Source organism: Demequina pelophila, from assembly GCF_000971175.1.
Taxonomy (GTDB): Bacteria; Actinomycetota; Actinomycetes; order Actinomycetales; family Demequinaceae; genus Demequina; species Demequina pelophila.
In genome coordinates, this window is record NZ_BBLY01000001.1 from 173,709 (window position 1) to 287,333 (window position 113,625).

Genomic DNA, 113,625 nt, shown 5'->3' on the forward strand with positions numbered 1-113,625 from the left:
CCGCCTCTACGGCAACCTGGGCCAGCTCGCGTCCGTCAAGGCCGAGCGGCCGGGCATGCAGATCGCCGTCGGCGGCTGCCTCGCCCAGAAGGATCGCGGCGAGATCACCCGGCGCGCGCCCTGGGTGGACGTGGTGTTCGGCACCCACAACCTCGACGTGCTCCCCGTGCTGCTCGAGCGCGCCCGCCACAACGCCCAGGCGCAGGTCGAGATCGAGGAATCGCTCAAGGTCTTCCCCTCGACCCTGCCGTCGAAGCGCGACGCGATCGCCTCCGGCTGGGTGTCGATCTCGGTGGGCTGCAACAACACCTGCACCTTCTGCATCGTCCCCTCCCTGCGCGGCAAGGAGCGCGACCGCCGCCCGGGCGAGATCCTCGCCGAGGTCGAGGCGCTGGTCTCCCAGGGCGCCGTCGAGGTGACCCTGCTGGGCCAGAACGTCAACTCCTACGGCGTGGAGTTCGGCGACCGCGGCGCGTTCGCCAAGCTCCTGCGCGCGTGCGGGGCGATCGAGGGCCTCGAGCGCGTGCGCTTCACCTCGCCGCACCCGGCCGCGTTCACCGACGACGTCATCGCCGCGATGGCCGAGACGCCCACGGTCATGCCCAGCCTGCACATGCCGCTGCAGTCGGGCTCCGACCGCGTGCTGCGGGCGATGCGCCGCTCGTACCGGTCCGCGAAGTTCCTGGGCATCATCGACCGCGTGCGCGCGGCGATGCCCGACGCCGCGATCACCACGGACATCATCGTCGGCTTCCCCGGGGAGACCGACGAGGACTTCGAGGAGACGATGCGCGTGGTCGAGGCCTCGCGCTTCACCTCCGCGTACACGTTCCAGTACTCGCCGCGGCCCGGCACCCCGGCGTACGAGCTGCCGGTCATCCCCAAGGCCGTGGTCCAGGAGCGCTTCGAGCGCCTGGTCGCGCTGCAGGAGCGCATCACGCTCGAGGACTCGCAGTCCCTGGTGGGCCGCGACCTCGAGCTCATGGTGCTCGACGGCGGCGGCCGCAAGGACGGCGCCTCCGCGCGCCTGTCCGGGCGCGAGCCCGGCAACCGCCTGGTGCACTTCACCGTCCCCGAAGGCGCCGCCACGCCGCGCCCCGGCGACATGGTCACCGCGCGCATCACCCACGGGGCGCCGCACCACCTCATCGCCGACCCCGAGCCGGGCGCCCCGTACGTGGTGCGCGCGACCCGTGCCGGCGACGCGTGGGAGGCCGCGCAGTCGGACGACGGATGCGGGCCCGCCGACCCCTCGGCCGCCCCGGCCGGTCCCGTCGGGCTCGGCATCCCGACGCTGCGCGTCCCCACCCCGCGCCGCGCGTGACCTCCGCCCGGGAGGCGGACCCCGCCCGCGCATCGTCCCCCGCGATCGTCGCGATCGTCGGAGCGACCGCGACGGGCAAGTCCGCCGTGAGCCTCGAGCTCGCCCGCGCGCTGGGCGGCGAGGTGGTCAACTCGGACTCGATGCAGTTCTACCGGGGCATGGACATCGGCACGGCCAAGCTGCCCGTCGCCGAGCGACGCGGCGTGGTCCACCACCAGCTCGACATGCTCGACGTCCACGAGGACGCCTCCGTGGCGCGCTTCCAGCGCGAGGCGCGCGCGGACATCGCGGACATCCACGCGCGGGGACGGCGGGCGATCGTGGTCGGCGGCTCCGGGCTGTACCTGCGCGCGCTGCTCGATCGCTTCGACTTCCCCGGCACGGATCCGGCGCTGCGCGCGTCCCTCGAGGCGCGGGCGGAGGCCGAGGGGCCCGGCGTGCTCCATCGCGAGCTCGCCGAGCTCGACGCGGAGGCCGCCGCCAAGATCCCGGTCCAGAACGTCAAGCGCCTGGTGCGCGCCCTCGAGATCATTCGGCTGACGGGCTCCACCCAGAGCTCCCTGCCGCGGCACGAGTACTTCGCGCCCGCAGTGACCGTCGCCCTCACCGTGCCGTTCGAGGTGCTCGATCCGCGCATCGACGCCCGCGTCGACGCGATGTGGGAGGCCGGGCTGGTGGACGAGGTGCGCGCCCTGGAGGCGCGGGGCCTGCGCGACGGGGTCACCGCCCGCCGTGCCGTGGGCTACGCGGAGACGCTGAGGCACCTGGACGGCGAGCTGGACGCGGCCGAGACGCGCGACCTCATCGCGCAGCACACGCGCCGACTGGCCAGGAAGCAGCAGCAGTGGTGGCGGCCCGACCCGCGCGTGCGGTGGGTCGACGGGCCCGTGACCGCGGACGATGCGCCGCGCGCCGCCGCGGATGCCCTCGCCGTGGTGCGGGAGGCCGATGCCGCCCTCGCCGCGCGCTGATTAGGCTGGCCGCATGACTCTCGCGTTCACCAAGGGGCACGGCACGCAGAACGACTTCGTGCTGCTGTTCGACCCGGCCGGCACGATCGACCTCACGCCCGAGCTGGTGCGGTTCCTCGCCGACCGACGCGCGGGGCTCGGCGGCGACGGCGTCATCCGCGCGGTGCGCGCCGGGGCCGTGGACACGGGCGCGGGATTCGCGCCCGAGACGTGGTTCATGGACTACTGGAACGCGGACGGCACCACCGCGGAGATGTGCGGCAACGGCGCCCGGGTGTTCGGCGCGTTCATCGAGGCGTCCGCGGGGGTGACGCTGGGCGAGGGCACCGTCATCGGCACGCGCGGCGGACCCAAGACGCTCACCTCGCTGGGCGGCGGCCGCTACGCCGTGGGCATGGGGGAGTATCGCCTGGGCGACGCGGGCAAGGGATTCGATTCCGAGGTGGCCGCGCGCGGCCTCGAGCACGTGCGACCGGCCCTGTCCGTGGACATGGGCAACCCGCATCACGTGGTCGCGCTCGCACACCTCGACGAGCTGGCCGCGCTGGACCTAACGGTCGCGCCTCGGGTCGACCCGGTGCCGCCGCACGGCACCAACGTCGAGTTCGCGGTCGCGCTCGGGGAGCACGCGGTCGACGGCGAGACGCGCGGCCGCGTGCGCATGCGCGTCCACGAGCGCGGCTCGGGCGAGACCCGCTCGTGCGGCACGGGCGCGTGCGCCGTGGCCCTCGCGATGCGCGCCTGGGGCGGCGACGGCGCGCCGGACGTCTGGGACGTCGAGGTGCCCGGCGGGCTCGTCACCGTGCGGATCGAGGGCTCGTCGACCGTGCTCGAGGGGCCGGCCGTGCTGGTCGCGCACGGCGAGGTCGAGGCGGGGGACTAGCCCTCAGCCCTGGGCGGCCTCGACGCGCAGCACCCGGAAGCCCTTCGCGCTGCCCAGCTTCTCCACCGCGCCCCAGCCGCCGTTCTCCTCGCCGCGCGCCGCGAGCCACTTGGCGAGCGAGTCCGCGCCGAGGTTGCGCTGGACCACCAGGAACGCCTCGCCGCGGGGTGCGAGGCGCGGGAGCCACGCGTCGAGCAGGGCGTGCAGCGCCTCCTTGCCGATCCTGATGGGAGGGTTCGACCAGAGGGTGTCGAAGGACGCCTCGGCCGCGACCTCGATGGGCAGGCAGGCCACGAGCGGCGCGAGGGGGCGGCGCGCGGCCACCCGGGCCGCGTTCCGGCGCAACAGGTCCAGGGCCCGTTCGTTGACGTCTACGGCGACCACCGCATCGGCCCCGGACAATGCCGCGGTGAGGGCGATGGGTCCCCAGCCGCAGCCCAGGTCGAGCACGCGCCCGCGGGGCGCGGGCACGGTGCGCAGCAGCACCTGGGTGCCCAGGTCGACGTGGCCGGGGGAGAAGACGCCGGCGGCCGTCTCGAGCTCGAGCGGCTCGCCGGCGAGGGTCACGGAGATGAGGCGGCGCTCGTCCGCGGACGCCGGCCGGGCGGTGAAGTAGTGGTCCTCGCTCACCCCGTGAGAGTACCGGGGGACCGTGCGGCGACGGCCTGTCGAGGACACGCGCCGCGTGCGCGGCCGGGGTGAGACAATGGACGGACGTATGAGTGAACTTCCTTCTCCCGTCCCCGACCCCACCGCCGAGCAGTCCCGCGCCGATGCGGTGATCGACCGGGTCCTCTCGCGCGCCGGCACCGCGGTCGCCGAGGGCGGCACCCGTGTCACCGACTACGACGGCGACCAGTTCGAGCGCGACGAGCGCGCCGCGCTGCGCCGCGTCGCCAACCTCTCGACCGAGCTCGAGGACATCACCGAGGTCGAGTACCGCCAGCTGCGGCTCGAGAAGGTGGTGCTCGTGGGTCAGTGGAGCCATGGCAGCGCCGAGGACGCCGAGGTCTCGCTGCGCGAGCTCGCCGCGCTCGCGGAGACCGCCGGCTCGGAGGTGCTCGACGGCGTGCTGCAGCGCCGGCCCCACCCCGACCCGGCCACGTACGTAGGCAAGGGCAAGGCGCAGGAGGTCGCGGAGATCGTCGCGGCCGTGGGCGCGGACACCGTCATCGTCAACGACGACCTCGCGCCCAGCCAGCGCCGCGCGCTCGAGGACGTCGTCAAGGTCAAGGTGATCGACCGCACCGCGCTCATCCTGGACATCTTCGCCCAGCACGCGAAGTCCAAGGAGGGCAAGGCGCAGGTCGAGCTCGCGCAGCTCGAGTACCTGCTGCCGCGCCTGCGCGGCTGGGGTGAGTCGATGTCGCGCCAGGCCGGTGGCCAGGTGGGCGGCGCCGGCGCGGGCATGGGCTCGCGCGGTCCCGGTGAGACCAAGATCGAGCTGGACCGCCGCCGCATCCACACCCGCATGGCGCAGCTGCGCCGCCAGATCAAGGCGATGGAGCCCGCACGCGCCGTGCGCCGCGAGAAGCGGCTGGGCCTGCCGAACGTCGCGATCGTGGGCTACACCAACGCGGGCAAGTCGTCGCTCCTCAACCGCGTCACCGGCGCCGGCGTGCTCGTCGAGAACGCGCTCTTCGCGACCCTGGACCCGACCGTGCGCCGCTCGCAGACGCCCGACGGCCGCGCGTTCACCGTCTCCGACACGGTCGGCTTCGTGCGCGACCTGCCCCACCAGCTGGTCGCCGCCTTCGCCTCCACCCTGGAGGAGGTCGCGAACGCGGACCTCATGCTCCACGTCGTGGACGCCTCCCACCCGGACCCCGAGAGCCAGATCCGCGCCGTGCGCGAGGTGCTCTCCGACGTGCCCGGCGCGGACCAGGTCAAGGAGGTGCTGGTCCTCAACAAGGCCGACATCGCCGATCCCGACGTGCTGCTGCGCCTGCGCGCCCGCCGCGAGATGACCATCGAGGTCTCCGCGCTTACCGGCGCGGGCATCGACGAGCTCATGGCGCTCATCGGCCGCGAGCTCCCGCGCCCCAGCACCGAGGTCGACCTGGTGATCCCCTACACCCGCGGCGACCTGGTCTCCGAGGTGCACACGCGCGGCGAGGTGCTCTCCGAGACCCACGTGGCCGAGGGCACGCGCCTGCACGCCCTCGTCGACGAGCCGCTCGCGGGCCGCCTCGCCGAGGCCGCCGTCGCCACCGCCTGAGCGGGACCCCCATGACGGACGGCGGCGCGGACGCGCCCGAGACACACGACGTCGACGGACTGCTGGACGCGGCCGTCGGCGCGCTGGGCGGCGAGCCGCGCGCGGGGCAGCGGGACATGGCACGGGCGGTGGCCGATGCGCTGGCTGGGGACGCGCACGCCCTCATCCAGGCGGGCACGGGCACGGGAAAGTCGCTGGGATACCTGGTCCCGGCCGTCGCCCACGCGGTGCGCGCCCAGGAGCGCGTGGTGGTCTCCACGGCGACGCTCGCCCTCCAGCGCCAGGTGTTCACCAAGGATCTGCCCCTGGTCGCGGACGCGCTCACGCCCCTGTTGGGGAGGGAGCCCCGGCTCGCGCTCGTCAAGGGCCGCGCCAACTACGTGTGCGCCCACAAGCTCGACGGCGGCTACCCGGAGCCGGACGACGGCATGCTGCCCATCGCCGCCGGCCCCACCTCCGAGCTGGGCAAGGAGGTGGCGCGCCTGCACGAGTGGGCGGCCGAAACGGACACGGGGGACCGGGACGACCTGGTCCCGGGCGTGACCGGCCGGGCATGGGCCCAGGTGTCCGTCACCGGACGCGAGTGCCTCGAGTCCAAGTGCCCGGTGCTGGACCGGTGCTTCTCGCAGCGCTCGCGCGTCGAGGCCGCCGAGTCGGATGTGGTGGTCACCAACCACGCGATGCTGGGCGTCCAGGCCACGAGCCACGACATCCTGCCCGAGCACTCGGTGCTGGTGGTCGACGAGGCGCACGAGCTGGTCCAGCGCATCACGTCCTCCGCGACGCACGAGCTCACGGTCAACGCCGTCGGTCGGGCCTCGCGCGCCGCCCGGCGGTGCGGCCACGACACCGAGGCCATCGACCGCGCCGAGCGCCGGCTCGACGCCGCGTTGGGCGACTGCACTCCCGGCCGCCTGCGGCTCGGACTGCCCGAGGAGCTCGCCGTCGTCATCGAGGAGCTTCGCGGCGCGGTGCGCGCGGCCATGACGGCCGTGACCAAGGGTTCGGCGGACGAGAAGCCGGGCGGGACCGCGGGGAAGATCGCGACGGCCGCGCTGGGCGAGATCCACGACGTGTGCGAGGAACTTCAGGGCGAGCACGGCCGGGCGGTCATCTGGCTCGCCCCGCGCGACGGCGAGTACGACTCCCCGGTGGTGGAGCGCATCGTCTCCGCGCCGCTCGACGTGGCCGGCCTCATCCGCACCCGGCTGCTCGAGGAGAAGGCGTCCGTCATGACGTCCGCGACGCTGGCGCTGGGCGGCGACTTCGCCGCGATCTCGCGCCACCTGGGCGTCGACGATCCCATCACGCTCGACGCGGGCAGCCCGTTCGACTACCCGCGCCAGGGGATCCTCTACGTCGCCAAGCACCTGCCCAAGCCCGGCATGGGCGGCATCGGCGCCGAGGCGCTCGACGAGCTCGAGGCGCTGATCCGCGCCGCCGACGGCCGCACCCTCGGCCTGTTCTCCTCGCATCGCGCCGCCCAGGCGGCGGTCGAGGCGATGCGCGAGCGGCTCGACGTGCCGGTGCTCTACCAGCTCGACGACCAGCTGCCCACGCTCGTCGCGCGGTTCAAGGAGGACGAACGGGCCTGCCTGTTCGGCTCGACCTCGCTGTGGCAGGGCATCGACGTGCCCGGCGCGACCTCGAGCCTGGTGGTCATCGACCGCATCCCGTTCCCGCGCCCCGACGAGCCCATCGCGCAGGCGCGCACGGAGGCCGTCGCGGCGGCGGGCGGCAACGGCTTCATGGCGATCAGCGCCACCCACGCCGCGCTGCTCATGGCGCAGGGCGCGGGGCGGCTCATCCGGTCCTCGTCGGACCGCGGCGTGGTCGCCGTGCTCGACCCCCGGCTCGCGACCGCCCGGTACGGCGGCTTCCTCGCCCGGTCGATGCCGGAGCTGTGGCCCACGACGGACCGCGAGGTCGCGCTCGGGGCGCTCAGGAGGCTGCGCGGGGCCTGAGCCGCTCGGGGTTGAGGCGGCTCAGGGTCGGTGAGACGCGGGGTAGGTGAAACCTAGACCCGGCGCATCACGGACACCACGCGCCCCATGATGCGGGCGTGCGTGCCGTCGATGGGCGTGTACGCGGGGTTGTGCGGCATGAGCCACACCTGGCCGTCCTTGCGGCGGAAGGTCTTGACGGTGGCCTCGTCGTCCAGCAGTGCCGCGACGATGTCGCCGTTGACGGCGTCCTGCTGGCGGCGCACCACCACCCAGTCGCCGTCGCAGATGGCCGCGTCGATCATCGAGTCGCCGGACACCTTGAGCATGAACAGGTCGCCCTCGCCCGTGAGCTGACGCGGCAGCGCGAACGAGTCCTCGACGGCCTGGTCCGCGAGGATGGGCCCGCCGGCCGCGATGCGGCCCACCAGGGGGACCAGCGAGACGTCATCCGGCAGGGCGGGCTCGACCGGCTGGGTGACGGGGGACGATGCGCCGGCCGGCGCATCGTCCGGGGTCGCCTCGACGGGGGGCGCCGGGGGAGCGGCGGGCTCCTCGCCGGGGAGCAGCACCTCGATCGCGCGCGGGCGGTGGGGGTCGCGGCGCAGCACGCCCTTGGCCTCGAGGGCGGTGAGCTGGTGCTTGACGGACGAGGTCGAGGTGAGGCCCACGGCCTCGCCGATCTCCCGCATCGACGGCGGGTAGCCGCGCTCGGCCATCGCGGAGCGGATGCAGTCGACCACGGCGCGCTGGCGCGCGGTGAGTCCGGTCTCCGGATCGCGCAGCTCGTGGATCGTCGCGTCCCGCCGCTCGGCCATCGCAGCCCCCTTCGATGTCAGACCCCGGTGGTCCTCTTGTCTCATGACAGTAGGGCAGGACGCGGCTCGAATCAAACATATGTTCGATCGTGTCTTGCGGCTGTCGGACCGCCGGTGTACAACTAGAACATACGTTCGATAGAACAGGTGTTCGAACGCGAAGTGTTCGACCAGGGAGGACCACCATGAGCATCTATGCACCGCAGACCGCGCAGGCCCGGGCTCGCCGCCGCCGTGCCGGCCGCACCGTGACCGTCGTGGGGCTGCTCGCCCTCGCCGGCGTCGTCGCGCCGCAGGCGTTCGCCTCGGACGGGGAGGCCGTGTCGGCGCCCGTCGACACGCACACGGTGGTGGCGGGGGAGACCCTGTGGGAGATCGCGACCGACCTCACCGCGCAGGGCCACGACGTCCGCGACACCGTCGCGCGCATCCAGCGCCTCAACGCGATGCCCACCACCTCGCTCGACGCAGGCCAGCAGATCTACGTCCCCGTCGCCGGCTGACGCGCCTACCGGGCCCATCCAGGGCCGACGGGTCGTGCCGGCCTCCCGGGCAGGGCCCTATCCTCGTGGCAGAGTGGGGGCATGCACTGCCCGTTCTGCCGCCATTCCGACTCGCGCGTGGTCGACTCGCGCACCGCGGACGACGGGTCGTCCATCCGTCGTCGGCGTGAGTGCCCCAACTGCGGGCGCCGGTTCTCCACGGTGGAGACCGCGAGCCTCTCGGTGCTGAAGCGCAACGGCGTCTCCGAGCCGTTCAGCCGGGACAAGATCGTCTCGGGCGTGCGCAAGGCCTGCCAGGGCCGACCGGTCAGCGACGACGACCTCGCCCTCCTCGCGCAGCGCGTCGAGGAGGCCATCCGCTCACGGGGCCAGGCCGAGATCGACGCGCTCGAGATCGGCCTCGCGATCCTGCCCCCGCTGAGGGAGCTCGACAAGATCGCGTACCTGCGATTCGCGAGCGTCTACCAGGCGTTCGAGACCCTCGAGGACTTCGAGTCCGCGATCGCGCAGCTGCGCTCCGAGGACGCCGCGGCGCAGGACTCCAACCCGGCCTGACGCGCCCGCACCAGCCTCATCCAGCCGCGCCCCACGTCACTCCTCCACACGAAAAATCACCCCTCCACACACCTTCGGCGTGTCGTGCGGCGTGTCGCGCCGATATTGGCCGATTCGGGCCCATTCCGGCCCGAGCTGTGTGGAGGGGTGACGTGAGAAGGACGGGGTGTCGAGGCTAGGACAGCACGCGCAGGCGCACCGTGCCCGGCATGCTGCGCAGCGCCTCGATCGAGGCGTCGTCGAGGCCCGAGGCCACGTCCGTGACCACGTAGCCGAGCTCCCCGCGGGTGCCCAGCAGCTGCGCCTCGATGTTGACGCCGTGCGTGGCGAAGACCGAGTTGACGGCGGCGAGGACGCCCGGCACGTTCTCGTGCAGGTGCGCGATGCGGTGCTTCGCGGACGGGTGCTCGAGGGAGAGATTGGGGAGGTTGACGCTCAGCGAGGTCGAGCCGTGCCACATGTAGTCGCGCAGGCGCGTGGCGACGAAGATGCCGATGTCGCGCTGGGCCTCCTCCGTGGAGCCGCCGATGTGCGGCGTGAGGATCACGTTCGACATGTTCTGCAGCGGGCTGTCGAACGGGTCGCCCGTCTTCTTGGGCTCGACCGGGAACACGTCGACGGCGGCGCCGCCCAGGTGGCCGGACTCGAGGGCGGCCTTGAGCGCCTCGACGTCGACGATGAAGCCGCGCGAGAGGTTCAGCAGGATCGCGCCGGGCTTCATGGTCTCGAGCTGCTCACGGCCGAAGAAGCCGGCGTTGCCGGGGCGCCCGTCCACGTGCAGGGTGACGATGTCCGCCTCGCGCAGCAGCGCCGTGAGGCTGGGCATGGGGGTCGCATTGCCCAGCGCGAGCTTCTCCTGCATGTCGTAGAAGATGACGTTCATGCCGAGCGCCTCGGCGATGACCGACAGCTGCGAGCCGATGTTGCCGTAGCCGACGATGCCGAGCGTGCGGCCGCGGATCTCGTGGGCGCCGGTGGCCGACTTGGACCACACGCCCTCGTGCAGGGAGCGGTTGTGGTCGGGCAGGCGCCGCGTGAGGGAGATCATCTCCGACACCGCGAGCTCCACGACGGAGCGCGTGTTCGCGAACGGGGCGTTGAAGGCCGCGATGCCGGCACGGGCGGCCGCATCGAGGTCGATCTGGTTGGTGCCGATCGAGAAGGCGCCCACCGCGATGAGCGAGGGGGCGGACTCGATGACGCGCTCGGTGAGCTGCGTCTTGGACCGGATGCCCAGCATCTGGACGCCGTCGAGGGCGGCGATCAGCTCGTCCTCGTCCATCGCGCCGCCGTGGGCCTCGACCTCGACGCCGGCGCCGGTCAGGATCTCGGTGGCCTTGGGGTGAAGGTTCTCAAGTAGAAGTGCTCGCACGAGGGCTATCGTCTCGCACTTTTGGGTGACGGCAAATCGACGCAGGTGGCAGAGTGCCCTCATGAGGTCCGTGTCGCGTGTCACCGTCGTCGCCGCCGCCGCGGCCGCGGTGTTCGTCGCGGGTGCCTGGTGGCACGGCGTCACGTGGAGCGACGTGCGCCACTGGGGCACCCCGCGCAACGTGATCGAGGCGGAGGGGGAGGCGGTCCGCATTCCGCTGCCTCAGGGCGAGACCGAGCGGATCAGGCCGCGGGTCACGGCCCTCACCGCGGGCGCCTACGAGTTCCTGTTCCCCACGGGCGGCGCGGGCGGCGGTCCGGTGCGCTACGACCCCTGCCGCGAGGTGGAGTGGGTGATCGCGGATCACCTCATGCCCGACGGCGTGGAGCCGCTGGTGCACGCCGCGGTGGCGCGGGTGCAGGAGGCGACGGGGCTGGCCTTCGCGTACGAGGGCTACACGGACGAGCCCGTGTCCTTCGACCGGGCCCTCATCCAGGAGCGGTACGGCGACCGCTTCGCGCCCGTGCTCCTCGGGTTCCAGAACGAGGCCCAGAACCCGGACCTGAAGGGGTCGGTCACCGGGCTGGGAGGCTCGTCGGCCGTGCCGGGCGCCTATGGCGACGAGATGTGGCTGCGCGCGGGCGTAGTCACGCTCGACTTCGAGGACCTGGCCGGCATCCTGCGCAACGAGAGCGACGGCGCGGCGCTCGCCGAGGCGGTCATCGCACACGAGCTCGCCCACGTGGTGGGTCTCGCGCACGTCGCCGACACGAGCGAGCTCATGCACGAGTCCAACCTGCGCCTGCTCGACTGGGGCGACGGGGACCTCGCCGGCCTCGCGGTCGCGGGCTCCGGGGCGTGCGAGGACGTCTGACCGTCGCGCAGGCCGCCGGCCGGGAGGACTCGGTCAGGCGCGACCCGCTCGATCAGGACCCGCTCAGGCGGGACCCAGGCCTGCCGGGAGATCCTCGGCGTGCACCACCTCGAGGCGGCGCGTGGGACGCGTGAGCGCCACGTAGAGGTCGCCCGGACGCCTGGCGATGAGCGACGGCTCCACCACGACGGCCACGTCGAACTCGAGGCCCTTGGACTCGCGAGCGGTCATGACGGAGATGCCGGTGCCGCTCAGCGCGTTGCGCAGGCGCGGGTGCATCGACCGGTCCGCGACCACGGCCACCAGGCCGCCCTCGCCGTCCACGAACTCCTCGGCGCGCGCGCGGGCGATCCGCGCCGCACTCGCGACCGCATCGTCCCCCCGGGTGAAGGCGACCGCGTCGTCCAGCTCGCGCGCGGCGCTCAGCTCGCTCACGGGAAGGCCCGCGGCCTTCGCGTAGGCCTGCGCCGCATCGGCCACCGGGGCCGGGATGCGATAGGAGATGGTGAGCTCGCGCAGCTCCCACGAGGACTCGAACAGCGGGTCCATCGCCTCGGGCCACCAGCGGGTGCCGGCCACGGAGGCGGTCTGCGCCACGTCGCCCACGATGGTGAAGGAGCGCGTGGGGCAGCGGCGCAGCAGCATGCGCCACGCCATGGGGGAGAGCTCCTGGGCCTCGTCGACCACCACGTGGCCGTAGGTCCACGTGCGGTCGCCCCGGGCGCGCTCGGCGACGGTGAGGCGGGCGGTGCCCGACTTCATGCGCGAGGCGAGGGCCTCGGCGGTCACCATGCCGCCGTCGCCAAAGGTGTCGAGCACGTCGCGGGCGTACTCGATCTCCTCGGTGGTGGGCTCGTCGCCGCGCGGGCGGCGGCCGCCGGGCATCTCGCCCAGCAGCTCCGCGGCCTCGTCGAGCAGCGGCACGTCGGCCTCGGTGAACGGCATCGAGGCGGGGCGCAGCAGCAGGTCGCGCTCGTCGCGCGCGAGCTTGCGGGCGGCGTGGTCGAGCAGGTGCGCCTTGGAGAACAGGTCGCGGATGAGCTGCTGCGGCGTCACCGGCAGCCAGCACAGGTTGATCGCCACGCGCACGTCGCGGCTGTCGCGGACGTCGCGCTCGAGCTCGAGCCGGTCCTCGTCGCCCACCGTGTAGTCGAGCTGGTCGAGCAGCTGGCGGGTGAGGCGGGTGATCATCTCCTTGGCGAAGACGGCGCGCGCCTCGTTGTGCGGACGGCCGTCGCGGCGGGCCTTCGCCTGCGCCTCCTTGACGTCACCGCGCCGCACCACGACGGTGCGGCCGTCGATGCGGATCTCCTGGTCGCGGCGGGGCACGCGCTGGCGCTCGCGGACGGCGGCCTTGATGACCGCGGCCATCGCGGTGCGGCCCTTGACTTCCGCGGAGTCGTCGGGCTCGACGCCCGTGAACTCGACGCCGGGCACCAGGCCGCCGAGCGTGGTCGACACGGCGCCGGTCTCGCCCAGCGAGGGCAGCACGTGGTCGATGTAGCGCAGGAAGGTCTTCGAGGGGCCGATGAGCAGCACGCCGCGGGACTCGAGCTGCTCGCGGTGGTGGTACAGCAGGAACGCGGCACGATGCAGGGCCACGGCGGTCTTGCCCGAACCCGGGCCGCCCTGGACCACCAGCGCGCCGGTCATGGGGGCGCGGATCACCGCGTCCTGCTCGGCCTGGATGGTGGCGACGATGTCGCCCATCCGGCCCGTGCGCCGCGCGCCGAGCGCGGCCAGCAGGGCGCCCTCGCCGGCGAGCGCCGCATCGGCGCCCGACTCACGCAGCGCCTCGACGTCGAGCACATCGTCCTCGACCGCGGTGACGCGGCGGCCGGCGGTGGTGAGGTGACGGCGGTTGACCACGTCGCCCGGGGTGGCGGCGGTCGCTGAGTAGAAGGCCTGTGCGGCGGGCGCGCGCCAGTCCGTCAGCAGCGGCTGGTGCTCCTCGTCCGACAGCCCGATGCGGCCCACGTAGAAGCGGTGGCCGTCGCGCAGGTCCAGGCGGCCGAAGCACAGGCGATCCTCGACCGCGTCGAGCTGGGAGATCCGGTCCTCGTAGAGCGTCGCGAAGGCGTCGCGCTCGGAGCGGTTCTGCGGTGATCCCGACGGACCCTCGCGGCGGATCGCGGCGAGCCGGTGCTCCGCCTCACCCCGCAGCGCGTCCAGACGCCCGTACAGGCCGTCGACCACCGTCTGCTCGGCCGCCAGCCCGCTGCGCTCGGCCGTCAGGCCTCGCTCGTTCCCCATCGGCATACCCTTCACCCGCGTCGCGTTGTCCTTCGACAAGGCGGTCCACCATTATTCCGCATCCGGAAGGGTGCGCGGTAGCGCCGTGACGCCCGGGCGTTTCGCGCATAGGCGAACCTCGACCGGGGAGCCGCCGGTCGGTGCGAGGATGGAGGAATCATGGAACGACCTCTCCTCACGTGGGACCCCGAGGGGGTCCAGGCCTGGGCGGACACGGCCCCGCGCGCCGGCGCCGTGCTCGTCCACTCCCTGCGCGGGTTCGTCGACGCCGGGCGCGCGGGCGCGCTCGTCGCGGAGGAGCTGCTCGAGAAGGGGGACCCGGTCCGGATCGCGTCCTTCGACATCGACCAGCTGCTCGACTACCGCTCCCGCCGGCCCGAGATGACGTTCTCGGTCAACCAGTGGACCTCGTACGACGAGCCGCACCTCGACCTCGACCTGGTCCACGACGAGGAGGGGCGCGCCTACCTGCTGCTGCACGGCTTCGAGCCCGACATCCAGTGGGAGCGCTACATCAAGGAGGTCCGGTCCATCGTGGAGCGGATGGGCGTGGAACTCACGCTCGGCACGCACGGGATTCCCATGGCGGTGCCGCACACGCGCGACCTCATGGTCACCATCCACGGCACGGATCAGGACCTGCTGCCCGACACCCCGAGCCTCTTCGGCACCGTCACGGTGCCGGCGTCCGCCCAGAACCTGCTCGAGTACCGGTTCGGGCAGTGGGGGCTCACGTGCGTCAACGTGGCGGTCCACGTGCCCCACTACCTGGCCCAGTCGTCGTATCCCCAGGCGGCGCAGCGCGCGCTCGCGTCGGTGGCGGACATCTCCGGTCTCGCCGTGGACGGCGGGGACCTCGACGAGGCCGCCTCCCGCGCCGACGAGGAGATCGCCCGCCAGATGTCCGAGAGCGAGGAGGTCCAGGCGCTGGTCGCCGCGCTCGAGGAGCAGTACGACGCCTTCCAGGAGGCGCGCGGCGAGGGCGCGGTGGACGAGGCATCCCTGCCCTCCGCGGACGAATTGGCGGCAGAATTCGAGAAATTCCTCGCTCAACAGCGCCGTGAGCCTCCCAACGGCGCCTGATATCTGCCACACTGGTCCCGGTTGCAGTACGTAGTGAGCAAGACCTGTCTTGACCGGACGGGGTGCGAGCCATTGCGGCGACGAGGCCGGACACGGTGTTCGGCCTTCCCGTCCCCGGGCATGACAGGTAAGGAAATACGCATGGCACAGGGCTCTGTGAAGTGGTTCAACGCTGAGAAGGGCTACGGCTTCATCGCTCAGGATGGCGGCGGCGCGGACGTGTTCGTCCACTTCTCCGCGATTCAGTCCGAGGGCTACCGCTCGCTCGAGGAGGCGCAGCGCGTCGAGTTCGAGGTCACCAACGGCCCCAAGGGCCCCCAGGCGGAGGCTGTTCGCCCCATCTGATGGCTTGAGTGAAGGCCGCCGTCCCGTTGCGGGGCGGCGGCCTTCGTCGTTCCCGGGGACGATGCGCGCCCGGGTGGGATCTCGACCCGGGCCGATGCGGTGGCCGGGCGGGCTACCCCCGCCAGTTCGGGTCGACCCCGGTGGGCAGGGGCGCCGACGAGGCGTAGCGGCGCAGGGCGTCGACGTCGAGGCCGGTCGCGGTGCCCGCCCCCGCATCGTCGCCCGCCGCCGCATCGTCCGCCGGCCTGACCGCGGCCAGGACCACGTTGCCGCGGCGCTTGCCGCGCAGGACCGCGTGCTCGCCGATGGCGACGGCGGCGCCGAAGGCCGCCCGCGCGGCCGCGGCGTCGGGGGAGACCGCGCCGGGCCGCGTGCCCACGTTCGCGAGCACGAGGCCGCCCGGGCGCAGGGCGCGCCGGGCGTGCCCCCACCACTCGGGCGTGGCCAGGTGGGCCGGAGTGGTGTCGCCCGCGAACGCGTCGCGCACCACCAGGTCGAGGCTCCGGTCCCGCCGCGACTCGAGCGCCGCGAGGCCGTCCTGCTCGCGGATGCGCAGCCGGGGGCTGCGCGGCAGGTCCCACCACGTGCGCACCAGCTCCGGGAGCGTGGCGTCGATGTCGACCGCGATGTGCCCCGAGTCCGGATAGCGGTGCGCGAGGTGGCGGGGGAACGTGCAGGCGGCCGCGCCCACGTGGAGGGCGAGCATGCGCGCCGGCGGCGACCAGGCCGCGACCGCGGCGGACAGATGGCGCATGTACTCGAAGTCCAGCACCTCCGGATCCGGATGCAGCGGAGAACTGGGAACATCATTGACCCACAGGAACGTTGTCCCGTCAGGCTCGTCTCGCAATTCGGCGGCACCGGTGGCGATCGTGAACGGGACGCCACGGCGGACGTCGGGGGCGGGGCGCGCGAACTTGCGGCGAGACATAGGTCTCACCGTAACCGTCCCGTCTGGAATCCCCGGGGCGGTGCCGATAGACTGGGATGCACGGTGCGGGAGAAGGAGGGCGCGATGCCGCTGTCGGAGTACGAGCAGCGCGTGCTCGAGCAGATGGAGCGGGACCTGGGTTCCGACGCCAAGCTCGGCTCTGCGATGGCGCGGGCGTCGAGGCCCCGGACCCGCTACCTCGTGGCCGCGCTCGGCGTGCTCGTCGGCCTGGGCATCGTGATCACCGGTGCCGTGACGCAGATGATGATCGTCGGCGTCGCCGGCTTCGCCGTCATGCTCGCCGCCGCGATCTGGGCGATCCTCGCGCCGCGACCCACGAAGGCGGCCGCCAAGCCCGGCGCCTCGAGCGCGCCGCGCAAGCCCGAGAAGAAGGGCCTCGTCGAGCGCATGGAGGAGCGCTTCCAGCGTCGCCGGGAGCGCGGCGACCTCTAGCCCCGGTCCTCGGCCTTCTCCGTCGTCCGCGACGTCCCCGTCGCAGCGGCCTCCGTCGCGCGGGCGCGGGTCCTGCGCAGCGCCCGCCGCCACTCGTCGAGCTCCCGGCGCGTCGGCTCCGTGCCGCCCGGGGCGTACCGGTAGTCCTCCACGGCGGCGGCGAGCCGCGCCAGCGCCTCTCGCTGCGGCTCGTCCAGGTCGCGCAGGCGCTCGACGCGAGCCACGGTCTCCGCGGGGGTGAGCGCGGCGCCGTCGCCGATCAGTCGGCGCACCACCGCCGCCCACACCTGCTCGAGGCCGCGCCGTCGCGCCCGCGTCACCATCCATGCGGTCGCGCCTCCCGCCGCGAGCAGGGCCGCCGCCACGAGCGCCGCGACCAGCGGCGCTCCGCGCGTCAGGACCGGCGAGGCGGCGTCCGACGCGTCTGCGGGCTCCTCCGGGAGCGCGCTCGGCGTCGGGTCCGCCGTGGCGGCCGACGCCTCGGGGGACGGCGTCGCGGACTGCTCCGGCGCCGCCTCCTCGGGGGACGCGTACTCGGGCGCGGGACCGGTCTGGACGGCGGGCGTCGGCTCGAACCTCACCCACCCATGGCCCGGGAAGTACAGCTCCGGCCAGGCGTGATAGTCCTGGCCCGTGACGTAGTACCACCCGGTGTCGGTGGTGGGCGCGCGCCCGCCCAGGAAGCCGAGCGCCAGCCGCGCGGGGATGTCGAGCGTGCGCGCCATCACCACCATGGTGGTCGCGAAGTGGCTGCAGTAGCCCACCCGCGTGTCCAGGAACAGCGAGACCGCGTCGTCCCCGTCGAACGCGACGGCGGGCGAGTAGTCGAACTCCGGCCCGCTCAGCCACTCCTGGAGCGCGACCGCCTGCGCGTACCGCGTTCCCGCGTCCGCGGTGCGCTCGGCGGCGAGCGTGCGCACCCGGTCCACGTCGATGGCGGGAGCGAGGTCCAGGTAGGCGGCGTCGACCGCGGCGTCGCCTCCGTCGGCGATCGCCTGCTGGGCCTCGAGCAGCGCATCGGCAGTGTGGAAGTCGCGCAGGTAGTTGACCGCGTAGATGAGCTGGTCGGCGCCGCCGGCGCTGTCGACGCTGAGCTCGTCGCGCACGGCGTCATAGGTGCCGGAGACGTCCGAGACCGTGCGGGGCGAGTCCGGCAGCGGGACGTCCGCGACGTCGAGGGCGAGCACCGCGACCCGCACCGAGGCCGGCGTGCCGACGCCGACGGCGACCTGCTCCGGCCACAGCAGCCCGGTGAGCGGCTCCGGCGGCCCGGTCGGCCCGGGCGCCCACTCGCTGCCGTCGAAGTCCGCGAGGGTCGTGGTCTTCAGCACGTCGAGCCTGCCGTCCTCCGTGCTGTAGGCGAGCACCTCGGCACGGCTCTGCTCGGTGAGCGAGCGGCGCAGGTCGACGTCGAGGCTGAGGCGCGTGGCCGCCTGACCGCTCGACACGTCGACCTGGGGCAACGCGCCCCAGCCGGGGACGGCGGGCCCGAGCGGCGCGAACACGGCCGCGGCCGCCACGGCCACCGCGCCCGCGCCCGCCGCGGTCCCGACCGCGACCCGCGTGGTGCGTCTCCCCGGCGCGGGGTCGGCGCGCCGTGCCAGCCCGAGCAGTCCGGTCCAGCAGACCACGGCGCCGGCGAGCGGCAGCACGGCCGCGCGATGGTGGATCGCGAAGGCTGGCAGCCACGGCGTGAGCAGCAGCAGGCCCGACGTGGCGGCGAGGCCCGCGCCCACCGCCAGCGCGTCCACGGCGAGCATCATGGCGAGCGCGCCGGCGGCGAGCAGGGCGCCCAGCTCGGGCACCACCGGCGCGGGCGCGAGGGTCTGCGCGGCGTACACGATCCCGTCGTCCATGAGGTCGCGCAGCGCGATCAGGGCGGCGGGCGTGGGGACGAGCGTGCGCGTGCCGTCCGCCGACGGCACGTACGCGACCACGAGTGCCCAGACCCCGACGACGAGCCCCGCCGCGGTCGGCAGCACGGCGGACCGGGTGAGCAGCCGCGCCGCAGCCGCGGCCCCGGTGGCCGCGCCGACGACGGCGACGACGGACCCCGCCCACTCGGTGCCGTCGAGGAATCCGTCGAGCCCGAACAGCCCGCACAGCACGGCCGCGGCCGCGAGCACGGTGCCCAGGGCCTTCGCGCCCCGGCCCCTCACGGCCGCGCCGTTCCCACGAGCGCGGTCCACGACTCCTCGAGCGTCTCGCCCGGGCCGGCCACGTGCGCGGTCCAGCCGTGGGCGGCGAGCCGCGCCGCGGTGCGCTCGGCGGCCGGGCGACCGCCGTCCGCGGGCGAGACCAGGGCGAACGCCCCGCCACGGGCGCCGAGCGGCGCGAGGGCCGCGAGCGTGGAGTCCGCCGCCGCGTCGAGCACGGCGAAGACGATGCCGTGCTCCACCGGGGCGGCGGCCGCGGCGGCCGCGTGGCGTGCGAGGTCCGCGTCCCCCGCCTCCTCGTCCGGCGCGGGCGCGAGGTCGACCATCGCGTCGAGCACGACGGACCGCGCCACGTCCCGCCCACGGGCGTGCGAGTCGCCGGCCACGAGGTTCGCCTCGCCCAGGCGCACGTGCACCGGGTGGCCGCAGTCGACCACGCCGAGCGCGATGGAGGCGACCGCCCGGATGGCGGCCTCGACCGCCTCGGGGTCCGTGGGCAGGCGGCCCATCACCGTCGCGGGCGAGCGGTTCGCGGCCTCCTCCGACCGCACCAGCAGGGTGCCGCGCCGCGCCGACGACGGCCAGTGCACGCGCCGCAGGTCGTCGCCGTCGCGGTAGTCGCGCAGCGCCGCATCGTCCGGAGAGGGCAGGCGCGCGCCGTCCCTCGCCGTCTCGGCCGCGCCCAGCAGGGCGCCGGTCGCGTGAGTCAGGTCCGTGACCGGGGGCCACACGGCGACGCTCGCGCCGGCGCCGACCGCGCGGTCCGCCCAGGCGAGGCCGAACGGATCCTCGGCGCGCACCAGCAGCGGCCCGAGCGGCCACCGCCCCCGGCGCTGCGGCGTGAGCCGGTAGCGCAGCTGGACCCCGTCGGGCATGGAGCTCACCTGGGCCCGCGTGGGCCCGCCGCCGGTGAGCTCGGGGGCCGCCTGCTCGCGCACCCGCGGCCGCGCCCCGCCCCGCGTGACCAGCCGTGCGATCACCTCGCCCGGGAGCCCCGCGGTGAGCGTCGGCGGGTTCGCGTGACGGCGCACCTCGACGACGGCGCGCCGCGCCCGCGCCAGGGAGAGCCAGATCCACGCGGCGGACAGGCCCACGCACGCGAGCACCGCGAGGGCGACGAGCGTGAGCCCGGTGGAGCCGAGCCCGATCCCGGCGACCAGCAGCGCGCCGCCGGCACCGGCGAGGCCGATCCCGCGCGGGGACACCACCGTCTCGCCGCCCGCGAGGGCGTCGTCGCGGCGTGGCCCGGTCACGACGCGGCGGGAACCGGGACGCGCTCGAGCAGGTCGTGGAGCGTGGCGTCCGGGTCGCGGCCGGCCGCGCGCGCCTGCGCGGTGGGGATGAGCCGATGCGCGAGCACCGGGATGGCGAGCGCCTTGACGTCGTCGGGGAGCACGTGGTCGCGCGCCGCCATGGCCGCGCGCGCCTTGACGACCGCGAGCACCTGCAGCGAGGCTCGCGGCGAGGCGCCCAGGCGCAGGTCAGGGTGACCGCGCGTGGCGCGGGCGAGGTCGACGATGTACTCCTTCACCGCGGGCGCCGCGTAGACGCGGCGGACCACCGCGATCACCTCCGCGAGCCGCTCGATCGTGGTGACGGGGGTGATCGCGTCGAGCGGGTCGACCCCGTCGTGCGAGTCGAGCATCGCGAGCTCCGAGCCGTGGTCGGGATAGCCGACCGCGAGCCGTGTCATGAAGCGGTCCCGCTGCGCCTCGGGCAGGGGATAGGTGCCCTCCATGTCCACGGGGTTCTGGGTCGCGGCGACCAGGAACGGCGACGGGAGGCGACGGGTCACGCCGTCGACCGTGACGGCGCGCTCCTGCATGGCCTCGAGCAGCGCGGCCTGCGTCTTGGGCGACGCCCGGTTGACCTCGTCCGCGATCACCACGTTGGCGAAGATGGGGCCGGGGCGGAAGTCGAAGCGATGCTCGTCGGAGCGGAACACGCTCACGCCCGTCACATCCGACGGGAGCAGGTCGGGCGTGAACTGGATGCGTCCCACGGTGCCGTCGATCGCGGTGCCGATCGCCCGCGCGAGCGTGGTCTTGCCCACGCCGGGGACGTCCTCGAGCAGCAGGTGTCCCTGGGCCAGCACGGTGGCGAGCGCCGCGTCGATCGTCGGGTCGAGCCCCTCCAGCACGGAGCGCACCGCCTCGCGGATCCGGCTCGCGGTCTCGCGCACCCCGTCGAGCTCGGCGGCCGTGGGGATCGGTCCAGTCATCGTGCCTCCCACGTCGAGCCTAGTGATCGGCGCGGCCCGCCTCCACCCCCAATTCCCTCCACCGCGCTCCACGCGATTTACCTCCTTAGTTGATCGACACAGGGGTGAAATCGGCCTCGAATCATGGCTTCGTGGAGGGTTGTGGAGTAAAGTGGAGGCACTGGGAGCGGCAGCACGAGGGGAGGGGGCCGGATGACCGTCGCGTCGACGCTGGGCCTCGGCCCCACCGGCATGCTCCTGGGCACCTTCAACCCCCGCCTCGACGAGAAGGGCCGGCTCATCCTTCCTGCCAAGTTCCGCGGCCGCCTGGGCTCCGGCCTGGTCGCCACGCGCGGCCTCGACCGGTGCGTCTTCCTGTTCCCGGTCGACGAGTTCGTGCAGGTGCACGACCGCCTGCGCAAGGCGCCGCTCGAGAACAAGGCCGCGCGCGACTACATGCGCGCCTTCCTGGGCCACGCGAACGACGACGTGCCGGACAAGCAGGGGCGCATCCTCCTGTCGCAGCCGCTGCGCCGCTACGCGGGGCTCGAGCGCGACGTCGCCGTGGTGGGCATGGGCTCCCGCGTGGAGATCTGGGACGCCCAGCGGTGGGAGGACTACCTCGAGTCCGGCGAGGACGCCTACGCGGAGACCGCGGCGGAGATCTTCGAGGACTCCGGCATGTGAGCGCGTGCCCCGCGGCCTCCTCCCGGTCGCTCTGGCGGACTTCCCCCCGCCAGAGGAACGGAGGGAGACCGGGGGGCATGCGGAGGACCGGCACGAGGCAGGAACAGGAGAGGGGGCAGGAATGGACGAGCAGGGCATGAACGCGCGGGACGAGGCGGCGGGGCGGCACACCCCGGTGATGCGCGACCGCTGCGTCGAGCTCCTCGCGCCCGCGCTCGATCGCCCCGGGGCCGTCGCGATCGACGGCACGCTCGGGATGGGCGGGCACACCGAGGCGCTCCTCACCACCTGTCCGCAGGCGACGGTCGTGGGCATCGACCGCGACCCGCAGGCCATCGCGCTCGCCGGCGCGCGCCTCGCCCCGTTCGGCGACCGGTTCGTCTCCCACCACGCCGAGTACGACGACATCCCCGGCGCCCTGGCCCGCGCCGGCGCGGACCTCGCGGACGGCATCCTGCTCGACCTGGGCGTGAGCTCGCTGCAGATCGACGATGCGGAACGCGGCTTCTCCTACGCCCAGGACGCGCCGCTCGACATGCGCATGAACCCCGACGATCCGCTGACCGCCGCGGACCTCCTGCGCGACGCCGACGAGGCCGAGCTGACGCGGATCCTGCGCGTGTACGGCGAGGAGCGCTTCGCGGGCAAGATCGCCCGGTCGATCGTGCGCCGCCGCGAGACCGAGCCGTTCGAGCGGTCGGCCCAGCTGGTCGACCTGGTGCGCGCGTGCATCCCGGCCGCGACCCGCACCGCCGGCGGCAACCCCGCCAAGCGCACGTTCCAGGCCCTGCGCATCGCCGTCAACCGCGAGCTCGAGGTGCTCGAGCGCGCGATCTGGGCCGCGATCGAGGGCGTCCGCCCCGGCGGCCGCGTGGTGGTGATGTCCTACCACTCGCTCGAGGACCGCATCGTCAAGCGTGCCTTCGCCGAGGGCGCCGAGACCCAGGCGCCCCCCGGCCTGCCCGTCGTGCCCGACAGCGCGCAGCCGTACCTCGCGCTGCTCACCCGCGGCGCGGAGAAGGCCTCCCCCGAGGAGGCCGAGGCCAACCCCCGATCCAAGCCCGTCCGCCTGCGCGCGGTCGAGCGCATCCGTCCCACCCCACCCGAGAGAAGGAGGGCGGCATGAGCGCCGCGCCCCTGCGCCAGCAGCGCCCCTACGTCCGCGGAGCCGCCCGCACCGCCGCGGCGGAGGCCGAGCGCCCCCGCCTCGCGCCCGTGCAGGCGCCCGAGCAGGCGCGCTCCTTCATGCCCTTCGTGTGGCTGTGCCTGGCGATCGTGGTGGGCGCGCTCGCCTCCGTGCTCATCATCAACACCACCATGGCTCAGGGCGCATACGAGCGCCGCGACCTCAAGATCGAGATCGCCGGCCTGCACAAGCAGGGCGCGGCCGCGATGGAGGCGCTCGAGGCGAGCGCGTCGCCCACGAACCTGGCCCGCCGTGCCCAGAGCCTCGGCATGGCTCCCGCGGGTGTGCTCGGCTTCGTGTCACTATCGGACGGCATTGTCCTCGAGTCGGGAGAGAAGTAGCGTCCATGCCGTCAGCACGAGCCTCGCGCGTCGCGGAGCCGCGTCGCCGCCAGCGCCTCGTGTCGGTGGCACTCCTGATCGTCCTCGCCGTCTTCGCGGTGAGGCTGGTCTACATCCAGGGCATCCGCGCGGAGGTCCTCGCGAACGAGGCGCTGTCCACGCGCCTGGTGACCAAGGAGCTCACGGTGCCCCGCGCGGACATCGTCGACCGCAACGGCGTGGTGCTTGCCACGTCCGTGCAGCGCTACAACGTGGGCGTCAATCAGATCAAGATCGCGGACTTCACGCGCACCGAGGAGGGCGAGGTGGTCGCGGAGGGCCCCCTGGGCGCCGCGCGGATCATCGCGCCCATCCTGGGCCTCAACGAGTCCGAGCTCGCGGCGCAGATGGTGGGCGAGTCGACCTTCCGCTACATCGCCAAGGACCTCACCCCCGAGACGTGGGACCTGATCTCCGCGGAGCGCATTCCCGGCATCGAGCCCGAGCTGGTCGAGAAGCGCATCTACCCCAATGACGATCTCGCGGGCAACGTCATCGGCTTCATGGGCGGCACCGAGTCCGGCTCCGGGCAGACCGGCCTCGCGGGCGTCGAGCTCGCGTACCAGGACGAGCTGCTGGGCACCCCCGGGTCGATGACCTACGAGCGCGGCACGGGCGGGACGATCATCCCCACCGGCGTGCGCGAGGAGACCGATGCGGTGCCCGGCTCGGACGTGGTCCTCACCATCGACCGCGACATCCAGTGGTACACGCAGGAGCGCGTCGCCGAGGCCGTCGCCGAGACCGGCGCCGACCGCGTCACCGTGGTGGTGCAGGACGCCACGAACGGCGAGCTGCTCGCCCTGGTCGACTCGGGCGCCGTGGACCCGAACAACCCGTCCGCCACGGACGCGGCCGACCGCGGCTCGCGCGCGGTGTCGACGGTCTTCGAGCCCGGCTCGACCGCGAAGGTCATCACCATGGCCGCCGCGCTCGAGGAGGGCGTCGCGACGCCCCTGTCCCAGTACATCGCGCCGTACACGTACACGACGGACAACAACCAGACGTTCAGGGACTCGCACGAGCACGACGACGAGAAGCTGACACTCGCGGGCATCCTCGCCACCTCCTCCAACACGGGCACCGTCCAGGTGGGGGAGAAGCTGTCCGTCGAGACCCGCTACGAGTACCTGGAGAAGTTCGGCTTCGGCTCCGCCACCGGCGTGGGCCTCGAGGGCGAGGCCGCGGGCATCCTGCGCGACTGGCGCGACTGGGACGGCCGCACCAAGTGGGCCGTGCTGTTCGGCCAGGGCGTCGCGGTCACCGCGCTGCAGGCCACCGAGGTGTTCGCGATCGTCGCCAACGACGGCGTGCGCATCCAGCCCACCGTGGTCAAGGGCTTCCGCGCCGACGACGGCACCTTCGTCGAGCGCGAGCGCGAGGAGGACACGCGCATCATCTCCGAGGAGACCGCGGCCGCGCTGCTCACCATGATGGAGGACGTCACGCAGGAGGGCGGCACCGCCCCGGCCGCCGCGATCGACGGCTACCGGGTCGCCGGCAAGACCGGAACCGCGCAGGCCGCGGGCGCCTCCGGAGGCCTGACGTCCATCGTCGCCTCCTTCATCGGCATCGCGCCGGCCGACGACCCGCGTATCGTCGTATCCGTCATCTCGCACGACCCGAAGACGACGATCTGGGGCGGCACGGCCGCGGCGCCGGTGTTCAAGGATGTCGCGACCTTCGCGCTCCAGTCGCTGCGCGTGCCGCCGTCCACGACGGAGCCTTCGCTCTATCCACTGACCTGGGAGTGATTATGGCTGACCTGGCGATGCGCCCCGAGCGCGTCGCCGGCGCATCGATCGCGGCTGTCGCCGCGCGCGCCGGCACCGACCACGAGGGCCCCGACGGGCACCTCACCGGCGCGACCGTCGACTCGCGGGCCGTCGAGCCCGGCGACCTCTTCTGCGCGATGCCCGGCGAGCACGTCCACGGCGCGGCCTTCGCCGCGCAGGCCGCCGAGCGCGGCGCCGCCGCGATCCTCACGGACCGCGCGGGCGCGCCGCAGGCGCGCGCCACCGGGCTGCCCGTGCTCGTCGCGACGCATCCCCGTCGTGCGGCCGCGCTCGCCGCGGCCGCGATCTACGGCGACCCCGCCAGGGACGTGCCCGTCATCGGGCTCACCGGCACGAACGGCAAGACCACCACGTCCTTCCTGGTGGAGGGCGCGCTGCGGCAGGCCTACGACACGGTGGGGCTGCTGGGCACGGTGGAGATGCGCATCGGCGACCAGTCCCAGCCGAGCTCCCGCACCACCACCGAGGCGCCCATGCTCCAGGGCCTGCTGGCCCGCATGCGCGAGGCGGGCGCCGGGGCGGCGGTGATGGAGGCCTCGTCCCAGGCGATCGCGCTCGAGCGCGTCACCGGCACGCGCTTCCGCGTGGTCCTGTTCACCAACCTGCAGTACGAGCACCTCGACTTCCACCACACCATGGAGGAGTACTTCGAGGAGAAGGCCCGCATCTTCACCCCCGAGTTCGCGGACCGCGCCGTGGTGCTGGTCGACGACGAGTGGGGCCGCCGCCTGGTGGGCGAGGCCACCGTGCCGGTCGAGACCGTCGCGACTCGCCCGGGCTCACCCGCCGCCGACTGGAACGCGGTCGATGCCGTGCCCACCGACGACGGCGGCATGTCCTTCGTGCTCATGGACCCGCGCGGGTCCCGGCACCGCGTCAAGGTCGGGCTGCCCGGACTCATCAACGTCTCCAACGCCGCCGGCGCGATCGTGTCCGCGCACGCCGCCGGCGTGCCGCTGGAGGACGCGATCCGCGGCGTCGAGCACGCCCGCCCGGTGCCGGGGCGCACCGAGGTGGTGACCGCGCGCGACGCGACCACGCCCATGACCGTGGTCGACTACGCGCACACCCCCGACGGCCTCGCCGCCGTGCTGGACGCGATGCGGGGAGTCACCCCGGGCCGCGTGATCGTCGTGTTCGGCTGCGACGGCCTGCGCGACGACTCGAAGCGACCGGGCCTGGGCGTGGCCGCGGCGACGCACGCGGACGTCGTGGTCGTCACGGACGAGAACCCGCGCACGGAGCCGCCCGAGCAGATCCGTGCCCGCATCCTCGAGGGGGTGGACGCGGAGCGCCCCGGCCGCGCCGACGTCCTCGAGGTCACCCCGCGCGCCGCCGCCGTCGAGGCGGCCGTGCGCCTGGCCACCCCGCAGGACACCATCATCGCCACCGGCAAGGGGCACGAGACCACTCAGGAGATCGACGGCGTGCACCACCCGTACACCGATGCAGGGGCCTTCCGCGACGCTCTGGCGCGCGTGGCCGCGGAGCGCGCGTGAGGGCCGTCACCGCGGCCTGGATCGCCCAGGCCGTCGGCGGCACGCTCGCCGGAGACCCCGCGATCGAGGTCACCGGAGTCGAGAAGGACTCGCGCGACGTCCACCCCGGCGCGCTCTACGCGGCGTTCGTGGGGGAGCGCGTCGACGGCCACGACTACGCGCCGCAGGCCGTGGCGGCCGGGGCGGCGCTCAGCCTGGTCTCGCGCCCGGTCGACGCGCCGCACGTGCTCGTCGAGGACGTCACGCTCGCCCTCGGGGCGCTCGCGCGCGCCTATCTGGCGCTGCTGCGCGACGAGGGCGACATCACCGTCATCGGCATCACCGGCTCGAACGGCAAGACGACCACGAAGGACCTGCTCGCGCAGGCGCTGCCCGACGTGGTGGCGCCCGTGGGCAGCTTCAACAACGAGATCGGCCTGCCGCTCACCGTGCTCCGCGCGGACGGCGGCACCCGTCACCTGGTCCTCGAGATGGGCGCGAGCGGCCTGGGCCACCTCACCTATCTCACGGACATCGCGCCCATCGACGTGGCCGTGGTCCTCACCGTGGGCACCGCCCACATGGGGGAGTACGACTCCCCGGAGGACGTCGCGGTCGCCAAGGCCGAGCTGGTGCGCGCGCTGCCGTCGCACGGGGTCGCGATCCTCAACGCGGACGATGCGCGGGTCGCCGCGATGGCGCCGCTCGCCCCGCGGGCGGTCACCTTCGGCGCGGGCGCCGGCGACGTGCGGGCGGTGGGGCTCACCCCCGACCGGGGCCGCGCATCGTTCTCCGTCGACACGCCGGGCGCCTCGCTCGAGCGCCGCACGCTCACCCTGGTGGGCGAGCACCACGTCACCAATGCGCTCGCCGCGCTCGCGACGTGCCTCGAGTGCGGGATCGACCCGGACGAGGCCTGGGCCGCGATCGCGGCCGCCCGGCCGCTGTCCGCCCACCGCATGGCGCTCACCGAGCGCGCGGACGGCGTCACCATCATCGACGACGCCTACAACGCGTCGGTCGAGTCGATGCGCGCGGCGTTCCGCGCCCTCAAGCACGTGGCCGACGGCGGTCGCACCATCGCGGTGATCGGGGAGATCCTCGAGCTGGGCGAGGACTCCGTGCGCGTCCACGACTCCCTGGGCGTGGACGTGGTGCGCCTGCGCCTCGACCACACGCTGGTGGTGGGCGACGGCGCCCGCGCGGCCTACGTCGCGGCGGTGCGCGAGGGGTCCTGGGGGGACGAGGCCGCTTTCGTGGCTACAATCGCTGAGGCTCACGCCTGGCTGGAGGAGAACCTCCGCGCCGGCGACACCGTGCTGGTCAAGGCCTCGCACGGTTCGGGCCTGTGGAGGCTGGCGGACGACCTGGTGGGAGGATCTCGATGATTGCAGTGGTGGTCGCCGGTGCGCTGGGAACGCTCCTGTCGCTGCTCACGACGCCGCTGCTGATCCGCTACCTCACCCGTCGCCAGTTCGGGCAGTTCATCCGCCAGGACGGGCCGGCCAGCCACCACACCAAGCGCGGCACCCCCACGATGGGCGGCGTCGTCATCATCCTCGCCGCCCTCCTGGGCTGGCTGGGAGGCAACCTCTGGGTGGGCCGCTCGCCCGCCGCATCGTCCCTGCTCGTGGTGTTCCTCATGGTGGGCCTGGGGCTGGTGGGCTTCCTCGACGACGGCATCAAGATCTCCAAGGAGCGCTCGCTGGGCCTGAGCCCCGCGTGGAAGTTCCTGGGTCAGGGCGTCGTGGGCGTCACCTTCGGCGTGCTCGCGCTGCAGTTCCCCGACGGCGACGGCATCACGCCCGCGTCCACGGCCGTGACGTTCCTGCGCGACACGTACATCGACCTGGCGATCTGGGGACCCGCGATCGGGCTCGTGCTGTTCGTCATCTGGTCGAACTTCCTCATCACCGCGTGGTCCAACGCGGTCAACCTCACCGATGGCCTCGACGGCCTCGCGACGGGCACGTCCATCATCTTCTTCGGCGCGTACGTCCTGATCGGCATCTGGCAGCTCAACCAGAAGTGCGGCGTGGTCGAGTCGGTCGCCAAGTGCTACGAGGTGCGCGACCCCTGGGACCTCGCGATCCTCGCCTCCGCGATCGCCGGCGCCTGCCTGGGCTTCCTGTGGTGGAACGCGAGCCCGGCGAAGATCTTCATGGGCGACACCGGCTCGCTCGCGCTGGGCGGCGCGATCGCCGGCATGACCATCACCTCGCAGACCGAGGTGCTCGGCGTCGTGGTCGGCGGCCTGTTCGTCCTCGTGGTCGGCAGCTCGGTGCTGCAGATCGGCTGGTTCAAGATCTCCGGCGGCAAGCGCCTGTTCAAGATGGCGCCGCTGCATCATCACTTCGAGCTCATGGGCTGGGGCGAGGTCACCATCGTGACGCGCTTCTGGATCATCGCCGGGCTGTTCACCGCGGCGGGCCTGGGCCTGTTCTACGCCGAGTGGGTGGCCGCGCTGTGACGGACGCGGGCCCCGCGACGCCCGAGGGCCCGGAGGCCCTTGAGGGCCGACGCGTCCTGATCCTGGGTCACGGCGTCGCCGGCCGGTCCGCCGCCGAGGTCACGCGCGAGCTGGGCGGCGAGGCCGTCACGGTCGACGCCAACGGCAGCGCCGACCACCGCGACGTGGCCGAGCTGGACCTCGCCACGTTCGACGTCGTCATGGCGTCGCCGGGCTTCGCGCCGCACTCGGCCGCCGTGCGCGCGTGCCAGGAGGCCGGGCTCGAGATCTGGTCGGAGATGGAGTTCGCCTGGCGCGTGCGCCGCCCGGGCATCCCGTGGGTGCTGGTCACCGGCACCAACGGCAAGACCACCACGACCCAGATGGTGGGCGCGATCGCCGCCGCCGGGGGCCTCGACGTGCGCGTGTGCGGCAACATGGGCATCCCCGTCATCCATGCCGGGCGCGAGGAGTCCGACCTGGTGGCGGTGGAGATCGCGAGCCTCCAGCTGCACTTCTCGACGACCATCTCCCCGCACGCGGCCGTGTGCCTCAACGCGGACGACGACCACACCGACTGGCACGGCTCGCTCGAGGCCTACCGGGCGGACAAGGCCCGCGTCTACCGCCACACCACGGTCGCCTGCGTCTACCCGGCGGCCGATGCCCGGGTCGAGTCCATGGTCGCCGACGCCGACGTGGTCGAGGGGGCCCGGGCGGTGGGCGTCACGCTGGGCGCGCCCGGCCTCGGCCAGCTGGGCCTGGTCGAGGGGCTGCTCGTGGACCGTGCCTTCGGGGACGACCGCCGCCGCACCGCCCTCGAGCTGGGCTCGGTCGAGGATCTCGCTCACCTGGTCGCCGGCGACGTCCCGCCCTACCTGGTCACCAACGCCCTGAGCGCCGCGGCGCTCGCCCGCGCCGTGGGCGTCGCGCCGCACGCCGTGCGCGACGGCCTGCGCGGCTTCCGCCTCGACGCCCACCGCAGCGCGTTCGTGCGCGACCTCGACGGGGTGTCCTACGTGGACGACTCGAAGGCCACCAACGCGCACGCCGTCGAGGCGGCGTTCGGCGGCCGCGCGGACCGCTCGGTCGTGTGGATCGCCGGCGGCCTGGCCAAGGGGCAGGAGTTCGACGCCCTGGTGCGGTCGATCGCGGGCCGCGTGCGCGCCGCCGTCCTGCTGGGCGTGGATCAGGCCCCGCTCGCGGACGCCCTCGCGACACACGCGCCGGAGATCCCGGTGGTCCCGATGGCGCCGGGGGAGGATGTGATGCAGCGCGCGGTCGACGCCGCACGCGGCCTCGCGCAGCCGGGGGACACGGTGCTCCTGTCTCCCGCCTGCGCATCGATGGATCAGTTCCGCAGCTACGCGGACCGGGGAGAGGCGTTCACCAGGGTGGTGGAGGCACTGGGACGCTAGGAGGGTGACGCATGACCGCGACAGCGGACAGCCAGACCTCCGTCACGGCGTGGAAGTCGCCGGTCACCTCCTACTACCTGCTCCTCACCGCCACCTCGATCCTGGTCCTCATGGGCCTGGCCGTGGTGCTGTCGAGCTCCTCGATCTCCTCGATCGCGTCCGGCTCCGGCAGCGCCTACTCCGGCTTCGTCACCCAGGCGATCGCCCTCGTCGTGGGCGCGACCGCCCTGCTCGTGGGCTCGCGGCTGAGCCCGGCGACATGGAAGATCCTGGGGCCCATCGTCCTGTACGTGTCGATGGCGCTGCTGGTCGCGGTGCCGTTCATCGGCACGGCCGTGGGCGGCAACAAGGCGTGGATCCGGCTGGGCTCCTTCAGCTTCCAGCCCTCCGAGCTCGCGAAGGTGGGCCTCGCGCTGTACCTGGGCGTGGTGCTGGCGCGCTTCCGCCACGGGCTCACCACCATCAAGGCCCTCCTGGTGCCCGGCGGCCTCATGGCCGGCGCGGTGCTCGCCCTGGTGCTGTGGGGCCACGACATGGGCACGGCGCTGGTGCTGATGGCGCTCATCCTCGTGGCCTTCTGGGTCGCGGGCGTGCCCAAACGGTTCTTCGGCATGGCGGGCGTGGCGCTCGTCATCGGCCTCGTCGCGCTCGTCAACGTGGGCGAGACGCGCCTGGCGCGCATCGAGCAGTGGTTCACCGGCTCGTGCGAGAACGACTCCTGCTGGCAGCAGCAGCACGGCACGTGGGCCCTCGCCTCCGGCGGCATCGGCGGGCTGGGCCCCGGCATGAGCCGCGAGAAGTGGGGCTACCTGCCCGCCTCGGACAACGACTTCATCTTCGCGATCATCGGCGAGGAGTTCGGCCTCATCGGCACCGTGCTGGTGCTCATCGCGTTCGCGCTCATCGTGCTCGCCGTCAACCGCATCATCCAGCGCAGCGACGACCGCTTCGTGCAGATCGCCGCCGCCGGCATCGGCGCCGCCGTGTGCATCCAGGCCTGCATCAACATGGCCGTCGTGCTCGAGTTCCTGCCCGTCACCGGCGTGCCGCTGCCGCTGGTGTCCGCGGGCGGCTCCTCGCTCATCGTCTCCCTGCTCGCCATGGGCGTGCTCATGTCGTTCGCGCGGCACGAGCCCGGCGCGCAGGAGGTCCTCACGGCGCGCCCGTCGCTGGTGCGCCGCTCCCTGTCCGTGCTCTCGAAGGGACGCCGTCGTGGCTAGCCTGCTCCTCGCCGGCGGGGGGACCGCCGGCCACGTCAACCCGCTGCTCGCGACCGCGGCCGTGCTGCGCGGGCGCGGCCACGAGGTCGCCGCGATCGGCACGCCCGGCGGGCTCGAGGCGGACCTGGTCCCGCGCGCGGGCCTCGACCTGGTCGAGATCGACAAGGTGCCCTTCCCGCGCCGGCCCGACGCCGACGCCCTGCGCTTCCCGCTGCGCCTGCGCCGCGCCGTGGCCGCCTGCGTGCGCGCGATCGACGAGCGAGGGGCCGATGCGGTGGTGGGCTTCGGCGGCTACGTCTCCACCCCGGCGTACCTCGCCGCGCGCCGGCGGGGCCTGCCCATCGTGGTGCACGAGGCGAACGCCCGCCCCGGCATCGCGAACAAGCTGGGCGCGCGCCTCACCGAGCACGTCGCGGTCACCTTCCCGGACACCCCGTTGCGCCACGCGGCGGTCACCGGGCTGCCGCTGCGCGCGCAGATCGAGGAGCTCGCCGCGACGCTGGCGGACCCGGCCGCGGCCGCCGACGCCTCCCGCGCCTCGCGCGCCGCCCGCGTGTGGGGCGAGGACGTCCCCGTGCTGCTCGCCTTCGGCGGGTCGCTGGGAGCCGCGAGCCTCAACGCGGCGCTGGCCGACGGGATCGGGGACCTGGTCGCGCGCGGCGTCCACGTCATCCACCTGACCGGCCGCGGCAAGGCCGAGGGCGCGCTCGCGGCCCGCGCCGCGCTGCCCGAGGCGGACCGCCACCGCTACGAGGTCGAGGAGTACGCGCACGACATGGCGTCGCTGTTCGCGGCGGCAGACGCGGTGGTGTGCCGCTCCGGCGCGGCGACCGTGTGCGAGATCGGCGCCCTGGGCCTGCCGGCCCTGTACGTGCCGCTGCCGCACGGCAACGGCGAGCAGGCGCTCAACGCCCGCGCCGCGGTCGAGGCCGGCGCCGCGACGCTCGTGCCCGACGCGGACCTCAGCGGCGCCCGCCTCGTGGCGGAGGTCGAGCCGCTGCTCATCGACGCGGACGCCCGCGCCCGCATGCGCGCCGCCGCCCGCGGCATCGGCATCGCGGACGGCGCCGACCGCCTGGCCACCATGATCGAGGGAGTGCTGTGAACGAGCGGATCCATTTCATCGCCGTCGGCGGCTCCGGCATGTCCGCCGTCGCCCGGCTGACCGCCGCGCGCGGCTACGACGTCACGGGCACGGACCTGCGCGAGAGCGCCTACTTCCTCGCGCTGCGCGACGCGGGCATGGACGTGCGCATCGGCCACGACGCCTCCCTGGTCGACGGCGCGGCCGCGGTGGTCGTGTCCACCGCCGTCCGCGAGTCCAACGTCGAGCTCGCCCGCGCCCGCGAGCTGGGCATCCCCGTGTGGCACCGCTCCGAGGGACTCGCGCGGGCGCTCGAGGGCCAGCGCCTCGTGGCCGTGGCCGGCTCGCACGGCAAGACCACCACCTCCGCGATGGTCGCGCACGCGCTGCACGCGTGCGGGATCGACGCGGGCTTCGCGGTGGGCGCGCGCGTGTTCGGCATCGACGGCGCGGTGGCCGGCGGCTACGCGGGCTCGGCCGGGATCTCCGTGCTCGAGGCCGACGAGTCCGACGGCTCGTTCCTGCGTTATTCGCCCGAGGTATCGATCCTGCTCAACATCGAGCCCGACCACCTCGACCACCACGGCACCGTCGAGAACCTCCACCGCGCGTTCGAGGACTTCGCCGCCCAGTCCGGCGCGGTCATCGCCTGCATCGACGACCCCGTGGTCGCCGCGCTGGCGGCCCGCCGCCGCGACGCCGGCGGCCGGGTCCTCACCTACGGCACGTCCCCGGAGGCCGATGCGCGGGTCACCCCCGACGGCGTGGTCGCCGGCGGTCGGGCGATCGCGCTGGCCGTCTCCGCGCCGGGCGCGCACAACCGCCTCAACGCGACCGCCGCGTGGCTCGCCGCGATCGAGATGGGGGCGGAGCCCCAGGCGGCCGCCGCGTCGTTCGCCACCTACGCGGGCACGGGCCGGCGCTACCAGCACCGCGGCGACGCCGCGGGCGTCACCGTGATCGACGACTACGCCCACCACCCGACCGAGGTGGCCGCGCTGCTGCGCGCGGCCCGCGACGGGGGAGCGGGGCACCTGGTGGTGCTGTTCCAGCCCGCGCTGTTCACCCGCACCCAGATGCACGCGGAGGCCTTCGGGCGCGCGCTGTCGGTCGACGACGCGGACGTGGTGCTCGCGCCCGTCTACGGCGACCGCGAGGACCCGATCGAGGGCGTGAGCTCCGAGTCCATCGCCGCGCACGTCGCGCTTCCCGCGGGCTCGACCCTGACGCTCGCGGACAGCCTCGAGCGCGCCGCGGACCTCGCGGCCGACCGCGCCCGCCCCGGCTCCACGGTGCTGACCGTGGGCTCCGGCACCGTGACCACCACCCCCGACCGGATACTCGCGCGGCTGCGCGAGCGCGAGGGCGCGGATGGGTGACGACCGCCGCCCGCGCGTCCCGCGCCCGGCCCGGCCGTCGCGGCCGGCGCCGCCGTCCGCGCGCGGCGAGGCCGCCGGGAGCGGCGCCCGCGCGGGCACCGCGGTGGACGAGGCCACGCGGGGTCCGGCCCGGACCGCCGGGTCGCGCGCGCCTGTCGCGCCCACCGCGGAGACCGACGACATGGCCCGCGCGTGGCGGCGCGGCGCGGACCGCACCCGGCGCGCGCCGGGCACGCCGCGGCGCGCCGGCGGCACGGCGACGACCGCAGCGAACCCGGCCGGCGCATCGTCCCCTGCCGAGGCGGGGGAGGACGTCGGGAGGCTGCGCGGGCTCGCCCGCGCGGCGCGCGCCCGCCTGCCGTGGCTCTCGCGGCCCAGGGGCGGGGACGACGAGCCCCGCGACTCGGCGTCGGCGCGCTTCCAGGCGCGCCTGAGGGAGCGCGCGGCCCAGCAGCGGCGGCTGTCCGCCGTCGTGTGGCTGCGTCGCGCGGGGTACCTCGCCGCGGCCCTGCTCGCGGTGTGGGTGGTGCTGTACTCGCCGGTGTTCGGGCTGCGCGCCGACCGCGTCGAGCTCGAGGGCGCGGGCGCGGTGGTCGACCGGGCCGGCGTCGACCAGGTGGTGGCGGCCCACGCGGGCACGTCCCTCGCGCTGCTCGACACGCGCGCCATGGTGGACGAGCTCACGCAGGTCAAGGGCGTGCGCGACGTGGAGATCGCGCGGGTGTGGCCGTCGGGACTGCTGCTCGCCATCACCGCGCGCGAGCCCGTGGCCGCCGTGCCCGAGGACGGCGGCGGCTACGCGCTGCTGGACGCGGAGGCGGTCCATGTGGGCGCGGCCGAGCAGGCTCCGGAGGACCTGCCGGTGGTGAAGGTGCCCGTGGGCGAGGACCACGTGCGCGTGCTCACCGCCGTGCTCGGCGTGGTCAACCAGCTGCCCGTCGAGCTGCGCGAGCGGGTGCAGGACATCCGCGCGACCACGGAGGACGCGGTCGAGTTCCAGCTGCGCGAGGGCCCGCGGGTCGAGTGGGGGAGCGCGGAGGACTCCGCGCTCAAGGCCCAGGTGCTGGGCATCCTGCTGCAGACCGGCGACGCGGAGGACGCGGCACCCATCGAGGTCATCGACGTCTCCGCGCCCACGCTGCCCACGGTCAAGCACGCCTGACCCGGCGCCGCGCGCGGGTCCCGGCGTGTCCCGCCGCGACCCCGGACCGTCCGTGCTCGGGCGCGACGAATTCGCCCACGGATTCCGGCGACACGCGCCCGCCTGACGGATGAATGCGGCGCCGACCCGTACCTTCGACCTTGAACGACTTGACATAACTATAACCCTCAACTTGAGGGTTAAGGTTGAAAGGGAAGGCACATGGCCGCACCGCAGAACTACATCACGCACATCAAGGTCGTCGGCGTGGGCGGCGGCGGCGTCAATGCCGTCAACCGCATGATCGACGTGGGCCTCAAGGGCGCCGAATTCATCGCGATCAACACCGACGCCCAGGCGCTCCTCATGTCCGACGCGGACGTGAAGCTCGACATCGGTCGGGAGCTCACCCGTGGGCTCGGCGCGGGCGCCGACCCGGAGGTGGGCCGCAAGGCCGCCGAGGACCACGAGGACGAGATCGCGGAGGCGCTGCGCGGCGCCGACATGGTCTTCGTCACCGCGGGCGAGGGCGGCGGCACCGGCACCGGCGGCGCGCCGGTCGTGGCGCGCATCGCCCGCGAGATGGGCGCCCTCACCGTCGGTGTGGTCACCCGCCCGTTCGGCTTCGAGGGCCGCCGCCGCGCGGACCAGGCCGACGCCGGCATCCAGACCCTCCGCGAGGCCGTCGACACCCTGATCGTCATCCCCAACGACCGCCTGCTCGACATCTCCGACGAGCAGCTCAGCGTGCTGGGCGCGTTCGCGGCGGCGGACCAGGTGCTCCAGGGCGGCGTCCAGGGCATCACGGACCTCATCACCACGCCCGGCCTCATCAACGTCGACTTCAACGACGTGAAGTCCGTCATGCAGGGCGCGGGCACCGCGCTCATGGGCGTCGCCAACGCGCGCGGCAACGACCGCGCGCTCGAGGCCGCGGAGGGCGCGATCGCGTCGCCGCTGCTCGAGGCGTCGATCGAGGGCGCGCACGGCGTGCTGCTGTCGATCGCGGGCGGCTCCAACCTGGGCATCAAGGAGGTGGAGGTCGCGGCGCGCCTGGTGCGCGAGGCGGCGCACCCCGAGGCCAACATCATCTTCGGTACCGTCATCGACGACTCGCTGGGCGACGAGCTCCGCATCACGGTCATCGCGGCGGGCTTCGACTCGGGCAGCCCCACGCACCGCGAGCACGCGGGCGCGCTGGGCACCATCGAGTCCGCCCCGGCACCCAAGGCCGCGGCGCTCGAGCCCGTCGACGCTCCCGTCGAGACGGACGTGATCCCGGCGTCGCCCATGACCGGCACCCCGGCCGCGCCGGCGACGGACGCGATCGACGCCCGCACGGTGCGGCCGTCCTCGTCGGACCCGCTGGACGTGCCCGACTTCCTGCGCTGAGCGACGACGCGGTGGAGGTGATCGACGCGGGCCTGCCGGTCCGCGCGTTCTTCACCACGCGGGCGGGCGGCTCCTCCACGGAGCCGTTCGCCTCGCTCAACGTCGCGACCCACGTGGGCGACGACGCGGCGGCCGTGGCCTCCAACCGCGCCGCCGTGTCCGCCCACGCGGGCGCGCCCGTGACGTTCCTCAACGCGGAGCACGGCATCCGCGTCGCGCGGATCCCCGCGCCCGGCACGGAGCCGCCGCCGGCGGACGTGCTCGTGACGAACACGCCCGGCATCGCGCTGGCCGCGATCGCCGCGGACTGCGTGCCCATCCTGCTCCACGACGCGGCCACCGGCGCGGTCTCCGCCGTCCACGCGGGCCGCGAGGGCGTCTATGCCGGTGCGGTGGACGCCGGCGTCGCGGCGCTGCTGGACCTGCGGGCGCCCCGCACGCCGCGCGGCGGGCTCAGTGCGAGCATCGGCCCCGCGATCTGCGGGCGGTGCTACGAGGTGGGGGAGGACCTGCGGGCCCGCGTCGCGAGCCGGCACCCGGTCGCGTTCGCGACCACCCGACGGGGCACGCCGGCCCTCGACCTGCCCCGGGCCATCGAGACCCGGCTGCGGGAGATGGGTCTCACCCGCATCGTCCGCCACCGCATCTGCACGCTCGAGGACCCGCGGTTCTTCTCCCATCGTGGTGAAGGTCTCACCGGAAGGTTCGCGGGCGTCGTCGTCTGCGGCGTGTCGGTCCCGTGACTCGCGGGGCCCGGGCCCTACCGTGAAGTCACCAGATTTTCCGCACCACAGGGGGTCACCATGAGCGGGTTCCGCAAGGCGATTCAGTACCTCGGCTTCGACGTCAACGAGCAGGAGGAGTACGACTACGCCGAGCCCGAGCTCGCGCCCGTCACCCACCTGCACGACGTGTCCGAGGTCAAGCAGGCGAAGGCCACGGAGCACACCTCCGCCGCCGCGCCGACGGCCGGGGCGGACCTGCCCCGCATCCAGACCGTGAAGCCGCGCTCGTACAACGACGCGCGCCTCATCGGCGAGGCGTTCCGTCAGGGCGTGCCGGTCATCATGAACCTCACCGAGATGTCGGACGCGGACGCCAAGCGCCTCGTCGACTTCTCCGCGGGCCTGTCCTTCGGCCTGCGCGGCTCGATCGAGCGCGTCACCACCTCGGTGTTCCTGCTGTCGCCCGCGCACGTCGAGATCGGCATCGACGACGAGCCCAAGAAGGACAACACCTTCTACAACCAGGCCTGAGCGGCGCGGTAGTCTTCGCGGGTGGGCATTCTCATCCAGGCGGCACAGCTGCTGCTCTTCCTGTTCATGCTGCTGCTGCTCGCGCGCATCGTCATCAGCCTCGTCATGGTGTTCGCCCGGGACTGGCGCCCCACCGGACCCTCGGTGGTCGCGGTCGAGGGCGTGCTGACGGTGACCGATCCGCCCATCAAGGCCGTGCGCAAGGTGGTGCCGCCGCTCGCGATCGGGCAGGTGCGCATCGACCTCGCGTTCCTCATCGTGTTCTTCACGGTGCAGATCGCGTACCAGCTGCTGCTCGGCGTCGGCTGAGCCGCGGTTTTCGCACCAGGCCCCGCGAGTAGGTAGAGTGACCTGCAACACACAGGCCGGTGCCACCGGCCCCGAACGACGTGAGGTGGACAACCGATGGCACTGCTGACCTCCGAGGACGTCCTCAACAAGGCATTCTCGAAGACCAAGTACCGCGAGGGTTTCGACCAGGATGAGGTCGACGACTTCCTCGACAAGGTCGCGGAGACCATCGCCCAGCTGACCCAGGAGCGCGACGAGCTCGCCAAGCGCCTCGAGGAGGCGCCGGCCGCCGGCGCCGAGTCCGCGCAGGCGACCGCGGAGGCCGGCCTCGTGCCCGCCGCGACCGACCCGACGCCCCCCACCCCGACCGGCATGCTCGCCATGGCGCAGAAGCTCCACGACGAGTACGTGGCCGCCGGCGAGGAGGAGAAGCACCGCCTCATCGAGGAGGGCAAGGCGAAGGCCGAGTCCATCGTCGAGCGCGCGGACCAGGACGCCTCCGCCCGCATGGAGCAGCTCGCGGCCGACCGCACGCAGCTCGAGGCGAAGATCGACGACCTGCGCCGCTTCGAGCGCGACTACCGCTCGCGCCTCAAGGGCTACCTGCAGAACCTGCTGGGCGACCTCGACCACGGCACCACCCCCGAGACGCCCTACGTGGGCGAGGGCGAGGAGGGCGACGCTCCGGCCGAGTCCGCCGAGCAGCCCGAGGGCGCCGAGCAGGGCGACGCCGAGGGCGGCGAGCCGACGCAGTACGACTACCCCTGGGCGCGCACGTCCGAGGGCGAGCAGAACTGACACCATGAGCGGAGCGCCGCGCCGGACGGCGCGGCGCTTTGCCATGTGTGGCGGGCGGGTCTAGGGTCTATCTACTAGGCAGAATCGAGGACAGCCATGAGTTCCACCGAAGTGACCATCGTTGTGGTCGACCCCGCCGACCTCAAGCCGGCGGACGCGAAGCGGCTCACGGTCCGCGAGGGCGATGAGGCCTGGAAGATCGCGGAGCTGCGGGAGATCGTGACCAGCCTCAACGCCGACGTCGAGCGCCTGGTCATCGAGCTGGGCGTCACCGAGCACGAGCTCGACGACCTGCTGCACACCTCCGAGGGCGCCGGCGACGACCAGGCGGACGCCGGATCCACCGCGCTCGAGCGCGAGCAGGAGATGTCGATCGTCAACAACACCCGCGACATGCTCGAGCAGAGCGTCGACGCGCTGCGCCGCATCACGGCCGGCACGTACGGCCAGTGCCAGTCGTGCGGCAAGGGCATCGGGCGCGCGCGCCTCATGGCCTTCCCCCGCGCCAACCTGTGCGTGCAGTGCAAGCAGCGCGAGGAACGTCGTTGACCTGGAGGCCGGCGTTCTGGCTGTGGGCCGGCGGCGTCATCGCCGTCGACCTCGCCACCAAGCAGTGGGCTCTGTCCGCGCTCGAACCGTACGAGAATCACCCGCTCCTCGGTGACCTGCTGGGCATCCAGCTGGTCTTCAACTCGGGCGCCGCGTTCAGCATGGGCGCGGGCTACACCTGGGTCCTCACGCTGGTCGCGCTGGCGATCACGGCCGGCATCGTGTTCTACGGCCGCCGCGCGCGCACCGGTCCCGCCGTCGCGCTGTTCGGCATCGCCCTGGGCGGCGCGATCGGCAACCTCATCGACCGGCTGTTCCGCGACCCGTCCTTCGGGCAGGGCCACGTGGTCGACATGATCAACTACGGCCACCAGTTCGTGGGCAACGTCGCGGACATCGCGATCGTGGGCGCCGCGATCGCGATCGTCGCGGGCTCGCTGTTCGGGTGGCACCCGCTGGGCGAGACCGGGGACGATGCGCCGGTCGCCGCCGCGGGCGGCTCCACCGTGGGCTCCTCGGACGAGGTCACCGACGGCGACGCCGAGGCGGAGCGTGGCTGAGACGCGCTACCTCCCGGTGCCCGACGCGCTGGAGGGGGAGCGGGCCGACGCGTCCCTGGCGCGCATGCTCGGCCTGTCGCGCACCCGCGCCGCGGAGATCCTCGAGGCCGGGGGCGTCTTCCAGGACGGCCGCACGCTGGGCAAGTCCGACCGGCTCGCCGCCGGGATCGTGGCCGTCGACATCCCCGACGAGCGCGAGGCGGCGCCCGAGCCGCCCATCCCCGGCGGGCTGACCATCCGGTACGAGGACGAGGACATCATCGTCGTCGACAAGCCCGTGGGCGTCGCCGCGCACCCGTCGACCGGCTGGACCGGGCCCACCGTGTCGGGCGCCCTCGCGAGCGCCGGCCACCGCCTGTCCGAGCTGGGGCCGCCCGAGCGCCAGGGCATCGTCCACCGCCTCGACGTGGGCACCTCCGGCCTCATGGTGGTGGCGCGCTCCGACGCGGCCTACACGGAGCTCAAGCGCGCCTTCAAGGAGCGCACGGTGGAGAAGGTGTACCACGCGGTCGCCCAGGGCCACCTGGACCCGACCGAGGGCACCATCGACGCGCCCATCGGCCGCCACCCCGGACAGGACTGGAAGTTCGCCGTGGTCGAGGGTGGCAAGCCGTCCATCACCCACTACGAGGTGCTCGAGATGTTCCCGGCGGCCTCGCTGCTCGAGATCCACCTCGAGACGGGCCGCACCCATCAGATCCGCGTGCACATGGCCGCGATGCGCCACCCGCTCGCCGGCGATCTCACGTACGGCGCGGACCCGGTGCTCGCCAAGCGCCTGGGCCTGGGCCGGCAGTGGCTGCACGCGCACGAGCTCGCCTTCGCGCATCCCACCCAACGGCGCGAGGTGCGCGTCACCTCGACCTACCCCGCCGACCTCGCGCACGCGCTCGAGGTGCTGCGGGGCTGAGCCCGCCCGGCCCCGCGGGCGCGCGCGATCTCAGCCGATCGCGGCGAGCGCCTTGCGGATGCGCTGCTCGCTCACCGGCCCGTCGGTGCCCAGCCTCTGCGCGAACAGGGAGACGCGGAGCTCCTCGAGCATCCACCGCACACGCTCGAGGCCGGCCGCGGCCGCCGCGTCGGGACGGCCCTGGGCGTGGGCGCCGCGCACCGCCTCGTACGCCGCGACGGACTCTCCCACCTGGTAGGACAGCTGAGCGTCGCGCTGGGGATCGGCCTGCGCCTTCTCGAGCCGGTGCAGCCCGGCCCGCAGGTAGCGCTCGAGGTGGCGGAGCCGGTCCGGCGGCGTCGCGCTCACGAACCGGTCCGGCACCAGCCCGGCGGCCTGGTCGCGCAGGTCCTGCAGGGTGGCGAGCAGGGCGAGGGACGATGCGCCGCGGACGGCGGCGTCCAGGTCCCGGGCGGCGGCGAGCGCCGCGGCGGCCAGGCGGGCGACAGCGAGCACCTCGTCCTCGAGGCGCGGGCGCAGCGCGTCGCGGGCGGCCTCGTAGTCGGCGCGGGAGCGGATCGCGCCGGCATCGAGGGACAGCGCGGGCGAGGTGTGCGCGGCGCCGGGCGTGGTGAGCGCGGCGACCGCGGCCAGCTGGAGGTCGTCGACCAGCGCCTCCGTGGACCGGTACGGGGACGCCGCGAGCGCGAGCGACTCCGTGGTGGACCAGCGCGTGGTGACGCGCTTGACCGGCAGCGCGAGCTCGGTGAGCAGCAGGCGGCGCACGCCCGCGGCATGCCGGGCATCCCGGTCCTGCGGGTCGGCGAGCACGCGCAGCGCGGCGCGCGGGCCGTCCTTGCCGCGCTCGGCGACCAGCGCGGGATAGCCGCGCGCGGTGAGGCCGTGGACGGTGGCCTCGACCTCGGCGGGCAGCTCGTCGCGGTCGGGCCAACCGGTCAGCCGGTCGACCTCCGCGACCGCGGCGGCCACCGGGCGGGCGGCGGGAGCGGTCGCGGAGGGACGCGCGGCGGCGCCCGCCCCGCTCCGGCCCGCACCGCCGTTGCCGGCGCCACCCGTGGCGGCGCCGCCCGTGCCCCCGCGGGCCTCGTGCGCCGCGTCGGCCGCGCGCTGGACGGCGGTGCGCACCGCCTTCTGCGCGCGCGGGGCGAGCTCGCGCTGGAGCGACAGCAGGGACGCGGACTCGGCCAGGCGCCGGCCGCGCTCGTCCTCGACGCGGAAGCTCATGCGCAGGTGCAGGGGCAGGCGCTCGTCGAGGTCCTCCCACGCGTCGGCGGGGATCTCGACGCCGCGGACGTGGCTCACGGCCCGGGCGAAGTCCTCGCGGAAGGGGGTGCCCATGTCCCCGGCGCGCACCGCATCGGCCCAGGCCGGGGTGTGCTCGCCCATCCAGGCGACGATGTCCCGGGCCGCGTCCGGTGCGGGCACCAGGAGGCGGCGCACGGCCTTGGGCAGCGCGCGGATGGTCGCGGTGACCAGTTCCGGCAGCAGGCCGGGGACCAGGCGGTCGAAGCCGTCGGGCAGGAGGCGGGGGAGCACCGGCAGGGGGATGTGGACGGTCACGCCGTCCTCGTCGGTGCCGGGCTCGAACTGGTACGTGAGCGGCAGCTCGAGGTCCAGCTGCGGCCAGGCGTCGGGGAACAGCGCGGGGTCGATGCGCTCGGACTCGGGGACCAGCGCGTCGAGCGTGAGGCTCAGCAGGCCGGGATCGTCGCTCCGCGCGTCCTTCCACCAGCGGTCGAAGTGCCGCGCGGACACGATCGACTCCGGCAGCCGCTCGTCGTAGAAGGCGAACAGGGTCTCCTCGTCGGCGATGACGCCGCGCGTGCGGGCGCGCGCCTCGACCTCGGCGGCCTCCTCGAGGACCCGCTGGTTGTCCTTCCAGAAGCGATGGTGCGTGGTCCACTCGCCCTGGACCAGGGCGTGACGGATGAACATCTCGCGCGCCTCCTCGGGGCGCACGCGGCCCCACAGGATCTCGCGGTCGGCCACGATGGGCACGCCGTAGAGCAGCACCTTCTCCTTGGCCATCGCCGCGCCCTGGCGGGTGGACCAGTGCGGGTCCGAGTAGGTGTGCCGGGCGAGGTCCCCGGCGAGCTCCTCCGCCCACTCGGGCCGGATCGCGGCCACGTCGCGGGCCCACAGGCGGCTGGTCTCGACCAGCTCCGCGGCCATGACGAAGGCCGGCGGCTTCTTCGACAGGGGCGAGCCGGGGTTGATGGCGAAGCGTGCGCCGCGGGCGCCCACGTACTCGTTGCGGGCGCGCTTGCGGGCCTTGCGCATCGCGGCCTCGCGCTGGCCGCCCTTGAGGTGGGAGAAGCTCGACGCCTTGACGTCCGAGTCGTCCTGCATGCCCAGGTGGGACAGCAGGCCCGCGAGCACGCTGCGGTGGATCGCGTCCTCGTCCCACACGTGGCGCAGGGAACCGGCGGCGGACGCGCCGGAGCCCGCCGCCGCATCGTCGCCCGGCTCCGGTGTCACCGGCCGGGACTCGAGCCGGGGCATCTCGATGCCCAGCTCCTTGGCGCTCACCCGGATCTGCTGGACCACGTCCTGCCACTCGCGCACGCGCAGGAAGTTGAGCATCTCCGCCCTGCAGGTGCGCCGGAACTGGTTGCCGGAGAGGGCCTGCTGGCGCTCGCGGACGTGCTGCCACAGGTTGAGGTAGGCGAGCAGGTCCGAGGTGGGGTCGGCGAAGCGCCGGTGGAGCAGGTCCGCCTCCTCGCGCCGCTCCGAGGGGCGCTCGCGCGGGTCCTGGATGCTCAGCGCGGCGGCGATGATCGCGACCTCGCGGGCGACGCCGTGGCGCGCGCCCTCGACGATCATGCGCGCCTGGCGCGGGTCCATGGGCAGGCGGGAGATCTTGCGCCCCACCTCGGTCAGGACGGTGCGGCCGTCGCGGGTCGCGACCGCGCCCAGCTCGGTGAGCAGCTGCACGCCGTCGCGGATCGCGCGCGTGTCCGGCGGCTCGACGAACGGGAAGCGCGCCACGTCGTCGGGCGAGGAGGCCACGCCCACGGAGATCATCTGCAGCAGGACGCTCGCGAGCGAGGTGCGCAGGATCTCCGGCTCGGTGAACGCGGGGCGGGTCTCGAAGTCCTCCTCCGCGTAGAGGCGGATCGCGATGCCGTCGGCGAGGCGGCCGGCGCGGCCCGAGCGCTGGTTGGCGCTCGCCCGGGAGATGGGCTCGATGGGCAGGCGCTGGACCTTGGTCGCCTTCGAGTACCGGGAGATGCGCGCGGTGCCCGGGTCCACCACGTAGTGGATGCCGGGGACGGTGAGCGAGGTCTCGGCCACGTTGGTGGACAGGACGATGCGCCGGTGCGAGTGCCGCTCGAACACGCGGTGCTGCTCGGCGGCGGACAGGCGCGAGTACAGCGGCAGGATCTCGACGCGGCGGGGGTGGCGCGGGTCGCGGGCGCGCTCGCCCAGGCTGCCCTCGAGCGCGTCGGCGGCGTCGCGGATCTCGCGCTCGCCGGACAGGAACACCAGGATGTCGCCGGGGCCCTCGGCCATGAGCTCGTCGCACGCGTCGACGATGCCGGTGACCAGGTCGCGCTCCTCGCCGCGCTCCTCGCCCTCGAGGGGGCGGTAGCGGATCTCCACGGGGAACGTGCGGCCGGTGACCTCGACGACCGGGGCGGTCGGCGCATCGTCCCCCGCCTCGTCGGTCTCGAGCGGCTCCTCCGGCAGCGGCGGCAGCGGGCCGCCGGGCGCGAAGTGGCGCGCGAAGCGCTGCGAATCGATGGTCGCCGAGGTGATGATCACCTTGAGGTCGGGACGGCGCGGCAGCAGGTTGGTGAGGTAGCCCAGCAGGAAGTCGATGTTGAGGCTGCGCTCGTGCGCCTCGTCGATGATGAGCGTGTCGTACGCGAGCAGGTCCGGGTCGCGCTGGATCTGCGCGAGCAGGATGCCGTCGGTCATCACCTTGACCAGGGTCTTCTCGCTCGACTGGTCGGTGAAGCGCACCTGGTAGCCCACGATTGCGCCCAGCGTGGTGCGCAGCTCCTCCGCGATGCGGTCCGCGACCGAGCGGGCGGCGATGCGGCGCGGCTGCGTGTGGCCGATCTGCCCCGCGCGGCCGCGGCCCAGGTCCAGGCAGATCTTGGGCAGCTGCGTGGTCTTGCCCGAGCCGGTCTCGCCCGCGACGATCACCACCTGGTGGTCGCGGATGGCGGCTGCGATGTCCTCGCGGCGCGCGCTGACGGGCAGCTCGGCGGGGTAGGAGATGGGCGGCACCTCCACCGCCTCGCGGGCCGATGCGGCGGCCTCCAGCGCCTGGCGGCTCACGCGGGCGGGGCCCCGGGTTTCGGGTCGGCGGGCTCCGCGTCCGCGGCCCCTGCCGCGGCCGGATCGCCCGGCGCCCTTCTCGGCGCCACCCGCGTTGCCGCCGCGCGTGTGCTCGCCGCCCTTCCTTCCGCCGTGGCGCGAGGGATCGCGGCGGGCGGGATCGGGGCTGGTGGGCGAGGTCACCGCGACATTCTCCCCGTGCGGCGCGCATCGGACCAATCCGGCGGTTCGCACGCGCCGCGGCGGGCACGGGCGCGTACCGTGTTCCGCCGGGGCGCGCGCCCCGACGGAAGGAGCGGTTGATGGACGTGGTGGTGGCGACCGACGGCGCCTGCCTGGGCAATCCCGGGCCGGCCGGCTGGGCGTGGGTGCGCGAGGACGGCGCATGGCGCTCGGGGGCGCTCGCGCGCTCGACCAACAACGTGGGCGAGCTGCTCGCCGTGCTCGACGCCCTGCGCGAGCACGCGCGCGTGCCGCGTCTCGAGCTGCTGGTCGACTCGCAGTACGTCATCAACACGTACACGAAGTGGATGGACGGCCACCGCCGCCGCGGCTGGAAGACCTCCTCGGGATCGCCCACCAAGAACGCGGACATCCTCCAGGACCTCATCGACGTGCGCGACGCGCGCAAGGCGGCCGGGCTGCCGCCCGCGACGCTCACCTGGGTGCGCGGCCACGACGGCCACGTGCTCAACGAGTGGGCCGACGACCGCGCCTCGGCCGCGGCCCGCGTGGCCGGCGCGCGCGACGGCGAGGTGTGGGGCTCGGACGAGGGCGAGCTGCTCGACGTCGACGCGGCGCCCGCCGGGGCCAGGCCCGCCCAGGCGAGGCCGGGCGCGTCCTCCCGGGCCACCGCATCGTCCGGGCGTACGGGGAAGGCGACCGGCGCATCGTCCACCCGCAAGCCGTCCCGCGACGGGTTCGGCAACCAGACGGACCTGGGCAAGGTGCTGGGCGCGACCGCCGTCGAGGTGGGGCGGATGCTCGAGGCCGCGGGCCTGCGCGACCCCGGGACGCGCGAGCCCACCGAGCGCGCGCTCGCGGACGGGCTGGCGAAGGCGGCGAAGCTGCGCGACGGCACGCCGTACTACCGCTGGCACACGGACCGGGCGGCCGCGGCGCTGCGCGGGGACTGACCCGCGACACGCGGTCGGTGCTGGGGCGGCGTCCCCCGCGGCCCCGGATGTCGGTGACGCTCTCTAGAATCGTCCCCATGCCCGGCAAGGATTTCGTTCATCTCCACGTCCACACCGAGTACTCGATGCTGGACGGAGCGGCCAAGATCGGGGACCTGTTCAAGGAGACCGAGCGGCTGGGCCAGAAGGCCATCGCCACCACGGACCACGGGTACCTGTTCGGCGCGTACGAGTTCTGGACCAAGGGCCGGGCCGCCGGGATCAAGCCCATCATCGGCCTCGAGGCGTACCTCACCCCGGGCACCGCGCGCGGCGACCGCACGCGCGTGCGCTGGGGCGAGCGCGGCCAGGAGTCGGACGACGTCAGCGCCGGCGGCGCGTACACCCACGCGACCATGTGGGCCCGCGACACGTCCGGCATGCACAACCTGTTCCGGCTCGCGTCCTATGCGTCGCTCGAGGGGCACTTCTACAAGGCGCGCATGGACCGCGACCTGCTCCAGCGCTTCTCCAAGGGCCTCATCGCGACCACCGGCTGCCCGTCGGGCGAGGTGCAGACGCGCCTGCGCCTGGGCCAGTACAAGGAGGCGCTCAAGGCCGCCGCGGAGTTCCAGGACATCTTCGGCAAGGACAGCTACTACGTCGAGCTCATGGACCACGGGCTCGACATTGAGAAGCGCGTGTTCGAGGACCTGCTGAGGATCTCCAAGGACATCGGCGCGCCGCTGGTCGCGACCAACGACCTCCACTACACCAAGCGCGAGGACTCGACGGCGCACGAGGCGCTCCTGTGCGTCCAGTCGGGATCGACGCTCAGCGAGCCCACGTACGACCAGGGCGGCAAGCGCTTCGCGTTCTCCGGCGACGGCTACTACGTCAAGTCGACCGAGGAGATGTGGAAGATCTGGGGCGACTACCCGGAGGCGCTGCACAACACGGTCGCGATCGCGGAGCAGTGCGAGGTGGAGTTCGACACCAAGGCGGACTACATGCCGCTGTACGACTGCCCGCCGGGGGAGGACGAGCACTCGTGGTTCGTCAAGGAGGTCCAGAAGGGCCTCCACGAGCGCTACGGCGAGGAGATCCCCGCCAACGTGCAGGAGCGCGCGAACTTCGAGATCGAGGTCATCGCGGGCAAGGGCTACCCGGGCTACTTCCTCGTGGTCGCCGACTTCATCCAGTGGTCCAAGGACAACGGCATCCGCGTGGGTCCGGGGCGCGGCTCCGGCGCGGGCTCGATGGCCGCGTACGCGATGAAGATCACGGACATCGACCCCATCGAGCACCAGCTGTACTTCGAGCGCTTCCTCAACCCGGAGCGCGAGTCCAAGCCCGACTTCGATGTGGACTTCGACGAGCGCCGGCGCGGCGAGGTCATCCAGTACGTCACGGACAAGTACGGCCAGGAGAAGGTGTCGATGATCGTCACCTTCGGCACCATCAAGGCCAAGCAGGCGCTCAAGGACTCGACGCGCGTGCTGGGCAAGCCCTTCGCCCTGGGCGAGCAGCTCACCAAGGCCTACCCCGAGGCCATCATGGGCAAGGACATGCCGCTGATCGGCGTCACCGACCCCGAGCACCCGCGCCACTACGAGGGCGACGACTTCCGCAAGCTCCTGGAGACGGACCCCGAGGCGCAGCAGGTGTTCGAGCTCGCGCAGGGCCTCGAGGGGCTGAAGCGCCAGTGGGGCGTGCACGCGGCGGGCGTCATCATGTCCTCGGACCCCATCATCGACGTCATCCCCATCATGCGCCGCGAGGCCGACGGCGCGGTCATCACCCAGTTCGACTACCCCACGTGCGAGACGCTGGGCCTGGTCAAGATGGACTTCCTGGGGCTGCGCAACCTCACGATCCTGGACGATGCGCTCGAGAACATCGTCGACAACGGCAAGGAGCCGCTGGTCCTCGAGGACCTGCCCCTGCACGACGACGGCGCCTTCGACCTGCTGTGCCGCGGCGAGACCCTGGGCGTGTTCCAGCTCGACGGCACCGCGATGCGCTCGCTGCTGCGCCAGATGCGGCCCGACACGTTCGAGGACATCTCCGCGGTGCTCGCGCTGTACCGCCCCGGCCCCATGGGCGCGAACTCGCACATCAACTACGCGGAGCGCAAGAACGGCCGCCAGGAGATCGTCCCCATCCACCCCGAGCTGGAGGAGCCGCTCAAGGAGGTGCTGGGGATCACCTACGGCCTCATCGTCTACCAGGAGCAGGTCCAGCGCATCGCGCAGATCATCGCCGGCTACACGCTGGGCCGAGCGGACCTGCTGCGCCGCGCGATGGGAAAGAAGAAGCGCGAGGTCCTCGAGAAGGAGTTCATCCCCTTCCGCGACGGCGGCCTCGAGCGCGGCTTCTCCGAGGAGGCCATCCAGGCGCTGTGGGACATCATGGTCCCGTTCGCCGACTACGCGTTCAACAAGGCGCACACCGCCGCGTACGGCGTGCTGTCGTTCTGGACCGCGTACCTCAAGGCGCACTATCCCACCGAGTACATGGCCGCGCTGCTCACCTCCGTGGGCACGGACAAGGACAAGTCCGCCATCTACCTGGCCGAATGTCGCCGCATGGGCATCACCGTGCTGCCGCCGGACGTCAACGAGTCCAAGGGCACCTTCGCGGCCGTGGGCGGCGACATCCGCTTCGGCATGACCGCGGTGCGCAACGTGGGCGCGAACGTCGTGGCGGAGATCATCCGGGCGCGTGAGGAGAAGGGCAAGTTCACGGACTTCGCCGACTTCCTCGACAAGGTCTCCGCGACCGTGTGCAACAAGCGCACCATCGACTCGCTCATCAAGGCGGGCGCGTTCGACTCGATGGGCTCCTCGCGCCGCGCGCTCAACACGGTGCACGAGCAGGCGATCGACGCCGTCATCGGGGTGAAGAAGCAGGAGGCCACGGGCCAGTTCGACCTCTTCGCCGAGGTCGAGGACGTGGGCGGGGGAGTGAAGGTCGAGGTCCCCAACCTCGAGGAGTGGGACAAGAAGACCAAGCTCAACCTCGAGCGCGACATGCTGGGCCTTTACGTGTCCGATCACCCGCTGTCCGGGCTCGACCACGTGATCCGCGCGGAGTCCTCCCACCAGATCCTGGGCGCGACGCCCGCGAACGGCGTGGCCGACGGCTCCCAGATCACGCTGGCCGGCCTGGTCACCCGCGTGGACCGGCGCATCGCCAAGTCCGGCAACCCGTACGCGATCGTCACGCTCGAGGACATGACCGGCGAGTGCGAGGTGTCCTTCTTCTCCAAGACGTACGACACCTACGCGCGCGACCTCGCCGAGGACGCCGTCGTGGCCATCAAGGTGCGCTGCCGCGAGAAGGGCGACGGCGGCCTCCAGTACTCCGCCGTCGAGCTGCGCATGCCCAACGTCAACGTCACGGACAGCTCGCCCGTGGCGATCACCGTGCCGGCCGCGCGCATCACGCCGCCGCTGGTCGAGGAGGTCAAGGGCATCCTGCGCGCCCACCCGGGCGCGATCGAGGTGCGCATGGTGCTCACGGGCCCCGACCAGCCGCTCACCATGCGGCTGGCCGACGAGTTCCGCGTGACGCGGTCCTCCGCGCTCTACGGGGATCTCAAGGCCGCGCTGGGCCCCGGCTGCCTCCAGGGGGTGTAGCCGCGCTTCCCCTCGCGCTTGGGCGCCCCCTCCGGCGCGCGGCGCACACAGCCCGGCGCGCGGTGCGCCCGACCCGGCGCGCGGCGCACCCACCCCAACGCCCTCCGGGTAGATGGTGGTCGGTTTTGGGAGGTCTCTGCGCGTCAGGGGTAGATGGTTGTCGTTCGGCGCGGCGAAGCCGGCTCTAGATGAGGCTGAGCGTCAGCATGCCCGCGAACGCGCCCACCGTGATCGCGGTGAGCACAAGGCGACGGCGCCAGGGGTGCGGGCGCGCGTCGGGGTCGCACCCCGCCGCGCGCTGGTCCCACTCGACGCAATCCATGGCTCCAGGGTGGCACAGGCGCCTGCGCGCCCGGGTCTTCCGGGGCCGGGCGACACGATTCGCTCCCTGAGAGCCAGGGACCGGCCGAAAGCGACACGATTCGCTCTAGCGGACTCGCGCGGGGCCCGGCCGAAGGCGGCGCGAATCGCGCCACAGAATCAGTGGGGCGCGGACCGCGACATCATCCATCCCCGGGAACCGCCGGGCTTCGCTAGCGTGGAGTCATGTCCCCGGTGTCGTGGCAGAGGGTCGAGGGTGCCGCGCTCGCGGCCGCGGCCATGGTCGGGGCGGCCGCGCTCGGCGGCTGGTGGTGGCCGCTCGCGACGTTCCTGCTGTTCGACCTGAGCGCGCTCGGGTATCTGGCCGGGCCTCGACCGGGAGCGTTCACCTACAACCTGGTGCACTCGTACTGGGGACCCGCCGTGCTGCTCGTGTGGGCCGTCGCCGCGGCGGCGTGGGCGACACCCGGGCACCCCGAGGCGCTGGCGCTCGCGGCGAGCGCCTGGACCTTCCACGTGGGTGTGGACAGGGCGGTGGGTTACGGGCTCAAGGAGAACGACAGCTTCCAGCACACCCATCTGGGGTGGATAGGGCGCGGCCGCGCCGCGCGTCACGAGCACGAGGAGGGAAAACGATCATGACCGGATGGCCCGTCATCGCCTTCGTCCCGGCGGAGGATCAGCAGCGCGCACTCGCGTTCTACACGGAGGTGCTGGGCGCGCGGTTCCTGCGCGACGACGGGTTCGCGCTCGTGTGCGAGGCCGGCGGCACGATGCTGCGGATCGTCGAGCCCCGTGAGTTCTCCCCGCAGCCGTTCACGGTGCTCGGTTTCGAGGTCGAGGACGTCGATGCCGAGGTCGCGCGGCTCGCGGCCGCGGGCGTGCGCTTCGAGCACTTCGGCCTCGCCGAGGACGGCGCCGCATGGGAGGCGCCCAACGGCGACCGGGTCGCCTGGTTCCACGACACCGAGGGGAACCTGCTCTCCCTGTCCGCGCACGTCGAGCCCGTCGACCCCGGCTGAGCGGGGCGGCGGCCCGGCGTCGCCGGGACGCGGGACGGGCGCGCACCGCGTGCGCCCGATTAGGATTGTCCGCGTGCTGACCAGGATCGATCTTCGCGACCAGGACCCCACGCCCCGCGAGCTGCTGTCCATCGTGCCCCGTGCGGACGTGGACGTCGCCGACGCGCTCACCGTGGTGGAGCCCATCATCGCCGACGTGCGCGAGCGCGGGGCCGACGCCCTGCGCGAGTACGGCGAGCGCTTCGACGGCGTCGCCCCCGAGCACCTGCGCGTGCCCCAGCGCTACCTCGACCGCGCGCTCGAGGACCTCGACCCGGCGATCCGCGAGGGTCTCGAGGAGGCGATCGACCGCGTCCGTCGCTTCCACGAGGCCACCGTGCCGCCGCCGGTGCGCGTCGAGCTCGCGCCCGGCGCCGTCGTCAGCCAGCGCTGGATCCCCGTCGCCCGCGTGGGGCTCTACGTGCCCGGCGGACTCGCGGTCTACCCGAGCTCCGTGGTGATGAACGTGGTCGCGGCGCAGGCCGCGGGCGTCCCGTCCGTCGCCGTCACCAGCCCGCCCCAGAGGTCGCATGGCGGCTACCCGCACCCGACCATTCTGGCGGCGTGCGCGCTCCTGGGCGTCACCGAGGTCTACGCCGCGGGAGGCGCGCAGGCCATCGGCATGCTCGCGTACGGCGTCGACGGGCTGTGCGACCCGGTCGACGTGGTGACCGGACCCGGCAACGTCTTCGTCGCCGCCGCCAAGCGCGCCGTCAACGGCGTGGTCGGCATCGACTCCGAGGCGGGCCCCACGGAGATCGCGGTCATCGCCGATGCGACGGCCACCGCCCGCTTCGTCGCCGCCGACCTCCTGAGCCAGGCCGAGCACGACCCCATGGCCGGCTCCGTGCTGATCACCGACTCGGAGGAGCTCGCCGACGAGGTGGACCGCGAGCTCGCCGCCCTGGTCGACGCGACCAAGCACCTCGCGCGCACCAAGGAGGCACTGTCGGGCCGCCAGAGCGCGATCATCCTCACCAAGGACATCGACCAGTCGGTCGCCGTGGCCGACGCGTACGGCGCCGAGCACCTCGAGATCCACACCGACGACGCGGTGGGCGTCGCGGGCCGGATCCGCAGCGCCGGCGCGATCTTCGTGGGCGAGCACTCCCCGGTGCCGCTGGGCGACTACCTGGCCGGCTCCAACCACGTGCTGCCCACGGGGGGCACGGCGCGCTTCGCCTCGGGGCTGAACGTCACGAGCTTCCTCAAGGCCGTCTCCCAGATCGAGTACGACGCCGCGGCGCTCGCGGCCGTGGGGGAGAAGGTGGTCGCGCTCGCGGACGCCGAGGACCTCCCCGCGCACGGCGAGGCGATCCGAGCTCGGCTCGAGGCCGCCCAGGAGTGACGCCCGGTCCCGTCCCCTCAGCGCTGCCCGAGCACGAACGGGTAGACGGCGCTCGCGCCCGCGAGCCGCAGCTGTCGCGCGGCGACGGTGAGCGTCCAGCCCGAGTCGGTGAGGTCGTCCACCAGCAGCACGGCCCGGCCCGGGAGGCCGGCCGCGGCGGCCTCCGATAGCTCCAGCGAGAGCCGATGCGCCACACCGGCGAGCCGCTGCGCCGAGTTCACGTCGTGGCGGTCGGGCGCCTCCCGGCCCGCCGCCGGGCCGACGGTGCCGACCAGCGGGATCCCCAGGTACCGCGCGAGACCCGTCGAGAGGTGCTCGACGAGCCGCGGCCTCGTTACGGACCGGATCGCGACCACGCCCTGGACCGCGAGCGCGCGCTCGCCGTCGGGGCCCGGCGCCCACAGGGCGTCCCAGTCGTCGAGCACCCGCACCGCGGCGGTGCGCAGCGGCGCGGGGGTCTCGCCGTCCGCGGGGCGTCCCTCCTCATCGCGCGCCGCGAAGAGGTCCCGCAGCTGGCCGGACCACCCCAGGCCGTCGAGGCGGGCGATCGCGCGGCCCGGCTCCGCCTGCTCCTCGGCCGGGATCCGGCCACGCAGGTCGAGCCCTAGGCGGTCCATGCCGCTGGGCCACTGACGCCGCGCGGTCAGCTCGACGCCCACGCGGTCCATCTGTGAGCGCGCCTCGGTCACGGCATCGCGATCCGGGGCCTCGGGAAGCGCCACGCCGCCGCATCGGTCGCAGCGGCCGCAGCGCCAGTCCGGGGCCATCGCATCGCGGGCGCCGCCGGCGTCCGCGATGCCCTCACCGGAAGCCGCCAGCTCCGGGTCGTCGAGCACCCGCCGCAGATACGCCATCCGGCAGCCGTCGGTCGACTGATACTCGAGCATGGTGCGCTGCTCCGCCAGCCGCGCCTGCGCCACGCGCCGGTAGCGCTCCGCGTCGTACTCCCACGCAGCGCCGGTCGACAGCCATCCGCCCCGCACGCGCCTGACCGCGCCGTCGACGTCGAGCACCTTGAGCATCGCCTCGAGGCGCCCGCGCGTGAGGTCCACCTGGGACTCGAGCACCGCGACGGAGACAGGCTGGTCGGGCGACAGCGCCGCGAGGGTCGCGCGCACCTGGTCCTCGGCCGGGAAGGCCTGCGAGCCGAACCACTCCCAGATCGCCCGGTCCTCCTGGCCCGGCAGCAGCACCGCCACCGCGCGGTCCACGCCGCGCCCCGCGCGGCCCACCTGCTGGTAGTACGCGATGGGGGAGGACGGCGCGCCCAGGTGCACCACGAAGGCGAGGTTGGGCTTGTCGAAGCCCATCCCCAGCGCGGAGGTCGCGACCAGCGCCTTGACGCGGTCCGCCTTGAGGTCCTCCTCGAGCCGCTCGCGCTCGGCCGGGTCCGTGCGTCCCGTGTACGCGCCGACCGCGAGGCCCGCCGCGCGCAGTTGGGACGCGACCTCCTCCGCCGCGGAGACGGTGAGGCAGTAGACGATGCCCGAGCCGTCGATGTCCTGGAGCGCCTCCGCCAGCCACGCGACGCGCGTGGCCGGGTCGGGCAGGTGCAGCACCGCGAGGTGGAGCGACTCGCGATCGAGGGCCCCGCGCAGCACGAGCACGTCCGCCCCGGCGGTGTCCGGGGCCCCGGCCGCCGGATCCGTGGCGCCCGCCGTCACCCCCAGCTGCTCGGCCACGTCTGCGGTGACGCGCGCGTTCGCCGTCGCCGTGGTCGCGAGCACCGGGATCCCGGACGGCAGGTCCGCGAGCAGCGTGCGGATGCGCCGGTAGTCGGGCCGGAAGTCGTGCCCCCAGTCGGAGATGCAGTGCGCCTCGTCGATCACGACGAGGCCGGCATCCGCGGCCAGCCGCGGCAGCACCTCGTCCCGGAACTGCGGGTTGTTGAGCCGCTCGGGCGAGCACAGCAGCACGTCGACGTCGCCGGCGGCGATCGCGGCGTGCACGTCCTCCCATTCGGTGACGTTCGCGGAGTTCACGGTCGCCGCGCGGATCCCGGCGCGCGCCGCCGCCGCGATCTGGTCGCGCATGAGCGCCAGCAGGGGAGAGACGATGACCGTGGGGCCCGCACCCCGCGCGCGCAGCAGCGTGGTCGCGACGAAGTACACGGCGGACTTGCCCCATCCGGTGCGCTGCACCACGAGGGCCCGCGCGCGGCGCTCGACGAGCGCCTCGATGGCCGTCCACTGGTCGTCGCGCAGGGCGACGTCCTCGCGGCCGACGAGCGCGCGCAGCGCCGCCTCGGCGTCCAGGCGGAGGGTGGACGATGCGGTGGTGGCGGGCATGCGTCGATCCTAGGAGGGCCGTCCGACAGCCCCGCGGCCGCCCACATCTGGCACCCAGGCGCATCGTCCGGGACCGGGCGTGGTGCCGCCCGTGACCTTGCTGACTAGAATCTCGGCATGACTCTGCCGATCCGCCCGGACCTGCAGGGGCTCGAGCCGTACGGCGCGCCCCAGCTCGATGTGGCCGCGCGCCTCAACGTCAACGAGAACCCGTACGCGCCTCCGAACGTGGTCGTGGACGCGATCGCGAACCACGTGCGGCGTGCCGCGCGCACCCTCAACCGCTACCCGGACCGCGACTTCCTGGGGCTGCGCCAGGACCTCGCGCGCTACATCGCCGCGGAGTCCCACGTCGACTTCGTCGAGCCGCGCAACATCTGGGCCGCCAACGGCTCCAACGAGGTGATGCTGCACCTGCACCAGGCCTTCGGCGGACCCGGTCGCACCGTGCTCAGCTTCTCGCCCACCTACTCGATGTATCCCGAGTACGCGCGCGACACCCTCACCGAGTTCGTCACCGTCCCGCGCCGCGAGGACTTCACGCTCGACGTCGACGCGGCCGTGGCCGCGATCCGCGAGCACCACCCCGTCATGGTGATCGTCGCCAGCCCGAACAACCCCACGGGCACCGCGATCGCGATCGACGACATCCGCGCGCTCGCCCTCGCCGCGCAGGAGGTGCCCGGCGGCTGCGTCGTGGTCGTCGACGAGGCCTACGCCGAGTTCCGCCGCTGGGGCACGCCCAGCGCCGCGAGCATCGTCCCCCAGTACCCCAACCTCGCGGTGAGCCGCACGATGTCCAAGGCCTTCGCCCTGGCCGGCGGCCGGCTCGGCTACCTCATCGCGCACGAGCCGCTCGTCGACGCGCTGCGCGTGGTCCGCCTGCCGTACCACCTCAGCGCCGTCACGCAGGCGACCGCCCGGGCCGCGCTCGCCCACCACAAGTCCCTGCAGGCGCAGGTCGACGAGATCCGCGCCGAGCGCGACGACACCGTCGACTGGCTGCGCGCCCAGGGCTTCACGGTCGCGGAATCCGACGCGAACTTCGTGCTGTTCGGCATGTTCGAGGACCGTGAGAGGGTGTTCCGTGGCCTGCTCGACCACGGCGTGCTCATCCGCGTCACGGGACCCGAGGGCTGGCTGCGCGTGTCGATCGGCACCGCCCACGAGATGATGATGTTCCGCAGTGCGCTCCTGGAGGTCGTGTGACCCCGGGCGCCCCGATTCACAGGGAGAACCCATGAGCCGCACCGGCCGCATCGAGCGGACCACCAGCGAGTCGCAGGTCCTGGTCGAGCTCGACCTCGACGGCTCGGGCCGCACCGAGATCAGCACCGGCGTGCCCTTCTACGACCACATGCTCACCGCGCTGGGCAAGCATTCGCTCATGGATCTCAAGGTCGAGGCGACCGGCGACATCCACATCGACTCCCACCACACGGTCGAGGACGTCGCGATCTGCATCGGCGAGGCCCTGCGCAAGGCGCTGGGCGACAAGGTCGGCATCTCGCGCTTCGGCGACGCCATGGTGCCGCTCGACGAGTCGCTCGCGCAGTGCGTCGTCGACGTCTCCGGCCGCCCCTACTTCGTCCACACCGGCGAGCCGATCGGCCAGGCCACCCACCTCATCGGCGGCAACTTCGCAGGCTCGCTCACGGGCCACGCGCTCGAGTCGATCGCCCACCACGCGGGCATCTGCGTGCACATGCGCGTGCTCGCGGGCCGCGACCCCCACCACATCGTGGAGGCGCAGTTCAAGGCGCTCGCCCGCGCGCTGCGCGCCGCGGTCGCCAAGGACGACCGCGTGACCGGCATCCCGTCCACCAAGGGAGCGCTGTGACCGACGAGTCCATCCCCGAGATCCCCGACACCCCCGAGGAGCTCATGGGGCCGCGGATCGCCGCGCTCCTCACGCCCATGCCCCGGCCCGGGTTCGTCACCGCGCTGTGCGCGCTGAACAAGATCTCCGGTCGCGTCCTCGAGACCAGCGCCGGCTCGCTGCTGGTGCTCGACGACGCCTCGCCCGAGGCCTCCGAGGCGGCCGCGAAGGCCTGCTCGGGCTTCGCGTCGAAGGTGCACTTCCTGCTGGTGCGCAACGAGGCCGGCCAGCTCACCGCGGACCTGTGGGCGGGCGGCTCGCAGCAGCGCTCGCTGCCGCCGGGATTGGCACTGGCCGATGCGCCGGGCGTCGTGACCTCGATCCTCACCGGGGCGCAGACCATCGACGACGTCGCCGAGACCCACCCGGAGAAGGTGCACGGCACGAACATGGGGCGGATCGCCGCGTTCCGCCTGCTGGCGCGCGAGACCCGCGCGCTGCGAGGCGACGCGGCCGCGGCCAAGGAGCGCGAGGAGGAGTCGTGACCCGGCCCACCGTCTGCGTCTTCGACTACGGCTTCGGCAACGTCCGCTCCGCCACCCGCGCGCTCGAGCACGTGGGCGCGGACGTGCGGCTCACGCGCGACCGCGACTTCGCGGAGACCGCCGCGGGCCTCGTGGTCCCCGGCGTGGGCGCCTTCGCGGCGGTCATGCAGGGACTGCGCGAGGCGCGCGGCGACCAGATCGTGGGACGGCGCCTGTCGGGCGGACGCCCGGTGCTGGGCATCTGCGTGGGCATGCAGGTGATGTTCGAGCGCGGCGTCGAGCACGGCGAGGAGACCGTGGGCCTCGACCAGTGGCCCGGCACGGTCGAGCACCTGCAGACCTCCGTGGTGCCCAACATGGGCTGGGCGAAGGTCGAGGCGCCCGCCGGCACCACGCTGTTCGACGGGATCGCCGACGAGCGCTTCTACTTTGTCCACTCGTACGGCGCCCGCACGTTCCCGCTGGGCACCACCGAGGACACCGGACGCTTCGCCGCGCCCCTGGTCACCTGGTCGACCGCCGGGACCGGGGACGACGCGGACCGCTTCGTGGCCGCGGTCGAGAACGGGCCGCTGGCCGCCACCCAGTTCCACCCCGAGAAGTCCGGCGAGGCGGGGCTCCGGCTCCTGCGCAACTGGGTTGAGACGCTCTAGCTCCGGATCTGGGCCCACCTTCGCCCCGCCCCGCGCCGCCCGCCCCCGCGCCGCCCCACTCGCCCCACCTACCCCGAATTGGTAGGTGGTTGTCGGTCTGGGCACATTCGTGCGCGCCAGGGGTAGGCCTTGGTCGTTCGGACCTATGACGCGTCGCAGCACCCGTCGCCGCAGGGACCCTCGCACTCGCACGCGACCTCCTCGCCGCGCAGCAGCGCGCCCGAGGTGGCGCAGCACCCGTCGCCCCGCCACGCCTCGAGGCCCTCGCGCACCGCGAAGCCGGCGATCACCAGCGCGGCGAGCGGATCCGCCCACCACCAGCCGAGCGTCGAGTTGAGCACCAGGCCCACGAGCAGCGCGGCCGAGAGATACGCACACACGAGGGTCTGCTTGGAGTCCGCCACCGCGGTGGCCGACCCGAGCTCGCGCCCCGCGCGCCGCTCGATCCACGACACGGTGGGCATGACGATGAGCGACAGCACGGCCAGGCCGATGCCCACGGGGGAGTGGGCGGGCTCGGCCGCGCCCAGCAGGGTGCGGGCCGCGTCGACGGTGACGAACGCGGCGAGCCCGAAGAAGGAGAACGCGATGAGCCGCAGCGCGGTGCCCTCGCGCCGAGCGAGGTCGCTCGAGGAGAACTGCCACGCGACGGCCGCGGCGGAGAGCACCTCGACGATCGAGTCCAGCCCGAACCCGACGAGGGCGGCGGACGACGCGATCGTGCCCGCCGACAGCGCGATCACGGCCTCGACCACGTTGTACGCGATGGTGCCCGCGACCACCCAGCGGATGCGGCGCCGGAGCACCGCGGCGCGGGCGTCGGTCGGGGAGGCGAGGGGAAGGGTGCTCACGCAGTCAACCTACGCGACGCCGCCCGGGACGGGCCGCGCCCGGGCGCGCGACGCACCGGGCCCGTCCCGCGCATCGTCCCTGGGCCCTCCCCGTGCGAGACTGAGCCCCAGCCCGCCACCCGAGAGGACCTCATGACCGCCACGCCCCGCCTCGAGCTTCTTCCCGCCGTCGACGTCGCCGACGGTCAGGCCGTCCGCCTCACGCAGGGCGAGGCCGGCTCGGAGACGAGCTACGGCGACCCGCTCTCCGCGGCCCAGGACTGGGTCGTCGGCGGCGCCGAGTGGATCCACCTGGTGGACCTGGACGCGGCCTTCGGGCGCGGCTCCAACGCGGAGCTCCTCGCGGCCGTGGTCAAGGCCGTCGACGTCAAGGTCGAGATGAGCGGCGGCATCCGCGACGACGAGTCGCTCGAGCGCGCCCTCGCGACCGGCTGCGCCCGCGTCAACCTGGGCACCGCCGCGCTCGAGAACCCGGAGTGGACCGCCCGCGCGATCGACCGCCACGGCGACCGCATCGCGGTGGGCCTCGACGTGCGCGGCACCACGCTGGCCGCGCGCGGCTGGACCCGCGACGGCGGCGACCTGTGGGAGGTGCTCGCGCGCCTCGACGCCGCTGGCTGCGCGCGCTACGTGGTCACGGACGTGAAGAAGGACGGCATGCTGTCCGGACCGAACCTCGACCTGCTGTCCCAGGTGTGCGCGGCGACCGACGCGCCCGTGGTCGCCTCGGGCGGCATCAGCTCGCTCGACGACATCGCCGCGCTGCGCACGCTGACCGGCGAGGGCATCGAGGGCGCGATCGTGGGCAAGGCCCTCTACAACGGCAACTTCACGCTCCCGCAGGCGCTCGACGTCGCCGGTCGCCCCTGACCCCACGCTCGCCCCGTCCCGGGCGTAGGTTCTGCGAGGAGGTGGACGATGCGTCGCTTGACAGGTCTCGCGGCCGCCGGTGCCGCGACGGTCGCCGGGGTCACGATGCTCGCCGGCTGTGCGTCCGGCGGGTTCACGGTTGGCTCGGGCTCCGAGCCTGTCGATCCGGAGTGCCCGGAGGTGCTGCCGCGACCGGACGCCGCCGAGCGCGACCGGGAGCCGACGGTCGAGGTGGGCGACATCGGGCTCGAGACGGCGTGGCTGTGCCGCTACGCCGACACCGGGGAGGCCCAGCCGGGGGAGTGGCCGTACTACACGTGGGCGCTCACCGACGGCCCGGCGCCGATCCCCGGGGAGAACCTGGGCGACGTGGCGGAGGCGCTCGGCACCCTCGAGCCAGTGCCCGACGACCTCGCGTGCATGGCGGACCTGGGCCCGGTCTGGCTCCTGGTGCTCGAGGGAGAGGAGCGCTACGGCGTCGCCATAGAGGAGTTCGGCTGCCGCATGACCTCCGTGGTCGCCGACCCGTGGGCGCACGTCGAGGGTGAGCCGTACCCCGGTATCAGCGGCACGGTGCTGGGCTCCGACGAGCTCATCGCGTCGTTGCGGGACGCCGCCGGGGTGACCTGGAGCCGGTGACGCAGGCGGCGTCGGACGGCGCCGCTAGGCTGGGCGCCATGAGCGACGACGACGCCGAGCCCCGCAAGGAGATCCCCGAGTCGATCTTCGCGGACGACGACGGCAGCGCCGACGCGCACCTCGCGCAGGCGCTCATCCGCCACTCGCACGGCAAGACCGCCCTCGCGGACGTGGTCGACGCGCTGACGTACGCGCGCGTGCTGGTGCCCGTGGTCGCCTCGGGCCACGCGCGCTTCGTCGGCAAGCACGGCGTCGAGCAGGACGAGGTCGCCTCGACCGGCGTGGTCGCCGTCGAGATGCCGGACGGCCGCCGGGCGCTGCCCATCTTCACCGACGTCGACGCGATGCGGGCGTGGAGCCCGCAGGCGCGCCCCATCCCCGCGGAAGGTCCGCGCGCCGCGCTCGCGGCCGTGTCCGAGGGCTGGAGCGCCATGGTCCTCAACCCCGGCATGGAGACCGTGCTGGTCCCGCGCCCGGCCGTGTGGGCGCTGGGCCAGGGCGAGCCGTGGCGACCCGCGGTGGTCGACGGGGAGGTCGACGCGGACGTCCAGGCGGCCGTCGTGGACGCGGTGACGGTGGACGATGCTCTGCGCGCCGTCGAGGCCACGCCCGGCCGGGGCGCGGAGGTCGCCGTGGTGCTGAGGCTGGTGCCGGGCCTCACCCAGCCCGAGGTGGACCAGGTGGTGCAGCGCGTCGAGCGCGAGCTCGCGCGGTCGGCGGTGGTCGCGCACCGCGTCGACAGCGTCGAGCTGCGCCTCGCGACGGCCTGAGGCGCCGCGCCCCGCGGAGGCGCGGCACTTGGGCGACCACGCGCTCAGTCGCAGGTCGCCTCGACCGTCTCCCGTGCATCGTCCCTGGCCAGGAAGCGCTGCAGGGTGGGGAGGGTGACGACGCCGGTGACCGCCTCGCCGTCGGAGGAGAAGATCACGCCGACCACGTCGCCGGCCGCGTCGACCACGGCCGAGCCGGAGCTGCCCACCTGGGCGCCCATCTGCGCGAGGTAGACCGGGGCGCCGTCGGGGTCGAGCTCGTTGTCCGTGACGCCCAGCAGCGGGCCCTCGAGGGTCTCGAGCGGGCCGCCGTAGGGGTAGCCGGAGGCGCTGAGCGCGTCGCCGACCTCGGGCTCGGTGGCCGCGACGGGTGCCGGCTCGGGGAAGGAGCCATCGATGGTGATGAGCGCCAGGTCGTCCGTCGTGGAGATCGCCGCCGACGTCACGGGGTACTCCCGGCCCTGGTAGTCGGACAGGTGGATCTCCGTGGCTTCCTCGACCACGTGCCGGTTGGTGACCGCGGTGGTCTGGTCGAGCATCCACGCCGTGCCGTTGCGGAAGGTGTCGCAGGTGGTGGCCCACACGCGCAGCGCGGCGTGCTCGGCAGGGGTGAAGCCGTCGCCGGGATCGGCCGGGACGGCGATCGCCACCGTGGGGGAGGGGGCGGCGTAGGCCTCGGGGTAGAGGGCGCAGCCGGTCGCGCCGAGGGCGAGGGCGGCGACGGTGGCGGCGGCTCGCGGGCCGACCGCGGCGCCCCTACCCATGCTTCGCGAGGAACTCGTCGTAGGCCTCGTCGACCGAGTCGCAGAACTCGATGATCGACCGCTCGGACTCGGCGACGCTCGACGGCACGTAGCGCTGGGACTCGTGCAGCACCGCGAAGTGGTCCTGCTGATGGCCCACGCAGGTCGCGTACGCGTCGGCGATGTCCTCGAGCTCCGCGACCAGCTCCTCCGCGGAGGCGTTGAGGTTGACCGAGCTCGAGTAGCGCTCCTTGAGGGCCGCGAGCTGGGCCTCGACCGTCTCGAGCTCGCTGACGCGCGAGCGCAGGGCGTCGCCCTCGACCGTCAGCTCCTCGACGCGGTCCCGCAGCTGCGCGTTCTGGGCGCCCCACGCGATCACGACGGACGCGAGCAGGCCCGCGAGGGCCGCCACGGCGAGCCCGAGCACCACGACCGGCCAGCGCCGCGGCCGCGACCCGGGCGGGGCCGACGGGACCGTGCCCCCCGGCACGCTCACGGCCGGCGCGGCCGGTGACCCCGCCCCGTCGGGCGTCCCGAACGCGTCGTCCGTCTCGGGCCGGGCGAACGGGTCGGGGTGGGTCACTGTCCCAGAATGTCAGGTGTGGGCGGTTCCGTGAATGTGCAGCTGCGCTCGGGCACGAACAGCGACTCCTCGCTCAGCAGCGTGTTGAGCGTGGACACGGGCACGATGAAGCTCTGGTTGGCGACGTTCTTGGCATACACGACGCCGATCACCTTGCCGTCCTCGTCGAGCACCGGCGACCCCGACGAGCCCTGCTCGACCGTGGCGCTGGTGGCGAGCACGGTGCCCACCGAGCCGCCGATCGGGTCCTCGGTCGCGCCCAGCACCACGCCCGACGCGGTGGTGAGGCGGCCGCCGTTGGGGTAGCCCACGACCGTGATGACGTCGCCGGTCTCGGGGTCCTCGAGCGCGCGGGAGGCGTAGGCGTTGCCCAGCGACTCCTCGGTGGTGATGATCGCGATGTCCGCGACCGTGGTGGTCGACGCGGCGGTCGCGGGGATGGAGCGGCCGTCGTAGGTGAGCACGGACAGCCGCTTCGAGTTGGCGATGACGTGACGGTTGGTGACCAGCGTGTGCTCGTCGAGCGCGAAGCCCGTGCCGGTGGTGATGAAGCCGCAGCCCACGTTGCGCACGCGCACGGTCATGCGCTGCGCCGCGGAGAAGCCGTCGGGCGACAGCGCGCCCGGGCCCTCGCCGGGGGAGATGGACGGCGTGGGCACGAAGTCGGTGGGCAGCGCCTGGGGCGCCGCCGGGATGGAGCCGCACCCCGCCAGCGCGAGGGCGCCGGCGGCCGCCATCGCCGTGACCGCACGCCTCATGGCGTGGTCGCCGGCACCGAGGAGGGGGCGAGCGCGGACTGCGCGCGCAGCGCCTGGGTGCACAGGTCGTTGACCGAGGTGCGGAAGGACTCGACCTCCCCCTCCTCGAGGTCCTCGGGCTGGTCGAGGTACTCGAGCAGCTGGTCGTGCGCCTCGATGCAGCGCTTGAGACTGGTCGACACGGTCTGCGCGGCCGCGAGGTCCTGCTGCAGCAGCGCGAACTGCTCCTGCGCGAACGCCGCGTCGTCGCCCCACTGGGCGTTCTCCGCCTGCAGCCGGCTCACCGTGTCCTTCGACGTCGCGAGCTGCTCGCTCAGCAGGTCGATGCGCTCCTGCGCGGTCACGAGCGCCTCGCGCTCGGCCGCGAGGTCCGCGCCCAGCCCGTAGCTCACGTCCGTGATGTCCTCGACCTGGACGCGCCACTCCTCGGACACGTGCCACAGGTAGGCGGCGAACGCCGACGCGCCGAGCGTGAGCACGGACAGCAGCGCCACCGTGATGATGAGGCCCACCGGCCGGCGCCGCGTCGGCGCGTGGTGACGGCGCCCGCCGCGCCTGCGCCGCGGGTGGTCGGGGCCGGCGATCACATGGTCGAGGGGGAGGAACGGGTGGCCGGGGCCGTTGTCGCTCTCGTCGGCGTCCGCCGCTGGAACCTCCTGCGCGGCGTCGTCGCCGCGGTCGGTGCGGGTCCACGACCGCCCGTCGGGCCCGACGGGCACGACCGGGATCGCGCCGGTGTGCGGCGAACGCCGCCCGGGCCGGGTGACACGGGACGATGCAGGGGGAGCCTCGTCGTCGGCGTCGCCCGCGCCTGCGTCCCCTTCGTCCTGCGACGCCTCGTCGACCAGGGGATCCGCGGCATCGTCCTCGCCGTAGGGGTGCCCGGCGTCGACGGACAGCACGACCTCGAGCTCGTCGGTCGCGGCGTCTCCCGCGCGCGACTCGACGACGCTGTCGTGCTGCCTACCGGGACGGCGCGGTCCGCGCCGCCGTCCGGTGCCGTGCTCTCGTGCCACTAACGAACTGCCCCCGTGTACTTCTCTCCCGGGCCCTCGCCCGGCGCGTCCGGCACCACCGAGGCCTCGCGGAACGCGAGCTGCACGCTGCGCAGCCCGTCGCGCAGCGCACGCGCATGCGTGTCGCCCAGGTCCGGCGCGGCCGCCGTCACCATCCCGGCGAGGGCGTTGATGATCGTGCGGGCCTCGTCGAGGTCCTGGTGCCGGTCGCCGTCCTCGGCGAGCCCGCACCTGAGCGCCGCGGCGCTCAGCAGGTGAACGCCTACCGTGGTGATAAGTTCCACGGAGCTCACGTCGGCCAGGTCGCGCGCCGCCTGGGCGGCGCCCGTCTCCTCGCCTGCCGGTGCATCGTCCCCGGGGGTGCGCGGCGCATCGTCCCCCGTGCCGGGGAAGACGTGCGTGGTGGTCTCGGGCTGTTCGGCGCTCATCGTGCTATTCTTTCCTACTGACCGGTTGCGGCATGTGTCGCAACGCGCAAGTGGAGGCCATCTCCCACCTGAGGACCGGAACGACGGACCCAGGTTTACGGTAACGGTTCGCGGCACCCCCGGGTGTCCGCTGATCGCTTACTCGGTGGCCTCTGCTCGTGTTCGGGCAGGGGCCTTTCTCGTTTTCGGGGAGGCGCCGGCCCGGCGGCCACAGACGTCACGAGAAGGAGCCGCTATCAACGAGCCGCGCATCAACGAGCGCATTCGAGTCCCCGAGGTCCGCCTGGTCGGCCCGAAGGGCGAGCAGGTCGGCATCGTCCGCATCGAGGATGCCCTCCGACTGGCGCAGGACGCCGAACTCGACCTGGTCGAGGTGGCGCCCAACTCGCGTCCGCCCGTCGTGAAGCTCATGGACTACGGCAAGTTCAAGTACGAGGCCGCGGTCAAGGCCCGCGAGGCGCGTCGCAACCAGGCGAACACCGAGATCAAGGAGATGCGGTTCCGCCTCAAGATCGACGACCACGACTACGAGACCAAGAAGGGCCATGTGGTCCGCTTCCTCAAGGGCGGCGACAAGGTCAAGGTCACGATCATGTTCCGCGGTCGCGAGCAGTCGCGTCCCGAGTTCGGCCGTCGCCTGCTGATGAAGCTGGCGGAGGAAGTGCAGGAGTTCGGTGTCGTGGAGAACGCGCCGAACCAGGAGGGACGCAACATGTCGCTCGTCCTGGGCCCGCTGAAGAAGAAGGCGGAGGCCAAGGAGGAGCAGCGCAAGGCGCGCGAGGAGCGCAAGGCCGCGGAGACGGCCGCACGCGACGAGCGCAAGACGCCCAAGGGCGCCGCGGCCGAGTAGGCCGCACCAGAGTTTCCGCGCCGCGGGGCGCGGGTCCACGTCGGGCGTCAGCCCGTGCAACGTGCTGGGCCTCGGCCCGGCCAGATCGGTTAGGAGTGGCAGCAATGCCGAAGAACAAGACCCACTCGGGTGCCAAGAAGCGCTTCAAGCTCACCGGCACCGGCAAGGTGAAGCACGCGTCCGCGATGAACGTGCACAAGTTCGAGGAGAAGCACTCCTCGCGCAAGCGTCGCGTGGCCGTCGACAAGATCCTGTCGGACGCCGACACCAAGAAGATCAAGAAGCTGCTGGGCAAGTAAGCCCCGCCCCCATAGAGCCAAGGAGTTAGAAAATGGCACGCGTCAAGCGGGCGGTCAACGCCCAGAAGAAGCGCCGGTCCACCCTCGAGCGGGCCGCGGGTTACCGCGGTCAGCGCTCGCGCCTTTACCGGAAGGCCAAGGAGCAGGTCACCCACTCCATGGTCTACAGCTACAACGACCGCCGGAAGCGCAAGGGCGACTTCCGCAAGCTGTGGATCCAGCGCATCAACGCCGCCGCCCGCGCGAACGGCATGACGTACAACCGCTTCATCCAGGGCCTCAAGGCCGCTGAGATCGAGGTCGACCGCCGCATGCTCGCCGAGCTCGCGGTGAACGACGAGGCCGCCTTCGCGACCCTCGTCGAGGTTGCCAAGAAGGCCCTCCCGGCCGACGTCAACGCCCCCGCGGCGTAACCCACGCGCATGTCAGGACGCCCCGTCGGGCCTGCCGACCTCCCCGTGACGCTCTCGAACCCGAGGGCCGAGCGTGTCAAGAGAGTCGCGGCCCTGGCGGGGCGTTCTGCGCGTTCGCGCGCCGGCGCCTGGCTGGTCGAGGGTCCGCAGTCCGTCCGCGAGGCGGTGCGCTTCGCCCCCGAGCGGGTGCGGGACGTGTACCTGTCCGCGGAGGCGCTCGAGCGCCACCCGGAGATCGCCGCCGCCGCGCTCGACGCCTCGCTGTACCTGCACGTGGGTACCGACCAGGTGCTCGACGCGATGAGCGGGGATGCCCAGGGCGTGGTCGCGGTGCTCGACTCGACCGGCCACTCGCTCGACGACGTGGTGGCCGCGCGGCCCCGGCTCGTCGCGGTGCTGTCCAACGTGCGCGACCCCGGCAACGCGGGCACGGTGATCCGCGCGGCGGACGCCGCCGGCGCCGACGCGGTCGTGCTCGCGGGGGAGTCCGTGGACCCCTCGAACCCCAAGGTGATCCGCTCCACCGCCGGCTCCCTGTTCCACCTCCCCGTCGCCCGCGCGCCCCTGGCAGACGCCGTCGAGGCGCTGCTCGAGGCCGGTCTGACCGTGCTCGCCGCCGATGGGTCGGGCGACGTCGAGCTGGGCGATGCCTCCGGCGGCCTCGACCTCGCCGCTCCCACCGCCTGGGTGTTCGGCAACGAGGCCTGGGGCCTGCGCGACGAGGAGCTCGCGCTTGCGGACACGGTGGTCCGCATCCCGATCTACGGTCGCGCCGAGAGCCTCAACCTGGGCACCGCCGCGACGGTCTGCCTGTACGCCTCGGCGACCGCGCAGCGCGCCTGACGGCTCTCACCTCGCTCCTCGTTTTCGAGGCTCTCGCGCTGCTGGCCTCGCGCGGTACTTGCCCGCTCCCTCTCCCTCTCCCTTGCACGCGCCCCCTTGCCCTTGGCTCGAGCGGATTGTGTCGCTTTCGGCGCGTCCATGCGCCTCAGGGAGCGAATCGTGACGGTCACCGTCGACGCCGGCCCGATCGCCACTTCCGGAGCGGGCGCCGCGCTCGAGAACCGATGTCCCCGTGCCCTGCGCTGGGCCTCGATCCACAACACGGGCGCCATGGACGGCGTGCGAGCGCGCATCCGAGCAACCCTGCCGCCGTGCGCACACATCGGCCTTCGGAACGCATGCCCGCCGAGGTGCGGTCGGGCCTGAGGAGCTACTCGCGAGGCGAGCTCGTGGCGATGACCTCGGCGCGGGCCGTCCGGACCGCCATCGACGCGTTGGAGATCGTCGCGGTGATGCCCGGACGGTATGTGGCGCTCGCGCATGCCCGCGCGTTTGCGCCGCGCGCGCACGCCCTCGCAGAGGCGACGGGAGGAGCGGTGACGGGGGAGGGCGCGCTGTTCGCGGCCGGGATCCTGGACGGGGCTCCCGGTCGGATTCTCGTTGTCGCTCCACCGGGTCGTGGCCGGCCGGATCTCGACTGGGGCACGGCGTTCACGTCGACCGCGGCGCGGCCCGTCTCGATGCGAGGGTTCCTCCGTTGCGCGGAGCCGGCGCACGCCGTCTTCGATGCGTGGAGCCGTGGGCCGCAGGACCGCGCCGCAGGGACCGTCCTGGCCGCGATGCAGAAACGGGCGGTGAGCCCGCGCGACCTGCGCGAGGTCGCGGAGTCGCAGCCGGCCTGCCGGGACCGCCGCGGGCTCGATGCGGTGATCGCCGCGTTCGAGCGCGGCGCGCACTCGTACCTCGAATACGAGGGCATGGCCACGGTGTTCCGCGGGCGGGAGTTCGACCGATTCACCCGGCAGCACGCGGTGCGCCCCGTGAGGAACCTGTACTACCTCGACATGTACGACGCCGCGACCATGACGGCCGTCGAGCTCGACGGGGAGGGCTATCACACCGCCGCAGAGCACCGGGAGTCCGACTGCCGGCGGGACGCGGAGCTCGCCGGCATCGGAATCCAGACGATCAGGCTCACGTACCGGCAGGTGACGCGCCAACCTGAGTGGTGCCGCGAGGTGGTGAGGGGAGTGCTCGCGGCGCGGGCGACACGATTCGCTCCGTAGGACGCGGTGACCGGCCGAAAACGACACAATCCGCTCGAGCGGAGGGCGCCCGGAAAAGCGGGGCTCTCGTGAGCGGAAAAGCGGGGCTCTCGCGAGCGGAAATGCGGGGCTGTCGCGAGCGGGAAAGCGGCCCGGTGTGACGAATCCCACGTCGCAGGCGCACTCCTGGATGCTTGCCCCTCGGCAAGAATAGGGGGATGCCCCTTGGACACCTCCGCTCCCGCATGCCGCGCGTCCGCGGCGTCGCGGTGGCGGCCGTCATCGTCGCGCTGATCCTCGCGCTGCAGATGGTGGTGCAGGTGGTGGGCGCGTACATCGCCGACCAGGGCGCGCACGCGGCGGCCCGCGACACCTACACGTACGTGGGCGACCTCATGGCGGAGAAGGTCTACGGCATGGCGGACGCCGGCACCGACGTGGTCGAGGGCACCGCCTCGGAGATCACCCGCGCGGGCACCCTCGCGAGCGGCGCCGACCTCACCGCCGCGCTCGCCGCGCGCCTCGACCGCGAGGACATGGTCGGCTCGATCTTCGTGGGCCGCCCCGACGGGCACACGATCGCCCTCGCCCGCGATCCCGAGGGCGACGGGTACATCCGCACGGACGTCGCGCCGGGGGTGTCGCCCGTGGCGACCCGCGAGACGCTCGACGCGGAGCTCGCGGTGATCGACTCTGTGACCGTCGAGACGGACTACGACGTCACCGGACGGCCCTGGTACCGGCTCGCGGTCGACTCGAACGAGCCCGTGTGGACCCGGCCCTACGTGTCGCTGCGCACGGGGGAGCTGGTGGTGTCGCCCGTGGTCGCGGCCCGGGTCGACGGCGACGTGCTCGCCGTCGTGGGCGCGGACCTCGACATCGACCGCGCGAGCGACCTGCTCGACGACATCCCGATCGGCGCGGACGCGCGCGCCTTCGTGCTCACCGCCGACGACCGCCGCGTCATCGCGGCCCCGCGCGGCGCGCGTGACGAGCTCGCCGAGCGCGTCGAGGACCTGGGCACCGCGCCCCCCGCGGACGAGCTGGGCCTGCGGCCGGTAGCGTCCGACACGCACGCGGCTGAGGGCACCGTCGCCGCCGGCGACATCGCGTTCGACGACGACTCCGACCTGGTGCGCCTCGAGCGCAGCATCGACGCCGACGGGCTCGACTGGATCCTCCACCTCGAGGCCCGCGAGACCGACCTCACGCCGGGCCTCAACCGGTTCACCGAGGTGGCGCTGCTCGTCACCGCGTTCTCGATTCTCATGGTGGTCCTCGCCGCGATCTTCGCCGCGCGACTGTGGCGCCCGCTCCTGCGCCTGCGCGACCGCGCGAGCACCGACCCCCTCACCGGCCTGGCGAACCGCTACGAGTTCTCGCAGCGCGCCGGCGCCATCGCCCGGGTGGCGCAGGCCGACGACCACGCGCTCCTCGTGGTGACCTTCGACCTCGACCGCTTCAAGCGGCTCAACGACAGCGCGGGCCACGATGCGGGCGACGCCGTGCTCGCCGCCGTGGGCCAGGCGCTGCTCGAGTCCGTGCGCCGCCGCGATGTGGCCGCGCGCCTGGGCGGCGACGAGTTCATCGCCGTGCTGCGCGTGCGCGACGCCGGCGCGGCCCGCGACGTCGCCTCCCGGCTCCGCCGCGACGTCGAGTCCGCCATCCGCGGGTGCGGCGCGTGGGCCGACGAGGTGGGCGTGACCGCGGGATTCGCCACCAGCGCCGTCCACGGGCACGACATCCCCACGCTGCAGCGCGCCGCCGACGCCGCGCTCGTGGCGGGCAAGCGCAAGGCCAAGGGGCACGCCTACGGCGACGCCGGCGAGCCGGGGGACGATGCGCGGGTCGCCGGGGAGCGCGGCCTCACCAGGGGAGAGGCGAGCGTCACGGATGGGGCGGGCCGCCCGCTGGCCGAGGACCGTCGCGGCCGCTGATAGTCTCCCGGCGAGTCAAGGAGGCCCCATGGACAACACGCGTCGGCTCGACATCCCCGGAGCCGCCGGCCGCGTCGAGGTCGACGGCGTGCTCGGCCTGCTCTACAAGGTCAAGGTCGACGACCAGGTGATCCTGCGCCGCAAGGGCCACTGGGCGATCCCGCTGCGCAAGGGCGGCACGGCGAGGCTCACCTCGAGCGGGCTCATCCCCGGCTTCCAGACGCTGCGGCTCGACGGCGAGCCGGTGCTGAAGATGGGCGCCCACGTCCAGCCGCCGGAGAAGGCCGCCGCCTTCAGCCCGCTGCTGCTCATCCTGCTCGGGTGGCTCGGCGCGGTCATCGCGGTGCTCATGGTGCTGTCGAACATCGTGCTCGTGAAGAACGCGAACATGCCGCGCGGGCTGCGAATCGCGCTCCCACTGGTCAACACGGTCGTGATCGCCGGCGTCATCTACGTCCTCTTCGCGCCCTACTCCGGCTGAGGCGGCGCGGGCCGCCCGCCCGGCCCGCGCATCGTCCCCCGACCCGGCCCGCGCATCGTCCCGTCACAAGGCGCCGAGGCCCCGGTAGACTGCCCGGGGTTTCGAACCGTGAAGGGCCATCCATGACTGAACTCTCTCCGCTGGACGCCGCGGGCGTCGAGGCGGCCGTGGAGGCCGCGCTCGCGGCCTTCGCGCAGGCGAACGATCTCGACGAGCTGAAGGAGGCGCGGCTCGCCCACACGGGCGACAAGGCGCCGCTGACGCTCGCCAACCGCGGCATCAAGGACCTGTCCAAGGAGGACAAGGCCGCCGCCGGCAAGGCGATGGGCGCCGCCCGGGCCGCGATGGGCCGGGCGCTGGCCGCCCGCACCGCGGAGCTCGAGGCGGAGCGCGACGCGCGCGTGCTCATCGAGGAGGCCGTGGACGTCACGCTGCCCGCGACGCGCCAGGCCACGGGCGCCCGCCACCCGCTCGAGACGCTGCAGGAGCGCATGTGCGACGTGTTCGTCTCCATGGGCTGGGAGGTGGCCGAGGGCCCGGAGATGGAGGCGGAGTGGTTCAACTTCGACGCCCTCAACTTCGACCCGGACCACCCGGCGCGCGAGATGCAGGACACCTTCTTCGTGGACCCGCCGTCGTCGGGGCTGCTGCTGCGCACGCACACCTCGCCGGTGCAGGTGCGCGCCGCGCTCGAGCGGCGTGACCTGCTCGTCGAGGAGGGCCGCGGCATCTACGTCGTGTGCCCGGGCAAGACGTTCCGCACGGACGAGCTCGACGCGACCCACACGCCCGTGTTCCACCAGATCGAGGGCCTCGCGATCGACGAGGGCCTCACCATGGCGCACCTCAAGGGCACGCTCGACCACTTCGCGAAGGCGATGTTCGGCCCGGAGGCCGTGACGCGCCTGCGCCCGTCGTTCTTCCCCTTCACCGAGCCCAGCGCGGAGATGGACCTGCGCTGCTTCGTGTGCGGCGGGGACGATGCGGCGTGCCGCACCTGCCGCGGCACCGGCTGGATCGAGTGGGGCGGGTGCGGCATGACGCACCCGAACGTCCTGGTCGCGGCCGGGATCGACCCGTCGAAGTACACCGCGTTCGCGTTCGGCATGGGAGTCGAGCGCACCCTGATGTTCCGCCACGGCGTCGCCGACATGCGCGACATGGTCGAGGGCGACGTCCGCTTCTCTCAGCAGTTCGGGATGGAGATCTGATGCCCAAGATTCCGCTCAGTTGGCTCGCGGAGTCCGTCTCCCTCGCGCCCGAGACCACGCCCGAGGAGGTCGCCACGGCGCTCGCCCGGGTGGGCCTCGAGGAGGAGGGCATCCACGGCCCCGGCGTCAAGGGACCCCTGGTGGTCGGCCGCGTGATGTCGCTCGTCAAGGAGCAGCAGTCCAACGGCAAGACCATCAACTACTGCCGCGTCGACGTGGGTTCGCACAATGACCCGGCCGGCCCGGGCCACAAGCCCGACCACAAGGTCGACTACCCGTCCTCGAAGGGCATCGTGTGCGGCGCCCGCAACTTCGTCGAGGGCGACTACGTGGTGGTCGTGCTGCCCGGCGCCGAGCTGCCCGGGCCGTTCCCCATCTCCGGCCGCAAGACGTATGGCCACTGGTCGGACGGCATGATCTGCTCGTCGCGCGAGCTGGGCCTGGGCGACGACCACGACGGCATCATCGTGCTGCAGTCCCCGTCCGGCGAGTCCGCCGAGTGGGGCGGGTACGGCGACGCCGAGCTCACCCCCGGCCAGGACGCCATCGCGCTGCTGGGCATGGACGAGTCGACCATCGAGATCAACGTCACCCCCGACCGCGGCTACTGCTTCTCCGTCCGCGGCGTGGCGCGCGAGTACGCGCACGCGACCGGCGCATCGTTCACCGATCCCGCCGGGATCGACGTGACCGGCGAGGCCGGGACCGGCTTCGAGATCCGCCTCGAGGACCAGGCGCCCGTGCGCGGCCGGGTGGGCTGCGACCGGTTCGTCGCGCGCATCGTCCGCGGCTTCGACCCCGCCGCGCCCACGCCCACGTGGATGCGCGGCCGGCTCGAGGCGGCCGGCATGCGCTCGATCTCGCTCGCCGTGGACGTCACCAACTACGTCATGCTCGAGCTGGGCCAGCCGCTGCACGCGTACGACCTCGCCACCGTGACCGCGCCCATCGTGGTGCGTCGCGCCGTGCCGGGGGAGAGCATCGTGACCCTGGACGATGCGACGCGCGTCCTGGACGGCGAGGACCTCCTCATCACGGATTCGGAGGGCGGCCACGCCCACCGGCCCATCGGCATCGCCGGCGTCATGGGCGGCGCGCTGACCGAGGTCTCCGCGACCACCACCGACGTGCTGCTCGAGGGCGCGCACTTCGACCCCATCACCGTGGCGCGCACCGCGCGCCGCCACCGACTGGGCTCGGAGGCGTCCCGCCGCTTCGAGCGCGCGGTCGACACGCAGCTGCCGCCCGTCGCGGTGCAGCGGGCGGCCAACCTGCTCGCGGAGCTGGGCGGCGGCACCATCGAGGCGGTCTACACCGACGTCGCGGACGTGGCGCCGGTCGCGCCCATCGAGATGGACGCCGACTTCCCGGCGCGCATCGTGGGCGTGCCCTACACCACCGACCAGGTGGTCGACTCGCTCACCCAGGTGGGCTGCCGCGTCGAGAAGGACGGCGGCGTGCTGATCGTGACGCCGCCCACGTGGCGCGCGGACCTCGAGGGCCCCATCAACCTGGTCGAGGAGGTCGCGCGCCTGCAGGGCTACGAGGGCCTGCCCTCGGTGCTTCCGATCGCGCCCCCGGGGCGCGGGTACACGCACTCGCAGATCGTGCGCAAGTCCGTCGCGCGGTCGCTCGCGGAGGCCGGCCTCACGCAGGTGCTCACCTACCCGTTCATCTCGGAGAAGCGCCTCGACGAGCTCATGCTCCCCGAGGACGACCAGCGTCGCGACGTGGTGCGTCTGGCCAACCCGCTGTCCGCGGAGATGCCGCTCATGCGTCCCGCGCTCATCGCGACGCTCGCCGATGCGGTGCGCGTCAACCTGGGCCGCGGCTCTCAGTCGGTGGCCGTGTACGAGACGGGCCGCGCGTACCTGTCGCGCCTCGTGGGCGACATCCCCGCGACCTACTCGGGCACGTCGATCACGCCGGACGACGTGGAGCGCCTCAACGAGGCGATCCCCGGCCAGGTGCGCCGCGTGGGCGGCATCATGGCCGGCCACCGCGTGGAGGCCGGCTGGAACGGTCCCGCCGTGGACTGGGCCTGGACCGACGCGATGGCGATGGTCGAGCGCGTCGAGCGCGCCTGCGGCGTGGTGCTGGAGATCCTGCCCGACGTCCCCGAGGGCTCGGGCCGCATCTCGACCGCGCCGTTCCACCCGGGCCGCGTGGCCATGTACTGCCTCGACGGGGAGATCGTCGGCGCGGCCGGCGAGCTGCACCCCAAGGTGTGCGAGAACCTGGGCCTTCCCGCCCGCACGGTCGCGTTCGAGCTGCTGCTCGACCCGATGATCGCGGAGTCCGAGGGCGTGCTGGTCACGGCCTCGCCCGTGTCGCAGCAGGTGCTGGCCAAGGAGGACTTCGCGTTCGTGGTGCCCGTGTCCGTGGCGGCCGGCGACCTCACCGAGGCCGTCATCGCCGCCGGGGACGGCTTGGTCGAGGACGCGCGCGTCTTCGACGTGTTCACCGGGCCTCAGGTGGGCGAGGGGCGCAAGTCGCTCGCGATCAACGTGCGCATGCGGGATGCGGACCACACCCTGACCGCCGAGGAGGTGCTCGCCGTGCGCGAGGCCATCATCGCGGCGGCGGGGGAGAAGTTCGGGGCCGTGCTGCGGTAGTTCCGCGTTCTTGGGCAACCGCCTGCCCCTCCGTCGACAACCGCCTGCCCTTCCATCGCGAAGGGGTAGGCGGTTGTCGCTTTTCCCAGGTTCTCGCGTCCTGGGGGCAAGTGGTTGTCGTTCGCGCCCGGGCCCGTCAGCGTGCGACCGGGTCGAGCACCTCGAATCCGAGCACGCCTGCGCGAACTCACCAGTCCCGGTCGATGCTTGCGAGCAGGTCGTCGACCCCGCTGGTCAACTCCACCGGTGCCCAGGCGGCGCGCGGCCGCTTGCGGGCCGGTGGCGACGCGAGACCTGCGGCGAGAAGCTTCTCCAACCCGCCGCTCGCTCGTGGGGATTCTGCCTGGATGATCACGGCAGATCCGTCTTCGAGCGCCACGCGCACCGGCTGGCCGGTCTCAACGGCGCGACGCATCGCCAGCGCGGGGTTGCCCTCGAACTCTCGTAGCGTCAACTTCTCCACGAGCCCAGTGTGCGCTCTGCATCCTTCAACCGGAAGAGCGTTGGGCCCTACGGCGCCCGCACAGGCACAGCGACCCCGCTCCGGCCCCCGCACAACCCACCTGCTATCCTTGACGACTGTGCGCCGGCCCCCGCGGCAGGGCGCACGCGTCGCAGATTGCTTCTCCTTCTCGCCGGCGGTCCGGCCATCCAGGCCAGGACAACCGCCCGGCTCGTAGAAATCCTCTCTCCGGCGAACGGACGCGGACACCTCCGCGATTCGCCACCACCGCCGGTGCCCGTGATGCTCGCCCGAGCGGTCGCGCGCGCACGGCGGCCTGCCCGAAAGGCAACCCGCATGACTCAGACCTTCGCCGCCCTCGGCGTGCCCAAGCCGCTCGTCACCGTGCTCGAGCGCGACGGCAAGACCTCCCCGTTCCCCATCCAGGCCAGCACCCTCCCGGACACGCTCGCGGGTCGCGACGTGCTGGGCCGTGGCCGCACCGGCTCCGGCAAGACCCTCGCCTTCTCTCTCCCCGTGGTCGCCCGCCTCGCCGGCGACGCGTCGCCCGGCAAGGTCGCGCGCGCCCAGAAGGGCCGCCCCCGCGCGCTCATCCTGTGCCCCACCCGCGAGCTCGCCACCCAGATCGACGCGGTGATCTCGCCCCTCGCATCCGCGTACGGCCTCACCACCACGACCATCTTCGGCGGCATCAGCCAGGCCCGTCAGGAGCGCGCCATGGCGCGCGGCGTCGACATCGTCGTGGCGTGCCCGGGGCGCCTCGAGGACCTCATGGGCCAGCGCATCGTCTCCCTGGACGCCGTCGAGATCACGGTGCTCGACGAGGCCGACCACATGGCCGACCTGGGCTTCCTGCCCGGCGTCACCCGCATCATGAACGCGACCCCCAAGCGCGGCCAGCGCCTGCTGTTCTCCGCGACGCTCGACAACGGCGTGGACAAGCTGGTCAAGCGCTTCCTCGACAACCCGACCACGCACTCCGTCGACAGCGCCGAGAGCCCCGTCGAGGCCATGACGCACCACGTGTTCCACGTGGCCGATGCGACGGCCAAGAAGGACCTGGTCCGCACCCTGGCCTCGGGCACCGGCAGGCGCGTGCTGTTCATGCGCACCAAGCACCACGCCAAGCGCCTCGCCAAGCAGCTCACCGCGGACGGCATCCCGGCCGTCGACCTGCACGGCAACCTGTCGCAGAACGCCCGCGACCGCAACCTCGCGGCCTTCGCGGACGGCTCCGCCAAGGTGCTCGTCGCGACGGACGTCGCCGCGCGCGGCGTGCACGTCGACGGCATCGAGCTCGTGGTCCACGTGGACCCGCCGGCCGAGCACAAGGCGTACCTCCACCGCTCCGGCCGCACGGCCCGCGCGGGGGAGAGCGGCGACGTCGCGACCATCGTGCTGCCCGAGCAGCGCCGCGACACCGACCAGCTGCTGCGCCAGGCCAAGATCAAGGTCACCCCGCAGAAGGTCACCGCGACGTCCGATGCGGTGACCGACCTGGTCGGCGAGGTCGCCGCGCACGTCGCGCCCGTCGCGACCGCGCCCGTTCAGCAGCGCCAGCCCAAACGGGCGAGGAACGAGCAGTCGCACTCCCAGCCGTCCCAGGGCGGCGGTCGACGCGGCGGCCGCGGTGGCCGCGGTCGCTCCGGCGGCGCCTCGCAGTCGGCGGGCCGCCCGGCGGGCGGTGCCCAGTCGACGGGCCGCGCCTCCAACGGCGCGTCGGCGGCCTCGCACCAGGGCGGTGGATCTCGCCAGGCCAGCACATCCCGTCAGGCCGCGGGTTCGCGCCCCGCATCGTCGAAGGCCTCCGGCCGCCACGCGGGCGGCCACTCGTCGGCCGCGGCCTTCTCCGCCTCCGGCGGCGGCCGCCGCCGCAGCCGCTGACACGACGGCCTACGGGTGGCCGGCACGCCGCGCGAGCGGCCTGCCGGCCACCCGGCCACACAGCCGGCAACCGGCCTACCCATCATCGAGCACCCTCGCGACGTCGTCGCGCAGCCGGGGGAGTGACAGCGTCACCGTCGCCCAGACGACCGCTGGGTCGACCCGCCAGTATTCGTGCACGATGAGGTTCCGCTGGACCTTCGGGAGTCCTGGGGGCAGGGACGGGAGCCGCGCGTACGTCTCCTCGCCCAGCGCCCCGAGCGCCTCGCCCACCACGGTGAGGCAGCGGAGCACGGCGTCGTACGTGCGCTCGTCGTCGAGGGCGGAGCGCTCGCCGTCCACGTAGCGCAGCGCGCGCTCGCACGCGCCCGCGACGTGCCGGAGGCGGGCGCGGTCCCGCTCCGGGATCGCGCCGCTCACAGCACCAGCGACGACGCGACCAGTGCGTCGCGTTCGTCGGCGGGGACCGAGCCGAGCGTGACCAGGTCGACCCGGCAACCGAGCAGCTCGCTCAGTCGGGACCTCAGCTCGGCAAGGTCGAACAGTGTGGTGCCCGGGCGTGCGTCGATCCAGAGGTCCACGTCCGAGTCCGGCCCGTCCTGAGCCCGCGCGGTCGAGCCGAACAGCCCGATGCGTCGAGCCCCTGCCCGCTCCGCGGCCTCCCGGATGCGGTCGCGCTCGCGCACCACGTCGACGATGCGCGAGCCGCGCTCGCGTGGTCCGTCGAGGTACTGGCCGAGCGCCGCCTCCACCACCGAGGTGAACGAGGGCCGGCCCGGCTGCGCCTCCACGAACGCGGCCAAGCGGCGGTCGAGGTCGTCGGGCAGGGTCACGGTCGCACGTCGCACGATTGCGACGCTATCACCAGATGGTGATTCCGGTGCGGTCCTGGGGAGAGCGACCCCACGACACACGAAGGGGCGGACCGGGCACGTGCCCGGTCCGCCCCTTCGGCGTATGCGGCGAGTGTCAGGCCTGCGCGGTGACCTCGAGGCCCACCTGGGCCGGCAGATCCTGCGAGGAGGAGCCGGCGCCGATGAGGTAGCGGCCCTCCTGGACGCGCAGGGCACCCTCGTGCAGCCAGTCCGCGGGCGCGCCCTCGAGACGCAGCGCGTCGTCCCAGACGGCCAGGCGCGCGAGCGGGAACGTCACGGCGACCTCGCGGGCCTCGCCCGGCTCCAGGCGCACGCGCTCGAAGCCGACCAGCAGGCGCAGCGGCGTGGGCAGCTCGAGCCGCTCGTCGCGCAGGGCGTAGACCTGCACCAGCTCCTCCGCGACGCGGTCGCCCGCGTTGCGGACGGTGACCGTGGCGGTCACGGTGGCCTCGTCCTCGCGTGCGACGAGGCCGGGGTGGCGGTGCGTGGGCGCCGGCGCCGGGACGGTCGCGGCGGACAGCGCCACGCCGTCGTAGGCCACCTGCGAGTAGGTGAGGCCATGGCCGAACGCGAACCGGTACGTGCCCGGCTGGTGACGGTAGGTGGCCTGCTGGCGCAGGGTGTCGTAGTCGAACAGGTCGCCGGCCTGGTCCGCGTGAGCGGGCCACGACTGCGCGAGGCGGCCGGTGGGCTCCACGTCGCCGGACAGGACGTCGATGACGCCGTGGCCGTGCTCCTGGCCGCCGTGGCTGGTCCACACGATGGTGGGCTCGTCGGCCAGGTCGCCCAGGATGTACGGGAAGCTCGACGTGAGGCACAGGACGGTCGCCGGGTTGGCGTCGCGCGCGACGCGGTAGACCTCGGCGGCGCACGCGGGCAGGTCGAGGTGCGGGCGGTCCTCGGTCTCGCGGCCCGCGAGGTGAGGGTCGTTGCCCACGGCGACGATCACCGCATCGGCTCCGGTCGCGGCCTCCGCGACGGCCGCGAGGCCCGAGCGGGTGACGCGGGCCGTGAAGCGCTCGGCCGCGTCGAGCGTGACCGCGTCGGCGGCGACCAGGCCGCCGTCGCGCATGACGCGGACCCAGCGGCCCGAGCCCAGGTGCAGGAGCGACCAGGTGCCGTCCGCGTGCACGTGGCGGCGGAAGCTCTCCTGCGCGACCCAGCCGCCCACGCGGTCCGCGTCGGCGTGCATGGGCCAGTGGCCGCCGGTGAGCAGCTTGCCGCTCGCGTGCGAGCGCAGCGTGAGCACGCCGTCGCCCCAGTCGGTCAGGTCGAACAGCGCGTCCGCCTCGCACGTGGGCGCGGCGGCCGTGACGGTCGCCCCGTCGGCGGTCGCGGTGACGTAGGCCCCGGACGATGCGGCGCGCAGGGCCACGGTGTCCGCGCCGGTGGCGACGGTCACCTGGGCGTCGGGGAAGCGCTCGGCGAGCGCGGAGGCGAGGGTCGACTTGTACGGCGGGGTGCCCGCGTACCAGTCGGTGAGGATGTCGTCCGCGAGGGGGCCCACGACGGCGATGCGGGCGGGCGCGGCGAGCGGGAGCAGGCACGCCTCGTTGCGCAGCACCACGACGGATCGCGCGACGGCCTCGCGGGCGAGGGCGCGCGACGCGGGGGTGTAGATGTCCTCGACGGTGATGCCCGCGTAGGGGTCGGCGTCGCCGTCGAACTCGCCGGTGCGCACGCGCAGCTCGAGCAGGCGCAGCACGGCCCGGTCGACCTCGTCCATGGTGAGCAGGCCCTGCTCGAGGGCGGCCGTGACCTGGTCGATCGTGGGCTGGGCGTTGGCGTCGTTGTCCGTGAAGGAGTCCATGCCGCCGCGCACCAGCGCGGCCGCGCCGTGCGTGAAGTCGGGCTCCTCGCGCTGGGTGGTCACCAGGAAGGTGGGGGCCGCGGCGTCCGAGACGATCGCGATGGATCCGGGCGCCCACGAGCGGGCCTCGGCGACCAGCTCGGGCTGGGTGTGCGCGGCCTTGCCGTTGACCCGGTTGTAGGCGAGCATCATGCCGCCGGCGGCGCCGGACTCGATGCCGCAGCGGAACGCGGGCAGCTCCTCCTCGTGGAGCGTGCGCAGCGACATCTCCGACGAGGTGACCGAGCGGTCCGTCTCGTTCGAGTAGCCCAGGAAGTGCTTGACGGCGGCGACCGTGCGCCACACCGTCGGGTGGTGGCCGCGCAGGCCCTGCGCGTACGCGGCGCCCATCGCGCCGGTGAGGTGCGGGTCCTCGGAGTAGCCCTCCTCGTTGCGGCCCCACAGCGGGTGGCGCAGCGTGTTGACCACGGGGGCCCACACGTTGAGGCTCACCGACGACTTCTCGGCGCGCTTGGCGCGCACCTCGGTCGAGGAGACCTCGCCCACGCGCTCGATGAGGTCGAGGTCCCACGTGGCCGCGAGGCCCACGGGCTGCGGGAACACGGTGGCCGTGCCCATCCACGCGGCGCCGTGCAGCGCCTCGCAGCCGGTGTGGAACTCGCCCAGGCCCAGGCGCTCGTTGGCGGGGACCACCTGGTGGAGCATCGCGATGCGCTCCTCGGTGGAGAGCCGGTCGAGCAGGTCGCGGGCGCGCGCCTCGGTCGGCTGGTCGGGCTGCCGGAACACCGGCGTCGTGTCGGTCATGCTGGATCCTTCTGGTCGGGCCCGCCGCTGGGGCGGGCGGATACGTTCGTGTCAGCCGCGCCGGTCGAGCGCGACCACATCGCCGGAGTCGAGGGAGAGGACGGGGCCCAGGTCCGCGCCGGTGAGCAGGTCGCGGCCGCCCTGGTCGAGCGTCACCGTGGCGGGTGCGCCGTGGTTGAGCAGGAACAGCACGTCGCCGCGGCGCACGGCCTCGACGCCCGCGGGCAGGTCGGCCACCGGGCCGGTCACGTCCGCGGCCGCGAGGGCCTCGGCGAGCACGGTGTCCAGGGCGGCGTCGTCCACGACGGCGCCCAGGTACCAGGCGGTTCCCTCGCCCTCGGCCCGGCGCGTGAGCGCCGGCATGCCGGTCAGGTCGCCGGAGGAGAAGCGGGCGAGCACGGTCGCATCGTCCGCGCGGAGGCGCTCGGCCAGGACCGATGCGGTGATGGGGGAGGCGGGTGCCCCCGCCCAGTCGGCGGTCGCCTGGAGGGTCACGCCCTCGTCGGGCACGCCGCCCCACTCCTCGCCGGAGACGCCCAGCAGATCCGTGAGCACGACGGGGGAGCGGCCCTGGTGGATGTGTCCGCGCGAGTCGGCCACGCCCGAGTACGGGCCCACCACCAGGCTGGCGCCGCGGCGGACCGCGGCCGTGATCTCCGCGGCGGCGTCGCTCTCGAGGATGTAGGAGTGCGGCACGAGCACGGCGTCGTAGCCCTCGAGCGAGGCGCCCGGGCGCACCACGTCCGCGGGGATGCCGCGGCTCCACAGCGACCGGTACCAGCGGTTGAGCTGCTCGAGCGTGGCCATGCGCGCGGTGGGGCGGCCCGGCTCCTCCGCGGCCCACCACGACGGCCAGTCGAACAGCACGGCGACGCGGGCGTCGATGCGTGAGCCCACGACCGGCGCGAGGGCCTTCATGTCCGCGCCCAGGCGGCACACGGTGCGGAACACCTCGGTGTCCTCGCCGGCGTGCGGCAGGAGTGCGGAGTGGTGGCGCTCGGCGCCGAACGGCGACTGGCGCCACTGGAAGAAGCAGATGCCGTCCGCGCCGCGCGCGACCGCCTGGATCGAGTCGAGCCGGCCGCGGGCGGGGCCCTTGGGCAGGTTGTGCTCGCGCCACGAGGTCGAGGAGATGGCCTGCTCCATGAGCATCCACGGGCGGCCGCCGCCCAGCGAGCGCATGAGGTCCTGGACCAGCGCCGTGTCCGCGGGGGAGTTCGCGTCGCTGTGGTCCGGGTACTGGTCGTCGGCGACGACGTCGACGTGGTCCGCCCACGTCCAGTAGTCCACGTGCGGGAAGAAGCCCATGAAGTTGGTGGTGATGGGCTGGGTCGCGCCGACGGCCCGGATGGCCTCGCGCTGCTCGTCGTAGCACGCGAGCATCTGGTCCGAGCTGTAGCGGCGGAAGTCGAGGTTCTGCGTGGGGTTGACCAGGTAGGGCATCGCGCGCGGCGGGAGCACCTCCTCGAAGGAGCGGTAGCCCTGCGACCACACGGCGGTGCCCCACGCGGCGTTGAGCGCCTCGATGGTGCCGTAGCGGCGCGTGAGCCACGCACGGAACTCGCGAGCGGCCTCGTCGCCGTAGTCGAGCTGGCCGTACTCGTTGCCCACGTGCCACATCACCACGGCCGGGTGGTCGACGTAGCGCTCCGCGAGGTCGCGGGCGATCGCGAGCGAGCGCTCGCGGTACACGCGGGAGGCGGGCGTGAACTGGTTGCGCGACCCGGCGACCAGGCGCACGCCGTTCTGGTCGACCGGCAGGATCTCGGGGTGCTCGATGCCCAGCCACGGCGGCGGCGAGGCGCACGGCGTGGCGAGGTCGACGTCGATCCCGTTGGCGTGGAGCAGATCGAGGATCTCGTCGAGCCAGGCGAAGTTGCGCTCGCCGGGGGAGGGCTCGAGGGTCGCCCAGGAGAACACGCCGACGGTGACCAGGTTGACCCCGGCCTCGACCATCAGGCGGACGTCCTCGTCCCAGGTCTCGCGGGGCCACTGCTCGGGGTTGTAGTCGCCGCCGAAGATGACGCGCGGCGCGGTGTTCTCGTGGGGGGAGGGAGGCATCCTTGGTTCCTTCTTGTCGCAATCGTCGAAGCGCTTCAACAAATCGAGCCTATACTAACCGCCGTGACTGATCAGCACCGGCGCGACGACGCGCTCCATGTCCTCCGCTACTCCCGGCCCGCGAACACCTGGCTCGAGGCGCTGCCCATCGGCAACGGGCATCGCGGCGCCATGTGCGAGGGCGGGGCCGGCCTCGAGCGGCTCTGGCTCAACGACGTCACCGCCTGGTCCGGGCCGGTGCCGGAGGGCCTCCTGCCCGACGCCGCGTCGATGGGCGCCGAGCGCCTCGGCGAGATCCGTGAGGCGCTGGCCGGGGGCGACGCGGGCCGCGCCGAGAGCCTCCTCATGGCCCAGCAGACCCCCTGGGTCCAGGCCTACCTGCCGCTCGGCCGGGTGGACATCGAGGTGGTCGGCGCCGTCGGCGAGCCCGCCGCCTACTCCCGCAGCCTCGACCTGCGCACCGCCGTGGCCGAGCACCGCTACGAGCACGGCGCGGGCGAGGTGGCACACCGCTCGTGGGCGGACATGGAGACCGGCGCGATCATGCACCGCGTCACCGCCGACCGCCCCGTGGCGCTGCGCGTGAGCATCGACAGCCCGCTGCGCCGCGCGGACGATGCGGCCGTGGACCACGATGCCTCCGACCTGGTCGCACGCCTCCTGCTCCCCGTCGACGTCGCCCCCGGGCACGAGGGCCCCGCGGAGCCGGTCCGCTACGACCCCGAGTCCGGACGACGCGGCACCGTCGCGGTCCGCGCCAGCGGCGACGCGACGGTCGAGGGCGACGTCCTGGTCTGCGCGCCCGCCACGGAGCACCTGATCGCCGTGGCGACCGCGACCTCGCCGTCGCTGCCGGGCGAACCTGCCGACGCCCGTGACGACCTCGCGCGCGCGACCGCGATCCTCGACCGTGCGGGGACCGCCAGCGCCCTGCGGGCCGCGGACGCCGATGCGCTGCTCGCCGGCCACGTCGCCGCCCACGCCGCGCAGTACGACCGCTGCGCTCTGGAGCTTCCCTCGGCCCCCGACGCACCGGACCTCGACAGCGACGCCCGCGTGGTTCGCGCTCAGGAGCGGCCCGACGAGGGCCTCGCCGCGCTCGCGTTCCACTACGGGCGCTACCTGCTCATCGCATCGTCTCAGCCCGGCGGGCTCCCGGCCAATCTCCAGGGCATGTGGAACGCCGAGCTGCCGGGCCCCTGGTCGAGCGCCTACACCACCAACATCAACCTGCAGATGGCGTACTGGCACGCGGAGACCACCAACCTCCCCGAGTGCCACGTCCCGCTGCTCGACTTCGTCGCCCGCGTCGCGCGGACCACCGGCGAGGAGGCCGCGCGCGCCCTCTACGGCTGCGACGGTTGGGTGCTGCACCACAACACCGACCCCTGGGGCCACGCCTCCGCCGTGGGCGCGGGCCACGGCGATCCCGCCTGGGCGTTCTGGCCCATGGGCGGGCTGTGGCTCGCGACGCACCTGTGGGAGCACTACCGCTTCGGCGGCGACCTCGACTTCCTGCGCGAGCGCGCCTGGCCGGTCCTCGAGTCCGCGGCGCGGTTCGCGTGCGACTGGGTGCAGACCGACGGCGAGCGCGCGTGGACCAGCCCGTCCGCGTCCCCCGAGAACCACTACGTCGACGCCGACGGCACACCGCGCGGCGTCGCCCAGACGTCGACCATGGACGTCGCCCTGGTCCGCGAGCTCGCCGCCGCGTGCGGCGAGGCCGCGCGCGTGCTCGGCCTCGACTCGGACGTCGTCTCCCGTGTCCAGGTCCTGGCGGACGCCCTGCCCGACCCGCGCATCGGCTCCCGGGGCGAACTCCTCGAGTGGGACCGCGAGCGCGAGGAGGCCGAGCCCCTCCACCGTCACCTGTCCCACCTGGTGGGGCTGTACCCGTTCGACCAGATCACGCCCGGGGCCACGCCCGACCTGGCCGGGGCCTGCGCGACGTCGATCCTGGGCCGCGGCCTCGAGAGCACCGGCTGGGCGCTCGCGTGGCGCCTGTCCATGTGGGCGCGCCTGGGCGAGCCCGCGCGCGTGCACGAGCACACCCGCCTCGCGCTCCGGCCCGCGGCCACCGGGGGAGCGGAGCACCGCGGCGGCGTGTACGCCAATCTGTTCAGCGCGCACCCGCCGTTCCAGATCGACGGCAACATGGGCCTCACCGCGGGCATCGCGGAGGCGCTGCTGCAGTCGCACGGCGGCGTGCTGCGCCTGCTCCCCGCGCTGCCGGAGCAGTGGCCCGACGGCGCCGTGCGCGGCCTGCGGGCCCGCGGCGGGGCGCTCGTCGACCTCGAGTGGCGCGGGGGCCGCCTGGTCACGGCGCGGCTGCGTGCGGCCGGCGCCCCGGTCGACGTCACGGTGGTCACCCCGGACGGCGCCGAGCGCCGCGTGCGTCTCGAGGCCGACGCGCCGGTGGTCATCGGCGCCTGACCGCACCCCGCGTCGGGAGCGCCCGGGCCACCCCGAGAGCCCGCGCGACCGGGCGGGGCCGGTGGCGGGTCCCGGCCCGCGCACGTCACACTGGAGGGCGCGACCTCGCGACCCCGCCCACGTCCGCGCGCCCTCCGCGCGCCTCACCCTAGGAGACCCATTGCGCATCGATCCGGACAGCCGCGGCGTGCAGGGGGTGACCGGCTTCCTGGAGTTCGTCGCGCTCAACGTGGTGTTCATCATCGCGTGCCTGCCGGTCGTGACCATCGGCGTCGCCACGAGCTCTCTGTTCGAGGTGACCATGCGCTACTCGGACGACGAGCGCGGCAAGCCGCTGCCGGACTTCTTCCGGGCGCTGCGCCGCAACTTCGCGCCGGCCACGCTCGTCTACCTCGCGTTCGCGATTCCCGGGGCCATGCTGGCGTTCTCCGGATTCTTCTGGCTGTCGCAGGGCAGCATCGTCTCGGGCATCGCGGGAGTCCTCGCGTTCGTCGCGGCGGCGTACTGCGTGGCCGCGTTCATCCTGGGCATGGGGCTGGTGGCCCGCTACCGCCAGACGGTCCGCCAGACGCTGCGCAACGCCCTGCTGCTGCCCGGCGCCGAGCCCGTGCGCACCTTCGCGCTCGTGCTCATCCCGGTGACGGCGGCCGCGCTCGTCGTCGTCTTCCGGCCGTTCTGGATCATCCTCATCACCGTGGGCTTCTCGACGGCCGCGTACGGCGCCGCCTTCCTGTTCCGGAGCATGTTCTCCCGCCAGGCCTGACGGCCGCCCGGATGCGCCGAGGGGGCGGGAGGCCGCATGGCCTCCCGCCCCCTCGGCGGTCGTCGATCAGCGGTGGACGCGCACGTCCACCTGGGCGTCCGCACCCTCGACCGTGGCCGATGCGGTGGTGCCCTCGCCGGTGACGCGCACCTGGACGCGGGCGCCGTCGGTGGTCACCAGGGCGATCGAGGCATCGATCGCGTCCTCCGTCGGGTAGACGTCGAGGACCAGGCCCTCGAGGTAGTCGTAGTCCGGACGGTCGGCCCGCGCGCCGCGCGGGATGACGGCGCCGGGACGCACGTAGAGGGGGAGCGAGTCGAAGCCGTGGTTCTCGCGCACCCAGCGGCCGCCCTCGACGCGCTCGCCCGTGAGGAGCGAGGTCCACGTGCCCGCGGGCAGGTAGAACTCCACGTCGCCGGTGGCGCTCATGACCGGGGCGACCAGCAGGTCGCGGCCCAGCATGTACTGGCGGTCCAGGTAGGTGACGGCCGGGTCCTCCGGGAACTCGAAGAACATGGGACGCGCGATGGAGACGCCCGTCTCGTGCGCGTCCGCGCCCGCGGCGAGCAGGTACGGCATGAGCGTGTTCTTGAGCTCGGCGAAGCGGCGGGTGATCGCGACCGCCTCGTCGTCGAATGCCCACGGCACGCGGTAGCTCTCCGAGCCGTGCAGGCGCGAGTGCGAGGACAGCAGGCCGAAGGCCACCCAGCGCTTGAACACGCCGGGGTCCGGGGTGCCCTCGAAGCCGCCGATGTCGTGGCTCCAGTAGCCGAAGCCGGACGAGGCGAGCGACAGGCCGCCGCGCAGCGTCTCCGCCATCGAGGCGTAGGTGGACGTGTTGTCGCCGCCCCAGTGGACCGGGAACTGCTGGCCGCCGGCGGTGGCGGAGCGGGCGAACAGGACGGCGTCGCCCTCGCCACGCTCGGCCTTGAGCACCTCGAACACGGCGTCGTTGTACAGCTGCGTGTAGAGGTTGTGCATCACGTGCGGGTCGGTGCCGTCGTGGTAGACCACGTCGGTGGGGATGCGCTCGCCGAAGTCGGTCTTGAGCGAGTCGATGCCCTGGCGCAGCAGGGTGCGCAGGTGCTCCTGGAACCAGGCGCGCGCCTCGGGGTTGGTGAAGTCCACCAGCGCCATGCCGGCGACCCAGAGGTCCCACTGCCACACCGAGCCGTCGGTGTTCTTGACGAAGTAGCCGCGCTCGAGGCCCTCGTCGAACAGCGGCGAGCGCTGCGCGATGTAGGGGTTGATCCACGCGCAGAGCTTGAGGTCCTTGTCGTGGAGGCGGGCGAGCATGCCCTCCGGGTCCGGGAACGTGCGCTCGTCCCAGGTGAGGTTGGTCCACTCGAACTCGCGCATCCAGAAGCAGTCGAAGTGGAACACCGACAGCGGGATGCCGCGCTCGCGCATGCCGTCGACGAAGCTCGAGACGGTGGCCTCGTCGTAGTCGGTGGTGAAGGAGGTCGACAGCCACAGGCCGTACGACCACGCCGGCACGGTCGCCGGACGGCCGGTGAGGCGGGTGTAGCGGTCGATGACGTCCTTGGGCGTGGGGCCCGCGAAGACGAAGTACTCGACCGACTGGCCGGGCACGGAGAACTGGACGCGCTCGACGGCCTCGGAGCCCACCTCGAAGGAGACGTGCTCGGGGTGGTTGACCAGCACGCCGTAGCCGCGGTTGGTCATGTAGAACGGGACGTTCTTGTAGGACTGCTCGCTCGAGGTGCCGCCGTCGGCGTTCCAGCTGTCGACGGTCTGGCCGTTCTTTACGAAGGGGCCGAAGCGCTCGCCCAGGCCGTACACGACCTCGCCGACGCCCAGGTCGAGCTGCTCGTGCGTGTACGCGCGGGCCGTCGCGCGGCCGTCAGCGGTGACGCCGGTCTCGCCTGCGGGCTCGGCCACGACGGCCGCGTCCGCGGCCAGGATCATGTGGCCGGGGCCCTTCTCGCCGGAGCCGGTCAGGCGGGTCTCGCCGTCGAAGAACTCGAGGCTCCAGGGCGCGCCGGCGCTGACGACCGCGCGCAGGCGGCCCGCGGTGACGGTGCCGGCCTCGTCCGTGATCTCCACGCCGCCCTCGCAGGCGTCCTGCGCGAGGAGGGGGAAGCCGGGGGAGCGGTGCGCGCCACGGTGGTGGTCGATGCGCACGCGGATGACGCCGTCGGCGACGGGCGCGACCGTGACCTCGAGGGCCGGCAAGTTGAGGACGTTGCCGCGCTCACGGATCTCGCGGGTGGGGGCGAGGACCTCGAGGGCGCCGTCGCGCTCGGTGAGGCGATAGGCCTCGCGCGCGTACAGGGCGGTGACGCCGGGGCGCCGCTGCCAGAAACCGTCGGTGAACTTCATGGTGTCTTTGCTCCTACGTAGGGGGGGTCGGGTCAGGCGGGGCGCGGTGCCGCGGGGACGACGGAGCCGTGGCTGAGGTAGGTCGGGGGGATGAGCGTGACGCCCGGGGCCTCGAGGCCGTCCTCGACGATGCCGGCGAGGATCTCCACGGCCTTGCCGCACGAGGCGGCGGCGTCGAGCGGGATGGTGTCGAGCGTGATCGACAGCCGCGAGGTGGGGAACGCGACGCCGGCGGCCACGACGGCCACGTCGCCGGGCACGGTCATGCCGCGCGCGGCGAGCCCGTCGAGGGCGGACTGCGCCACCTCCTCGGTGGTGTTGAGGACGAGTCCGTCGAGGTCCGGCAGGACGGCGAGCAGGTCCTCGAGCGCGCGGTCCGCGGCGTGGAGGTCGGGGTAGGCGACCGCGGGGGACAGGCCCAGCTCGCGCGTGTGCGCGGCGAAGGCGTCGCGGAAGCGCAGCGGGAAGTTCGACTCGCGCAGGACGGCGGTGCGGGGGTGGGAGATGAGGCCGATGCGCCGGCGGCCGGCGGCGACGAGCGCGTCGACCGCCTCGCGGGCCGCGGCGGCGAAGTCGAGGTCGACGCACACGATGCCGTCGGTGCGGTCGGGGATGCCGATGAACACCGCGGGGTGGTTGAGGGCCCGGGCGAGGTCGGCGCGCTCGTCGTGCGCCGCGACGTCGAGCACGACGATGCCGTCGGCGAGGGCGGTGGCGGCGCTGCGGCGCATGCCCTCGGAGGCGTCGTCGTCGACCAGGAGGAGCGTGTCGTAGCCGTGGGCGCGTGCGGCCTTGGTGACCTCCAGGGCGAAGACCATGTGGGCGCTCTGGTCGGTGTCCGGGTGCAGCGGGGCGGTGACGGCCATGATCTGCGCGCGCTTGGCGGCGAGCATGCGCGCGGAGGCGTTCGGGAGGTAGCCGAGGCGCTCGACCGCGTCGAGCACGCGCTGGCGCGTGTCCTGGCGGATGGACCGCTTGCCCGAGAGCGCGTACGACACGGTGGATGCGCTGACGCCCGCCTCGCGGGCGACGTCCTCGATGGTGGGCATGATGACCTCGCTGTCGGATCATGGCGCTGTCGAAGCGCTTCGATAGTGTGTTACAGGTGACCTTATGTCACGCGGCGGCGGGCGGCAAGCCCGAGCCGTTCGCGTGTCGCGGGGGGAGTGCGGCGCGCGGTGCGGTGGGGCGGGGATGGGGGCGGGAGAGGCGCACCTGGTTCGAGGGCTACGCGGCGCCCGACGTCCTCCGCCCCCACGTGACGCGAGGCCCGCGCTCGATGGTCGATCGAGCACGGGCCCCGCGGTCAGTGGCGCCTAGTCGAGGATCACTCGAAGGCGGCGGTGATGGCGAGGCGGGCGTCGTTCTGCGCCTTGGCATTCGCCATGTCGACCTCGAGGACCTGGGCGAAGCCGAGGCCCTCGGCCTTCGACTGGAGGTCAGCGAGAAGCGACTCGAACTGCGCGTCGTCCTGCGCGAAGACCAGCTGCCACGAGTAGGTCACGACGACGTCCTTGATCTGGTTGCGCAGCGTCTCGATCTCCGACGAGTCGGTCGGGGTGGTGAAGGACGCACCGGGGGCGACCAGCACGGCGTCGTTCTGCTCGAGGTACTCCATGGTGGTCATGGCGCCGCCCATGTGCTCCGACCAGTCCGCGTGCAGCGCGGTCTCGGTGTGCTCCTGGTAGCTGGGCCACGACTTGTACGAGAACGGGAGGCCGGTTGCGGTGTCGGTGTCCTCGGGCAGCACGGCGCTCACGTTGAGGGCCGAGGTGCCGTCGATGTACGAGCCGCCGCCCCACTCCTCGGGCACGGTCGCGTCGCCACCGAGGAAGACCTCGAGGCCGAAGTCGGTGAGCGCGGGCTCGCCGTCCTCGGCGATCTCCCAGGTGAGGCCCTCGGGGCCCGCGGCGCCCATGGTCTGGCTGTTGTTCATGTACGTGCCCTCGGGCGAGTACAGCCAGTCGATGAACGCGGCCATGCGCTCGGGGTCCTCGGCCTGCGAGCCGATGGCGATGACCTGGTCGCCGCCGTACGCCTCGGCGCCGTAGGAGAAGATCTCCATGTCCTTCAGCGGGGCGATCATGAAGCCCTTGCCCGCGGAGGTGTTCGCGTCGGTGTTGAACGCCGACTGGCCGAGCCACGGCCACCAGGAGAAGAGCACCTGGCCGTTCTGGAACTTCGAGAACAGCGTGTCGTAGTTCTGGGTGGTCGACTCGGGGTCCATGAGGCCCATCTGGTTCGCCTCGTAGTAGAAGCGCATGGTGCGGATGTACTCGGAGTCCGAGTCGATGATGCTCTGGTAGTCGGAGCCGTCCGCCTTGGCGAGCACGAAGCCCACCTCGTCGTAGCCGTAGAAGGTGGTGGGCTGCTTGCCCGTCACCATCATGTTGCCGTCCCAGTCCTTGAACAGCGACAGCGGGTAGACCGTCTGGCCGTTCTCGGTGGTCGGGTGGAGCTCCTGCATGCCCTTGAGCACGGGGAGGAGGTCCTCGAGGGTGTCGATCTCGGGGTAGCCGAGCTCCGCGTAGAGGTCCCAGCGGATGAAGGGGCCGAAGGTGGGGTCGAAGCCCTCGGACGACTGGGTCGGGAGGAGCGACGACACCTGGGTGGGCGTCGCGTACACGCCGTCCGTGCCCTCGTTGAGGTGCTGCACGGCGGTGTCGAACTCCGCGACGTGCTCCATCGCGGGGTAGTAGTCCGCCATGTCGAGCAGGAGCCCGCCCTGGATGAGCTCGTTCATGCGGGTGCCCTTGTCGGTGACGATGAGGTCACCCAGGTCGCCCGCCGCGACGCGCGTGTTGTACAGAGTGTCGCCACCGCCCGCGACGTTCGGGGCGATGATGTTGAGGTTCATGTTGAACTTGTCCTTGACCACCTGGGCGAACCAGCCGGTCTGCATGCCCATGTAGTTGGCGAGACCCGAGAACACGTCGATCGTGATCTCGTCCTCCCACTGGGCGGGGAATTCCGTGATCGGGCCGGCGGTGGTGCCCTCGGCACCGTCCGTCGACGAGGTGGAGTCCGAGGCGCAGGACGAGAGCGCGCCGGCCGCGAGCAGAGCGGAGGCGGCCAGGGCCACCGAGCGCTTCAGCTTCATTGCTGGGTTCCTTTCTGGAGGGGGTTGTGGGTCAGCCCTTCACCGCGCCGAGCATGATGCCCTTGACGAAGAAGCGCTGGAACAGCGGGTAGATGAAGATGATGGGAAGCACCACGAGCACCGACACGGTCATGCGGATGGACGTGGGGGTCTGAGTGGAGGCGGCGTCCGCAAGGGCGCCCAGGTTTCCACCGGCGTTCGCGGCGGCCTGAGCGAGGGAGTTCGCCTGGTTGATGAACATGTAGAGCAGGTACTGAAGGGTGTACAGGCTCTGGTCCGTGATGTAGATCAGGGTGTCCTGGAAGGAGTTCCACTGGGACACGGCCGCGAAGATCGCGATGGTCGCGAGGATGGGCGTCATGTTCGGCAGGTAGATCGTGAGGAAGATGCGCGCGATGCCGGCGCCGTCGACCTCCGCGGCCTCCTGCAGCTCGCGGGGCATGCCCTCGACGTAGGTCTTCACCAGCACGATGAAGAACGGCTGCACCACGAACGGGAGCACGTAGACCCAGAAGTTGTTGGTCAGGCCCAGGTTCTTCATGATGATGAACATCGGGATCAGACCCGCGCTGAAGTACATGGTGACGACCAGGAAGCGGTACCAGAACTGGCGGCCCCACATCTGGCGCTGCGAGAACATGAAGCCCAGGAAGGCCGAGGCGAACACGGTCGCCGCGGTGCCGAGCACGGTACGCGCGACGGAGACCGCGGCGGCGGAGGTCAGGCCGTTGAGCTGGAAGACCTGCTCGAAGTTGGCCAGGTGGAAGCCCACCGGGACGAGGCGGACCTCGCCCAGGGCCGACACGTCGTTCGCGCTGACCGAGTTGATGATCAGGTAGTAGAACGGGTACACGCACAGCAGCGCGAGGACGACGAAGATCGCGTAGTTCCAGGTGTGGAAGGCGTAGTCGCCCGCCGTGCGGTCCTGCTTGCGCTTCTTGTTCGGCTTGACGGGTTCCACGGCGGCCGAGGAGGACTCGGCGGCGGGGGAGATGGTCTCGGTGGTCACAGGAGATCCCCTTTACACGAGCGACTGGCCGCGGACGCGCTTGGCGATCGCGTTGACGGTGAACAGCAGGACGACCGAGATGAGGCTCTTGAGCATGCCGATCGCGGTGGCCATCGACATGGAGTTACCCGTGAGGCCGATGTTGTAGACGTAGAGGTCGAGGACCTGGATGTGCTCCTTGTTGAAGGCGTTCTGGAACACGAAGTACTGCTCCATGCCGTTGTTCAGGAGGTTCGCGACCGAGAGCAGCAGCAGCACCAGGTAGGTGGGCATGAGCTGCGGGATCGTGACGTACCACATGGTCTGGAAGCGACCGGCGCCGTCCATCTTGGCGGACTCGTACAGCGACGGGTCCACGCCGGCGATGGCGGCGAGGTAGATGATCGCGCCCCAGCCCAGGCCCTTCCAGATGCTCCAGGCGGTCATCGTCAGCCACACGTGCTGGTCCGAGTCGAGGAACTTCATGGGCGTGGTGATGAGGCCCGCGTCCATGAGGACGTCGTTGACCAGGCCGGTGCTCGAGAAGAGCGAGAAGGCGATCATGTAGACGAGCACCCACGAGATGAAGTTGGGGAGCGTCGTCAGGGTCTGCACCATGTTGCGGAACCACTTGACCCGGACCTCGTTGAGGAAGACCGCGAAGATCAGTGGCAGCACGGAGGTCGCGATGCCCAGGAAGCTGATCGCGAAGGTGTTGGTGAGCACCTTGCCGATCTGCTCGACCTGCGCCGGCGAGCTCACCAGCAGGCGGAACCACTGGAAGCCCACGAACTCGGAGCCCGACAGGCCCAGCGCGGGCTTGTAGTCGTAGAGGGAGTAGATCCAGCCGTACAGCGGGAAGTACGAGAAGAGGAAGGCGAGCACCAGGAACGGGGAGACCCACAGGAACATCCCGAAGTTCGTCTTGCGACGGCGCGCGGGCTTGTCGCCCTTGGCCGGCGTGGCGGTCTTGCCAGGCTCCGTGGATCCCGGGCCCGAGCCCTGGTGATCGACGGTGGTCGCCACCGTCTCCTGTACGACGCTTGAGGTAGTCACGCATCACTCCGCTTCTGGATGCCCGATGTCGGACGTGTCACTCGACATGTGCTGTCCATGTCCACTCCCTTGTGTGAGGACGATGCCGCCGGGCCGGGAATTCGTTTTGCCCAACAACATTCGAAACGCTTCGATAAACATAGGTGAAGCGCTTCGACTCGTCAAATTTTCATGGTGTCGGCGTGGCGCGCGGCCCCGCCGGTTCCGCCGGTCGGCGGGACGATCCGGTCGAGCAGGCCTGCGGCCGCCGCGAGGGCGTCCGCGAACCTGTCTCGATGGATGCTGTGCCCGGCGCCCGCGATGTGGCGCACCTGTCCGTGCCGCAGCACCGTGGCGGCCTCGCTCGCGACCTCGGGGGTGACGATGGCGCCGCGCTCGGGATCGCCCGTGACCAGCAGGGTGGTGCACTCGATGCCCTCCAGCGCCGCGCGCCAGGCGCGCCCGAGCCCGCCGTCGAGCAGCGCGAGCGCGCGGTGGTCCAACTGCGCCTTGGTCTGCGCCCAGGGCGCGAGCTCGTCCTCGTGCCAGCCGGGGTTCTCGCGGCGGGCCATCGCCAGCCGCTCCTGGTCGGACATCTCGCGCACGCTGGAGAGCAACTCGATGAACGCCCGCAGGTGAGGGTCGTCCGTGGTGGCGCCCGAGGCATCGTCCGCCGGCTCCGCGGCGAACGGCGGGTCCTCGAGGATCAGTCCGCGCACCAGGTCCGGGCGCGCGGCGGCCAGCCGAGCCGCGGTCTCCGCGCCCATGGAGTGCCCCCACACGAGCACGGGGCCCAGGTCGAGCGCCTCCACGATGGCGGCGGCGTCCTCGACGAGCGCCTCGACGGTGGGGTCCGCGGCGAGGCGGGCGGAGGCGCCGTGGCCGCGTGCATCGGGCATGACGATGTCGAAGCGGTCCGCGAGCGCGTCGGCGACGCGCGTCCACACGGCGCCGCCGTCGGTGATGCCGTGCAGCAGGAGCAGGGTGGGCGCGCCCGAGGAGGTGCGCCGACGGTAGGCCAGGGTCGCCTGCGGCGTCGTGACTGTGCCGTGCTCCACTGCGCGTCTCCCGTGGTCGTCGTCGGGCTCTGCGTCCGTGTCGCGAGCCCGGCGAACACGGTATGTCCCGCTTCCGCCCCATCTGCGGTCGTTTGGTCCCAGTTGCGACCGCGTGTGAGGTAGGCCACGCGAGGGGCGCCGTCTCGTGCGGGATGCGCCCCCGAGGCGCTCGTCTTGCTATCTGAGACTGCACATCCGGTATGTAAGATGCGTCTCGCAACCTCGCTGGTGGCGTCCCTCAACGCGGGCGCGACCGGGCGGTTACCCTCGAAGACAACTGCGACGGAGGAGAAACCCTCATGACAGCATCGACCGGCGCGCCGGCGCCCGAGCAGCGGGAGAAGTGGAGCGGGCAGACCGCCTTCATCCTCGCCGCGGTCGGCTCGGCCGTGGGACTGGGCAACATCTGGCGCTTCCCGGGCCAGGCGTACGAGAGCGGCGGCGGGGCGTTCATGATTCCCTACCTCATCGCGCTCGTCACCGCGGGCATCCCGCTGCTCCTGCTCGAGAACGGCATCGGCCACCGCTTCCGCGGCTCCGCGCCCCTGGCCCTGCGCCGGGTCCACAAGCGCGCGGAGGGCGTCGGCTGGTTCCAGATCGCCGTCAGCTTCGTCATCGGCCTCTACTACACGGTCGTCATCGCGTGGGCCGTCAGCTTCTTCTTCTTCAGCTTCAACCTCGACTACGCGGAGGACCCGGCGGGCTTCTTCATCGGCGAGTACCTCCAACTGGGCGACGAGGTGAAGCTGGGCTTCGACATCGTCCCCGGCGTCATGTGGCCGTTGCTCGCCATCTGGGCGATCGCGATCATCGTGCTCGCGCTCGGCGTCCACAACGGCGTCGAGCGGCTCAACGTCGTGGGCATCCCGCTCCTGGTCGTCACGTTCATCGTGCTGGCCGTCCGCGCCATGATGCTCGACGGTGCCATGGACGGCATCGAGGCGCTCTTCACGCCCGACTTCTCCGCGCTGGCGGACATCAATGTGTGGATCGCGGCGTACGGCCAGGTGTTCTTCTCGCTGTCGCTCGCGTACGGCGTCATGATCACCTACGCGTCCTATCGCAAGAAGCGCTCGAACATGACCGCCCCGGCCTTCGTGGTCGCGTTCGGCAACTGCTCGTTCTCGCTGCTCGCCGGCTTCGCCGTGTTCGGCGCGATCGGCTTCCTCGCGCACGAGCAGGGCGTCTCCGTGGCCGAGCTCGACGGCCTCACCGGCGTGTCCCTGTCCTTCATCACGTTCCCCGCGGTGATCGCGCAGATGCCCGGCGGCCCGATCTTCGGCGCGGCGTTCTTCGCCTCGCTCGTCATCGCCGGCCTCACGTCGCTCATCTCGCTCCTGCAGACCATCTCCGCCGCGCTGCAGGACAAGTTCGGCTGGCACCCGCGCGGCTCGGCCGTCGCGGTGGGCCTCATCATGGCGACGCTGTCGGTGCTGGGCTTCTCCACGACCACCGGCCTGTACCTGCTCGACACGGTGGACCAGTGGTCCAACCAGCTGGGCATCGTGGCCGGCGCCATCGGCATGGTCGCGGCCGTGATGATCGCGCGCCGCGGCCGCGAGATCGCGCTGCACCTCAGCGCGGTGTCGACCCTCGGCGTGGGGCGCGCGTGGCGCGTCCTGGTCGTCGGCGTGAGCCTGCTGCTCACCTACATGCTGGTGCGCAAGACCGTCGAGCTCGCCACGCAGGGCTACGAGGGCTACCCGGGCGAGTACCTCGCCGTGTTCGGATGGGGCACCGCAGGGTTCCTCGTCCTCATCGCGATCGTTCTGCCGCTCATGCCGTGGCACCGAGCGATCGCCGAGTTCGACGCCTGGCCCACCGAGGGTCAGCTGGAGGAGGCGGCCGCCGGCGCCGCGAGGAAGGGTGGTGCCTGATGGCCACCGATGCACTGGTGCTCATGATCGTGTCGATCGCCCTGCTGTGGGGCGGGCTGGCGGCCTCGGTCGTCTTCCTCGCCCGCCGGCCCGAGAGGGTCGACATGCCCGCGGGCGGCGAGGACGACGTGGAGCCGCACGAGATCTAGTCCCTGCGGGACGGGGGACGATGCACGGGCCGGCCGGGTGACGCACCCGGCCGGCCCGTGTGCGTCCGGGGTCCGGCAGGGCGCGCGGCTCAGGCCCAGCCGGGTGCGCGCGCGGCCAGGATGTCGCTCACCCGGTTGCGCACCAGGCCCTCGACGTCGCGGGCGAGGGTCTCGAGCGTGCGCGTGTCCGCGCTGACGTTGCGGGCGACGTGCAGGCGCACGTTCATTCCGGGGTGGCGCGCGAGCCGCGCCAGCACGGTCGGGGGAGTCGAGGGGTTCGACGCGAGCGCCTCGCAGGCGTCCACGTCCTCGACGTTCGCGGCGAGCCTTCGCATGGCCGCCGCCGGCAGGGCCGGGTGGACGGCGGCGGCGCAGCGCACTCGCACGTCCGGGTCCTCCGCGAGCCGCGCGAGCACCGCGGGCGGGCAGAAGGCGTGCGACGCGACCACCTGCCGGAGCCGCGGATCGGCGCGCCGCGAGAGCGACTCGAGGTCCGTGCCGGACGTCGACGGATCCGCGGCCTGGCGCGCGGCCGCGACGGGGGACACGGAGAAGAGCCGGTCGTCGCTCACCCCACTACCGTGGTCCAGCCGGGCGGCGTCCGCAAGATGCCTTTTGGGCCGTTCGCTCCAGGCGGACGACGAGGAGTGGGCGGGCGCGCGCGGCGCGCCGCTCGTGGGGGAGACCTGTGCATCATTGCGCATGAATTCGACCGTAGGCCGCGGCGTCGACGGGACGCCAGGGACCTTCGTCCCTTGCGGAATTATTGCACTCGGATCAAGTAGTTTCCGGCGGTGAGGGTCGTCACACCGCACCCCTGGACTACGCCTCCGGCGCCACCGCCTGCGCCGCGTCGACCACCTCGCCGACGAGCCGCTCGATGACGTCCTCGAGCATCGCCGCGCCCAGCACCTCGCCCGACTCGCTCCGGACCAGCGCGAGGTGGGCACCCGAGGCCTGCATGCGGATCAGCGCCTGCTCGAGCGAGGCGTCCGCCTCGATCGAGGTGAGCGCCCGGACCAGGGACGCGTCCACCGGCCGCGTCGCGCCGCCGCGCGGCACGACCGCGACGTCCTTGAGGTGCAGGTAGCCCACGAGCTCGCCGGTCGGGTCCGCCAGGGGCAGCCGGGAGAAGCCGGTCCGGGCGCACACCCGCTGCGCCTTCTGCGGCGTCACGTCGACCGGCAGCGACACGAGCTCCTCGCGGGGCACCATCACGCTGCGCACGGTCTCGAAGCTCAGCTGCAGCGAACCGGTGAGGACCTGGTGCTCGCGCTCGTCGAGCAGCCCCTCCTCGCGCGACTCGGCGACGAAGGCCGCCACCTGGTCCGCGGAGAAGGTGGAGGCCACCTCCTCCTTGGGATCCACGCGCAGCGCGCGCAGGCCCAGGTTCGCGAGCTGGTTCATGAGCCAGATGAGCGGCCACAGCAGCCACACGATGCCGTACAGCACCGGGCCCAGCGCGATCGCGGAGCGCTCGGGGCCGGCGATCGCGATGTTCTTGGGCACCATCTCGCCCAGCACCATGTGCAGCGCCACCACGATGAGGAGGGCGACCGCGAACGCGATGCCGTGCAGCCACGGTCCGGTGATGCCCAGCGCGGCGAGCGGGACCTCGAGCTGGTGCGCGACGGCGGGCTCGCCGATCGCGCCGAGGCCCAGCGAGCAGGCGGTGATGCCCAACTGCGCGCCGGCCATCATGAGGGAGACGCGCTCCATCGCGCGCACGGTGATGCGCGCGGCCCATGACCCCTCGGCCGCGCGCGGCTCGATCTGGGTGCGGCGGGCGGAGATGAGCGCGAACTCCGCGCCCACGAAGAAGGCGTTGCCCGCGAGCAGTGCGAGGGCGACCAGGATGGCGGTCCAGTCAGCCACGGCGTGCCTCCCGCTCTTCGAGGGGCGTCGCCTCGAGCGTCACGCGGTCGACGCGCAGGCCGTCGAGTCGGGTGACCGTCAGCGCGACCTTCACCTCGGTGGCGATGCCGTCCTCGTCGCGGTGCGCCTCGTCGCGGGCCGCGAGCTCGACGCGGTCGCCCACGGCGGGGAAGCGGCCCAGCGCCTCGGTCAGCAGCCCGCCCAGCGTGTCCGACTCGCGGCCCTCGGGCAGCTCGAGGCGGGCGAGCTCGCCCGCCTCGTCCGGGCGCAGCAGCCCCGACAGGGACCAGCGGCCGTCGGGCAGCAGGCGGTGCCGGCTCACGGGCTGGTCCTGCTCGTCCTCGATCTCGCCCACGATCTCCTCGACCAGGTCCTCGAGCGTGACCACTCCGTCGGTGCCGCCGTACTCGTCGACCACGATCGCGAGCTGCGCTCCCTTGCGCAGCGGGGGGAGCACGGCGCTCAGCGGCATGGTCGACGGCACGGACTCGACCGGCAGCGCGATCTGGGAGACCCGGGTGGTGGCCCGCTGGCGAGCGGGCACGGCGAGCGCGCGCTTGAAGTGCGCGACGCCCACGATCTGATCGACGTCCTCGCCGGTGACGGGGAAGCGGGCGTGCCCCGTGCGCGAGGCGAGGTCGAGGACCGCGGCGACCGGCGCATCGGCCTCGATGAAGTGCACCCGGGTGCGCGGGGTCATGGCGTCGGACGCGGTGCGCTCGCGCATCTCCGCCGCGCGAGCCAGGCGCCGCGCGACGCGCGGCTCGAGCGTGCCCTCCTCGGCCGAGCGCTCCGCGAGCGCCTGGAGCTCCTGCACGGATCGGGCGGTCGCGAGCTCCTCGCGAGGCTCGATCCCGAACCAGCGGACGATGCGGTTGGCGGCCCCGTTGAGGACGCGGATGAGCGGGCCGGCCGCCCAGGTGAAGCCCCGCTGGGGGCCGGCGACGGCGCGTCCGACGCGCAGCGGCTCGGCGATCGCCCAGTTCTTGGGGATCAGCTCGCCGAACACCATCTGGGTGACGGTCGCGAGCACGAACGCCACGGTGAACGATGCGGCGAGCGCCGTGCCCTCGGGCAGGCCGGTCGCCTCGAGCGGGCCGCGCAGCAGGGTCGCGAGCGAGGGTTCGGCGATGAAGCCGACGAGCAGGCTCGTCACCGTGATGCCGAGCTGGGCGCCGGACAGCTCCGTCGAGAGCTTCTCCAGGCCCGATCGCAGGGAGCGGGCGCGGCGGTCGCCCTCGCGCGCGGCGCGGTCGACGGTGGGGCGGTCGACCGTGACGAAGGCGAACTCGGCGGCGACGAAGACCGCGTTGGCGACGATGAGCACGAGCGCGAGGGCGAGCAGCAGCCAGGCGGCGGTCATGCGTTCATGCTCGCGCGGTCGCGGTGGATCTGCGAGCGCTGTGCGGCGTCGTCGCGGAGGTGGTGCGGGGCTGGCGCCGGGGCGGGCATCGCTGCTCGTGCCCGGCGCTCGGGACTATGGCCATCGGGCATGGTCCCGAGGATAATTGAGGCCCTCGGGCGCACGTGTGGGCCGCGGTGTGATTCGCGTCACGCGTCGCCGCCGGCGAGTGGCGGCGACGCGCCGGTCGTGGCGCGTGGCGACGCGCCCGGGACCTTCGATGCATGAATTCCCGGTACTATGTATAAAAATACAGAAGTCGCCTCGCCCGCCGCGGATTCCGCCGCGGGGCGCGGCAGCCGTCATCTACAAAGGAGCCACCTCATGCGCAAGCTTCCCGTCGCCGTCGCGTTCGCCGCGACCGCCGCCGTCGCCCTGTCCGCCTGCACGAACGCCTCGGAGACCGAGGGCTCCGGCGACTCGGAGTACCCCGTCTTCGACGTGGCCGCGATCGCGGTCGACGAGGCCGCGGCCGCGCTCGTGCCCGCGGACATCGCCGACTCCGGCGTCCTCACCTTCGCCTCGGAGACCTCCTACGCGCCCGCCGAGTTCCTCGACGTCGACGGCACCACGCCCATCGGCTACGACATCGACATCGCCAAGGCGATCGCCGCGACCCTGGGCCTCGAGGCCCAGCTCGAGACCGCGTCGTTCGACTCGATCATCCCGGCGATCGGCTCCAAGTTCGACGCCGGCATCTCCTCCTTCACCATCACCACCGAGCGCCTGGGCGCGGTCGACATGACCCAGTACATCGCCGCCGGCGAGGGCTACGCGGTCCAGACCGGCAACCCCGGCGGCTTCTCCGCGGACAACCTGTGCGGCGCGACCGTCGCCGTCCAGGTGGGCACCATCCAGGAGGACGAGATCGCCGACACCGCCGCGCAGTGCGAGGCCGACGGGGCCGACGAGCTCGAGATCCTCACCTATCAGACCAACGCCGACGCGACCACCAACGTCGTGGGCGGCAAGGCCGACGTGCTGTTCGCCGACTCGCCCATCATCGGCTACGCGATCGAGCAGACCGGCAAGCTCGAGTGGCTCGGCGAGCCCTTCGCGACCGCGGCGCAGGGCGTCGTCACGGAGAAGGACTCGGAGCTCACCGCCGCCGTCTCGGCCGCGCTGCAGGCGCTCATGGACAACGGCACGCTCGACGACATCCTCTCGGCGTGGGGCGTGGCGGACGCCGGCCTCGACGAGGCGACCACCAACCCGTCGCTGTAATCCCGCCTCGGCCGGGCGTCGCACCAGGTGCGACGCCCGGCCTTTCGGGGTAAGCCTGTAGCCACGACCGCCACGTCAGGGGAGCGCACATGACCAGCCCAGCCGATGCATCGGCCCGCCGAGGGGACCCCGTCCCCAACCGGATCCACGCCCGGCCCGTGCCGCGGCCGGGCCGATGGGCCGCCGCCGCGATCGTCCTCGTGTTCGCCGCGATGGCCGTCAACAGCCTGCTCACCAACCCCAACTACGGCTGGGACGTGGTGTGGGCCTACTTCCTCGACGTCACGGTCATCCGCGGCGTGGGCTGGACGCTGGTCCTCACGTTCGGGTCGATGGCGATCGGTGTGGTGCTCGCGGTGCTGCTGGCGATCATGCGCCGTTCCGACAATCCCGTGCTCGTGTCGGTGAGCTGGTTCTACATCTGGTTCTTCCGCGGCACCCCCATCTACACCCAGCTGGTGTTCTGGGGCCTCATCGCGGTGCTCTACCCGCGGCTGTCCCTGGGCATCCCGTTCGGGCCGGAGTTCTTCACCTTCACCACCAAGGACGTCATCACGGCCTTCTGGGCCGCGCTGCTCGGGCTCGCGCTCAACGAGGCCGCGTACCTCGCGGAGATCGTCCGCGCCGGCCTCAACTCGGTGGACCCGGGCCAGGCCGAGGCGGCCCGCGCGCTCGGCATGAAGGAGCCCGCGATCCTGCGGCGCATCATCCTGCCGCAGGCCATGCGCGTCATCGTGCCGCCCACCGGCAACGAGACCATCTCCATGCTGAAGACCACGTCGCTGGTGCTCGCCGTGCCGTTCACTCTCGACATCACGTTCGCGACCAACGCGATCGGCAACCGCCTGTTCCAGCCGCTGCCCCTGCTCATCGTCGCGGCGCTGTGGTACCTCATCATCACGTCCATCCTCATGGTGGGGCAGTACTACCTGGAGCGCTACTACGGCCGCGGCACCGACAAGCGGACCGGCGGCGGCAAGGGGCCCAAGCCCGGCAGCCGCCGCGCCCGCAAGCAGGAGGCCATCAACGCGGCCGGCCGAGGCAACGACGACCCCTTCCTGGAGGTGACCCCGTGACCGACACGGCTCCCATGGTCTCCGTGCGCGAGGCGCACAAGATGTTCGGCGACCTGCACGTGCTGCGCGGCGTCGACCTCACCGTGAGCGCCGGCGAGGTGTGCGTGGTGCTCGGGCCGTCCGGCTCGGGCAAGTCCACGCTGCTGCGCTGCATCAACGAGCTCGAGGTGCTCACCGGGGGACAGGTGCGCATCGAGGGCGAGCTGATCGGCTACGAGGAGCGCCACCACGGCGGCCACACCCGGCTGCACCGCCTCCACCCCAAGCGGATCGCGGCCCAGCGCTCGCGCATCGGCATGGTCTTCCAGCGCTTCCACCTGTTCCCGCACATGACCGCGCTCGAGAACGTCATGGAGGCGCAGGTTCAGGTGCGCGGGCGCTCCAAGGCCGAGGCGAAGGCCCGTGCCGTGGAGATGCTGGGGCGCGTGGGCCTGTCCGACCGCATGGACCACTATCCGGCACAGCTCTCCGGCGGCCAGCAGCAGCGCGTCGCGATCGCGCGGGCGCTCGCGATGGACCCGGAGATCATGCTGTTCGACGAGCCCACCTCTGCGCTCGACCCCGAGCTCGTGGGCGAGGTGCTCGCGGTGATGAAGGACCTCGCGGCGTCCGGCATGACCATGGTGGTGGTGACCCACGAGATCGGCTTCGCCCGCGAGGTCGCGGACCACGTGCTGTTCATGGACGAGGGCGTGATCGTCGAGGAGGGACCCGCCTCCCAGGTGATCGACGCGCCGCAGGAATCCCGCACCCAGGACTTCATCTCGCACGTGCTGTAGGGCGGGGGAGCCGGGCCCGGGTCTGGCCTGCATCCGGGCCCCGGCCCCGCTCTCACCCGCCTCCGGCCCGGCTCCACCCGGCTCCGGTCCTGCTCCCACCCGGCTCGGGCCCGGTCGCCATCACGGCGTTGTTGGGGCAATCTTGACCCATGGGACACGACGGGGTGGCGGAGCCCATGACCGCGGCACCGGAACCTGTGACCGCGGCGGCACCGGAGCCCGTCACGGGAGCACCGGAGCCCGCCTCCGCGATGCCGAGCGGGGCCGCCGCCGTTCCCTCGCCCACCATGGTCTTCGAGTTCGGCGCCGTGGGCATCTCGCTCATGCTCGCCTCCTTCCTCGCCTGGTTCCTGGGCGGCGTGCTGGTGCTGCCGAGCGTCCACATCGCGACCGGGTACGCGTGGCTCGCTCTCGCGTACCTGCTCATCGCGTTCCTGGTGACGTTCTTCCACGTGGTGGGACTCGTGGTGGTGATGGGCGTCCGTGGCGCGGTCTACCTCAAGACCGGCGGGCGCGTCCGCTGGCCGCTGTGGGTTCCCTGGGCGGGGAACGCGGTGCTGGCCGTTCTGCTGTTCGCGTGGACCGTGCTCGACGACGGCGTCGAGGTGCTGCTCTTCGGCCTGCCGTCGCTGATGTTCCTGGCCATCTACGCGATCGCGATCCTCGCGGTGCGCCGGATGCGCCCGCCGGCATGGGCCACGCCCGCGGGCCTCGCGGTCTTCGGGCTGCTGACGGCGATCGTCTGCTGGCCGCTCGTGGGCTCCTGGGTGGGCTGACCTCCCACCGGCCCCCAGCCGCGCCCCCGCCCCGCGGAATGGGTAGATGGTGGTCGGTCTCCCGACTTTCTTGCGCCTGAGGGGTAGGTCGTTGTCGTTCCGCGGCGCGTACCCTCGTGGGGTGCTCGCCGCCCGGACCCTGACCCTCGCTGCCGTCGTCGCCGCGTCGACAGCACTGGCCCTCGCGGGGTGCTCGCGGGCGGGGGAGACCGCGCCGACCTCGCCGGAGCCGCCGGTCACCTCCGGCGCGACCCCGGCCGCGGAGCCTTCCGCCACCCCTGCCGCCACCCCCGAGGCGACGGCGCCGTCCGCGGCGACCGGCGCATCGGCGCTGGACGTGGCCCGGGTGACGGACGACCAGGGCCGGTCCTCGACCGTGGTGACGCTGCCTCTCGACACGTGGGAAGTGCGGGTGGACTGGCCGCAGGACCCTCGGGGCACGGACCTGGGGGAGTACATCGAGGCTCATCCCGGGGTGGCCATGGTGACCAATGCCGGGATCTTCTCCGAGGACGGCAGCCCCGGCGGCCTGCTCGTGAGCGACGGCGAGGAGCTGCACCCGCTCAACCTCGCCGACGGCTGGGGCAACTTCCACCTCAAGCCCAACGCGGTCTTCGCGGTGCTCGACGACGGCACGGCGCAGGTGGTGGAGAGCTCCACCTATTCGGGCGACGGCGTGCTCTTCGCGACGCAGTCCGGCCCCGCGCTGCTGCTCGACGGTCAGGTGCATCCGCAGTTCCGCGAGGGGAGCGAGAACGTCGCGATCCGCAACGGGGTGGGGGTGTCGCCCGACGGGCGGACCGTGTACATCGTGATGTCGCGGACGTTCGTCAACCTGTGGGACTTCGCGGAGGTGTTCCGCGAGCTCGGGTGCGAGGACGCGCTGTACCTGGACGGGCAGATCTCGCAGCTGTGGGTCGAGGGCAGGCCGGAGCCGTCGCCCTACCTGGGCCCGTACTCCGGGGTGGTCGCCGCCTTCCCCCGCTAGGCACCGCGCGGGCGGCCCGCGGCCCACGTACCCTGGGCGGATGGGCATCGTCGACCTCGCCGAGCTGCTGTCCGACCTGTCGGCCCGGCTCGACCCCGAGCCCTACGTGTGGGCGACCCTCACCGAGGCGCCCCACGGCGTCGAGCCCGTGGTGATCGTGCGGGAGGCCGAGGGGATCACCGTGGTGCTGCCCGAGGAGCAGGCGCGCGCCGCGGAGCTGCCGCACGAGTTCCGGTCCGCGCGGATCACGCTCGAGGTGCATTCGTCGCTCGAGGCGGTGGGGCTCACGGCGGTGTTCGCGCGCACGCTCGCGGACGAGGGCATCAGCGCCAACGTGGTCGCGGGCTTCCACCACGATCACATCTTCGTGCCATGGGACAGGCGCCGGGACGCGCTCGAGGCGCTCGAGCGGCTGCAGGCCAACGGGGCGTGAGGCGGGTGGCGCCCGGCCACCGACACGATTCGCTCCCTGAGGCGCATGGACGGCCGGAAAGCGACACAATTCGCTCTAGCGGGGGCGGCGGGGGCGGCGGGTGCGGCGGGTGCGGCGGGTGCGGCGGGTGACTCGGATGGGGACGATGCGGGGGCGCCTCGTGGCCGCTACACCCCCAGGATGTGGCACAGCCGTTCGCGGTTGGCGCGGATCGACGCCAACAGACCGTCGAGCCAGTCGCCGGAGTAGCCGCGCGGCGCCAGCTCGATCTCCTGCACCGTCATGGACCACAGCCGGTACAGCGCGATCCGGCGCCGGGCCGCGGCGTCCATGACCAGCGGCAGGCCGGTCGCGGCCTCGTAGCCGCGCACCTTCGCCGCGGCGAGGGGACCCGACGAGTGCGTCTCGCCGCCCGCGAGCCCCCACAGCGGGTCCCCGTAGAGCGACCGCTCGAAGTCGACCACGCCCGTCACCGCTCCGGTCGACGGGTCCACGAGCACGTTGCCGTGCCACAGGTCTGCGTGGACGAGCGTGGGTGCGGTGACCTCCGCGAGGTCGGGCCGAACCGATTCGAGCGCCCGGGCCAGCCGGTCGGCGCCAGCGTCCACGCGCCAGCGCTCCGCGTCCGCCGCCGTCGCCTCCACGAGCGCAGCCATGAACGCGGGCCAGGTCTCCCCGCCGAGAGCGAATCCGTGCGCCGGGAACCCGAACCGTGGCGCGGCGACCGTCCCGAGCGCGGCCAGCACGCCTCCCACCTCGGTGAGCGCGCGGTCGTTCGACTCGGCAGTCATCAGCTCGGTCGCCTCGACCCATGCCATGCCCGGCAGCAGGGTCATCGCGATGACGTCGACCTCGAACCGGTCGCGGCTGAAGTCCTCGATCAGCACCACCGGCGCCGGCACGCCCGCAACGGACTCGAGCCGGCGCAGGTGGTCGCGCTCCGCGCGCAGGAGGTCCCGCTCGTAGGTGAGCAGGCGGTCCTCCGACACGGAGGTCTTGACGACGACCGCGTCTCCCGAATGAAGTTCCACGCTCTGGACCGAGGAGAACGACCCGCCCTCCATCGGCCACACGTGGGCGACCGCGCCGAGCGGCGCCAGCAGTTCCTCGAGTTCCGCGCGCGTGAGCGGGCTTTGGGTGGGGAACAGAGGAAGGGGACCGGTCACCGCCCTAGCGTAGGACGATGCGGTCCGCCGGGTGCGGGTGGCCTGGCCGGGCGGGTTCGCATGGGCCTTTACGGCGCGCTCGCGTGCCCACTAGGGTGCCAAGCAGGGGATTCGCTTGAGCGGGACGCAAGGGAGCGTGCGATGAAGACTGCGATCATCACGGGCGGTGCGGGAGGAATGGGCTTGGCGACGGCACGGATCATGGGACGCGACCATGCGGTGGTCATCGCGGACATGGGCCTCGAGCGACTCGGCGCCGCGGTCGACGCGCTCCGCGAGGACGGCATCGACGCGACGGCCATCGAGTGCGACGTCACCGACCGTGCCGCGGTCGAGTCGCTCGTTGCGACGGGCGACGCCACCGGGGAACTCCGGGCCGTGGTCCACACTGCTGGCGTGAGCCCGCTCATGGGTGACGCGTCGAGCATCGCGCGGATCAACGCGCTCGGCACGGTGCACGTCACAGAGGCGGCGCTCGCGGTCGCGCGCGAGGGCTTCGCATTGGTCAACGTCGCCTCGATCGCGGGGCACATGACGCCCAAGGCGCTGCAGCCCACGCGGACATTCAAGCGGGCGCTGACCGATGCCGACGGGTTCGCGGCGCGGCTCGACAAGGCGGTCAACCGGGGTCCGGCGAAGATGCGGTCCGGGTCCGCCTACTCGACCAGCAAGGCGTTCGTCATCTGGTACTCGCGCGAGATGGCCGCGGCGTTCGGGGCCAAGGGCGCCCGCGTTGTCTCCGTGTCGCCGGGCTCGTTCGACACCTCGATGGGGCGCCTCGAGAAGAAGTCCGGCTCGGGGAAACTGACCGAGTACGCGGCGCTCAAGCGCTTCGGGCGGCCTGAGGAGGTTGCCGAGGTGCTGGCGTTCTGCGCCTCGGCACTCCCGGGCTACGTCACCGGCACCGACATCCTGGTCGACGGGGGAACGCGCGCGGGGCTGACCCCGCGCGGCATGCTCGCGATGGCGCGCGGGTAGCGCCGCCGGGCGGTCCGCCTCGGGCCCGGGCGCCCGAGGGCGCCTATCCCTCCAGCGTCTTCAGCACGCGAGCCGGGTTCCCACCGACCACGCTCATGGGCGGAACGTTGCCGGTCACCACTGACCCGGCGGCGACGACGGATCCGCGGCCGATGGTCACGCCCGGGCAGATCACCACCGAGCCTCCCAGCCATACGTCCTCCTCGAGCGTGATGGGGAACGCCCGCTCCCAGCCCTCGCGCCGCGTGGGCACGTCGAGAGCGTGATTCACGGTGTAGAAGCGCGCCTCCGGGCCGATGAGCGCGTTGTCGCCGATGCTCACCTCGCCCGAGCCCAGGATCATCAGGTTCGAGTTGATGAAGACGTTCGACCCGAAGCGCACGCGCTCCTTGTACTCGAGGTAGAGGGGCGGGCGGAAGTCCAGGCCCGGGCCGCACTCGCCCACCAGATCCGCGAGCATGCGGGTCGCCGTCACGGGGTCCTCGAAGTACATGCCGCCCAGCTCGCGCAGGGTCGCGATGGTCTCCCGCTGCATCGCGGCGAGCTCCGGGCCGGAGCGGTACTTGAACCACTCGTCGTTCGCGAGCTTCTCGTACTCGGTGCGGGTGGGGTCCTCGACGGGGACCTCGTCCATCTTCGCCCGGATCTCGCGGGGGTCCATCGGTGCTCCTTCTGTCGGGGGTGCTTCGACACGGTACCCGCGGCCCGGGTGGGACCTCGCGCCGGCCGCGCCGCGGCCCGGCGTCGCCGCTACTCCGGCTCGACCTGCTCGAACAGCGTGAGCTGCAGCCCCGCCGGCCCCTCGATCCGCGCGTTGAGCGACCCCCACGGAGTGAGGGTGGGCGGCGCGACCTGGTCCGCGCCGGCGGCGAGGGCCGCGGCGGTGGCGGTCCGCGCATCGTCCACCTCGAGGGCGACGCGGATCTCCCGGGAGGCGTCGGCGCCCACCTCGATCCGGTCGATCAGGGCGCGCTGCGCCGAGTTCACCAGCTCGAGCGTCGCGCGTCCCGCGTCGAGGACCACCACCCGGGCGTCCCCGCCGTCCGTGGGCGTCGTCAGGTCGAGCTCCGGCGCGAGCCCGAGCGCGTCCCGGAAGAACGCGACCGCGGCCTCCAGATCCTCGGCGTGCACCACCAGGCGCAGCTGGCGGGCGCCGCCGGCACCCGCCGGGGACGGCTCGGGGGAGCCCGTCATGCGCCGGGCAGGTCCCGCGACAGGTAGAACGCGCGGTCGCCCGTCTCCGGCCGACGGTGCACGAAGCCGTGCCGCTCGTAGAACCGCAGCGCGTCCGTGTCCGGCTCGTCGACGCCCACCTCGATCATCGCGAGGCCAGCGGCCTCGGCCTCCTCGAGCATGGTGGTCATGAGCGCGGTGCCCAGGCCCCGCGCGCGCAGGGGAGCGCGCACGTACAGGTCCTCGAGCATCCCCACCGGGCCGTCGCAATAGGCCGATGCACGGATCGCCAGGGTCGCGTAGCCCGCCGGCTCGGACGGGCCGGCGGGCGGGGTCGCGCGCACCAGCCAGGCCCGCATCGTCCCCTCGGACAGCGACCGCGCCAGGCGGGTCGCGAGCGCGGCCTGGGGCGGCGCCTCCTCGCCGAACTCGGCGTTGAACTCCGTCAACAGACGCGCCAGCACGTCCGCGTCGCCGGGCGACGCGGCGCGGACGGCCGGCGCATCGTTCACAGGTACATGGGGGTCAGGGCCTCGTAGTCCTCGACCGGGGCGCCGCGCAGGCACAGGTCGATGATCTCGCGGCCCAGCGGGTCCAGCTCGTCGGTGAGGAACTGCTGGAGTTCCTTGGCGAAGAAGCCGGTGATCATCGCGGCGCCCTCGTCGTACGCGTGCATGCCCACCTGCGACTGCAGCTCCGGGCGCAGCAGGGTGCGCCGGATGGGCTGGCCGTCGAGCGTGATCTCCTTGGGCGTGTAGCCCAGCAGCGCGCAGCGGGCCGGCTCGAGCTGGTCGGCGCGCATGCGGCCGCCGCCCTTGCGGGCGAGCCACTCGCGCGTGAGCCACTCGGCGGAGAAGCCCACCTTGTAGGCGCCGATGTGCTGGTTGGGGGTGAGCACGTAGCGCGTGCGCGGGTAGTCGAGGATCTGGCGCAGCAGCAGGTTCGCCGCCGCGACCTTGGTACCCGTGGAGAACGGCCAGTACGAGCCGACGCCCTCGGAGACCATGCCGCCGTGCTCGAGGGTGCGCACCGCATCGGCCGCCTCGCCGATCGACGGGTTCTTGTCGCCTCGCGGTGCGATGAGTCGCCACAGCCACGCGATCGACGGGGGCACGAAGTGCGTCATGCCCATGATCCCGTAGGTGGGCTTGTCGCGCGTGCACGCGGGCATGCGGGCGCCGAAGGTGCGCACGTCGACGGGCTGGGGCTCGTCGACCAGGTCCGGCAGGGACTCGCGGGGGATGACGACGCGCGGATTGGGGCAGGGCTTGCCCGTCGAGTCGGGCGTGTGCTCCCACGGCAGCGCGGTCGCGTCCTCGACGCCGTGCAGCGAGAGGAAGACCAGCGGGTCCTTGGGGTGGATGACGGCGCGCTCGAACTTGACGTCCTCGCCGTACGACTTGAGGTTGTCGACGCGGACGAACCAGCCGGCCTCCGCGTCGCGGACCACCATCTTCCCGGAGCCGTCCTGGTCGGCCGGGTGGCACAGGGTCATGTCGTCGGTGACGGGGGAGAGGTGCGAGGTCTCGGACAGAGTCACCAGGTACGGCTCGCCGGTCACCACGTTCTCGCCCAGCAGGATGCGGCCGTCCTCGGTGCGGCGCAGGTCCTGGCCCATCTCGGACTTGCCGCCGCCGGACGCGCCCTCGTGCATGATCACCGTGTCGTTGTCGTACGGCGTGGTGACGCGCACCGACGAGGCGTGGGCCGTGATCCATCCCTCCTGCTCGCCGATGTCGAGCAGCACGGAGAAGACGCCCTTCTTGGCGCTGGGGCCCGGGTACAGGTTGTACGCGAAGATCTCGTGCAGGGTCTCCGAGCGGTCGTGGACCACCACCTGCTTGCCGTCGAAGTGCGTGTGGCGGAACGGCGGCGCCAGGTACAGGATCGAGCGCGGGGTGAACGGGCCCAGCTCCTCGAAGGTGGTCCAGCCCTGCAGGTCCACCAGCGCGGTGGCGAAGAAGGCCGCGTTGGCGGGCACGATCGCGATCGACGGCGAGCCGTGCACCGGGCCGCCCGCCTTGAACGGCACCACGACGAGGTCCTGGCGCGCGAGCCAGTCGAGCGTCTCCTGGCGGGTGCCGGAGAATGCGTGGCCGAACCGGTCCGCGAAGCGGGTCTTGTCCGTGGGGCGGTCGTCCGCGATGACCATGCACGCGGGGTCGCGGCGGCGCATGTAGTCCTCGGGGTAGTTGACGGCGAGGCCGTTGCGGCAGCGGGTGACGGTCGCCTCGGTGACCACGTCGCCGTCGACGTCGTAGTCGACGTAGAAGGTGGGCCCGTAGTCGGGGCCGAGCGACAGCCCGTACAGCTCGTCGCGCGTCGCGGGGATGGTGAGGGAGGGACAGTTGTCGAGGACCGCGCGCACCTCGGGCGCCAGGTTCAGCTTCTCCACGTGTGCCTCGACCTGGCTCCGCGTCTCGATGGTCATGCTCGACTCCTTCGGCTCGCATTCCGGGCCCAACGTCCATGGTGCGCCCTTTCGGAAGAGCGTGCCGTGCGTGCCGCCCATCGAGGCGGGACCTTGGTCCGGATTTCACCTGCTCTTGACCTGCGGGAGGATGGTCGCCATGCCGCAACGCCGATTCCGCCAGTTCACCGCCGAGCAGCCCATCGCGCTGTGGTCGATGGTCGCGGTGTCCGCCGCGGTCCTCGTGGCCTTCGTGGTCACCGAGGACCTGGCGTCCGCGTGGCCGTGGCTGCTCCTCACCCTGGTGCTCTCCGACGCGCTGCTGCTCATCCCGATCACGCTCTCGGTCGATGGCGACGCGATCCGCGTGTCCCTCGCGGGCGTCATGCACCACGACATCCCCGTCACGGGGATCGCGTCGGTCGAGCGGCGGCGCTACCGGCCCCTGCGCCAGTTCGGCGGCTGGGGATGGCGCTATGGCAAGGCCGGCTCGCGCCAGTTCGCGATGGCCGGATCCGAGGCCGTCGTGCTGACCATGATGGACGGTACGGAGATGTACCTGGGCGCGCGCGACCTCGACGCGCTCGCCGCGGCGGTGGACGATGCACGGGCCGGGCGGGTGCCCCGCTAGGCCTGGTTGCAACGCGCCCCGGGCACAGGGGCGGGTCCTGGGCGCGAGGCGCCCGCCCGCGCATCGTCCCTGGTGGGGACGGCTCCTGCCATAGGCAAGAGGCGGCCCGCCGTCCTAGGCTGGTGCCACGGGCACGAGCCGGGGGAGGGTGCCATGACCGCGATCATCAGCGTGCGGCGCGCGGACATCGCCGCGGTGCGCGTGGACGCGATCGTCAACGCCGCCAACTCCTCGCTCATGGCGGGCGCGGGCGTGTCGGGGGCGATCCACCGGGCGGCGGGGCCGGAGCTGCAGGCGGAATGCCTCACGCTCGCCGGCTGCCCGACCGGCGAGGTGCGGCTCACCGGCGCGTACGACCTGCCCGCCCGGCACGTGATCCACGCGGTCGGGCCCGTGTGGCGCGGCGGCAACGCGGGCGAGGCGGCCCAGCTCGCCTCGTGCTACGAGCGGGCGATCGCCCTCGCGCAGGACTACGGCGACAGGTCGATCGCGTTCCCGTGCATCTCGACGGGCATCTACGGCTACCCGTCGGACGCGGCGGCGAAGGTCGCGATCGCCGCGGTGGGCCGGGCACTCACCTCCGCGCCGGGGGTCGAGGAGGTCGTGTTCTGCGTCTACTCGGACGAGGACCTGGCGCTGTATCGGGCGCTGCTGCGCGCGAGGCCGCACGCGTAGCCCGCACCCATGCGGCTACCCGATGAGGCTGGGCCGCAGGTCGCGTAGCGTGCGCCGGTGGGTCATGCGCGTCACTCCCGCGGCCGCGACCAGCAGCGCCCCGCCCAGCCAGCACGCGAGCACGGCGGCATCGCCCCAGGCCGCGGCCTCCGCGCCGCCGTACATGAGCTGGCGCATCCCGTCGACGGCATAGGACATCGGCAGCACGGGGTGAAGGCCCGCGAGCGGCGCCGGCAGGGTCTGCCACGGGAAGGTCCCACCCGCGGTGACCAGCTGGAGCACCATCAGCACGAGTCCCAGGAACTGGCCCACCGAGCCGAGCCAGACGTTGAGCGCGAGGATGATCGCGGCGAACGTCAGCGAGGCCAGGGTCAGCAGGCCGAGCGAGCCCCATGGTCGGCCGAAGGTGAAGCCCAGGCCCCACGTCACCACCGCGAACAGCGCGGCCATCTGGCCGGCGCCCAGGATGCCCGGCACCAGCCATCCCGCGAGGGTGACGCGCACCGGTGACCTCAGCGCCGTGACGGCCCTGCGCGAGACGGGCTTGACGATGAGGAACAGCGCGTACATGCCGATCCACGCGGCGAGCGAGAGGAAGAACGGCGCGAGCCCCGCGCCGTAGGTGCCCGCGGAGGTGAGGGAGTCGTTCTCGACGACGAGCGGATCGGCGATGGTCGCCGCCTGGCGCGTCCGCAGGTCCGTCTCGGCGTCCGGCAGCTCCTCGAGGCCCTCGTCGAGCCCGTCGCGCAGTTCCGCCGAGCCGTCCGCGACGGCGGCGAGCCCGGATTCCAGCTCGTGGGCGCCGGCGTCGAGGGCGTCCAGGCCCTCCCGCAGGTCATCCGTGCCGCCCGCCAGCGTCGCGAGGCCGGCGGCGAGGTCCGACGTCCCCGTGTGCGCGCTCGTGAGGCCGTCGGCGAGTGTCGCGGAGCCGTCGTGGGCGTCCGCCGCTCCCGACGCGAGGACGACCGCGCCCTGCGCCACCCGGTCCGCGCCATCCGCGAGGTTGTCCACCTTCTCGACGGCTGACTGGAGTCGCTCGTTGCCCTGCCGCAGCTCGTCCGCGAGCGGGTCGAGGAGGGTCAGCAGATCCTCCTGTGCGGTCGTGTCGAGGCCGACCGCCGCGAGGTGGCTCGCAAGCTCTTCGCGAATCCCCGGCAGGGCATCGGTGGCCTGCTGCATTGCGTCGCCGGCGGCGTCGGCGCGCTCGGCAAGCGTCGCCGTGCCCGCGGCGATCTGACTGGCACCATCGGCCAGGTCGCCCGCGCCGTCCTCGAGCTCCTCGAGGCCCTCGGCCAGGTCCTCGGATCCCGAGGCCAGGCGCGTCACTCCCGCCTCCAGGTCCGCCGCTCCGTCGCGGGCCGCGGCGGAGCCGTCCGCGAGTTCGGCCGCACCGTCGCGTGCGTCGGTGGCGCCGTCGGCGAGCTCGGTCGAGCCCTCGTGGGCGGCCGCCGCTCCGTCGGACAGGAGCGAGGCCCCGTCGACCGCGTCGATCAGCGAGTCGCGGACCTCGGCGAAGCCCAGCAGGAAGCGCGCCGCGGCCTCCTCGTTCACCGCCTGCGCGATGGCGGTGCGGATCGTCTCCGCCGCCTGCTTGCCAATGCTCGAGGCCAGATAGCTGTTGACGTCGCTCGTGGTGAGCACGACGGTCGCCTGGCGGGGCTCGTCCGAGGCGGCCGAGGCGAGGGCGGCGGAGAAGTCCGCGGGGAACGTGATGGCGAAGTCGACGTCCTGGGCGTCGACGCTCTCGAGTGCCGCGTCCGTCGTCACGATGCGCCAATCGAAGCGTCCCTCGGTGACGAGTCGCTCCGCCACCTCGTGTCCGTAGTCGTGGGTCGCGCCGTCGACGCCCGTGCCCCGGTCCTCGACGACGATCGCCGCGGGGATGCCGTCGAGCGCGGCGTACGGATCCCGGTTGGCCCACAGGTACAGGCCGCCGTAGAGCAGGGGAAC

At 73.0% G+C, this 113,625-nt stretch carries 103 protein-coding genes (1 of these 103 cut by a window edge); 66 read left to right on the top strand and 37 right to left on the bottom strand.

What is annotated here, in order from left to right; translation table 11 throughout:
• The 3 genes from miaB to dapF all read left to right on the top strand — a co-directional run.
• On the top strand, positions 1-1,324 hold a 1,324-nt coding region (miaB, locus tag AOM03_RS00845), incomplete at its 5' end, for a tRNA (N6-isopentenyl adenosine(37)-C2)-methylthiotransferase MiaB (protein WP_062377351.1).
• Positions 1,321-2,295, top strand: a complete 975-nt coding sequence (gene miaA / locus AOM03_RS00850; protein WP_062377353.1) for a tRNA (adenosine(37)-N6)-dimethylallyltransferase MiaA — start codon at positions 1,321-1,323, stop codon at positions 2,293-2,295. The genes miaB and miaA, both read left to right, overlap by 4 nt.
• A gap of 13 nt (positions 2,296-2,308) precedes the next feature.
• Positions 2,309-3,178 carry a diaminopimelate epimerase gene (dapF, locus tag AOM03_RS00855; protein ID WP_062377355.1) on the top strand — a complete coding sequence of 290 codons (870 nt, stop codon included), beginning with the start codon at positions 2,309-2,311 and terminating at the stop codon, positions 3,176-3,178.
• Positions 3,179-3,181: 3 nt separating this feature from the next.
• Here dapF and AOM03_RS00860 read toward each other — a convergent pair whose 3' ends face one another.
• Positions 3,182-3,808: a class I SAM-dependent methyltransferase gene (locus tag AOM03_RS00860; RefSeq protein ID WP_062377357.1), complete on the bottom strand. Its 627-nt coding sequence runs from the start codon at positions 3,806-3,808 to the stop codon at positions 3,182-3,184.
• Positions 3,809-3,884: 76 nt separating this feature from the next.
• On the opposite strand from AOM03_RS00860, the gene hflX reads away from it, so the two are divergent.
• Together hflX and AOM03_RS00870 are read left to right on the top strand one after the other, a co-directional pair.
• Positions 3,885-5,396: a GTPase HflX gene (hflX, locus tag AOM03_RS00865; protein WP_439645010.1), complete on the top strand. Its 1,512-nt coding sequence runs from the start codon at positions 3,885-3,887 to the stop codon at positions 5,394-5,396.
• An 11-nt stretch (positions 5,397-5,407) separates the two neighbouring features.
• Complete coding sequence (locus tag AOM03_RS00870; protein WP_062377361.1) at positions 5,408-7,360, top strand: ATP-dependent DNA helicase; 1,953 nt, start codon at positions 5,408-5,410, stop codon at positions 7,358-7,360.
• A 53-nt stretch (positions 7,361-7,413) separates the two neighbouring features.
• On the opposite strand, the gene lexA is transcribed toward AOM03_RS00870, so the two are convergent.
• Positions 7,414-8,157, bottom strand: coding sequence for a transcriptional repressor LexA (gene lexA / locus AOM03_RS00875; RefSeq protein WP_062377363.1), 744 nt, complete (start codon positions 8,155-8,157; stop codon positions 7,414-7,416).
• A 185-nt stretch (positions 8,158-8,342) separates the two neighbouring features.
• On the opposite strand from lexA, the gene AOM03_RS00880 reads away from it, so the two are divergent.
• Together AOM03_RS00880 and nrdR are read left to right on the top strand one after the other, a co-directional pair.
• On the top strand, positions 8,343-8,660 hold the full coding sequence (locus tag AOM03_RS00880) for a LysM peptidoglycan-binding domain-containing protein (protein WP_062377365.1): 318 nt from the start codon (positions 8,343-8,345) through the stop codon (positions 8,658-8,660).
• A gap of 81 nt (positions 8,661-8,741) precedes the next feature.
• The gene (gene nrdR, locus AOM03_RS00885) at positions 8,742-9,215 is read left to right on the top strand and encodes a transcriptional regulator NrdR (protein WP_062377367.1); all 474 of its coding nucleotides are present in this window, start codon (positions 8,742-8,744) and stop codon (positions 9,213-9,215) included.
• 175 nt (positions 9,216-9,390) lie between these two features.
• On the opposite strand, the gene serA is transcribed toward nrdR, so the two are convergent.
• On the bottom strand, positions 9,391-10,587 hold the full coding sequence (gene serA, locus AOM03_RS00890; RefSeq protein WP_439645011.1) for a phosphoglycerate dehydrogenase: 1,197 nt from the start codon (positions 10,585-10,587) through the stop codon (positions 9,391-9,393).
• Between the two features lie 61 nt (positions 10,588-10,648).
• On the opposite strand from serA, the gene AOM03_RS00895 reads away from it, so the two are divergent.
• Positions 10,649-11,461 carry a hypothetical protein gene (locus tag AOM03_RS00895; RefSeq protein ID WP_062377368.1) on the top strand — a complete coding sequence of 271 codons (813 nt, stop codon included), beginning with the start codon at positions 10,649-10,651 and terminating at the stop codon, positions 11,459-11,461.
• Between the two features lie 63 nt (positions 11,462-11,524).
• Here the strand turns inward: AOM03_RS00895 and AOM03_RS00900 are convergent, their stop codons facing one another.
• Complete coding sequence (locus AOM03_RS00900; protein WP_062377370.1) at positions 11,525-13,714, bottom strand: HelD family protein; 2,190 nt, start codon at positions 13,712-13,714, stop codon at positions 11,525-11,527.
• A 159-nt stretch (positions 13,715-13,873) separates the two neighbouring features.
• Here AOM03_RS00900 and AOM03_RS00905 point away from each other — a divergent pair, with 159 nt between their 5' ends.
• Together AOM03_RS00905 and AOM03_RS00910 are read left to right on the top strand one after the other, a co-directional pair.
• Positions 13,874-14,797, top strand: a complete 924-nt coding sequence (locus AOM03_RS00905; protein WP_062377372.1) for a PAC2 family protein — start codon at positions 13,874-13,876, stop codon at positions 14,795-14,797.
• Between the two features lie 141 nt (positions 14,798-14,938).
• The gene (locus tag AOM03_RS00910) at positions 14,939-15,142 is read left to right on the top strand and encodes a cold-shock protein (RefSeq protein ID WP_062377375.1); all 204 of its coding nucleotides are present in this window, start codon (positions 14,939-14,941) and stop codon (positions 15,140-15,142) included.
• A gap of 112 nt (positions 15,143-15,254) precedes the next feature.
• On the opposite strand, the gene AOM03_RS00915 is transcribed toward AOM03_RS00910, so the two are convergent.
• Complete coding sequence (locus tag AOM03_RS00915) at positions 15,255-16,073, bottom strand: spermidine synthase (RefSeq protein ID WP_162197252.1); 819 nt, start codon at positions 16,071-16,073, stop codon at positions 15,255-15,257.
• A 63-nt stretch (positions 16,074-16,136) separates the two neighbouring features.
• Here AOM03_RS00915 and AOM03_RS12780 point away from each other — a divergent pair, with 63 nt between their 5' ends.
• Positions 16,137-16,526: an SCO2097 family morphological protein gene (locus tag AOM03_RS12780; RefSeq protein WP_162197253.1), complete on the top strand. Its 390-nt coding sequence runs from the start codon at positions 16,137-16,139 to the stop codon at positions 16,524-16,526.
• Here the strand turns inward: AOM03_RS12780 and AOM03_RS00925 are convergent.
• The 3 genes from AOM03_RS00925 to AOM03_RS00935 are packed head-to-tail and all read right to left on the bottom strand — an operon-like array spanning position 16,523 to position 20,903.
• The gene (locus AOM03_RS00925) at positions 16,523-18,715 is read right to left on the bottom strand and encodes a transglutaminaseTgpA domain-containing protein (RefSeq protein WP_062377382.1); all 2,193 of its coding nucleotides are present in this window, start codon (positions 18,713-18,715) and stop codon (positions 16,523-16,525) included. The genes AOM03_RS12780 and AOM03_RS00925 overlap by 4 nt on opposite strands.
• Entirely contained in the window at positions 18,682-19,935 is a 1,254-nt protein-coding gene (locus AOM03_RS00930) for a DUF58 domain-containing protein (RefSeq protein WP_062377384.1), read from the bottom strand. The genes AOM03_RS00925 and AOM03_RS00930 overlap by 34 nt, the downstream gene beginning before the upstream one ends.
• Positions 19,932-20,903 (bottom strand): AAA family ATPase, encoded by a 972-nt coding sequence (locus AOM03_RS00935; RefSeq protein ID WP_062377386.1) that lies wholly within the window; start codon positions 20,901-20,903, stop codon positions 19,932-19,934. The genes AOM03_RS00930 and AOM03_RS00935 overlap by 4 nt, the downstream gene beginning before the upstream one ends.
• A 231-nt stretch (positions 20,904-21,134) precedes the next feature.
• Between AOM03_RS00935 and mraZ the strand changes: the two genes are divergently transcribed.
• From mraZ to AOM03_RS01035, 20 genes are all read left to right on the top strand, one after another.
• Positions 21,135-21,569 (top strand): division/cell wall cluster transcriptional repressor MraZ, encoded by a 435-nt coding sequence (gene mraZ / locus AOM03_RS00940; protein WP_062379056.1) that lies wholly within the window; start codon positions 21,135-21,137, stop codon positions 21,567-21,569.
• Positions 21,570-21,690: 121 nt separating this feature from the next.
• Entirely contained in the window at positions 21,691-22,695 is a 1,005-nt protein-coding gene (gene rsmH, locus AOM03_RS00945; protein ID WP_062377388.1) for a 16S rRNA (cytosine(1402)-N(4))-methyltransferase RsmH, read from the top strand.
• Positions 22,692-23,096, top strand: a complete 405-nt coding sequence (gene ftsL / locus AOM03_RS00950; RefSeq protein ID WP_062377390.1) for a cell division protein FtsL — start codon at positions 22,692-22,694, stop codon at positions 23,094-23,096. Before rsmH ends, ftsL begins: the two co-directional genes overlap by 4 nt.
• A 5-nt stretch (positions 23,097-23,101) precedes the next feature.
• Positions 23,102-24,889 (top strand): peptidoglycan D,D-transpeptidase FtsI family protein, encoded by a 1,788-nt coding sequence (locus AOM03_RS00955; protein WP_062377394.1) that lies wholly within the window; start codon positions 23,102-23,104, stop codon positions 24,887-24,889.
• A 2-nt stretch (positions 24,890-24,891) separates the two neighbouring features.
• Positions 24,892-26,430, top strand: coding sequence for a UDP-N-acetylmuramoyl-L-alanyl-D-glutamate--2,6-diaminopimelate ligase (locus AOM03_RS00960; RefSeq protein WP_156157562.1), 1,539 nt, complete (start codon positions 24,892-24,894; stop codon positions 26,428-26,430).
• Positions 26,427-27,797: a UDP-N-acetylmuramoyl-tripeptide--D-alanyl-D-alanine ligase gene (locus AOM03_RS00965; RefSeq protein ID WP_062377395.1), complete on the top strand. Its 1,371-nt coding sequence runs from the start codon at positions 26,427-26,429 to the stop codon at positions 27,795-27,797. Before AOM03_RS00960 ends, AOM03_RS00965 begins: the two co-directional genes overlap by 4 nt.
• Positions 27,794-28,879: a phospho-N-acetylmuramoyl-pentapeptide-transferase gene (gene mraY / locus AOM03_RS00970; RefSeq protein ID WP_062377396.1), complete on the top strand. Its 1,086-nt coding sequence runs from the start codon at positions 27,794-27,796 to the stop codon at positions 28,877-28,879. Before AOM03_RS00965 ends, mraY begins: the two co-directional genes overlap by 4 nt.
• A complete protein-coding gene (murD, locus tag AOM03_RS00975; protein ID WP_062377397.1) occupies positions 28,876-30,276 on the top strand; it encodes a UDP-N-acetylmuramoyl-L-alanine--D-glutamate ligase in 1,401 nt (466 codons plus the stop codon). The genes mraY and murD overlap by 4 nt, the downstream gene beginning before the upstream one ends.
• 11 nt (positions 30,277-30,287) lie before the next feature.
• Entirely contained in the window at positions 30,288-31,496 is a 1,209-nt protein-coding gene (locus AOM03_RS00980; protein WP_062377398.1) for an FtsW/RodA/SpoVE family cell cycle protein, read from the top strand.
• Entirely contained in the window at positions 31,489-32,601 is a 1,113-nt protein-coding gene (locus AOM03_RS00985; protein ID WP_062377399.1) for a UDP-N-acetylglucosamine--N-acetylmuramyl-(pentapeptide) pyrophosphoryl-undecaprenol N-acetylglucosamine transferase, read from the top strand. The genes AOM03_RS00980 and AOM03_RS00985 overlap by 8 nt, the downstream gene beginning before the upstream one ends.
• Positions 32,598-33,959 (top strand): UDP-N-acetylmuramate--L-alanine ligase, encoded by a 1,362-nt coding sequence (murC, locus tag AOM03_RS00990; protein ID WP_062377400.1) that lies wholly within the window; start codon positions 32,598-32,600, stop codon positions 33,957-33,959. The genes AOM03_RS00985 and murC overlap by 4 nt, the downstream gene beginning before the upstream one ends.
• Positions 33,952-35,121 (top strand): cell division protein FtsQ/DivIB, encoded by a 1,170-nt coding sequence (locus AOM03_RS00995; protein ID WP_062377401.1) that lies wholly within the window; start codon positions 33,952-33,954, stop codon positions 35,119-35,121. The genes murC and AOM03_RS00995 overlap by 8 nt, the downstream gene beginning before the upstream one ends.
• A gap of 201 nt (positions 35,122-35,322) precedes the next feature.
• Positions 35,323-36,492: a cell division protein FtsZ gene (gene ftsZ / locus AOM03_RS01000; RefSeq protein ID WP_062377402.1), complete on the top strand. Its 1,170-nt coding sequence runs from the start codon at positions 35,323-35,325 to the stop codon at positions 36,490-36,492.
• A gap of 11 nt (positions 36,493-36,503) precedes the next feature.
• The gene (locus AOM03_RS01005; protein ID WP_082091998.1) at positions 36,504-37,235 is read left to right on the top strand and encodes a purine nucleoside phosphorylase YfiH/LACC1 family protein; all 732 of its coding nucleotides are present in this window, start codon (positions 36,504-36,506) and stop codon (positions 37,233-37,235) included.
• Positions 37,236-37,295: 60 nt separating this feature from the next.
• A complete protein-coding gene (locus tag AOM03_RS01010) occupies positions 37,296-37,748 on the top strand; it encodes a cell division protein SepF (protein WP_062377404.1) in 453 nt (150 codons plus the stop codon).
• 21 nt (positions 37,749-37,769) lie between these two features.
• On the top strand, positions 37,770-38,057 hold the full coding sequence (locus AOM03_RS01015; protein WP_082091999.1) for a YggT family protein: 288 nt from the start codon (positions 37,770-37,772) through the stop codon (positions 38,055-38,057).
• A gap of 96 nt (positions 38,058-38,153) precedes the next feature.
• Positions 38,154-38,837 (top strand): DivIVA domain-containing protein, encoded by a 684-nt coding sequence (locus AOM03_RS01020; protein ID WP_062377406.1) that lies wholly within the window; start codon positions 38,154-38,156, stop codon positions 38,835-38,837.
• A gap of 96 nt (positions 38,838-38,933) precedes the next feature.
• On the top strand, positions 38,934-39,386 hold the full coding sequence (locus AOM03_RS01025) for a TraR/DksA family transcriptional regulator (protein WP_062377409.1): 453 nt from the start codon (positions 38,934-38,936) through the stop codon (positions 39,384-39,386).
• On the top strand, positions 39,383-39,946 hold the full coding sequence (gene lspA, locus AOM03_RS01030; RefSeq protein ID WP_227589832.1) for a signal peptidase II: 564 nt from the start codon (positions 39,383-39,385) through the stop codon (positions 39,944-39,946). The genes AOM03_RS01025 and lspA overlap by 4 nt, the downstream gene beginning before the upstream one ends.
• Positions 39,939-40,856, top strand: coding sequence for an RluA family pseudouridine synthase (locus tag AOM03_RS01035; RefSeq protein ID WP_062377410.1), 918 nt, complete (start codon positions 39,939-39,941; stop codon positions 40,854-40,856). The genes lspA and AOM03_RS01035 overlap by 8 nt, the downstream gene beginning before the upstream one ends.
• Positions 40,857-40,886: 30 nt before the next feature.
• Here the strand turns inward: AOM03_RS01035 and hrpA are convergent, their stop codons facing one another.
• Positions 40,887-45,143, bottom strand: a complete 4,257-nt coding sequence (gene hrpA, locus AOM03_RS01040; protein WP_062379064.1) for an ATP-dependent RNA helicase HrpA — start codon at positions 45,141-45,143, stop codon at positions 40,887-40,889.
• A 302-nt stretch (positions 45,144-45,445) separates the two neighbouring features.
• Here hrpA and AOM03_RS12330 point away from each other — a divergent pair, with 302 nt between their 5' ends.
• Together AOM03_RS12330 and dnaE are read left to right on the top strand one after the other, a co-directional pair.
• Positions 45,446-46,279 (top strand): ribonuclease H family protein, encoded by an 834-nt coding sequence (locus AOM03_RS12330; RefSeq protein ID WP_082092139.1) that lies wholly within the window; start codon positions 45,446-45,448, stop codon positions 46,277-46,279.
• A gap of 77 nt (positions 46,280-46,356) precedes the next feature.
• Positions 46,357-49,899 (top strand): DNA polymerase III subunit alpha, encoded by a 3,543-nt coding sequence (gene dnaE / locus AOM03_RS01050; RefSeq protein ID WP_062377411.1) that lies wholly within the window; start codon positions 46,357-46,359, stop codon positions 49,897-49,899.
• A 184-nt stretch (positions 49,900-50,083) separates the two neighbouring features.
• Here dnaE and AOM03_RS12580 read toward each other — a convergent pair whose 3' ends face one another.
• Positions 50,084-50,221, bottom strand: a complete 138-nt coding sequence (locus AOM03_RS12580) for a hypothetical protein (RefSeq protein ID WP_156157565.1) — start codon at positions 50,219-50,221, stop codon at positions 50,084-50,086.
• 224 nt (positions 50,222-50,445) lie between these two features.
• Here AOM03_RS12580 and AOM03_RS01055 point away from each other — a divergent pair, with 224 nt between their 5' ends.
• From AOM03_RS01055 to hisD, 3 genes are all read left to right on the top strand, one after another.
• On the top strand, positions 50,446-50,862 hold the full coding sequence (locus tag AOM03_RS01055) for a DUF4260 family protein (RefSeq protein WP_062377412.1): 417 nt from the start codon (positions 50,446-50,448) through the stop codon (positions 50,860-50,862).
• Positions 50,859-51,242 carry a VOC family protein gene (locus AOM03_RS01060; protein ID WP_062377413.1) on the top strand — a complete coding sequence of 128 codons (384 nt, stop codon included), beginning with the start codon at positions 50,859-50,861 and terminating at the stop codon, positions 51,240-51,242. Before AOM03_RS01055 ends, AOM03_RS01060 begins: the two co-directional genes overlap by 4 nt.
• A gap of 73 nt (positions 51,243-51,315) precedes the next feature.
• The gene (gene hisD / locus AOM03_RS01065; RefSeq protein WP_062377415.1) at positions 51,316-52,629 is read left to right on the top strand and encodes a histidinol dehydrogenase; all 1,314 of its coding nucleotides are present in this window, start codon (positions 51,316-51,318) and stop codon (positions 52,627-52,629) included.
• A 17-nt stretch (positions 52,630-52,646) separates the two neighbouring features.
• Here the strand turns inward: hisD and AOM03_RS01070 are convergent, their stop codons facing one another.
• Positions 52,647-54,917 (bottom strand): RecQ family ATP-dependent DNA helicase, encoded by a 2,271-nt coding sequence (locus tag AOM03_RS01070; RefSeq protein ID WP_062377418.1) that lies wholly within the window; start codon positions 54,915-54,917, stop codon positions 52,647-52,649.
• 117 nt (positions 54,918-55,034) lie between these two features.
• On the opposite strand from AOM03_RS01070, the gene AOM03_RS01075 reads away from it, so the two are divergent.
• From AOM03_RS01075 to hisH, 4 genes are read left to right on the top strand one after another with little or no spacing between them, the layout of a single operon-like run.
• Positions 55,035-56,126, top strand: coding sequence for a histidinol-phosphate transaminase (locus tag AOM03_RS01075; protein ID WP_062377420.1), 1,092 nt, complete (start codon positions 55,035-55,037; stop codon positions 56,124-56,126).
• A gap of 31 nt (positions 56,127-56,157) precedes the next feature.
• Positions 56,158-56,757, top strand: coding sequence for an imidazoleglycerol-phosphate dehydratase HisB (hisB, locus tag AOM03_RS01080; protein ID WP_062377423.1), 600 nt, complete (start codon positions 56,158-56,160; stop codon positions 56,755-56,757).
• The gene (locus tag AOM03_RS01085; protein WP_062377425.1) at positions 56,754-57,281 is read left to right on the top strand and encodes a hypothetical protein; all 528 of its coding nucleotides are present in this window, start codon (positions 56,754-56,756) and stop codon (positions 57,279-57,281) included. The genes hisB and AOM03_RS01085 overlap by 4 nt, the downstream gene beginning before the upstream one ends.
• Complete coding sequence (gene hisH, locus AOM03_RS01090; protein ID WP_062377428.1) at positions 57,278-57,934, top strand: imidazole glycerol phosphate synthase subunit HisH; 657 nt, start codon at positions 57,278-57,280, stop codon at positions 57,932-57,934. The genes AOM03_RS01085 and hisH overlap by 4 nt, the downstream gene beginning before the upstream one ends.
• 143 nt (positions 57,935-58,077) lie before the next feature.
• Here hisH and AOM03_RS01095 read toward each other — a convergent pair whose 3' ends face one another.
• Entirely contained in the window at positions 58,078-58,785 is a 708-nt protein-coding gene (locus AOM03_RS01095) for a cation diffusion facilitator family transporter (RefSeq protein WP_062377429.1), read from the bottom strand.
• 132 nt (positions 58,786-58,917) lie between these two features.
• On the opposite strand from AOM03_RS01095, the gene priA reads away from it, so the two are divergent.
• Genes priA through AOM03_RS01110 form a run of 3 tightly spaced genes read left to right on the top strand, consistent with a single transcriptional unit; the run spans position 58,918 to position 61,064 of the window.
• A complete protein-coding gene (priA, locus tag AOM03_RS01100; RefSeq protein WP_062377430.1) occupies positions 58,918-59,655 on the top strand; it encodes a bifunctional 1-(5-phosphoribosyl)-5-((5-phosphoribosylamino)methylideneamino)imidazole-4-carboxamide isomerase/phosphoribosylanthranilate isomerase PriA in 738 nt (245 codons plus the stop codon).
• A 48-nt stretch (positions 59,656-59,703) separates the two neighbouring features.
• Positions 59,704-60,294, top strand: a complete 591-nt coding sequence (locus AOM03_RS01105; protein WP_156157566.1) for a hypothetical protein — start codon at positions 59,704-59,706, stop codon at positions 60,292-60,294.
• 38 nt (positions 60,295-60,332) lie between these two features.
• The gene (locus tag AOM03_RS01110; protein ID WP_062377440.1) at positions 60,333-61,064 is read left to right on the top strand and encodes an SseB family protein; all 732 of its coding nucleotides are present in this window, start codon (positions 60,333-60,335) and stop codon (positions 61,062-61,064) included.
• Between the two features lie 44 nt (positions 61,065-61,108).
• On the opposite strand, the gene AOM03_RS01115 is transcribed toward AOM03_RS01110, so the two are convergent.
• The 5 genes from AOM03_RS01115 to AOM03_RS01135 are packed head-to-tail and all read right to left on the bottom strand — an operon-like array spanning position 61,109 to position 64,592.
• Positions 61,109-61,828: a S1 family peptidase gene (locus AOM03_RS01115; RefSeq protein WP_062377442.1), complete on the bottom strand. Its 720-nt coding sequence runs from the start codon at positions 61,826-61,828 to the stop codon at positions 61,109-61,111.
• Entirely contained in the window at positions 61,821-62,390 is a 570-nt protein-coding gene (locus tag AOM03_RS01120) for a hypothetical protein (RefSeq protein WP_062377444.1), read from the bottom strand. The genes AOM03_RS01115 and AOM03_RS01120 overlap by 8 nt, the downstream gene beginning before the upstream one ends.
• Complete coding sequence (locus AOM03_RS01125; RefSeq protein ID WP_062377446.1) at positions 62,387-63,148, bottom strand: S1 family peptidase; 762 nt, start codon at positions 63,146-63,148, stop codon at positions 62,387-62,389. The genes AOM03_RS01120 and AOM03_RS01125 overlap by 4 nt, the downstream gene beginning before the upstream one ends.
• On the bottom strand, positions 63,145-64,164 hold the full coding sequence (locus AOM03_RS01130; RefSeq protein WP_062377448.1) for a hypothetical protein: 1,020 nt from the start codon (positions 64,162-64,164) through the stop codon (positions 63,145-63,147). The genes AOM03_RS01125 and AOM03_RS01130 overlap by 4 nt, the downstream gene beginning before the upstream one ends.
• On the bottom strand, positions 64,164-64,592 hold the full coding sequence (locus tag AOM03_RS01135; RefSeq protein WP_227589833.1) for a DUF1844 domain-containing protein: 429 nt from the start codon (positions 64,590-64,592) through the stop codon (positions 64,164-64,166). Before AOM03_RS01135 ends, AOM03_RS01130 begins: the two co-directional genes overlap by 1 nt.
• A 145-nt stretch (positions 64,593-64,737) precedes the next feature.
• Here AOM03_RS01135 and infC point away from each other — a divergent pair, with 145 nt between their 5' ends.
• From infC to pheT, 9 genes are all read left to right on the top strand, one after another.
• The gene (gene infC / locus AOM03_RS01140; RefSeq protein ID WP_227589834.1) at positions 64,738-65,442 is read left to right on the top strand and encodes a translation initiation factor IF-3; all 705 of its coding nucleotides are present in this window, start codon (positions 64,738-64,740) and stop codon (positions 65,440-65,442) included.
• Positions 65,443-65,546: 104 nt separating this feature from the next.
• Positions 65,547-65,741 (top strand): 50S ribosomal protein L35, encoded by a 195-nt coding sequence (rpmI, locus tag AOM03_RS01145; protein ID WP_062377450.1) that lies wholly within the window; start codon positions 65,547-65,549, stop codon positions 65,739-65,741.
• A 32-nt stretch (positions 65,742-65,773) separates the two neighbouring features.
• Positions 65,774-66,154 (top strand): 50S ribosomal protein L20, encoded by a 381-nt coding sequence (gene rplT, locus AOM03_RS01150; protein WP_062377452.1) that lies wholly within the window; start codon positions 65,774-65,776, stop codon positions 66,152-66,154.
• Positions 66,155-66,163: 9 nt separating this feature from the next.
• The gene (locus AOM03_RS01155; protein ID WP_062377454.1) at positions 66,164-66,997 is read left to right on the top strand and encodes a TrmH family RNA methyltransferase; all 834 of its coding nucleotides are present in this window, start codon (positions 66,164-66,166) and stop codon (positions 66,995-66,997) included.
• Between the two features lie 338 nt (positions 66,998-67,335).
• Positions 67,336-68,223 carry an endonuclease domain-containing protein gene (locus AOM03_RS01160; RefSeq protein WP_062377457.1) on the top strand — a complete coding sequence of 296 codons (888 nt, stop codon included), beginning with the start codon at positions 67,336-67,338 and terminating at the stop codon, positions 68,221-68,223.
• 197 nt (positions 68,224-68,420) lie between these two features.
• Positions 68,421-70,139 (top strand): GGDEF domain-containing protein, encoded by a 1,719-nt coding sequence (locus AOM03_RS01165; RefSeq protein ID WP_082092003.1) that lies wholly within the window; start codon positions 68,421-68,423, stop codon positions 70,137-70,139.
• A gap of 28 nt (positions 70,140-70,167) precedes the next feature.
• Positions 70,168-70,620: a hypothetical protein gene (locus AOM03_RS01170; protein WP_062377462.1), complete on the top strand. Its 453-nt coding sequence runs from the start codon at positions 70,168-70,170 to the stop codon at positions 70,618-70,620.
• 122 nt (positions 70,621-70,742) lie between these two features.
• Positions 70,743-71,831: a phenylalanine--tRNA ligase subunit alpha gene (gene pheS / locus AOM03_RS01175; RefSeq protein ID WP_062377466.1), complete on the top strand. Its 1,089-nt coding sequence runs from the start codon at positions 70,743-70,745 to the stop codon at positions 71,829-71,831.
• Positions 71,831-74,446, top strand: a complete 2,616-nt coding sequence (pheT, locus tag AOM03_RS01180) for a phenylalanine--tRNA ligase subunit beta (RefSeq protein ID WP_062377468.1) — start codon at positions 71,831-71,833, stop codon at positions 74,444-74,446. The genes pheS and pheT overlap by 1 nt, the downstream gene beginning before the upstream one ends.
• Before the next feature lie 187 nt (positions 74,447-74,633).
• Here pheT and AOM03_RS01185 read toward each other — a convergent pair whose 3' ends face one another.
• Complete coding sequence (locus AOM03_RS01185) at positions 74,634-74,909, bottom strand: hypothetical protein (RefSeq protein ID WP_062377470.1); 276 nt, start codon at positions 74,907-74,909, stop codon at positions 74,634-74,636.
• Between the two features lie 336 nt (positions 74,910-75,245).
• Between AOM03_RS01185 and AOM03_RS01190 the strand changes: the two genes are divergently transcribed.
• Positions 75,246-76,793 (top strand): DEAD/DEAH box helicase, encoded by a 1,548-nt coding sequence (locus tag AOM03_RS01190; protein WP_082092004.1) that lies wholly within the window; start codon positions 75,246-75,248, stop codon positions 76,791-76,793.
• Positions 76,794-76,868: 75 nt separating this feature from the next.
• Here AOM03_RS01190 and AOM03_RS01195 read toward each other — a convergent pair whose 3' ends face one another.
• The 4 genes from AOM03_RS01195 to AOM03_RS01210 form a co-directional block, all read right to left on the bottom strand.
• Complete coding sequence (locus AOM03_RS01195) at positions 76,869-77,213, bottom strand: HepT-like ribonuclease domain-containing protein (protein WP_062377472.1); 345 nt, start codon at positions 77,211-77,213, stop codon at positions 76,869-76,871.
• Entirely contained in the window at positions 77,210-77,641 is a 432-nt protein-coding gene (locus tag AOM03_RS12785) for a nucleotidyltransferase family protein (RefSeq protein ID WP_227589835.1), read from the bottom strand. Before AOM03_RS12785 ends, AOM03_RS01195 begins: the two co-directional genes overlap by 4 nt.
• Before the next feature lie 121 nt (positions 77,642-77,762).
• Positions 77,763-80,282, bottom strand: a complete 2,520-nt coding sequence (locus AOM03_RS01205) for a glycoside hydrolase family 3 C-terminal domain-containing protein (RefSeq protein ID WP_062377474.1) — start codon at positions 80,280-80,282, stop codon at positions 77,763-77,765.
• 51 nt (positions 80,283-80,333) lie between these two features.
• Positions 80,334-82,343, bottom strand: coding sequence for a beta-galactosidase (locus AOM03_RS01210; RefSeq protein ID WP_062377476.1), 2,010 nt, complete (start codon positions 82,341-82,343; stop codon positions 80,334-80,336).
• Between the two features lie 63 nt (positions 82,344-82,406).
• Between AOM03_RS01210 and AOM03_RS01215 the strand changes: the two genes are divergently transcribed.
• Together AOM03_RS01215 and AOM03_RS01220 are read left to right on the top strand one after the other, a co-directional pair.
• Positions 82,407-84,776, top strand: coding sequence for a glycosyl hydrolase family 95 catalytic domain-containing protein (locus AOM03_RS01215; RefSeq protein ID WP_062377478.1), 2,370 nt, complete (start codon positions 82,407-82,409; stop codon positions 84,774-84,776).
• A 160-nt stretch (positions 84,777-84,936) separates the two neighbouring features.
• Entirely contained in the window at positions 84,937-85,539 is a 603-nt protein-coding gene (locus AOM03_RS01220) for a DUF624 domain-containing protein (protein ID WP_062377480.1), read from the top strand.
• Between the two features lie 66 nt (positions 85,540-85,605).
• Here the strand turns inward: AOM03_RS01220 and yicI are convergent, their stop codons facing one another.
• From yicI to AOM03_RS01250, 6 genes are all read right to left on the bottom strand, one after another.
• Positions 85,606-87,882, bottom strand: coding sequence for an alpha-xylosidase (gene yicI / locus AOM03_RS01225; protein WP_062377483.1), 2,277 nt, complete (start codon positions 87,880-87,882; stop codon positions 85,606-85,608).
• A 32-nt stretch (positions 87,883-87,914) separates the two neighbouring features.
• Positions 87,915-88,931, bottom strand: coding sequence for a LacI family DNA-binding transcriptional regulator (locus AOM03_RS01230; RefSeq protein ID WP_062377485.1), 1,017 nt, complete (start codon positions 88,929-88,931; stop codon positions 87,915-87,917).
• Positions 88,932-89,209: 278 nt separating this feature from the next.
• Positions 89,210-90,982 (bottom strand): extracellular solute-binding protein, encoded by a 1,773-nt coding sequence (locus AOM03_RS01235; RefSeq protein WP_062377487.1) that lies wholly within the window; start codon positions 90,980-90,982, stop codon positions 89,210-89,212.
• A 31-nt stretch (positions 90,983-91,013) separates the two neighbouring features.
• A complete protein-coding gene (locus AOM03_RS01240; RefSeq protein WP_227589836.1) occupies positions 91,014-91,991 on the bottom strand; it encodes a carbohydrate ABC transporter permease in 978 nt (325 codons plus the stop codon).
• Positions 91,992-92,003: 12 nt separating this feature from the next.
• Positions 92,004-93,026 (bottom strand): ABC transporter permease, encoded by a 1,023-nt coding sequence (locus AOM03_RS01245; protein ID WP_082092006.1) that lies wholly within the window; start codon positions 93,024-93,026, stop codon positions 92,004-92,006.
• Positions 93,027-93,187: 161 nt separating this feature from the next.
• Positions 93,188-94,063 carry an alpha/beta fold hydrolase gene (locus tag AOM03_RS01250; RefSeq protein WP_062377489.1) on the bottom strand — a complete coding sequence of 292 codons (876 nt, stop codon included), beginning with the start codon at positions 94,061-94,063 and terminating at the stop codon, positions 93,188-93,190.
• Positions 94,064-94,362: 299 nt separating this feature from the next.
• Here AOM03_RS01250 and AOM03_RS01255 point away from each other — a divergent pair, with 299 nt between their 5' ends.
• Entirely contained in the window at positions 94,363-95,940 is a 1,578-nt protein-coding gene (locus tag AOM03_RS01255; RefSeq protein ID WP_062377491.1) for a sodium-dependent transporter, read from the top strand.
• A complete protein-coding gene (locus AOM03_RS12590) occupies positions 95,940-96,089 on the top strand; it encodes a methionine/alanine import family NSS transporter small subunit (protein WP_156157569.1) in 150 nt (49 codons plus the stop codon). The genes AOM03_RS01255 and AOM03_RS12590 overlap by 1 nt, the downstream gene beginning before the upstream one ends.
• Before the next feature lie 89 nt (positions 96,090-96,178).
• Here AOM03_RS12590 and AOM03_RS01260 read toward each other — a convergent pair whose 3' ends face one another.
• From AOM03_RS01260 to AOM03_RS01270, 3 genes are all read right to left on the bottom strand, one after another.
• The gene (locus AOM03_RS01260) at positions 96,179-96,661 is read right to left on the bottom strand and encodes a variant leucine-rich repeat-containing protein (protein ID WP_062377493.1); all 483 of its coding nucleotides are present in this window, start codon (positions 96,659-96,661) and stop codon (positions 96,179-96,181) included.
• Between the two features lie 250 nt (positions 96,662-96,911).
• A complete protein-coding gene (locus AOM03_RS01265) occupies positions 96,912-97,964 on the bottom strand; it encodes a hemolysin family protein (protein ID WP_062377496.1) in 1,053 nt (350 codons plus the stop codon).
• Complete coding sequence (locus AOM03_RS01270) at positions 97,957-99,327, bottom strand: hemolysin family protein (protein WP_062377498.1); 1,371 nt, start codon at positions 99,325-99,327, stop codon at positions 97,957-97,959. Before AOM03_RS01270 ends, AOM03_RS01265 begins: the two co-directional genes overlap by 8 nt.
• 363 nt (positions 99,328-99,690) lie before the next feature.
• On the opposite strand from AOM03_RS01270, the gene AOM03_RS01275 reads away from it, so the two are divergent.
• From AOM03_RS01275 to AOM03_RS01300, 6 genes are all read left to right on the top strand, one after another.
• Positions 99,691-100,590, top strand: coding sequence for an ABC transporter substrate-binding protein (locus tag AOM03_RS01275; protein WP_062377500.1), 900 nt, complete (start codon positions 99,691-99,693; stop codon positions 100,588-100,590).
• A gap of 89 nt (positions 100,591-100,679) precedes the next feature.
• Complete coding sequence (locus AOM03_RS01280; RefSeq protein WP_062377502.1) at positions 100,680-101,666, top strand: amino acid ABC transporter permease; 987 nt, start codon at positions 100,680-100,682, stop codon at positions 101,664-101,666.
• A gap of 14 nt (positions 101,667-101,680) precedes the next feature.
• Positions 101,681-102,445 (top strand): amino acid ABC transporter ATP-binding protein, encoded by a 765-nt coding sequence (locus tag AOM03_RS01285; protein ID WP_156157628.1) that lies wholly within the window; start codon positions 101,681-101,683, stop codon positions 102,443-102,445.
• A 149-nt stretch (positions 102,446-102,594) separates the two neighbouring features.
• Positions 102,595-103,221 carry a hypothetical protein gene (locus AOM03_RS01290; RefSeq protein ID WP_156157570.1) on the top strand — a complete coding sequence of 209 codons (627 nt, stop codon included), beginning with the start codon at positions 102,595-102,597 and terminating at the stop codon, positions 103,219-103,221.
• 121 nt (positions 103,222-103,342) lie between these two features.
• Positions 103,343-104,209: a phosphodiester glycosidase family protein gene (locus AOM03_RS12595; RefSeq protein WP_062377508.1), complete on the top strand. Its 867-nt coding sequence runs from the start codon at positions 103,343-103,345 to the stop codon at positions 104,207-104,209.
• A 40-nt stretch (positions 104,210-104,249) separates the two neighbouring features.
• Positions 104,250-104,642: an ACT domain-containing protein gene (locus AOM03_RS01300; RefSeq protein ID WP_062377509.1), complete on the top strand. Its 393-nt coding sequence runs from the start codon at positions 104,250-104,252 to the stop codon at positions 104,640-104,642.
• 167 nt (positions 104,643-104,809) lie between these two features.
• On the opposite strand, the gene AOM03_RS01305 is transcribed toward AOM03_RS01300, so the two are convergent.
• Complete coding sequence (locus AOM03_RS01305; protein ID WP_062377511.1) at positions 104,810-105,808, bottom strand: phosphotransferase family protein; 999 nt, start codon at positions 105,806-105,808, stop codon at positions 104,810-104,812.
• Between the two features lie 141 nt (positions 105,809-105,949).
• Here AOM03_RS01305 and AOM03_RS01310 point away from each other — a divergent pair, with 141 nt between their 5' ends.
• A complete protein-coding gene (locus AOM03_RS01310) occupies positions 105,950-106,786 on the top strand; it encodes an SDR family NAD(P)-dependent oxidoreductase (protein ID WP_062377513.1) in 837 nt (278 codons plus the stop codon).
• Positions 106,787-106,829: 43 nt separating this feature from the next.
• On the opposite strand, the gene AOM03_RS01315 is transcribed toward AOM03_RS01310, so the two are convergent.
• The 4 genes from AOM03_RS01315 to AOM03_RS01330 all read right to left on the bottom strand — a co-directional run bounded on the left by AOM03_RS01315 (position 106,830) and on the right by AOM03_RS01330 (position 110,390).
• Positions 106,830-107,447: a sugar O-acetyltransferase gene (locus AOM03_RS01315; protein WP_227589837.1), complete on the bottom strand. Its 618-nt coding sequence runs from the start codon at positions 107,445-107,447 to the stop codon at positions 106,830-106,832.
• Between the two features lie 89 nt (positions 107,448-107,536).
• Positions 107,537-107,980, bottom strand: coding sequence for a VOC family protein (locus tag AOM03_RS01320; RefSeq protein WP_062377515.1), 444 nt, complete (start codon positions 107,978-107,980; stop codon positions 107,537-107,539).
• Positions 107,977-108,471, bottom strand: a complete 495-nt coding sequence (locus AOM03_RS01325) for a GNAT family N-acetyltransferase (protein WP_062377516.1) — start codon at positions 108,469-108,471, stop codon at positions 107,977-107,979. The genes AOM03_RS01320 and AOM03_RS01325 overlap by 4 nt, the downstream gene beginning before the upstream one ends.
• Positions 108,468-110,390, bottom strand: coding sequence for a DUF4914 family protein (locus AOM03_RS01330; RefSeq protein WP_062377519.1), 1,923 nt, complete (start codon positions 110,388-110,390; stop codon positions 108,468-108,470). The genes AOM03_RS01325 and AOM03_RS01330 overlap by 4 nt, the downstream gene beginning before the upstream one ends.
• A 139-nt stretch (positions 110,391-110,529) precedes the next feature.
• Here AOM03_RS01330 and AOM03_RS01335 point away from each other — a divergent pair, with 139 nt between their 5' ends.
• Together AOM03_RS01335 and AOM03_RS01340 are read left to right on the top strand one after the other, a co-directional pair.
• A complete protein-coding gene (locus tag AOM03_RS01335; protein WP_062377521.1) occupies positions 110,530-111,000 on the top strand; it encodes a hypothetical protein in 471 nt (156 codons plus the stop codon).
• A 153-nt stretch (positions 111,001-111,153) separates the two neighbouring features.
• Positions 111,154-111,675 carry an O-acetyl-ADP-ribose deacetylase gene (locus tag AOM03_RS01340; protein ID WP_062377522.1) on the top strand — a complete coding sequence of 174 codons (522 nt, stop codon included), beginning with the start codon at positions 111,154-111,156 and terminating at the stop codon, positions 111,673-111,675.
• 15 nt (positions 111,676-111,690) lie between these two features.
• Here AOM03_RS01340 and AOM03_RS01345 read toward each other — a convergent pair whose 3' ends face one another.
• Positions 111,691-113,625, bottom strand: the 3' portion of a protein-coding gene (locus tag AOM03_RS01345; protein ID WP_439645014.1) for a YhgE/Pip domain-containing protein. Its footprint extends 102 nt past the window's final position; 1,935 of the gene's 2,037 nt are visible here — the last part of the coding sequence; the start codon falls outside the window, past its right edge; the stop codon is at positions 111,691-111,693.

Excerpts from the sequence above, each read along its gene's own strand:
- dapF (WP_062377355.1), top strand. The coding sequence starts at position 2,309 with ATGACTCTCGCGTTCACCAAGGGGCACGGCACGCAGAACGACTTCGTG.
- hflX (WP_439645010.1), top strand. The coding sequence starts at position 3,885 with ATGGACGGACGTATGAGTGAACTTCCTTCTCCCGTCCCCGACCCCACC.
- AOM03_RS00870 (WP_062377361.1), top strand. The coding sequence starts at position 5,408 with ATGACGGACGGCGGCGCGGACGCGCCCGAGACACACGACGTCGACGGA.
- lexA (WP_062377363.1), bottom strand. The coding sequence starts at position 8,157 with ATGGCCGAGCGGCGGGACGCGACGATCCACGAGCTGCGCGATCCGGAG.
- AOM03_RS00880 (WP_062377365.1), top strand. The coding sequence starts at position 8,343 with ATGAGCATCTATGCACCGCAGACCGCGCAGGCCCGGGCTCGCCGCCGC.
- nrdR (WP_062377367.1), top strand. The coding sequence starts at position 8,742 with ATGCACTGCCCGTTCTGCCGCCATTCCGACTCGCGCGTGGTCGACTCG.
- AOM03_RS00895 (WP_062377368.1), top strand. The coding sequence starts at position 10,649 with ATGAGGTCCGTGTCGCGTGTCACCGTCGTCGCCGCCGCCGCGGCCGCG.
- AOM03_RS00900 (WP_062377370.1), bottom strand. The coding sequence starts at position 13,714 with ATGGGGAACGAGCGAGGCCTGACGGCCGAGCGCAGCGGGCTGGCGGCC.
- AOM03_RS00905 (WP_062377372.1), top strand. The coding sequence starts at position 13,874 with ATGGAACGACCTCTCCTCACGTGGGACCCCGAGGGGGTCCAGGCCTGG.
- AOM03_RS00910 (WP_062377375.1), top strand. The coding sequence starts at position 14,939 with ATGGCACAGGGCTCTGTGAAGTGGTTCAACGCTGAGAAGGGCTACGGC.
- AOM03_RS00915 (WP_162197252.1), bottom strand. The coding sequence starts at position 16,073 with ATGTCTCGCCGCAAGTTCGCGCGCCCCGCCCCCGACGTCCGCCGTGGC.
- AOM03_RS00935 (WP_062377386.1), bottom strand. The coding sequence starts at position 20,903 with ATGACTGGACCGATCCCCACGGCCGCCGAGCTCGACGGGGTGCGCGAG.
- mraZ (WP_062379056.1), top strand. The coding sequence starts at position 21,135 with ATGCTCCTGGGCACCTTCAACCCCCGCCTCGACGAGAAGGGCCGGCTC.
- rsmH (WP_062377388.1), top strand. The coding sequence starts at position 21,691 with ATGGACGAGCAGGGCATGAACGCGCGGGACGAGGCGGCGGGGCGGCAC.
- ftsL (WP_062377390.1), top strand. The coding sequence starts at position 22,692 with ATGAGCGCCGCGCCCCTGCGCCAGCAGCGCCCCTACGTCCGCGGAGCC.
- AOM03_RS00955 (WP_062377394.1), top strand. The coding sequence starts at position 23,102 with ATGCCGTCAGCACGAGCCTCGCGCGTCGCGGAGCCGCGTCGCCGCCAG.
- AOM03_RS00960 (WP_156157562.1), top strand. The coding sequence starts at position 24,892 with ATGGCTGACCTGGCGATGCGCCCCGAGCGCGTCGCCGGCGCATCGATC.
- mraY (WP_062377396.1), top strand. The coding sequence starts at position 27,794 with ATGATTGCAGTGGTGGTCGCCGGTGCGCTGGGAACGCTCCTGTCGCTG.
- AOM03_RS00980 (WP_062377398.1), top strand. The coding sequence starts at position 30,288 with ATGACCGCGACAGCGGACAGCCAGACCTCCGTCACGGCGTGGAAGTCG.
- AOM03_RS00995 (WP_062377401.1), top strand. The coding sequence starts at position 33,952 with ATGGGTGACGACCGCCGCCCGCGCGTCCCGCGCCCGGCCCGGCCGTCG.
- ftsZ (WP_062377402.1), top strand. The coding sequence starts at position 35,323 with ATGGCCGCACCGCAGAACTACATCACGCACATCAAGGTCGTCGGCGTG.
- AOM03_RS01010 (WP_062377404.1), top strand. The coding sequence starts at position 37,296 with ATGAGCGGGTTCCGCAAGGCGATTCAGTACCTCGGCTTCGACGTCAAC.
- AOM03_RS01020 (WP_062377406.1), top strand. The coding sequence starts at position 38,154 with ATGGCACTGCTGACCTCCGAGGACGTCCTCAACAAGGCATTCTCGAAG.
- AOM03_RS01025 (WP_062377409.1), top strand. The coding sequence starts at position 38,934 with ATGAGTTCCACCGAAGTGACCATCGTTGTGGTCGACCCCGCCGACCTC.
- AOM03_RS12330 (WP_082092139.1), top strand. The coding sequence starts at position 45,446 with ATGGACGTGGTGGTGGCGACCGACGGCGCCTGCCTGGGCAATCCCGGG.
- dnaE (WP_062377411.1), top strand. The coding sequence starts at position 46,357 with ATGCCCGGCAAGGATTTCGTTCATCTCCACGTCCACACCGAGTACTCG.
- AOM03_RS12580 (WP_156157565.1), bottom strand. The coding sequence starts at position 50,221 with ATGGATTGCGTCGAGTGGGACCAGCGCGCGGCGGGGTGCGACCCCGAC.
- AOM03_RS01055 (WP_062377412.1), top strand. The coding sequence starts at position 50,446 with ATGTCCCCGGTGTCGTGGCAGAGGGTCGAGGGTGCCGCGCTCGCGGCC.
- AOM03_RS01060 (WP_062377413.1), top strand. The coding sequence starts at position 50,859 with ATGACCGGATGGCCCGTCATCGCCTTCGTCCCGGCGGAGGATCAGCAG.
- AOM03_RS01070 (WP_062377418.1), bottom strand. The coding sequence starts at position 54,917 with ATGCCCGCCACCACCGCATCGTCCACCCTCCGCCTGGACGCCGAGGCG.
- AOM03_RS01075 (WP_062377420.1), top strand. The coding sequence starts at position 55,035 with ATGACTCTGCCGATCCGCCCGGACCTGCAGGGGCTCGAGCCGTACGGC.
- hisB (WP_062377423.1), top strand. The coding sequence starts at position 56,158 with ATGAGCCGCACCGGCCGCATCGAGCGGACCACCAGCGAGTCGCAGGTC.
- priA (WP_062377430.1), top strand. The coding sequence starts at position 58,918 with ATGACCGCCACGCCCCGCCTCGAGCTTCTTCCCGCCGTCGACGTCGCC.
- AOM03_RS01105 (WP_156157566.1), top strand. The coding sequence starts at position 59,704 with ATGCGTCGCTTGACAGGTCTCGCGGCCGCCGGTGCCGCGACGGTCGCC.
- AOM03_RS01110 (WP_062377440.1), top strand. The coding sequence starts at position 60,333 with ATGAGCGACGACGACGCCGAGCCCCGCAAGGAGATCCCCGAGTCGATC.
- AOM03_RS01115 (WP_062377442.1), bottom strand. The coding sequence starts at position 61,828 with ATGGGTAGGGGCGCCGCGGTCGGCCCGCGAGCCGCCGCCACCGTCGCC.
- AOM03_RS01125 (WP_062377446.1), bottom strand. The coding sequence starts at position 63,148 with ATGAGGCGTGCGGTCACGGCGATGGCGGCCGCCGGCGCCCTCGCGCTG.
- AOM03_RS01135 (WP_227589833.1), bottom strand. The coding sequence starts at position 64,592 with ATGAGCGCCGAACAGCCCGAGACCACCACGCACGTCTTCCCCGGCACG.
- rpmI (WP_062377450.1), top strand. The coding sequence starts at position 65,547 with ATGCCGAAGAACAAGACCCACTCGGGTGCCAAGAAGCGCTTCAAGCTC.
- rplT (WP_062377452.1), top strand. The coding sequence starts at position 65,774 with ATGGCACGCGTCAAGCGGGCGGTCAACGCCCAGAAGAAGCGCCGGTCC.
- AOM03_RS01155 (WP_062377454.1), top strand. The coding sequence starts at position 66,164 with ATGTCAGGACGCCCCGTCGGGCCTGCCGACCTCCCCGTGACGCTCTCG.
- AOM03_RS01160 (WP_062377457.1), top strand. The coding sequence starts at position 67,336 with ATGCCCGCCGAGGTGCGGTCGGGCCTGAGGAGCTACTCGCGAGGCGAG.
- AOM03_RS01165 (WP_082092003.1), top strand. The coding sequence starts at position 68,421 with ATGCCCCTTGGACACCTCCGCTCCCGCATGCCGCGCGTCCGCGGCGTC.
- AOM03_RS01170 (WP_062377462.1), top strand. The coding sequence starts at position 70,168 with ATGGACAACACGCGTCGGCTCGACATCCCCGGAGCCGCCGGCCGCGTC.
- pheS (WP_062377466.1), top strand. The coding sequence starts at position 70,743 with ATGACTGAACTCTCTCCGCTGGACGCCGCGGGCGTCGAGGCGGCCGTG.
- pheT (WP_062377468.1), top strand. The coding sequence starts at position 71,831 with ATGCCCAAGATTCCGCTCAGTTGGCTCGCGGAGTCCGTCTCCCTCGCG.
- AOM03_RS01190 (WP_082092004.1), top strand. The coding sequence starts at position 75,246 with ATGACTCAGACCTTCGCCGCCCTCGGCGTGCCCAAGCCGCTCGTCACC.
- AOM03_RS01205 (WP_062377474.1), bottom strand. The coding sequence starts at position 80,282 with ATGACCGACACGACGCCGGTGTTCCGGCAGCCCGACCAGCCGACCGAG.
- AOM03_RS01210 (WP_062377476.1), bottom strand. The coding sequence starts at position 82,343 with ATGCCTCCCTCCCCCCACGAGAACACCGCGCCGCGCGTCATCTTCGGC.
- yicI (WP_062377483.1), bottom strand. The coding sequence starts at position 87,882 with ATGAAGTTCACCGACGGTTTCTGGCAGCGGCGCCCCGGCGTCACCGCC.
- AOM03_RS01230 (WP_062377485.1), bottom strand. The coding sequence starts at position 88,931 with ATGCCCACCATCGAGGACGTCGCCCGCGAGGCGGGCGTCAGCGCATCC.
- AOM03_RS01235 (WP_062377487.1), bottom strand. The coding sequence starts at position 90,982 with ATGAAGCTGAAGCGCTCGGTGGCCCTGGCCGCCTCCGCTCTGCTCGCG.
- AOM03_RS01255 (WP_062377491.1), top strand. The coding sequence starts at position 94,363 with ATGACAGCATCGACCGGCGCGCCGGCGCCCGAGCAGCGGGAGAAGTGG.
- AOM03_RS12590 (WP_156157569.1), top strand. The coding sequence starts at position 95,940 with ATGGCCACCGATGCACTGGTGCTCATGATCGTGTCGATCGCCCTGCTG.
- AOM03_RS01270 (WP_062377498.1), bottom strand. The coding sequence starts at position 99,327 with ATGACCGCCGCCTGGCTGCTGCTCGCCCTCGCGCTCGTGCTCATCGTC.
- AOM03_RS01275 (WP_062377500.1), top strand. The coding sequence starts at position 99,691 with ATGCGCAAGCTTCCCGTCGCCGTCGCGTTCGCCGCGACCGCCGCCGTC.
- AOM03_RS01280 (WP_062377502.1), top strand. The coding sequence starts at position 100,680 with ATGACCAGCCCAGCCGATGCATCGGCCCGCCGAGGGGACCCCGTCCCC.
- AOM03_RS01285 (WP_156157628.1), top strand. The coding sequence starts at position 101,681 with ATGGTCTCCGTGCGCGAGGCGCACAAGATGTTCGGCGACCTGCACGTG.
- AOM03_RS01290 (WP_156157570.1), top strand. The coding sequence starts at position 102,595 with ATGGGACACGACGGGGTGGCGGAGCCCATGACCGCGGCACCGGAACCT.
- AOM03_RS01300 (WP_062377509.1), top strand. The coding sequence starts at position 104,250 with ATGGGCATCGTCGACCTCGCCGAGCTGCTGTCCGACCTGTCGGCCCGG.
- AOM03_RS01310 (WP_062377513.1), top strand. The coding sequence starts at position 105,950 with ATGAAGACTGCGATCATCACGGGCGGTGCGGGAGGAATGGGCTTGGCG.
- AOM03_RS01315 (WP_227589837.1), bottom strand. The coding sequence starts at position 107,447 with ATGGACCCCCGCGAGATCCGGGCGAAGATGGACGAGGTCCCCGTCGAG.
- AOM03_RS01320 (WP_062377515.1), bottom strand. The coding sequence starts at position 107,980 with ATGACGGGCTCCCCCGAGCCGTCCCCGGCGGGTGCCGGCGGCGCCCGC.
- AOM03_RS01330 (WP_062377519.1), bottom strand. The coding sequence starts at position 110,390 with ATGACCATCGAGACGCGGAGCCAGGTCGAGGCACACGTGGAGAAGCTG.
- AOM03_RS01335 (WP_062377521.1), top strand. The coding sequence starts at position 110,530 with ATGCCGCAACGCCGATTCCGCCAGTTCACCGCCGAGCAGCCCATCGCG.
- AOM03_RS01340 (WP_062377522.1), top strand. The coding sequence starts at position 111,154 with ATGACCGCGATCATCAGCGTGCGGCGCGCGGACATCGCCGCGGTGCGC.